107 protein-coding genes, 1 tRNA gene, 1 pseudogene and 2 riboswitches (2 of these 111 cut by a window edge) are annotated in these 113,787 nt (G+C 66.3%); of the genes and pseudogenes, 51 read left to right on the top strand and 58 right to left on the bottom strand.

What is annotated here, in order from left to right; all coding sequences use genetic code 11:
• Positions 1–105, top strand: partial view of an aldo/keto reductase gene (locus AU252_RS12065; RefSeq protein ID WP_058930924.1) — the 3' end only. Its footprint begins 891 nt before the window's first position; 105 of the gene's 996 nt are visible here — the last part of the coding sequence; its start codon lies off the left edge, out of view; it ends in the stop codon at positions 103–105.
• Positions 106–115: 10 nt separating this feature from the next.
• Positions 116–766 carry an MBL fold metallo-hydrolase gene (locus AU252_RS12060; protein ID WP_058930923.1) on the top strand — a complete coding sequence of 217 codons (651 nt, stop codon included), beginning with the start codon at positions 116–118 and terminating at the stop codon, positions 764–766.
• Between the two features lie 133 nt (positions 767–899).
• On the opposite strand, the gene AU252_RS12055 is transcribed toward AU252_RS12060, so the two are convergent.
• Positions 900–2,843 (bottom strand): DEAD/DEAH box helicase, encoded by a 1,944-nt coding sequence (locus AU252_RS12055; protein ID WP_058930922.1) that lies wholly within the window; start codon positions 2,841–2,843, stop codon positions 900–902.
• Between the two features lie 315 nt (positions 2,844–3,158).
• Between AU252_RS12055 and AU252_RS12050 the strand changes: the two genes are divergently transcribed.
• Positions 3,159–3,884, top strand: coding sequence for an SAM-dependent methyltransferase (locus AU252_RS12050; protein WP_058930921.1), 726 nt, complete (start codon positions 3,159–3,161; stop codon positions 3,882–3,884).
• A gap of 1 nt (position 3,885) precedes the next feature.
• On the opposite strand, the gene AU252_RS12045 is transcribed toward AU252_RS12050, so the two are convergent.
• Together AU252_RS12045 and AU252_RS12040 are read right to left on the bottom strand one after the other, a co-directional pair.
• A complete protein-coding gene (locus tag AU252_RS12045; protein WP_058930920.1) occupies positions 3,886–5,268 on the bottom strand; it encodes an MFS transporter in 1,383 nt (460 codons plus the stop codon).
• A gap of 1 nt (position 5,269) precedes the next feature.
• Positions 5,270–6,610 (bottom strand): CynX/NimT family MFS transporter, encoded by a 1,341-nt coding sequence (locus tag AU252_RS12040; RefSeq protein ID WP_058930919.1) that lies wholly within the window; start codon positions 6,608–6,610, stop codon positions 5,270–5,272.
• Positions 6,611–6,734: 124 nt separating this feature from the next.
• Between AU252_RS12040 and AU252_RS12035 the strand changes: the two genes are divergently transcribed.
• Together AU252_RS12035 and trmB are read left to right on the top strand one after the other, a co-directional pair.
• Entirely contained in the window at positions 6,735–7,130 is a 396-nt protein-coding gene (locus tag AU252_RS12035; protein ID WP_058930918.1) for a hypothetical protein, read from the top strand.
• Positions 7,131–7,246: 116 nt separating this feature from the next.
• Entirely contained in the window at positions 7,247–8,170 is a 924-nt protein-coding gene (gene trmB, locus AU252_RS12030; protein WP_058930917.1) for a tRNA (guanosine(46)-N7)-methyltransferase TrmB, read from the top strand.
• A gap of 21 nt (positions 8,171–8,191) precedes the next feature.
• On the opposite strand, the gene AU252_RS12025 is transcribed toward trmB, so the two are convergent.
• Together AU252_RS12025 and AU252_RS12020 are read right to left on the bottom strand one after the other, a co-directional pair.
• Complete coding sequence (locus AU252_RS12025) at positions 8,192–8,638, bottom strand: hypothetical protein (RefSeq protein WP_058930916.1); 447 nt, start codon at positions 8,636–8,638, stop codon at positions 8,192–8,194.
• Between the two features lie 63 nt (positions 8,639–8,701).
• Positions 8,702–10,294, bottom strand: a complete 1,593-nt coding sequence (locus tag AU252_RS12020) for a hypothetical protein (RefSeq protein ID WP_058930915.1) — start codon at positions 10,292–10,294, stop codon at positions 8,702–8,704.
• A 188-nt stretch (positions 10,295–10,482) separates the two neighbouring features.
• On the opposite strand from AU252_RS12020, the gene AU252_RS12015 reads away from it, so the two are divergent.
• On the top strand, positions 10,483–11,361 hold the full coding sequence (locus tag AU252_RS12015) for a DUF1206 domain-containing protein (protein ID WP_058930914.1): 879 nt from the start codon (positions 10,483–10,485) through the stop codon (positions 11,359–11,361).
• A gap of 79 nt (positions 11,362–11,440) precedes the next feature.
• The gene (locus AU252_RS12010) at positions 11,441–11,923 is read left to right on the top strand and encodes a type II toxin-antitoxin system RatA family toxin (protein WP_058930913.1); all 483 of its coding nucleotides are present in this window, start codon (positions 11,441–11,443) and stop codon (positions 11,921–11,923) included.
• Here the strand turns inward: AU252_RS12010 and AU252_RS12005 are convergent.
• Positions 11,910–12,575, bottom strand: coding sequence for an anti-sigma factor family protein (locus AU252_RS12005; RefSeq protein ID WP_058930912.1), 666 nt, complete (start codon positions 12,573–12,575; stop codon positions 11,910–11,912). The genes AU252_RS12010 and AU252_RS12005 overlap by 14 nt on opposite strands.
• Positions 12,572–13,072 carry a sigma-70 family RNA polymerase sigma factor gene (locus tag AU252_RS12000; protein WP_058930911.1) on the bottom strand — a complete coding sequence of 167 codons (501 nt, stop codon included), beginning with the start codon at positions 13,070–13,072 and terminating at the stop codon, positions 12,572–12,574. The genes AU252_RS12005 and AU252_RS12000 overlap by 4 nt, the downstream gene beginning before the upstream one ends.
• Positions 13,073–13,262: 190 nt before the next feature.
• On the opposite strand from AU252_RS12000, the gene AU252_RS11995 reads away from it, so the two are divergent.
• Positions 13,263–13,790, top strand: a complete 528-nt coding sequence (locus tag AU252_RS11995; RefSeq protein WP_058930910.1) for a COG4315 family predicted lipoprotein — start codon at positions 13,263–13,265, stop codon at positions 13,788–13,790.
• 58 nt (positions 13,791–13,848) lie between these two features.
• Here the strand turns inward: AU252_RS11995 and AU252_RS11990 are convergent, their stop codons facing one another.
• The 3 genes from AU252_RS11990 to AU252_RS11980 all read right to left on the bottom strand — a co-directional run bounded on the left by AU252_RS11990 (position 13,849) and on the right by AU252_RS11980 (position 16,035).
• The gene (locus AU252_RS11990; RefSeq protein WP_058930909.1) at positions 13,849–14,664 is read right to left on the bottom strand and encodes a hypothetical protein; all 816 of its coding nucleotides are present in this window, start codon (positions 14,662–14,664) and stop codon (positions 13,849–13,851) included.
• Positions 14,657–15,235, bottom strand: a complete 579-nt coding sequence (locus tag AU252_RS11985) for an RNA polymerase sigma factor (protein WP_058930908.1) — start codon at positions 15,233–15,235, stop codon at positions 14,657–14,659. The genes AU252_RS11990 and AU252_RS11985 overlap by 8 nt, the downstream gene beginning before the upstream one ends.
• A 155-nt stretch (positions 15,236–15,390) precedes the next feature.
• Complete coding sequence (locus AU252_RS11980) at positions 15,391–16,035, bottom strand: hypothetical protein (protein ID WP_058930907.1); 645 nt, start codon at positions 16,033–16,035, stop codon at positions 15,391–15,393.
• 154 nt (positions 16,036–16,189) lie between these two features.
• Between AU252_RS11980 and AU252_RS11975 the strand changes: the two genes are divergently transcribed.
• Positions 16,190–16,558: a hypothetical protein gene (locus tag AU252_RS11975; protein WP_240484161.1), complete on the top strand. Its 369-nt coding sequence runs from the start codon at positions 16,190–16,192 to the stop codon at positions 16,556–16,558.
• 71 nt (positions 16,559–16,629) lie between these two features.
• Here the strand turns inward: AU252_RS11975 and AU252_RS11970 are convergent, their stop codons facing one another.
• Complete coding sequence (locus tag AU252_RS11970; RefSeq protein ID WP_058930906.1) at positions 16,630–17,481, bottom strand: DMP19 family protein; 852 nt, start codon at positions 17,479–17,481, stop codon at positions 16,630–16,632.
• 191 nt (positions 17,482–17,672) lie between these two features.
• Here AU252_RS11970 and AU252_RS11965 point away from each other — a divergent pair, with 191 nt between their 5' ends.
• Complete coding sequence (locus AU252_RS11965; protein ID WP_058930905.1) at positions 17,673–21,125, top strand: DEAD/DEAH box helicase; 3,453 nt, start codon at positions 17,673–17,675, stop codon at positions 21,123–21,125.
• Positions 21,126–21,138: 13 nt separating this feature from the next.
• On the opposite strand, the gene AU252_RS11960 is transcribed toward AU252_RS11965, so the two are convergent.
• On the bottom strand, positions 21,139–21,915 hold the full coding sequence (locus AU252_RS11960) for an HNH endonuclease family protein (protein WP_240484160.1): 777 nt from the start codon (positions 21,913–21,915) through the stop codon (positions 21,139–21,141).
• Positions 21,916–22,002: 87 nt separating this feature from the next.
• On the opposite strand from AU252_RS11960, the gene AU252_RS11955 reads away from it, so the two are divergent.
• Together AU252_RS11955 and AU252_RS11950 are read left to right on the top strand one after the other, a co-directional pair.
• A complete protein-coding gene (locus AU252_RS11955) occupies positions 22,003–23,589 on the top strand; it encodes an HNH endonuclease signature motif containing protein (RefSeq protein ID WP_058930904.1) in 1,587 nt (528 codons plus the stop codon).
• A 92-nt stretch (positions 23,590–23,681) separates the two neighbouring features.
• A complete protein-coding gene (locus AU252_RS11950; protein ID WP_058930903.1) occupies positions 23,682–24,704 on the top strand; it encodes a glycoside hydrolase in 1,023 nt (340 codons plus the stop codon).
• Between the two features lie 191 nt (positions 24,705–24,895).
• Here the strand turns inward: AU252_RS11950 and AU252_RS11945 are convergent, their stop codons facing one another.
• The 5 genes from AU252_RS11945 to AU252_RS11925 all read right to left on the bottom strand — a co-directional run bounded on the left by AU252_RS11945 (position 24,896) and on the right by AU252_RS11925 (position 31,445).
• Positions 24,896–26,185, bottom strand: a complete 1,290-nt coding sequence (locus AU252_RS11945; RefSeq protein WP_058930902.1) for an ammonium transporter — start codon at positions 26,183–26,185, stop codon at positions 24,896–24,898.
• Between the two features lie 507 nt (positions 26,186–26,692).
• The gene (gene gdhA, locus AU252_RS11940) at positions 26,693–28,030 is read right to left on the bottom strand and encodes an NADP-specific glutamate dehydrogenase (RefSeq protein WP_058930901.1); all 1,338 of its coding nucleotides are present in this window, start codon (positions 28,028–28,030) and stop codon (positions 26,693–26,695) included.
• Between the two features lie 86 nt (positions 28,031–28,116).
• Entirely contained in the window at positions 28,117–28,929 is an 813-nt protein-coding gene (nagB, locus tag AU252_RS11935) for a glucosamine-6-phosphate deaminase (protein ID WP_058932902.1), read from the bottom strand.
• On the bottom strand, positions 28,910–30,181 hold the full coding sequence (locus AU252_RS11930; RefSeq protein ID WP_058930900.1) for an N-acetylglucosamine-6-phosphate deacetylase: 1,272 nt from the start codon (positions 30,179–30,181) through the stop codon (positions 28,910–28,912). Before AU252_RS11930 ends, nagB begins: the two co-directional genes overlap by 20 nt.
• Positions 30,171–31,445, bottom strand: coding sequence for a PTS transporter subunit EIIC (locus tag AU252_RS11925; RefSeq protein WP_205630564.1), 1,275 nt, complete (start codon positions 31,443–31,445; stop codon positions 30,171–30,173). The genes AU252_RS11930 and AU252_RS11925 overlap by 11 nt, the downstream gene beginning before the upstream one ends.
• A gap of 186 nt (positions 31,446–31,631) precedes the next feature.
• On the opposite strand from AU252_RS11925, the gene AU252_RS11920 reads away from it, so the two are divergent.
• The 4 genes from AU252_RS11920 (at position 31,632) to AU252_RS11905 (ending at position 34,125) form a co-directional block, all read left to right on the top strand.
• Entirely contained in the window at positions 31,632–31,862 is a 231-nt protein-coding gene (locus tag AU252_RS11920) for a glucose PTS transporter subunit EIIB (protein WP_058930899.1), read from the top strand.
• Positions 31,859–32,374 carry a PTS sugar transporter subunit IIA gene (locus AU252_RS11915; RefSeq protein ID WP_058930898.1) on the top strand — a complete coding sequence of 172 codons (516 nt, stop codon included), beginning with the start codon at positions 31,859–31,861 and terminating at the stop codon, positions 32,372–32,374. The genes AU252_RS11920 and AU252_RS11915 overlap by 4 nt, the downstream gene beginning before the upstream one ends.
• 5 nt (positions 32,375–32,379) lie before the next feature.
• Positions 32,380–33,099: a GntR family transcriptional regulator gene (locus tag AU252_RS11910; RefSeq protein ID WP_058930897.1), complete on the top strand. Its 720-nt coding sequence runs from the start codon at positions 32,380–32,382 to the stop codon at positions 33,097–33,099.
• A 168-nt stretch (positions 33,100–33,267) separates the two neighbouring features.
• Positions 33,268–34,125, top strand: coding sequence for a prephenate dehydratase (locus AU252_RS11905; RefSeq protein ID WP_058930896.1), 858 nt, complete (start codon positions 33,268–33,270; stop codon positions 34,123–34,125).
• A 43-nt stretch (positions 34,126–34,168) separates the two neighbouring features.
• Here AU252_RS11905 and AU252_RS11900 read toward each other — a convergent pair whose 3' ends face one another.
• The 8 genes from AU252_RS11900 to AU252_RS11865 form a co-directional block, all read right to left on the bottom strand.
• Positions 34,169–36,136, bottom strand: a complete 1,968-nt coding sequence (locus AU252_RS11900; RefSeq protein WP_058930895.1) for an FAD-binding monooxygenase — start codon at positions 36,134–36,136, stop codon at positions 34,169–34,171.
• 155 nt (positions 36,137–36,291) lie between these two features.
• Positions 36,292–36,663: a hypothetical protein gene (locus AU252_RS11895; RefSeq protein ID WP_058930894.1), complete on the bottom strand. Its 372-nt coding sequence runs from the start codon at positions 36,661–36,663 to the stop codon at positions 36,292–36,294.
• Positions 36,664–36,793: 130 nt separating this feature from the next.
• The gene (locus tag AU252_RS11890; RefSeq protein ID WP_058930893.1) at positions 36,794–37,219 is read right to left on the bottom strand and encodes a heat shock protein transcriptional repressor HspR; all 426 of its coding nucleotides are present in this window, start codon (positions 37,217–37,219) and stop codon (positions 36,794–36,796) included.
• Between the two features lie 15 nt (positions 37,220–37,234).
• Complete coding sequence (locus AU252_RS11885; protein WP_205630563.1) at positions 37,235–38,209, bottom strand: DnaJ C-terminal domain-containing protein; 975 nt, start codon at positions 38,207–38,209, stop codon at positions 37,235–37,237.
• A gap of 94 nt (positions 38,210–38,303) precedes the next feature.
• Positions 38,304–38,990, bottom strand: a complete 687-nt coding sequence (locus AU252_RS11880) for a nucleotide exchange factor GrpE (RefSeq protein WP_058930891.1) — start codon at positions 38,988–38,990, stop codon at positions 38,304–38,306.
• Between the two features lie 2 nt (positions 38,991–38,992).
• On the bottom strand, positions 38,993–40,876 hold the full coding sequence (gene dnaK, locus AU252_RS11875; RefSeq protein ID WP_058930890.1) for a molecular chaperone DnaK: 1,884 nt from the start codon (positions 40,874–40,876) through the stop codon (positions 38,993–38,995).
• A 221-nt stretch (positions 40,877–41,097) separates the two neighbouring features.
• On the bottom strand, positions 41,098–41,526 hold the full coding sequence (locus tag AU252_RS11870) for a hypothetical protein (RefSeq protein WP_058930889.1): 429 nt from the start codon (positions 41,524–41,526) through the stop codon (positions 41,098–41,100).
• Positions 41,527–41,639: 113 nt separating this feature from the next.
• The gene (locus tag AU252_RS11865) at positions 41,640–42,371 is read right to left on the bottom strand and encodes a TetR/AcrR family transcriptional regulator (protein WP_058930888.1); all 732 of its coding nucleotides are present in this window, start codon (positions 42,369–42,371) and stop codon (positions 41,640–41,642) included.
• Positions 42,372–42,497: 126 nt separating this feature from the next.
• Here AU252_RS11865 and AU252_RS11860 point away from each other — a divergent pair, with 126 nt between their 5' ends.
• A complete protein-coding gene (locus tag AU252_RS11860) occupies positions 42,498–43,427 on the top strand; it encodes an NAD-dependent epimerase/dehydratase family protein (RefSeq protein ID WP_058930887.1) in 930 nt (309 codons plus the stop codon).
• A gap of 130 nt (positions 43,428–43,557) precedes the next feature.
• On the opposite strand, the gene AU252_RS11855 is transcribed toward AU252_RS11860, so the two are convergent.
• Positions 43,558–45,786, bottom strand: a complete 2,229-nt coding sequence (locus AU252_RS11855; RefSeq protein WP_058930886.1) for an MMPL family transporter — start codon at positions 45,784–45,786, stop codon at positions 43,558–43,560.
• A 187-nt stretch (positions 45,787–45,973) separates the two neighbouring features.
• Between AU252_RS11855 and AU252_RS11850 the strand changes: the two genes are divergently transcribed.
• From AU252_RS11850 to AU252_RS11815, 8 genes are all read left to right on the top strand, one after another.
• Positions 45,974–46,489 carry a MarR family winged helix-turn-helix transcriptional regulator gene (locus AU252_RS11850; protein ID WP_058930885.1) on the top strand — a complete coding sequence of 172 codons (516 nt, stop codon included), beginning with the start codon at positions 45,974–45,976 and terminating at the stop codon, positions 46,487–46,489.
• Between the two features lie 55 nt (positions 46,490–46,544).
• The gene (locus AU252_RS11845; RefSeq protein ID WP_058930884.1) at positions 46,545–47,366 is read left to right on the top strand and encodes a methyltransferase domain-containing protein; all 822 of its coding nucleotides are present in this window, start codon (positions 46,545–46,547) and stop codon (positions 47,364–47,366) included.
• Between the two features lie 59 nt (positions 47,367–47,425).
• Positions 47,426–47,737 (top strand): type II toxin-antitoxin system Phd/YefM family antitoxin, encoded by a 312-nt coding sequence (locus AU252_RS11840; RefSeq protein WP_346425547.1) that lies wholly within the window; start codon positions 47,426–47,428, stop codon positions 47,735–47,737.
• On the top strand, positions 47,734–48,126 hold the full coding sequence (locus tag AU252_RS11835) for a type II toxin-antitoxin system VapC family toxin (RefSeq protein WP_058930883.1): 393 nt from the start codon (positions 47,734–47,736) through the stop codon (positions 48,124–48,126). The genes AU252_RS11840 and AU252_RS11835 overlap by 4 nt, the downstream gene beginning before the upstream one ends.
• A gap of 21 nt (positions 48,127–48,147) precedes the next feature.
• Entirely contained in the window at positions 48,148–48,771 is a 624-nt protein-coding gene (locus tag AU252_RS11830) for a LysE family transporter (RefSeq protein WP_058930882.1), read from the top strand.
• A 99-nt stretch (positions 48,772–48,870) separates the two neighbouring features.
• On the top strand, positions 48,871–49,881 hold the full coding sequence (locus AU252_RS11825) for a bile acid:sodium symporter family protein (protein WP_058930881.1): 1,011 nt from the start codon (positions 48,871–48,873) through the stop codon (positions 49,879–49,881).
• 69 nt (positions 49,882–49,950) lie between these two features.
• Positions 49,951–50,136 carry a hypothetical protein gene (locus tag AU252_RS11820; RefSeq protein ID WP_058930880.1) on the top strand — a complete coding sequence of 62 codons (186 nt, stop codon included), beginning with the start codon at positions 49,951–49,953 and terminating at the stop codon, positions 50,134–50,136.
• A complete protein-coding gene (locus tag AU252_RS11815) occupies positions 50,133–52,310 on the top strand; it encodes a chorismate-binding protein (RefSeq protein WP_058930879.1) in 2,178 nt (725 codons plus the stop codon). The genes AU252_RS11820 and AU252_RS11815 overlap by 4 nt, the downstream gene beginning before the upstream one ends.
• Before the next feature lie 8 nt (positions 52,311–52,318).
• Here AU252_RS11815 and cls read toward each other — a convergent pair whose 3' ends face one another.
• Positions 52,319–53,791, bottom strand: coding sequence for a cardiolipin synthase (gene cls, locus AU252_RS11810; RefSeq protein WP_058932899.1), 1,473 nt, complete (start codon positions 53,789–53,791; stop codon positions 52,319–52,321).
• A 95-nt stretch (positions 53,792–53,886) separates the two neighbouring features.
• Here cls and AU252_RS11805 point away from each other — a divergent pair, with 95 nt between their 5' ends.
• From AU252_RS11805 to AU252_RS11785, 5 genes are all read left to right on the top strand, one after another.
• Complete coding sequence (locus AU252_RS11805; RefSeq protein ID WP_058930878.1) at positions 53,887–54,828, top strand: aminodeoxychorismate lyase; 942 nt, start codon at positions 53,887–53,889, stop codon at positions 54,826–54,828.
• A gap of 66 nt (positions 54,829–54,894) precedes the next feature.
• Positions 54,895–55,362, top strand: coding sequence for an NUDIX domain-containing protein (locus tag AU252_RS11800; protein WP_058930877.1), 468 nt, complete (start codon positions 54,895–54,897; stop codon positions 55,360–55,362).
• Between the two features lie 83 nt (positions 55,363–55,445).
• Positions 55,446–55,910: a pyridoxamine 5'-phosphate oxidase family protein gene (locus AU252_RS11795; protein WP_058930876.1), complete on the top strand. Its 465-nt coding sequence runs from the start codon at positions 55,446–55,448 to the stop codon at positions 55,908–55,910.
• A 13-nt stretch (positions 55,911–55,923) separates the two neighbouring features.
• The gene (locus tag AU252_RS11790; RefSeq protein ID WP_058930875.1) at positions 55,924–56,481 is read left to right on the top strand and encodes a GNAT family N-acetyltransferase; all 558 of its coding nucleotides are present in this window, start codon (positions 55,924–55,926) and stop codon (positions 56,479–56,481) included.
• 104 nt (positions 56,482–56,585) lie between these two features.
• Positions 56,586–57,782, top strand: coding sequence for an acetyl-CoA C-acetyltransferase (locus AU252_RS11785; protein ID WP_058930874.1), 1,197 nt, complete (start codon positions 56,586–56,588; stop codon positions 57,780–57,782).
• An 8-nt stretch (positions 57,783–57,790) separates the two neighbouring features.
• Here AU252_RS11785 and AU252_RS11780 read toward each other — a convergent pair whose 3' ends face one another.
• On the bottom strand, positions 57,791–58,291 hold the full coding sequence (locus AU252_RS11780) for a hypothetical protein (RefSeq protein WP_240484159.1): 501 nt from the start codon (positions 58,289–58,291) through the stop codon (positions 57,791–57,793).
• Between the two features lie 125 nt (positions 58,292–58,416).
• A riboswitch (SAM riboswitch) is annotated at positions 58,417–58,532 on the top strand.
• Between the two features lie 13 nt (positions 58,533–58,545).
• Between AU252_RS11780 and AU252_RS11770 the strand changes: the two genes are divergently transcribed.
• The 4 genes and pseudogenes from AU252_RS11770 to AU252_RS24790 all read left to right on the top strand — a co-directional run.
• Entirely contained in the window at positions 58,546–58,803 is a 258-nt protein-coding gene (locus AU252_RS11770) for a DUF1737 domain-containing protein (RefSeq protein WP_058930871.1), read from the top strand.
• The gene (locus AU252_RS11765) at positions 58,800–59,213 is read left to right on the top strand and encodes a rhodanese-like domain-containing protein (RefSeq protein ID WP_058930870.1); all 414 of its coding nucleotides are present in this window, start codon (positions 58,800–58,802) and stop codon (positions 59,211–59,213) included. The genes AU252_RS11770 and AU252_RS11765 overlap by 4 nt, the downstream gene beginning before the upstream one ends.
• On the top strand, positions 59,210–60,418 hold the full coding sequence (locus AU252_RS11760) for an O-succinylhomoserine sulfhydrylase (protein WP_058930869.1): 1,209 nt from the start codon (positions 59,210–59,212) through the stop codon (positions 60,416–60,418). The genes AU252_RS11765 and AU252_RS11760 overlap by 4 nt, the downstream gene beginning before the upstream one ends.
• Positions 60,419–60,522: 104 nt before the next feature.
• Positions 60,523–60,894 (top strand): annotated as a pseudogene (locus tag AU252_RS24790) (methyltransferase family protein); the annotation flags it as partial.
• Positions 60,895–60,942: 48 nt separating this feature from the next.
• On the opposite strand, the gene AU252_RS24155 reads toward AU252_RS24790, so the two are convergent.
• A complete protein-coding gene (locus tag AU252_RS24155; protein ID WP_240484399.1) occupies positions 60,943–61,206 on the bottom strand; it encodes a DUF1905 domain-containing protein in 264 nt (87 codons plus the stop codon).
• Positions 61,207–61,368: 162 nt separating this feature from the next.
• Positions 61,369–62,271, bottom strand: a complete 903-nt coding sequence (locus AU252_RS11750) for a LysR family transcriptional regulator ArgP (RefSeq protein WP_058930867.1) — start codon at positions 62,269–62,271, stop codon at positions 61,369–61,371.
• Between the two features lie 69 nt (positions 62,272–62,340).
• Here AU252_RS11750 and AU252_RS11745 point away from each other — a divergent pair, with 69 nt between their 5' ends.
• Positions 62,341–62,964 (top strand): LysE/ArgO family amino acid transporter, encoded by a 624-nt coding sequence (locus AU252_RS11745; protein WP_058930866.1) that lies wholly within the window; start codon positions 62,341–62,343, stop codon positions 62,962–62,964.
• A gap of 172 nt (positions 62,965–63,136) precedes the next feature.
• Positions 63,137–63,784 carry a hypothetical protein gene (locus tag AU252_RS11740; protein WP_240484158.1) on the top strand — a complete coding sequence of 216 codons (648 nt, stop codon included), beginning with the start codon at positions 63,137–63,139 and terminating at the stop codon, positions 63,782–63,784.
• Positions 63,785–63,876: 92 nt separating this feature from the next.
• Here AU252_RS11740 and AU252_RS11735 read toward each other — a convergent pair whose 3' ends face one another.
• Complete coding sequence (locus AU252_RS11735; protein ID WP_058932898.1) at positions 63,877–65,103, bottom strand: glutamate--cysteine ligase 2; 1,227 nt, start codon at positions 65,101–65,103, stop codon at positions 63,877–63,879.
• 64 nt (positions 65,104–65,167) lie between these two features.
• A complete protein-coding gene (locus AU252_RS11730) occupies positions 65,168–66,691 on the bottom strand; it encodes a UDP-N-acetylglucosamine 1-carboxyvinyltransferase (RefSeq protein ID WP_058930864.1) in 1,524 nt (507 codons plus the stop codon).
• Positions 66,692–66,929: 238 nt separating this feature from the next.
• Between AU252_RS11730 and AU252_RS11725 the strand changes: the two genes are divergently transcribed.
• Complete coding sequence (locus AU252_RS11725; protein ID WP_240484157.1) at positions 66,930–67,715, top strand: hypothetical protein; 786 nt, start codon at positions 66,930–66,932, stop codon at positions 67,713–67,715.
• 48 nt (positions 67,716–67,763) lie between these two features.
• Here AU252_RS11725 and AU252_RS11720 read toward each other — a convergent pair whose 3' ends face one another.
• Genes AU252_RS11720 through AU252_RS11710 form a run of 3 tightly spaced genes read right to left on the bottom strand, consistent with a single transcriptional unit; the run spans position 67,764 to position 70,845 of the window.
• A complete protein-coding gene (locus AU252_RS11720; protein WP_058930862.1) occupies positions 67,764–68,558 on the bottom strand; it encodes an energy-coupling factor transporter transmembrane component T family protein in 795 nt (264 codons plus the stop codon).
• The gene (locus tag AU252_RS11715; protein WP_058930861.1) at positions 68,555–70,195 is read right to left on the bottom strand and encodes an ABC transporter ATP-binding protein; all 1,641 of its coding nucleotides are present in this window, start codon (positions 70,193–70,195) and stop codon (positions 68,555–68,557) included. The genes AU252_RS11720 and AU252_RS11715 overlap by 4 nt, the downstream gene beginning before the upstream one ends.
• Positions 70,195–70,845, bottom strand: coding sequence for an ECF transporter S component (locus AU252_RS11710; protein WP_058930860.1), 651 nt, complete (start codon positions 70,843–70,845; stop codon positions 70,195–70,197). The genes AU252_RS11715 and AU252_RS11710 overlap by 1 nt, the downstream gene beginning before the upstream one ends.
• Before the next feature lie 65 nt (positions 70,846–70,910).
• Positions 70,911–71,052, bottom strand: a riboswitch (TPP riboswitch).
• 56 nt (positions 71,053–71,108) lie between these two features.
• Between AU252_RS11710 and AU252_RS11705 the strand changes: the two genes are divergently transcribed.
• Together AU252_RS11705 and AU252_RS11700 are read left to right on the top strand one after the other, a co-directional pair.
• Complete coding sequence (locus AU252_RS11705) at positions 71,109–71,651, top strand: heme-degrading domain-containing protein (RefSeq protein WP_058930859.1); 543 nt, start codon at positions 71,109–71,111, stop codon at positions 71,649–71,651.
• 41 nt (positions 71,652–71,692) lie between these two features.
• On the top strand, positions 71,693–71,956 hold the full coding sequence (locus tag AU252_RS11700) for a DUF4235 domain-containing protein (RefSeq protein ID WP_058930858.1): 264 nt from the start codon (positions 71,693–71,695) through the stop codon (positions 71,954–71,956).
• Between the two features lie 27 nt (positions 71,957–71,983).
• Here AU252_RS11700 and mnhG read toward each other — a convergent pair whose 3' ends face one another.
• Genes mnhG through AU252_RS11670 form a run of 6 tightly spaced genes read right to left on the bottom strand, consistent with a single transcriptional unit; the run spans position 71,984 to position 78,469 of the window.
• Positions 71,984–72,406 (bottom strand): monovalent cation/H(+) antiporter subunit G, encoded by a 423-nt coding sequence (mnhG, locus tag AU252_RS11695; protein ID WP_058930857.1) that lies wholly within the window; start codon positions 72,404–72,406, stop codon positions 71,984–71,986.
• A complete protein-coding gene (locus AU252_RS11690; RefSeq protein WP_058930856.1) occupies positions 72,396–72,674 on the bottom strand; it encodes a monovalent cation/H+ antiporter complex subunit F in 279 nt (92 codons plus the stop codon). The genes mnhG and AU252_RS11690 overlap by 11 nt, the downstream gene beginning before the upstream one ends.
• Complete coding sequence (locus tag AU252_RS11685) at positions 72,671–73,216, bottom strand: Na+/H+ antiporter subunit E (RefSeq protein WP_058930855.1); 546 nt, start codon at positions 73,214–73,216, stop codon at positions 72,671–72,673. The genes AU252_RS11690 and AU252_RS11685 overlap by 4 nt, the downstream gene beginning before the upstream one ends.
• Positions 73,213–74,820 (bottom strand): Na+/H+ antiporter subunit D, encoded by a 1,608-nt coding sequence (locus AU252_RS11680; RefSeq protein ID WP_058930854.1) that lies wholly within the window; start codon positions 74,818–74,820, stop codon positions 73,213–73,215. Before AU252_RS11680 ends, AU252_RS11685 begins: the two co-directional genes overlap by 4 nt.
• Positions 74,817–75,410, bottom strand: coding sequence for a Na(+)/H(+) antiporter subunit C (locus AU252_RS11675; RefSeq protein WP_058930853.1), 594 nt, complete (start codon positions 75,408–75,410; stop codon positions 74,817–74,819). Before AU252_RS11675 ends, AU252_RS11680 begins: the two co-directional genes overlap by 4 nt.
• A complete protein-coding gene (locus AU252_RS11670) occupies positions 75,407–78,469 on the bottom strand; it encodes a Na+/H+ antiporter subunit A (RefSeq protein ID WP_058930852.1) in 3,063 nt (1,020 codons plus the stop codon). Before AU252_RS11670 ends, AU252_RS11675 begins: the two co-directional genes overlap by 4 nt.
• A 193-nt stretch (positions 78,470–78,662) precedes the next feature.
• On the opposite strand from AU252_RS11670, the gene AU252_RS11665 reads away from it, so the two are divergent.
• The 3 genes from AU252_RS11665 (at position 78,663) to AU252_RS11655 (ending at position 81,860) form a co-directional block, all read left to right on the top strand.
• Complete coding sequence (locus tag AU252_RS11665; protein WP_058930851.1) at positions 78,663–80,066, top strand: MFS transporter; 1,404 nt, start codon at positions 78,663–78,665, stop codon at positions 80,064–80,066.
• 124 nt (positions 80,067–80,190) lie between these two features.
• Positions 80,191–80,673: a cation:proton antiporter regulatory subunit gene (locus tag AU252_RS11660; protein ID WP_058930850.1), complete on the top strand. Its 483-nt coding sequence runs from the start codon at positions 80,191–80,193 to the stop codon at positions 80,671–80,673.
• A gap of 5 nt (positions 80,674–80,678) precedes the next feature.
• On the top strand, positions 80,679–81,860 hold the full coding sequence (locus tag AU252_RS11655) for a cation:proton antiporter (RefSeq protein ID WP_058930849.1): 1,182 nt from the start codon (positions 80,679–80,681) through the stop codon (positions 81,858–81,860).
• A 60-nt stretch (positions 81,861–81,920) separates the two neighbouring features.
• On the opposite strand, the gene dcd is transcribed toward AU252_RS11655, so the two are convergent.
• A complete protein-coding gene (dcd, locus tag AU252_RS11650; RefSeq protein ID WP_058930848.1) occupies positions 81,921–82,496 on the bottom strand; it encodes a dCTP deaminase in 576 nt (191 codons plus the stop codon).
• Between the two features lie 138 nt (positions 82,497–82,634).
• On the opposite strand from dcd, the gene AU252_RS11645 reads away from it, so the two are divergent.
• Positions 82,635–84,350, top strand: a complete 1,716-nt coding sequence (locus AU252_RS11645) for a CAP domain-containing protein (protein WP_346425546.1) — start codon at positions 82,635–82,637, stop codon at positions 84,348–84,350.
• Positions 84,351–84,353: 3 nt separating this feature from the next.
• Here the strand turns inward: AU252_RS11645 and AU252_RS11640 are convergent, their stop codons facing one another.
• On the bottom strand, positions 84,354–84,797 hold the full coding sequence (locus tag AU252_RS11640) for an SRPBCC family protein (protein WP_058930847.1): 444 nt from the start codon (positions 84,795–84,797) through the stop codon (positions 84,354–84,356).
• Positions 84,798–85,049: 252 nt separating this feature from the next.
• Here AU252_RS11640 and AU252_RS11635 point away from each other — a divergent pair.
• The 3 genes from AU252_RS11635 (at position 85,050) to AU252_RS11630 (ending at position 86,561) form a co-directional block, all read left to right on the top strand.
• Positions 85,050–85,123, top strand: a tRNA-Gly gene (locus AU252_RS11635).
• A 149-nt stretch (positions 85,124–85,272) separates the two neighbouring features.
• Entirely contained in the window at positions 85,273–85,410 is a 138-nt protein-coding gene (locus AU252_RS24150; RefSeq protein ID WP_167349828.1) for a hypothetical protein, read from the top strand.
• On the top strand, positions 85,407–86,561 hold the full coding sequence (locus AU252_RS11630) for a N(5)-(carboxyethyl)ornithine synthase (protein ID WP_058930846.1): 1,155 nt from the start codon (positions 85,407–85,409) through the stop codon (positions 86,559–86,561). Before AU252_RS24150 ends, AU252_RS11630 begins: the two co-directional genes overlap by 4 nt.
• Positions 86,562–86,615: 54 nt before the next feature.
• Here AU252_RS11630 and AU252_RS11625 read toward each other — a convergent pair whose 3' ends face one another.
• A complete protein-coding gene (locus tag AU252_RS11625; RefSeq protein ID WP_058930845.1) occupies positions 86,616–88,004 on the bottom strand; it encodes an MFS transporter in 1,389 nt (462 codons plus the stop codon).
• Between the two features lie 161 nt (positions 88,005–88,165).
• On the opposite strand from AU252_RS11625, the gene AU252_RS11620 reads away from it, so the two are divergent.
• Both AU252_RS11620 and AU252_RS23165 read left to right on the top strand, forming a co-directional pair.
• Positions 88,166–89,020 carry a LysR family transcriptional regulator gene (locus AU252_RS11620; RefSeq protein WP_056341377.1) on the top strand — a complete coding sequence of 285 codons (855 nt, stop codon included), beginning with the start codon at positions 88,166–88,168 and terminating at the stop codon, positions 89,018–89,020.
• Positions 89,021–89,176: 156 nt separating this feature from the next.
• On the top strand, positions 89,177–89,491 hold the full coding sequence (locus AU252_RS23165; protein ID WP_082575820.1) for a hypothetical protein: 315 nt from the start codon (positions 89,177–89,179) through the stop codon (positions 89,489–89,491).
• A 128-nt stretch (positions 89,492–89,619) separates the two neighbouring features.
• Here AU252_RS23165 and AU252_RS11615 read toward each other — a convergent pair whose 3' ends face one another.
• From AU252_RS11615 to AU252_RS11595, 5 genes are all read right to left on the bottom strand, one after another.
• Entirely contained in the window at positions 89,620–93,117 is a 3,498-nt protein-coding gene (locus AU252_RS11615; protein ID WP_058930844.1) for a proline dehydrogenase family protein, read from the bottom strand.
• Positions 93,118–93,388: 271 nt separating this feature from the next.
• On the bottom strand, positions 93,389–94,657 hold the full coding sequence (locus tag AU252_RS11610; RefSeq protein WP_058930130.1) for an IS110 family transposase: 1,269 nt from the start codon (positions 94,655–94,657) through the stop codon (positions 93,389–93,391).
• A 417-nt stretch (positions 94,658–95,074) separates the two neighbouring features.
• Positions 95,075–95,875, bottom strand: a complete 801-nt coding sequence (locus AU252_RS23600) for an IS3 family transposase (RefSeq protein ID WP_240484156.1) — start codon at positions 95,873–95,875, stop codon at positions 95,075–95,077.
• A gap of 50 nt (positions 95,876–95,925) precedes the next feature.
• Positions 95,926–96,249: a helix-turn-helix domain-containing protein gene (locus AU252_RS24550; protein ID WP_240484155.1), complete on the bottom strand. Its 324-nt coding sequence runs from the start codon at positions 96,247–96,249 to the stop codon at positions 95,926–95,928.
• 342 nt (positions 96,250–96,591) lie between these two features.
• Entirely contained in the window at positions 96,592–98,055 is a 1,464-nt protein-coding gene (locus AU252_RS11595) for an amino acid permease (RefSeq protein WP_058930841.1), read from the bottom strand.
• A 154-nt stretch (positions 98,056–98,209) separates the two neighbouring features.
• On the opposite strand from AU252_RS11595, the gene AU252_RS11590 reads away from it, so the two are divergent.
• The 3 genes from AU252_RS11590 to AU252_RS11580 all read left to right on the top strand — a co-directional run bounded on the left by AU252_RS11590 (position 98,210) and on the right by AU252_RS11580 (position 100,647).
• Complete coding sequence (locus AU252_RS11590) at positions 98,210–99,136, top strand: LysR substrate-binding domain-containing protein (protein ID WP_058930840.1); 927 nt, start codon at positions 98,210–98,212, stop codon at positions 99,134–99,136.
• 107 nt (positions 99,137–99,243) lie between these two features.
• Positions 99,244–99,669, top strand: coding sequence for an aspartate 1-decarboxylase (gene panD, locus AU252_RS11585; RefSeq protein WP_205630562.1), 426 nt, complete (start codon positions 99,244–99,246; stop codon positions 99,667–99,669).
• A 51-nt stretch (positions 99,670–99,720) separates the two neighbouring features.
• Entirely contained in the window at positions 99,721–100,647 is a 927-nt protein-coding gene (locus AU252_RS11580; protein WP_058930838.1) for an AEC family transporter, read from the top strand.
• Between the two features lie 62 nt (positions 100,648–100,709).
• Here the strand turns inward: AU252_RS11580 and AU252_RS11575 are convergent, their stop codons facing one another.
• The 9 genes from AU252_RS11575 to AU252_RS11535 form a co-directional block, all read right to left on the bottom strand.
• Positions 100,710–103,349, bottom strand: coding sequence for a trehalase-like domain-containing protein (locus AU252_RS11575; RefSeq protein WP_058930837.1), 2,640 nt, complete (start codon positions 103,347–103,349; stop codon positions 100,710–100,712).
• Positions 103,350–103,637: 288 nt separating this feature from the next.
• The gene (locus AU252_RS11570) at positions 103,638–105,743 is read right to left on the bottom strand and encodes a hypothetical protein (protein ID WP_058932896.1); all 2,106 of its coding nucleotides are present in this window, start codon (positions 105,741–105,743) and stop codon (positions 103,638–103,640) included.
• A gap of 5 nt (positions 105,744–105,748) precedes the next feature.
• A complete protein-coding gene (locus tag AU252_RS11565) occupies positions 105,749–106,834 on the bottom strand; it encodes a glycoside hydrolase family 130 protein (protein ID WP_058930836.1) in 1,086 nt (361 codons plus the stop codon).
• A gap of 3 nt (positions 106,835–106,837) precedes the next feature.
• Entirely contained in the window at positions 106,838–107,770 is a 933-nt protein-coding gene (locus AU252_RS11560; protein ID WP_083510357.1) for a carbohydrate ABC transporter permease, read from the bottom strand.
• Positions 107,771–107,772: 2 nt separating this feature from the next.
• Positions 107,773–108,738: a carbohydrate ABC transporter permease gene (locus AU252_RS11555; RefSeq protein ID WP_058930835.1), complete on the bottom strand. Its 966-nt coding sequence runs from the start codon at positions 108,736–108,738 to the stop codon at positions 107,773–107,775.
• A gap of 12 nt (positions 108,739–108,750) precedes the next feature.
• Positions 108,751–110,052 (bottom strand): extracellular solute-binding protein, encoded by a 1,302-nt coding sequence (locus AU252_RS11550; RefSeq protein WP_083510356.1) that lies wholly within the window; start codon positions 110,050–110,052, stop codon positions 108,751–108,753.
• 78 nt (positions 110,053–110,130) lie between these two features.
• Entirely contained in the window at positions 110,131–111,168 is a 1,038-nt protein-coding gene (locus tag AU252_RS11545; RefSeq protein WP_058930834.1) for a LacI family DNA-binding transcriptional regulator, read from the bottom strand.
• 160 nt (positions 111,169–111,328) lie between these two features.
• Entirely contained in the window at positions 111,329–112,318 is a 990-nt protein-coding gene (locus AU252_RS11540) for an LLM class flavin-dependent oxidoreductase (RefSeq protein WP_058930833.1), read from the bottom strand.
• Positions 112,319–112,539: 221 nt separating this feature from the next.
• Positions 112,540–113,787: the 3' portion of a PxKF domain-containing protein gene (locus AU252_RS11535; protein WP_058930832.1), read on the bottom strand. The gene runs 681 nt beyond the window's last position; the window shows 1,248 of its 1,929 coding nt (coding positions 682–1,929); its start codon lies beyond the right edge, outside the window; it ends in the stop codon at positions 112,540–112,542.

Below are 113,787 nucleotides of genomic sequence, written 5' to 3'. Positions count from 1 at the left end.
CTGGACCTGACCCCGGCACAACTGGAGGCGCTGGACCAGGCTGCGGACGCCGTCGTCGGCTCCCGCTCGGCGGACCCCAACTGGGTGTCACAGGGGCGTGAATAAACTGAAGCCCATGGACACGCTCATTCACGACCTCCGCGACATCACCATCCGCAGCATCTCCGTCAGCGAGATGAACAACAACGTGTACCTGCTGACCGCGAAAGCCAGCGGCGCACAGCTGCTGATTGATGCCGCGGACGACCTTCCGGCCATCCAGGCGATGCTGCAGGACGCCGCTGCGGATACCGCGGCCACAACCAAACTGGCGCAGATTGCAACAACGCACCAGCATTGGGACCACGTCCGGGCACTGCCGGCGTTGGTGGCAGCCACGGGCGCCCCAACCGTTGCCGGAAAGGACGACGCCGAGGCGCTGCCAGTGCCCGTGGACCGGATCCTGGAGCACGGGGACACCTGCGCTGTGGACGGCTTCGAGCTCACCGCCGTGCACCTGCGCGGCCATACCCCGGGATCGATCGCGTTTGTGTACCAGGACCCGGAAGGGCCTGCCCACATTTTCAGCGGGGATTCATTGTTCCCGGGCGGCGTGGGCAACACCCAGAATGATCCTGAGCGGTTCACGTCACTGCTGGACGATGTCACCGCGCGGTTGTTCGAGGCCTACCCGGATGACACGTTGGTGCACCCGGGCCACGGCAGCCCCACCACCCTCGGCGCGGAACGCCCGCACCTTGAGGAGTGGCGCGCCCGCGGCTGGTAACTTTCGCTACGCTTTCAGGCTGGCGCTGCGCTTCGTGATTTGCGCTACGCGAAATGCCGGTCGCTACGGATATATCCGTCGCGGCCGGCATTCTGCGTATCGCCAGCTACTTTACGTAGCGAAAACACGAATCTTAGCGGCTGCGGCGTTCGTTCGAGGCCGGAGCCGACGCGCGGCGGGGACCGCTGCGTGCCGGACGGCCACTGGTGCCACCGTTGCCGCCACCGTTACCGGCGTACGAGCCACCGGACGTGCCGCCGGTGTTGGAGGACCAAACAGCCTTGTTGCCGGCATTGCCGCCGTTGCCGCCGTTGCCCGAGTTACCTGTGGAGGCTCCGGCGCGCTGGCCGGATCCACCCGTGCGGGCACCTGCACCGGCGCCTGCGGTGCGGGCCCCGGCTGCGCGCTGGCCCGTTGCCGGACGTCCGCCGCGCTGTCCGCCGGTGGTAGCCGGGCGGCCCGTGCCGCCACGGGGGGCATCGCTGCGGGTAACGCGTGAATCAGAACGGCCGTCTGAACCGCGGCCGGCCGCTGCACGGCCACCTGCTGCGGGGACGTCGTTGCGGTGCGTGGAGCCGGTGGCGCCGTGGCCGCGGGAATTGCGGCGAGCAGCAGCTGCTGCAATGGCGCGGTCCTCGTTCTGCTCAGCTACACGGTCAAATGCTGCCCGTGCCTCGGTGCGGCCTTCGTAGGCAACAGCGCGGCGCTCGGCGCGCGGAAGATCGGTGCGGGTTGGCTCAGCGGAGACCCGTCCACGTCCACCACGGCCGCCACGGCCACCGGCGGTGGGGCCTTCCTGGCTGCGGCGGGCGCGCTTGCGCTCGGCGTTGGCACCCGTGGAGGTGCCGCCACCCTGCTGTGCGGACTTCTTGGCGAGAAGAGCGGCGCGCGTGCGCGGATCGATCTTGTCGGCCATTTCGCCCACGAGCTCAGCAACCAGCGGGGAGTTGGCGGTGACGCGCTCGAAGTTAACCTCGACGCCGGCAGCCTTCATCAGCTTCTTGACGTCGGACTGCTGCTCCGGGAGGGTCAGCGTGACAACGGTGCCGTCCGAACCTGCGCGGGCCGTACGGCCTGAGCGGTGGAGGTATGCCTTGTGCTCTGTGGGCGGATCCACGTGGATCACCAGTTCGACGTCGTCCACGTGGACGCCGCGGGCTGCGACGTCGGTGGCCACCAGGACGCGGACGTCACCGGAGGAAAACTCGGCCAGGTTGCGGTCACGGGCGTTCTGCGAGAGGTTGCCGTGCAGATCGACGGCGGGGATCCCGGCGTCGGTCAGGGTCTTGGCCAGCTTGCGGGCGTGGTGCTTGGTCCGCATAAAGAGGACGCGGCGGCCGGCGCCCGAGGCGAGCTCAACGATCAGCTGCTTCTTGACGGTCTGGTCGTTGACCACCAGGACGTGGTGTTCCATGGTGGTCACGGCGGCCTGTGATTCGTCCACGGCGTGGGTCAGCGGGTTGGACAGGTAGCGCTGGACGATCTTGTCCACGCCGTTGTCCAGGGTGGCGGAGAACAGCAGGCGCTGGCCCTGGCTGGGGGTCATGTCCATGAGCTTCTTGACCACCGGGAGGAAGCCGAGGTCCGCCATGTGGTCGGCTTCGTCCAGGACGGTGATCTCGACGCCTTCGAGGGTCAGGATGCGCTGGCGGATCAGGTCCTCCAGGCGGCCCGGGCAGGCGATGACAATGTCGACGCCGGCGCGCAGTGCCTTTTCCTGGCGGGCCTGGGAGATGCCGCCGTAGATCACGGTGGTGGTCAGGCCCATGGCCTTGGCCATCGGCTCGATGGTGGCGTTGATCTGGGTGGCCAGCTCGCGGGTCGGTGCGAGGACCAGGCCCATGGGGCGGCCGGGCTTGCGGAAGTGCTTGGCTTCCCGCTCAGCGAGTCGTGCTACAAGCGGGATGGCGAAAGCGATGGTCTTGCCGGAGCCGGTGCGGCCGCGGCCCAGGACGTCGCGTCCGGCCAGGGTGTCCGGGAGGGTCTTGACCTGGATGGGGAACGGCTCAACAATTCCCTGTGCGGTGAGGGTGTCGGCGAGTGCTTTGGGCGTGCCGAGGGCAGCAAAAGTAGTCATATATATTTCATGGTCTTTCAGGCGGTATCCGTGCGGATATCGGCCCCCGATGCCGGTTGGCTCAAGGGTTTCGCCGAAGAAAAGTCAGGTGATCAACCGTGCTGCTGCCCAATTCTGGGCGGCGGCTGGGACCAAATGGAACGCGTTCATCGACGCAGGATGTGCCTCTCACATGAAAAAACCCGCTTCCCAAATAAAGGGACGAGCGGGCATCACTGCACATCAAGTCCCCTAAGCGTACCATCCCCGCGCCGGGGCACCGGTTTCCTGCAACGTCCGTTGCCTTTGGGTGCCCGGCAGGCGCAGGCTTGAGGCATGACTCAACAGGGCGAAGACCACCACCACCCAACGGACGACGGCGGCACCCGCCTCAGTGATGAACCACGCCAAGGTGCGGCCGAAGCCTGGGACGAAAAATACGGCAGCAAGGCGCAGATCTGGAGCGGCAAACCCAACCCGCAACTGGTCCGCGAAGGCGCCGGACTGAGGCCGGGCAGGGCACTGGACCTGGGCTGCGGCGAAGGTGCCGACGCCATCTGGCTCGCCCAGCAGGGCTGGACCGTCACCGCCGTCGACGTTTCCGCCGTCGCTCTGGAACGGGCAGCCACGCACGAAAGGGCGGCCCTGGACCGCGAAAGCGTGCACGCCGAGGGAGCGGGCGAAATTCCCAGCCGCATCCACTGGGAACAGTGTGACCTAGACCAATGGCAGCCAGAGGGGACCTACGATCTGGTGTCCTCCCAGTTCCTGCACGGTCCACAGCTGGTATGGCAGGGCCCGCTTCGGACTGCGGCTGCGGCGGTCAAGCCGGGCGGCACGCTGCTGATTGTGGGGCACCATCCGGACCGCCTGCCGCCGTGGGGCAACCACACCAAACCGGAGATGTTCTACACCCCGATGCAGCTCGTCGAGGAGCTCGGCCTGGATTCCCCGGACTGGCAGCTGGAGGTCAACACCACGCGGGAGCGGGTCACTAACGGGCCGGACGGCCAGGAAGCCGTCCTCGGCGACACCATACTCAGGGCCACCCGGCTGGCTTGAGTTAGCGCGAAACCCGCGGCGCCACCGCAACCGCGGCGACGGCCACCACCGCCGTCAGTGCGAAGACCCCCGCGAACGATTCCGCCGTCGTCGTAAATGCCGCGAACACGATGCCCGTCGCGGCGAGCGCCAGCGCCCCGCCCAGCGAGTCCGAGATGGACATCGCCGAGCTGTTGAAGCCTTCGTTTTCCTTGGTGGACATGGCGAGCGTCATCACGCTGAGCCGCGGATACAGCAGCCCCATGCCGCCGCCGGCGAAGAGCCAGCCGGCAATCGCGACGGCGGCAGGCCAGTGGAGCGCCGACGTCGCCAACGTGAGGAGAATGGCTCCCAGCACCAGCGCTGAGCCGATGCGCACCGCCGCCCGGTGCTTCAGCCGGGTGCCGAGGCGGCCCTGAATGGCGGCCGCGGCTGCCCACGACAACGCGCCTCCGGTGAGTGCCAGGCCGGCGAACGTCGGCGGGAACTGGTACTCCTCGATCAGCAGGTACGGCAGATAGACCTCGGCGCCGAAGAATGCGGCAGACGCCAGGCCGCGGGTCAGGATCACGCTGGGCAGGCCGCGGCGGGCGAGCAGCGTTCCGCGCGGTACCAGCGGCCGCACGGCTACGAGGGCAATCACGACGGCGGCCGCGGCCAGGAGTGCCGGGGCTGCGGGAATGCCCGCGATAGTGACTCCGGCGGAGAGGTTCAGCCCCAGCACAGCGAGCGCGGCGAGCGCCGCCCAGGCCAGCCGGCCCAGCGCCCAGGGCGGGACCGCGGCCTGCTCAGAAGGCCGGTCGATGCCGCGGAGCACCGGAACAATCATCACCAGGGCGGGAACCACCAGGCCCACCACACCCAGGAACACCCAGTGCCAGCTCAGGACCTCCGCCACGATGCCGGCCGCGAACGGGCCCACCAGGGACGGGATCACCCACGCCGCGGAGAAGGCGGCAAAGATCCCCGGGTGCAGGACGGCCGGGTAGACGCGGGCCACTACCACGTAGAGCGCAACCGTCAGCGCACCGCCGCCAAGCCCCTGCACCAGGCGGCCGGCAACCAGCATGGGCATGGACACGGCCGTGCCCGCGATGATCAGGCCCAGCACGAACAACGCCACGGAGGCGTACAACGGGACGGTTGGCCCGCGGCGGTCCGACCAGTTTCCGGCCGCCACCATGCCGATCACGCCCGTGGCCAGCGGACCGGCGAAGGCCAGAGCATACAGGCTGGCGCCGTCGAGCTCGCGGCTGACGACGGGCATGATGGTAGTCACCGCGAGCGATTCGAACGCCGCGAGGAAGACCAGGGCGCACGCGCCGATGGTCACCCACAGGTACGGTCGCTGCAGGATCCCGGCCGTGGCGGCGGAATGCGTGGCCGGCAGGGCGGCTTCCTGCACGCTATTGGCCCGATCGGCTGGAGTCGCCGATGTAGCGGTTCCGGCCCGCGCGGTAACCGAACACCGCGGCCAGCGAACCGACCACCAGGAACAGCACCCCGGCGGCCGTGAAGGATCCCGTGGCCTGGTGCAGCTGGCCCACCATCAGCGTGCCGGTGGAACCCAGCCCGTAGCCCACGCCCTGCATCATCCCGGACAGGTGCGCGGCCGTGTGCCCGTCGCGGGTCCGCAGCATAATCATGGTCAGGGCCACCGCGGTGAGGCTTCCCTGCCCCAATCCCAGCAGCGAGGTCCACACCCAGATGAGTTCCAGGGGTCCGAAGATGCTCAGCGCAAACCCGCCGCCTGTCATCAGCGCCACCACCACAGCGATGGCCCGCTGGTCACGGAACCTCGCCGCCAGTGCAGGGGCAAACAGCGAACCCGTCATCTGGAGCACGATCGAAACGGAGACCATTAGGCCGGCCGTGGCGCCGTCCACGCCGCGTTCGCGCAGGATCGGCGCCAGCCAGGCAAAAACGCTGAAGGACATCATGGCCTGCAGCACCATAAAGATGGTCACCTGCCACGCCACCGCCGAACGCCACACGTTGACGCCGAGGTTGGCGGCCTGGTGCCGGACGGGGTGCTGGCGCAATGCCACCGGAAGGAACAGCAAAAGTACGACGGCGGCAGGAACGGCCCAGAACCACAGTGCCGAGGTCCACTCCCCCGTCGCCGTGAAGACCGGGTAGGTAAAGCCGGCGCCGAGAGCGGCCGACGCGCAGATGGCCGTGGTGTACAGGCCGCCCATGAGACCCAGCCGGTGCGGGAAATCGCGCTTCACCAGCCCTGGCAGCAACACGTTGCACAGGGCGATGGCGGCACCGCAGGCAGCAGTTCCCGCCAGCAAGGTAGGGAGGTGGCCGGCACCGGGCAGGAGGCCTCCGATGTCCGCGGGCCGCAGCAGCAGCCCTGCCGTAAGTACTGCCATGGCACCGAGCAGGACGCGTTCGGCGCCGAACCGGCGGGCCAGGACAGGGGCCAGCGGTGCGAAGACGCCCAGGAGCGTCACGGGCACGGTGGTGAGCACCACGACGGCCCAGCCCGGCAGGCCGGCGTCGGACGTGATCTCCGGAAGAACCGCAGCGAAACTGGAGAAAACCGTGCGGAGGTTCAGCCCGATGAGCACCAGACAGAGGCCCAGGTACACGAGAGCGCGTCGGCTGCCTTGCGGGCTCTCCGGACCGCCGCCCGACTGGCCCGGAAGGCGCGTCGGGGCGGCTGGGGGGATGTCGTCGATTTCGGCGTCGATCAGCAGTCCAGGCACGTCAACGTTGTCAGCACGGGTCACGGGACCCATTCTGTCAGGCTTCGTTGCCACGCGGAGTTATCCACATAGACCAGAAAAGGGCTGGTTGCCCGCCTGGAGCGACCCTACCGTGGGATCAGCATGCGGTACCCAGCCATAACATCCGGGAGAAGCCATGAGCCTCGCACCATTGCACGATCCGTCCATTGCGTCCGCCCCGGCCTCGCCGAAGGCGCATGGCAGTGGCGAGGGCACAGCCAGCCTCGCTTTCAGCCTCATCGCCCCGGCGAGCATGTTTCTGACGGTGCCCTTCAGCCTATTGGCGGCCTTCTTTACGAGGCCTTCGGAAAGGCCTGGCCGGCTGGACTGGGTCGCACCGTTAGTGCTGTGGAGCTATCCGGCGCTGTTTGGCCTGCTCGCAGTGACGCTCGGCATTGTTTCGCTCCGCGTATTTGTGCGTCGGTCAAACGGTTGGCGGGCTGGTGTGGCTGCGTTGTGGATATCGGCGGCCGAAGTTGCCGTGGGCCTGGTGCTCGTGCTCAGGGACGGGGACTTTATGATCCTCTTCTGAGATTTCATTTCCTTTCCGACCTCGCAGGGCGACCATTTTCGCGTTCCATCGCGTCCCGTTCGAGGCTCAGGTGAGTACCCAAGCCGTGGGCGTGGGCCCCGGGTATTCTGGAAGGGATGAGCGAATCCCCAGAATCTTCCCAGCCTCCGCATGTCCCGCGCCCGGTGACGCCCGGAACCCAGGCGTCTTTCGGCACTTACGGCGGCAGGCCGGTGAGCTTTGTGCGCCGCGGAACCCGCCTCCAGGGGCGCCGTCAGACGGCGTGGGAAGAGCACTCGGACCGGTGGGCCCTGGACGTGCCCCGGCACATCGCGAACACGTCGGTCCACCCGGACTACACCTTCGACGCCGAGGCCGAGTTCGGCCGCAAGGCACCGCTGATTGTGGAAATCGGTTCGGGGCTGGGCGATGCCATCTGCCACGCGGCCGAGGAGAACCCGGACACGGACTTCCTGGCGGTCGAGGTCTATACCCCGGGGCTGGCCAACACCATCATCAAGATCAACAGCCGCGGGCTGAACAACGTCCGGGTGGTGGAAGCCAACGCGCCCGAGGTCCTCGCCACCATGCTGCCGGCAGGATCCGTCAGCGAGCTGTGGGTGTTCTTCCCCGATCCCTGGCACAAGTCACGGCACCACAAACGCCGCCTCATCCAGCCGGAATTCGCCGAACTGGCGGCACGTGCACTCACCAAGGGCGGACTGTGGCGGGTCGCCACGGACTGGTCCAACTACGCTGTCCACGTCCGCGACGTCCTCGCGGACTCCCCAGACTTCGAAAACCTCCACACCGGCGAGCGCCACGGCCCGGAAAGTCCGCTCACCCAGGTGTGGCAATCCGGCGTCGAAACCCTGGTGGGCGGCGCGCCCGTCCGCGAAGGCCGGGCGCCGGTGAGTACCGCGCATACGGGCCCCAACGAGGGCGTGGACGAAACGGGCGGCTGGGCGCCGCGCTTTGAAGGCCGGATCCGCACGAGTTTCGAGGCGAAGGCCCACGAGGCCGGCCGGCTGATCTTCGACCTCTGCTACCGCCGCCGCTGAGCCTTGAAATGTAAGTAGGGGTCAGTTCACGCTGATGGAGGCGACGATCTCCTTGAGCATCCCCAGCCGCGGCTCGATCTCCGGGTTCACGTACGGCCAGATCACCACAACACCGATGAAACGGTTGTTCTCCCAAACACCCACAGTGGCCGCGACCCTCGCCTCGCCTGCCGGATCCGTGTATCCAACCACGACGGCGTACGAGGACTTACCGGGTACGTTCAGTTCGCCTTCGGTGAGGATGGTCCCGGCCCGGTCTTCAAGGTAGAAGCCTGACATCAGGTGTGCCCAGCCGTTAGCCTGCGCGGCGCCGGTCACGGAGGTGTCGTCCTTGATGACCGTCACCAGGACACCGCCCAGCAGGCCATACTGCTCGGTGTTTGGCCCGGCGGCGGAGTCCTCCAGAACCTGGGTGTGCTCGGGGAAGTCCGCCGTGAATCCCAGCGGGGACTCGATATGAACTGACATGGTTGCTCCTTAGCGGTAAGTCTTGGCTGGGTTGGCTGGCACGTGCGGATCCGGCACGGGACGTCAGAGCTTCTCGAGCTTGGTGTCGTTCGGGACCTTATAGTACGTGGACACGTTGGTGGTTGCCTTGTTCTCGGTTTTGACCTCCACCTCGCCGGCCTTGAGGTCAACGCCGAACTCGTTGGATGCTGTCACCATACTGTTCACCTGGACCGTGGCGGAACCTGCCGCATAGAGCTTGGCGGCGTCGTGGCCGGCCGCAACCGTGTCTCCCAACGCCATATTGCGCATGTAGCTATCGATCACAGGCGCGTTCTCCGGTGAGTACTCAACATTGATCTTCACGGTGCCCTGAGTGCCCACTGTCACGCTGGACTCAGCCTTTGCGCCCTGGAGGTCGGCACCCGTGCTGGCGCCCGCGGCAACCGTGCCCTCCATGGATACGGCGACCGATTCCATGTTGCCGTTCTTATCCAGGTTCACTTCCAGGCCGCCCTTGCCCGAGGCCTCGAACACCTTGCCGTCAAGGTCCAGCTTGCCCTGGGCCGACACCTCGGCGCTGGCGGTGGCCGTGCCGTCCGTCAGGTTCCGCTCGTAGGCAAGATCCAGCTTCGCCGAGCCCGAAGCGGGGCCGGATTCACCTTTGGCTTCGAGGGAGAGTGTTCCCTTGGCTTTGTCGTCGTGGCCGGTGGAGCCGTTGTCGTCCGCAGCATCGTTGATGGTTTCCAGGACGTAGCCAGGCGGGTTGCCTGCCACGTCCTTGATCTCACCGACGCTGTCCGGCGGGAGATCCGTATAAATCTGGTTGCGGGCGGCCATGGCCTCCTCCAGGCTGCCGAATTTGTACTCGCGCGAGGCCTCTCCGTTCAGCGTGACCCCGGCCGTGCCGGTGGTGTCGTTCACCCCTACGCCCACGTTCCCGTAGACCTTCATGGTGGCCGAACCGTCTGCATTCTCTACGACGACGGTGCCCACCTCCGCGCCGGCGTGGAACCAGGCCACCCGGGCATCAAGGGAGGCCTTGCCAGACTCCGTGTATACGGGGGTTTCTGTCTTGGCGAGTTCCCGGAGGTGGGCGCTCGCCTGATCCTGGGCGGACAGGGGAATCCCGCCATCCATCCGCATGAGGTCCTCGGCGAACGGGCCGTTCTCGTCTTCGCCTTCGATCAGGTATTTCCGGTCCGCCTCGGACAGGCTGGCCCACCACTTGGCTTGCTCTTCCGGGCTGGCCTTGAGCATGTCATCCATGCCCTGCTTCAGATCCTGGCGATGGGCCTCAGCCGCTGCCGCCTTCGCTACCTGTTCCTCCAGCCAGTTCTGGGCGCGGCTGCCCAAGTCCTTGATTTTGTCCAGGACGCTGGTCCCGCCACCGCCACTGCTGCCGCCGCCGGTCGCGGCAGAGGACTGTTCCTGTTCGTTTGCGTGCTGCAGGAGCAGCTTGGAGTTGTGGCGGAGGCTGGAGGCCACCCGCTCCAGGCTGGGGCGGTGGTTGCCGGACCAGTCCTGCCGGAACAGCTCGCCGTCGGCACCCTTCCATGGCGCGGACTGAATCTGGCCCTGCAGGGAGCTGGCCCGGCTGCTGAGCAGCGCGGCCGCCTTGTCAACGGCCTTCGCCAGCTCCCGCAGCTGGCTGACGTCCGCGCCGTAAAAAGTCATGGTGTCTCCCCCGGAGAGTATTAGGAGTTAGTTCTATCGCTGGACATATCGTCGCATGGTGGCAATTCTCCCGCGATGGGGAACACTCCCCATCGCCGGGCACACCAACGCACACGCAGTTGCTGTCGGTCCGCGGTGCGCAAAAGTTGGTACTGTTCGCGGCCGGCCTCGCGTGGCACGATGGGGTTGTGCGGGGGGCACGCAAATCTGCGCCCCCGCGGCGCTGGCCCGAAGGAAGCGCCATCAAAAGAGAACTCAAAGACGCCGCAGGCACGGCGGAGGACGTCACCAACTCACGCGCACTGGAGTTGCTGGCGAGGGTGGGTTTCGCGGTAAGCGGCCTACTGCACTTTCTGGTGGGCGCCATCGCAATCCGCCTCGCCATGGGTGGTTCGGGGAATGCTGACTTCAGCGGCGCTGTTTCCGAACTGGCCAGCCAGCCCGCCGGGCCGTTCCTCCTGTGGGCAAGCTTTGCCGCCTGCGCGGCCCTTGCCGTCTGGCAGGCCAGCGACGCCGTCTTCGACTACAACCGACTGCCCACCAAGGACAAAGTCGGTAAGAAGGCCAAAGCGGCAGCGCAGGCCGTGGTGTTTGCCGGGCTCGCCGTGACCCTGGCTAGCTTCGCCATGGGCACAGGGTCCGGGGGCGACAACCAGCAATCGGCGAGCGACCTCACCGTCGCCGTCATGAAGGCCCCCGGCGGCGTAGCGCTGCTGGTCCTCGTGGGTCTGGGCATGGCCATCACCGGGATCATCTACGGCATCCGCGGCATCAAGAAGACCTTCGAGAAACACCTCACGATGCCCGTTTCCCGCCCTGCCCGGACGGCCGTCTCCGCCTTGGGCGTGACCGGCTACGTCGCCAAAGGCATAGTCCTGCTGCTGACCGGGATGCTCATCACCATCGCCACCCTGCAGGCCCATCCGGGTGAATCCACGGGCCTGGACGGTGGACTCAGGGCCCTGCGCGAACAGCCCTTCGGCGTTTACTTGCTGGCCGCCGTGGGCGCCGGCCTCATCTGCTACGGACTCTATATGGTGGTCCGGGCTCGCCTGGCCAAAATGTAGGGTTGGGCGCCATCTCCGGGGCCCTACCCGGAATACCCGACCCAACCCGGAACACCCGGCCTCCGGTTAGGGTGGGTCCATGCCCCAGGTACGCGCCGAACGACTCATCCGCCTCGATCCGGAGACAGTCTTTGCCCTCTCCCAGACAACTGGTGCGTTCCGGCTCCAGTGGGACCCGTTCATCTCTGCCCAAGGTTTCCTGGACGGCGCAACGTCCGCCGGAAAGGGCGTCCGGACTCGGACCGTGTCCCGCCTGGGCCTGGTGATGGTGAGCGAGTACGTTTCCTATGCCCCACCCAGGAACGTGGGTATGACCATGGTGTCCGGACCGTGGTTCTTCGGGAATTTCGGCGGCGGCTGGCGTTTCACCGCGGACGACGGCGGCACGCGCGCCGTCTGGAAGTACACCTTTTCGTGCCGCCCGGACTGGTTGCGGCCGGTAGCGGAGCGGATGGGCGCCTGGCTCCTGGGCCGTGAGATCAATATGAGGATCGAAGCGTTTGCCCGCGCCTGCGAGGATCCGGCCCTGGTGGCCGAGTTCCGCGCCCTCACGGCACCGTAATCACAGCCACGGCGTGCTGGGTTTCGTCCCGCAGTTCCAGGCTGGCGATGCTGGCCAGCTGAAGTGGCGTGGCGCCCATGACCTTCACCCTCCCGCTCGGCGTCGCGGTCCAGGCACATGCCCGGTCCTCGCCGCCGTCGCGGTCCCGGATCCAGAGCGAGAGGGTTCCGTCCAGCGGCAGTTTGCTGCCGTTCACGGCCAGCTCGGTGCCCCATGTTTTCCGGGCAAGGTCGATGCTGAACTGCAGGCCATTGCCGGACTGGACCGAGTAGCTGGCGTCCGGCGCCGGCGGCCGGCTGAGCAGCGGGGCCGCGGCCACCCCCAGGGCGAGGCACGCCGCGGCGACGGCGCCCACCACGGCCGCCCACCGCCGTCGTAATTTACGACGCCGGGCCGCCAGTTCATCGAGGACCCTGCGGGGCACGGAGCTGGCTGGCTCAGGGGCCACCCCGGGGCGGGCGCTCCCGGTGAGCGCCACCGCGTCCGGGACGGGAAGCGCATCCAGCAGGGCCGGCAGGCTTTCAAGCTCGGCGAGTTCGGTGCGGCAGTCCGCGCAGTCCGCGAGGTGGGCTTCGAAACGTTGCGAATCCGCGGGGTCAAGCCCGCCGAGCACGTAGGCGCCCAGCAGCTGGTGCAGCTCAGAGGCGTTCACCGTTCCACCCCCATCTCGTCGAGGATGGTCCGCAGCGCCCTGACGGCGTAATAGGCCCGGGACTTCACGGTTCCGCTGGGGATGTTCAGCTGCACGGCGGCCTCGTTGACGGTGAAACGGCGGTAGTGGAGGGCGACGAGGACATCGCGGTGTTCGGTACTGAGCCGCAGCAGCGCCTCTTCCATCAGCACACGGTTCAGGAGTTCATCCACGCGTTCCACGGCCTCGGCGGGATCGGCGAGTTCGCGTTCCATCACTTCGGCCGGGCGCCTTTGGGCTTTGCGGTAGTTGTCGATCATGATGTTCCGCGCTGTACGGAACAGGTAGCTGCGGAGGCTTCCGGTGATGTCCGGGGCCTGCTGCCAGACGCGCAGCACAGTCTCCTGGACCACGTCCTCTGCCAGCTGTGGGTCGCGGGACGCGCTGAGGACAAAACGGCGCAGGGCGGAGCCGTGTTCGCGGTAGATCGCAGCCACCACGTCCTCGTCCAGCGGCATGCCGCCCTCCTGTCCCTGATCCGGTCTGCGGTTACAAAAGCGCGCCTACAACGACGCTGAAGGTCCGTGCACTCATGCGATATAACGTCGGCGGACGGAAAACGGTTCACTTTGAACCATTCTTCACCCTGGTGCGTCGTACGGGTTAGCGTCCGGTGACCTACGCCGGGCCCCAGCCGAGGAGCATCCCATGAAACAGCATTTGTGCACAGGTCTTGCCGCAGCGGCTCTCATTGCCGCACTTTCCGGCTGCGGCGGCAGCCCCGGAACCACCACAACCACTCCGGCGGCCACCAGCCCGGCCGCCACGTCCGCCGCCCCGACCGCTGGCTCCCCCACCGCAGCGGCCGCCGTCGACCTCAAGACAGCATCCTCCAGCGCCGGCAACATCGTGGTGGATGCCGCGGGCATGAGCGTCTATTTCTTCACCAAGGACGTGAAGGATTCCGGCACCAGCGCCTGCACGGGAGCGTGCCTGACCGCGTGGCCACCGCTCCTCACCACTGCGGCCAAGCCTGCCGCCGAAGGCGTCACCGGCACGCTCGGGACAATCACGACGCCGGACGGGGCCAAGCAGGTGACCCTGAATGGACTGCCGCTGTACTACTTCGCGCAGGACAAGAAGCCCGGCGACGTGCTGGGGCAGGGCGTCAACGACGTCTGGTACCTGGCCACGCCGGCCGGGGAAATGATCCGGACAGCGGCGTCAGGCTACTGACAGTTCAGGCTAATGACAGTTCTGGGGCCCACGGACGAACCGCCTACGGATGGACCGCCTAAGGATGGAGGCCGGGCACCGGGACTGGAGGCGTGGCCGGCAGGGGCAGAGCCGGGGGCTGTCCCTCGCCGTTCAGCGGCCCACCCGGCATACCCGGTGTGACGTTTTCGGGGAGGGGAAGGTCCGGCAGGGGCACTGCCGGCACTGAACCTGATGGGGCCGGAGCGGGCTGCGTGGCCTGGCTGTCACCGGATCCCGGTACGGCCGGAACCGGCACAGTGTCAGCCGTCCCGGTGGGTCCTACGGCAGGGACGGCGGGCTGGCCCGGTCCCGGAGCCGGGGTCTCCACCGGCGCGGGGACAGGCCCGCCGCCAACGGTGGACACGAAGGATGTAACTGCGTGGTTGACCTGGCCGAGGGAATCCCGGATCCCCTGGTCGGAGGCCACGGCAACGGCGCCGCCGGCCGCCAGCGAAACCGCGACGGACAGGGTGGTGAGGGTGATCCTGCGCTTGGCACGACGGCGGGCGGCAAGCTCGTCGGTGGCCGCCGAGAGCTGGCCGGTTGCCGCGGCGGGGGCTACGGCGGGGTCTGATTGAGGGGATGCCGCCACCGCCAGGTGACGGGTCGCTGCCGCGTGGCTCGGTCCAGGCGTCGGGACAACAGTCTGTGTCACGGCAGGAGTCTGTGTCACGGCAGGCATCATGAGTGCGGCGACCGCAGCGGAGGGCGTTGGCTGCTCGGCTGCGAGCGCACGGAGTTCCAGCAGAGCGGGGCGGAGGCCGCCGTCGTCGTCCAGCCCTGCCTCCAGCAGCAGCCGGTCAACAGACGCGTCGTCGCGGGAACCGTTGCGTGAGCCTGCGGTGTCACTCATGATCTGCCTGGTTTCTTCTAAGAGTCTGGTCCTTGAGGTTTTGCAGCGCCCTGCGTTGGAGCTGCTTAATGGCACCCTGGGACTTGCCCATAATGCCGGCCACCTGTTCGATGGAAAGATCGGCCACCACCCGCAGTGCCAGGACCTCGCGGTGTTCATCGGCGAGGCCTTCAAGCAGGGCAGTCGCGCCGCCGCCGTGGCCCAAGGCGTGGTCCTCCGCGGACGCCGTGCTGCGCCCGTCCTGCAGGGGGTCGTACGGAGTGAAGTCCGGCCTGCGTTCAACCCGCCGGTAGTAATCCACCATCCGGGCGTGGGCGATGGAGAATACCAGCGACTTGGCGCCCTGAAGGCCGCCGGTCAGCTCACCAATCTTGGGGAAAAGCGCCAGGAACACGTCCTGGGTGACAGCCTCGGGATCATCCACGCCACGGGCCTTGAGGTAGCCCAGGACCGCTCCGGACAAGGTTCGATAGACAGCGCCGAAGAGCACAGCCGGATCAGCACCGGCTGTGTCTGCAAATGTATCTATGTCTTCTTCGGCCAAAGTGTCTAGCACCAGTGGCTCCTCCATCCCGGGCAGCGTAGTCGCTCATCCCGGTATTCGGCGCGGCGTGCTCCGCTGCTGTCGGTCAGCTGCGGTCGGTCAGCTATCTGGCTGCCATGTGGACTGCGGGAATCCGGTCCGTCCGGAGCCGGTTCCCGCAGTCCACACTAGCTGAGCAGGTCCTAGTGGCCCGAAACGGCGGGAACGTCTACAACGTCGCCCGGTACGGCGGGAACAGCAGGAACGGCGGGAACGGAAGGCTCGCCGTCGACACCCGGAACTGCCGGCACGGCGGGAACGGCAGGAACAGCGGGCAGCTCGGGGCGCTCAGCCTTGGCGGAGGCAGAGCCCTCGCCAGCAGCGTCGGCGTCGGCCGAGGCGGCACCCTGTGCGACGACGTCCGTGCAGAAAGCGTCAACGTTGGTTTCGCCCTCGGCGGCGATGACCAGTGAGGAGAAGCCCTCGGAGGCTTCGTTCAGTCCACCGTTGGCGAAGGCGGTGCAGAGGCCAAAGGCTGCGGCGCCAGCTGCGTCCACTGCGGTGCCGGCAGCGGCGGAGGCGTTGGCCTCTGCTGCGACCTCATCGTCGGAGACGGCTGCTTCGCCGGTTACTGCTGCATCGCCGGAAGCGTTTGCGGAAGCCGACTCGGTGGCGTCAGCGGCCAGCTTGGGGGCCGGGGCGCCGAGCAGTTCGTGTGCGGTCTGCTGTGCATCGGCCGGGAGGGCGCCGGAAGCAGCTGCGACGCCGGTTCCACCGACGGCCAGGGTGCCCGCGGCGAGTACTCCGGCGGCGATTTTGCTGGTGGCGAGAACAGTGAACAACGACATATGACACTCCAAAACCTAGAGAACAATTCAGATCCGGCTCCGTGAGGAACCCTTCACCCCCTTCATCGCTGGCCGGACCGGGAAAGTTACGGCGCCTCCCAATTCTCTTTTCCAGGGCCCGGCGCCGGCCCATGGACCCCACTAGCATCGGGGCATGGCGATCACTCCGGAACAGCAGAAAACGGCCAAGACCTGGCAGACCATGGTGGACAGCAACAAGGCCCTGCTCCTGCGAAAGACGGGGCACGACGTCGGGTACTGGGCCGAGCAGGCACGCTCCGCCGGGCTGAAGAACGACGCCGAGCTCCGCCACTGGATGCGCGACGAGCACGGCGTCACGGGCTACGCGCAGTACGCCGTGTCCTGGGAGCTGTTCGGCTATCCGGACTTTATGCTGCGCGACGCCGACGAGCTTATCGATGGCCAGTACATCAACCACCCGGAGCTGCGTCCCATCGCCGATGCGCTCCTGGCGTGGGCGGCGGCAACCGAGGGCGGAAGGGCGCTGGACCAGAACACCTGACAGCAGGAACAACGGCGGGCCGGGTCGCCGGAAACCTCCGACGAACCCGGCCCGGGACCGTGGTGAGGGTCCTACGCGTCGATCATCTCGTCGTCGTCCGCTTCCTCGAACTCAACGGCGGCGACGATTTCCTGGGTCTCCGGGTTGATCATGAACGCCTCTTCGTCGTCCTCGACCATGATGAAGTCGCCGTGGTCCGTGGTGAAGTGCCAGGCCAGCGTCTTCTCGCCGTCGTGCATGTAGTTGGGGTCGCCCATGGTGATCTTCTGCAGCGCATAGCCGGCGATGTCGCACAATTCGCGGATGATGACCTCGAAGTCCGGGGCGTCCTCCAGTGCTTCCTCGTCGGCCGCGGCCTGGCGCTCCTCCAGGTTGGGGATGAGCGCCACCTGACGCTCGATGTAGGCGTCAAGCTCCTCGTCGTCGAGGACCAGCAGGCCCTCCTGGGACAGGAGCCAGGCGGCGTTGAGGGCGGTGATGTTTTCGGTTTCGAACAGCTCCTCGAACTCGCCGTCGAGCTCTTCGATGGTGCGCACGGCGTCGTTGGACTCTTCCTCGGTGTCCAGGTCGCCGTCGAGGTAGCGCTCTTCGTCTTCCTCGGACAGGGCATCAAACGCCGCAACGGTCCGGTTGAAGAGCTCCAGGTGGGCGTTTGCGCCCATCCCGGCGAGGCCCTCGCGGATGAGCGGGTCCACTTCGTCGCGGTCTGCAGTGAACACGTACTGGGCGAAGCCGCCCTCCAAGGACTGCGTGACGTAAAAGTCAACGTAGTAGCTGCCGAGCGCGGCGGGCGCGATCTCGCCGGCGTCGAGCAGTTTCCCGTACATGGCGTTCACCACGTGAACGTTGGCATCTACGACCTCCTCGCTGCCTGCTTCGATGCTGGCCTGGGTCAGGACGACAGGGTTCTGGCTCTTGGTCATGGGATTCCTCACTGCTGAATGCCGGGTGCTGCTAGGGACACTTTCACGCTACGTCGGCGGGGGCGGCGCCGTGTTGAGGCGGAAGTGAACGTCAGGCGAAGTTTCAGGCTCCGTCCGGGCGAACTAAGATGAAGCAGATAACCTCCGATCGGACGCGGCACCCCCGTGGCCAGCTGAAAGTAGCGCGCACCATGCCATCCCAACCGGACGAGAGTGCGGCACTGGCAATACAGACCCCCGCCATTAACGACCGCTCCCTCGCGGCCGGGTTGGCGTATGCCATGGGCAGCCGGGTTTCCGGGATGTCGTTCGACGCCGCCACCGGGCTGATGCTGGGCAAGGTCCGGGGAGGTGCCGACGTCCCGTACTCCACCACGGCCAAGCTGGTGCGGAAATCGGGCGGCTGGAGCTGCACCGTGGGTGTCTGCAGCTGCCCCGTCCGCAAGGACTGCAAGCACGTGGCCGCGCTGCTGTTCGCCGCCGAGGACAACCCGGCCATCCGCGTCCAGCTCCTGGCCCCGGCTGAAGTGTCCCGGCTTTCCCGCCAGCCCGCCAGCCTGGACCTGGCCGACTGGGAGCAGGCCCTCAGCCCGCTCATCTCGCAGCCGGGCATCACCCAGTCCATCAGCGGCATCCCGCTGGCCCTCCAGTTCGAGATCGAGGAACCGGCGCCGCACTTCTCCTACACAGGCCGCCGCGACCCGCTCCGCAGCGTCCGCCAGCTCAAGGCCCGGCCCGTGATCATGGGCGCCAAGGGCAAGTGGATCCGCGGCGACGTCTCCTGGAACACCCTGAGCTACCTGAACTTCCGCCGCGAATGCAACGAGGCGCACATCGAGTGGATGCAGGCATTCCTGGCCGCCCACACCGCCGCTGCCAACCGGGTTCATAACTCCTCCGCGCTGTGGCTGGGACTGAACACGTTCGCCGGGAAGAACATGTGGAGCCTGCTCACCGACGCCAAAAAGATCGGCCTCGCCCTGGTTCACAGCCGCGGCACCGAGCCGGTGCGGCTCGCGGAGTCTCCCGCCGCCGTCGGGCTTAATTTGAGCCGTTACGGCTCGCCTGTGAGTGGGGACGCTGCGGCTCCCGGCGCAACGCACGACGACGGCGGGCTGGAGCTCGCGCCCACCATCACCGTTGAGGGGGAAGACGTTGATCCTGCGTCGGTGGGGACCATTGGCCGCCCCGCGCACGGCATTTTCCTGACCACCGGCGGGGAGGCGTTGCCCGGTGTTTCCGCGGACAATGTGATCACGCTGGCACCGCTGGAAAACGGGCTGAGCGAGGAACTGCTGACCTTCGTGACTGCCGGCAGCACCCTGCACATTCCGGCGAAGGACGAGACGCGTTTCCTCACCGGCTTCTATCCGAAGCTCAAGCAGGCTGCCCGGGTCACGGCGACGGACGAGTCGGTGGCACTGCCCGCCCTGGCCCTCCCTACCCTTTCCCTGCTTGCCAATTACGGCGCGGACCACCGCGTCCGGCTGCACTGGGAATGGCACTACAAGTCCGGAAACCTGGTCACGGCCCAACCGCTGTGGCGGCACCCCGGCGACCACGGCTACCGCGACGACACCGCCGAGGCCCGCATCCTGGAGGGCATCGGCCAGCCGTGGAACGTTGTTCCGGCCCTGGGCGAATCGGCCACCGGCGGCTGGGGCACGCCACGCCTGTCCGCGTCCGCCGAACTGAACGGCCTGGACACCCTGGCATTCACGGAAGACGTCCTGCCCGAACTCCGGAACGCGCCGGACGTATCAGTGGACACTGCGGGGGACATCGCCGACTACCGCGAGGCCGAGGAAGCGCCGGTCGTTTCCATCTCCACCAAGGCCACCGAACAGCGCGACTGGTTCGACCTTGGCATCCAGATCTCTTTGGAGGGGCAGCCGGTTTCCTTCGCCGCCGTATTCTCCGCGCTGGCCGCGGGCCAGACCAAGATGCTCCTGCCCAGCGGCGCCTACTTCTCGCTGGACCTGCCGGAACTGCACCAGCTGCGCGCCCTCATCGAGGAGGCCCGCTCGCTGCAGGACAACAAGGATGCCCCGCTGCAGATCAGCCGTTTCCAGGCCGGGCTCTGGGACGAGCTCGCGCAGCTTGGCATTGTCGATGAACAGGCCGCCGCCTGGCGTGAGGCCGTGGGCGGGCTGCTCGAAGGCGGGATCAACGGGCTGCCGCTGCCTCCCTCACTCAATGCGGAGCTGCGGCCGTACCAGCTCGAGGGCTACAACTGGCTCAGCTTCCTGTACCGGCACAGCCTCGGCGGGATCCTCGCCGACGACATGGGCCTGGGCAAGACCGTGCAGGCACTCGCCCTGATGTGCGCCGCGAAGGAGCAGGCTGCGTCTGTGTCTGAGGGTGCTGAAACACCAGCGCCCGACGTTCCAGCGCCCGACGGCGTGACTCCCTTTTTGGTGGTTGCCCCCACCAGCGTCGTGGGCAACTGGGCGGCGGAAGCCGCACGCTTCGCTCCCGGCCTCACGGTCCGTATCGTGAGCGAAACGTTCGCCAAAAACAGCCAGGACGCGGCCGTTGAACTTGCCGGCGCGGACATCGTGATCACGTCCTACGCGCTGTTCCGGATCGACTACGATTCCTATGCCTCCAAGACCTGGGCCGGGCTGGTGCTCGACGAAGCCCAGTTTGTGAAGAACCACCAGTCCAAGGCCTACCAGTGCGCCCGGAAGCTGCCCGCGGCGTTCAAGCTGGCCATCACCGGCACCCCGCTGGAGAACAACCTCATGGAGTTCTGGGCGCTGACGTCCATCGTGGCGCCGGGCCTCTTCTCCAGCCCCAAACGGTTCGCCGAGTACTACCAGAAGCCGGTGGAAAAGAACGGCGACAAAGGGCAGCTGGACAAGCTCCGCCGTCGCGTCCGTCCGCTGATGATGCGCCGCACCAAGGACCAGGTCATCCAGGACCTGCCGCCCAAGCAGGAGCAGATCCTAGAGGTGGTACTGAACCCGCGCCACCAGAAGGTCTACCAGACACACCTGCAGCGCGAGCGGCAGAAGATCCTAGGCCTGATTGAGGACGTGAACAAGAACCGGTTCACCATCTTCCAGTCCCTGACCCTGCTGCGTCAGCTCAGCCTGGACGCGTCGCTGGTGGATCCGTCGCTGTCCGGGGTCCGCTCTTCGAAGCTGGACGTGCTGTTCGAGCAGCTGGAGGATCTGGTTGCGGAGGGCCACCGGGCGCTGATCTTCAGCCAGTTCACCGGTTTCCTGGGCAAGGTCCGCGAGCGGCTTGTGGAGGAGAAGATCGAGTTCTGCTATCTCGACGGCGGCACCCGGAACCGTACCGACGTCGTCAACGAATTCAAGAACGGCAGCGCGCCGGTGTTCCTGATTTCGCTGAAGGCCGGCGGCTTTGGCCTGAACCTGACCGAGGCCGACTACGTTTTCCTACTCGATCCCTGGTGGAACCCCGCGTCCGAGGCGCAGGCCGTGGACCGAACGCACCGGATCGGGCAGGCGCGGAATGTGATGGTCTACCGGCTGGTGGCCAAGGACACGATCGAGGAAAAGGTCATGGCCCTGAAAGCCCGGAAGTCGCAGCTGTTCGCGGATGTGATGGAAGGCGACGCCCTGTCCAGCGGTTCGATTACGGCCGAGGACCTCGCGGGCCTGTTCAAGGACTGAGCGCGGTCAAAGCCTAACTGCAGGCTGCCAGGATACCTGCGATCGCGTCCCGCTCGGCCTGGGTAACCCACAGGCTGTAGTTGGCCTTCACGGCGGTCTGGCGGGCTACGTATTCGCACCGGAACGCCTTGTTTGGCGGGAGCCAGGTGGCCGCATCCTTGTCGCCCTTGGCGCTGTTGGTGGGCCCGTCGGCAGCCATGAGGTTCAGGGGATCGTTGGCCAACTGCCTGCGCTGTTCGGCGCTGAGCTGCTGGGCGCCCTTCTGCCAGGCGTCGCTGAGGGCAACCAGGTGGTCGATCTGGACGGCGGAGCTGGTGTTGTTGCCACGGACAAAGTCGATGGTTGTGCCTGTGTATTTGTCGGCCAGCGTACCGGTGGCAACGACGCAGTTTTGTGTACCGGGCTTGAACGTCTCACCTTCGAGGTCCCTGGCGAGGATGTCGTTTCGGGTGTCGCAGCCGTTTCGGTCGACGTCGGCCCAGGCGGGGCCGAATTCCTCACGGGCGTAGCCGGTCTTGGGGGCACGCCCCTTCACCGGGATGGTTTCCAGCTGGGCGAGTGCCGTTGCCACGTCGGCTGGGCTCACAGATGATTCGCCGGAGTTGCCCGACGGCGGTGCTTCCCTGACCGCTTCGGCCACCTTGTTTGCGGCCTGCGTTGCGGCCTGGGCTGCGGCGTCACAACCGGTGAGGGCGCTGGCGAGAAGCAGCGTGGTGAACAGCGTCAGTGCTTTGGTGGCGGCGGAGCGGTTGATCGTTATGTCCTTCAGGAGTGCGGCGGAGGTGAACACGCTACTAGCGCGGGGCGTTCTGACCTGTCATGCCGGGTGTGGAGTCTGTCACCCTAAAATGTCGTACCCCCTCGACATGATGGAAGTATGGACAACACGGCACCGGCAGAGATTCTGGAGACCATCGCGGCCTCTGCTTTGCAGATGGCCGGTGTGCTTCGTGGGACGGCCGCCAGCCCGGCTGCAGCTGGTCCGGCTGATTGCCCTTCAGCACCTGGTCCGTCCGCGATGTGTGGGGACCTGGCTCGCTGGCAGGCTGAGCTTTGCCTGACCGTCCTGTCGGGGACCGTGGGGATGGAAGCCATGTTCGCTGCCGTGAAGGTCCATGCCGCCAGCGGTTACGACGAGGCCGCACAGGCCGTCGCGGGCCCCATCACTTCCCCTCAGGAGCAGACAGCCCAGGACATGGGCATCGTGGCCGAGGTTGCCTGCGCCCTGACCGTCAGCGAACGCACGGGTGACGCGCTGCTGGGCGAAGCACACCGCCTGACCACCACTCTGCCATTGACCCTCGCCGCCCTGGAAGCAGGGACCATTTCGTGGCAGCACGCCCTGATCATGGCCGACGAAACCCTCAACCTGGACCCCGAGGGTGCCCGGGCGTTGGAGGCGCACTTCCTGGATCCCGACGCACCCAACCCGGCGCGGGGTGGCCCGGCCGGGGAGATGGTCCCGTCCCGGTTCCGTCACAAGGCCCGGACCTGGCGCGAACGCCACCACCCGGACAGCATCGAAAAACGCCACACCCGCAGCACAGCGGACCGGCGGCTGGAGTACTCCCCGGACCGTGACGGCATGGCCTGGCTCTCCGCCTACCTCCCGGCCGATCAGGCCTCCGGGATCTGGGACCGCGCCACCACCGCCGCCCGCGCCCTGCAGGGACCCAGCGAGTCCAGGACCCTCACCCAACTCCGCGCCGACAGCGCCGCGGCTTGGCTTCTGGGCGGGCATGCCGATCTGATCCCGTCACCCAAGGCCCAGGTCCTCGTGACCGTGCCGGTGTTTGCGCTGATGGGCCTGACTGATGAACCCGCGATGCTCGATGGGTACGGGCCCATCCCGCCGTCCTTGGCCCGCGCCCTCGTCGCCGACGGCGCCGATTCGTTCCACCGCGTCCTGACCGACCCCCGCGACGGAGCACCGCTGGAAATCGGCCGTGACAGCTACCGGATCCCCAAAGCGATGCGCCAATGGCTCAGATTGCGGGATGGGAAGTGCCCGTTCCCCGGCTGCAACAACCAGTCCCTGGACAATGAAGCCGACCACCTCCTCGCCTGGCACCAGGGCGGAACCACCGGGATCAGCAATCTCGGCCAGCCTTGCCTCAAGCACCACCGGCTCAAACACACCACACGCTGGAAACCCACCACGGCGAGTTCCACCGAACCACCCGGCTGGATTTCACCCACAGGCCGCCACTACGCCAGCGAACACCCCGACTGGGAACCACCAATCTGGCCAAACCAGATACTGAACCAACTCCCCCATAAGGAACCTGGCCCCGCCCTGCCCGAAAGCCATCTACCGGCAGACCCAGAGCCGGAGCGGAAATGGCTGCGCCGCCTCCAAGAACCAGACCCGCCACCTTACCCATCCGTACCCGACTTCCTCTGGCTGACACAACAGCCTGGGGCCGGTGCGGCACCTCCAGTCCCCTGCGCTAACACTGGCTGAGCCCTGTCACGCAGCCGGGAAGCAGCTGCGGGAAAGCACTTTCCCGCATATGCTGTACGGAATTCTGACTACGCAGCCACCTGGAGTTTCCCGTGCACACCGAAGGCGCAGCTTCCCGTATATCCCATGAAACTGCAGCACCCAGCGTCTCGCCGCTCAGCGCTGACGCCTTCAAGACTCCCTACCGGGATCCCATCTGGGACGGCCCCACAGACCCCATCCTGGTATCGGACCACCTGACCGGCGAATGGGTACTCTTCTACACCCAACGCAGGGCGACGGAAACCGGCCTGACGGGTGTCGAGTGGGTGCACGGCACGGCAATCGGGATGGCCCGCTCGTCCGATGGCGGACTCAACTGGCAGTATCAGGGCACGTTGGACGGACTGGTCCCGCCAGGAACTGAACTGCCCGCCACACTCTGGGCGCCCGACGTCGTCCGAATCGGCGATCAATGGATCATGTACCTCACAGTCCTCGGCGGAGTGCGGACTGACTGGACCGGCAACGCCTCGATCGTCCAATTGACCAGCCCGGACCTGGTTACGTGGGAGTTCCTCGGTTCCATCGACCTGAAGTCTCCGCGGGTCATCGACGCGGCAGTGGCCCTTTGCGGACACGGTCTGCATCGGCTCTGGTACAAGGATGAATCCCGGGGATCAAACACGTACAGTGCGGTAAGCAGGACCCCGGCAGATCCGTCGTCGTGGGTTCTTGAAGGCCTGACCATCGCCGGGCGTCCGCACGAAGGACCCAAAGTCTTCAAGCTCGACGGGCAGTTCTGGATGATCGTGGACGAATGGCGTGGCCAGGCGATCTACCGGTCCGAGGACGCCTCAGGCGGCTGGACGCGGCAGGAGAATTCTGACGGGCTCATCCTGACGGCACCTGAAACGGCCGACGGCGGTCCGGTCGCGGGCAGGCACGCGGACGTGGTGCCGCTGGAGGCCACGGCAGACGGTAAGGAACGGGCGCTCATCGTGTATTTCACCCATCCGCACTGGAACGGCGAGGATATTGACGCCATGGCAGCAGACCCGAAGACCCATCTCAGCCACGTCCGGGCGGCCGTCTTGGAAGTTCACAATGGCGACCTCGTCTGCACAAACATCTGACGCCGAAGCATCCGAAGCCAGGGCACGAGAACAGGGTATCGAGGCCGGCACGACAAAAGGCCGAACTGCGGAACTATAAGCCAGCGGCTGCTGACACCGGTCCGATGTTCGGCCCTTAGCCGGGCTCGCGCCGGGCGACGCCAATGGGCGCCGCCCGGGCATATCTATTTGAGTTCAGGCCCCACTGGTTATCAGGCCCGCTGCGGCGAACCGAGCTCCACCGGGTCTTCATCAGTGAGGTAGGCAAGTTCCGAGTGCGCGGCGATGTCGATACCGCGCATTTCGTCCTCAGGCTTGATCCGCAGGCCGACAACGCGGTCGAGGATCTTGGCCAGGATCCACGTGATGCCGAACGAGTACGCCAGGACCGTGACTGTGGCCAGCGCCTGGACACCCAGCAATTCAACGCCGCCGCCATAGAACAGGCCGTTGACGGCGTTCGGAGCAGCGTCGGTGGCAAACAGGCCGATCAACAAGGTGCCGATGATGCCGCCCACGAGGTGAACGCCCACGACGTCGAGCGAATCGTCGTAGCCCAGGCGGAACTTCAGTTCGATAGCGAGGGAGCAGACGGCACCGGCGATGGCGCCGATGGCCAGTGCACCCAGCGGGCTGACCGCGCCGCAAGCAGGCGTAATGGCAACCAGGGCCGAGATCAGGCCGGATGCCGCTCCCATGCTGGTGGCTGCGCCGTGGCGGAGGCGCTCAATCAACGCCCAGGCGAGGAGGCCGGCCGACGCTGCCACCGCGGTGTTCAGGAATACAACGGAGGCGGACTGCCCGGCCGAGAGTGCGGAGCCTGCGTTGAAGCCGAACCAGCCCACCCAGAGCAGTCCCGCGCCCACGAGCACAAGCGGCCGGCTGTGCGGCTTGGTGTGCTCCATCTTGGGCCAGCCGGAGCTCTTGCCGAGCACGAGTGCCAGTGCAAGCGCCGCGGCGCCGGCGTTCATGTGCACGGCGGTTCCACCGGCGAAGTCGATTGCCTTGATGCCGCTCGCGATCCAGCCGCCCGTGACGCTGCCGTCAGCAGAGGAGAAAGCGAACACCCAGTGTGCGATGGGGAAGTAGACGATGGTTGCCCAGATTCCGGCAAACAGCATCCAGGCGCCGAACTTCATACGTCCGGCTGCCGCTCCCGCAACCAGGGCCGTAGTGACACAGGCGAAGAACAGTTGAAAGGCGGCGAACAGGACCACTGGAATGGAGGCTGCCTCGTCTGCGGCAAGCAACTGTCCCATGCCCGGGAATTCCGTGATGTCCCCGATGAGTCCGAGGCCGCCCACGGAGTTTCCGAAGGCCATGGAATAACCGAAGAGCGCCCAGAGTACAGCCACCAGGCTCGCGCCGCCAAAGCACATCATCATCATGTTGAGAATGCGACGAGACCCCACCATGCCCCCATAAAACAGGGCCAGGGCGGGGATCATCATGCAGACCAGCGCTGAGCTGGCCAGAATCCAAGCGACATTTCCCGAATCCATGGGAACCCCTTTCGTGATGCGACGAGAGAACGGAAATTGCCCGTCAGAGCCGCTCCGGAGGAGGGACGCGGAGTCAGTACCACGTTCATCGGAGGGCAGCTATTGCCGTCTGGTTCCAACAGTATGGCTGCAGTTCCGCGATGGGTTTCTGGCTGGTTAAATCAACGTTTCAGTCACGGGCACGCGAGTTTCACAGGTCACTCAAACGAACTTTGGATTCAGGGAATTCCGGGACCGCAGCCGCCGGTTTTCCCGCGCAGTGTTACTTGGCGGAGACGGCCAGGAACCTGATGGGCAGGCCGAGCATCTCCAGCGGCCCATGTGGCCCTCGCCGTCAAGCAGGAGTGAGTCGCCCGATTCCATGGTGTATTCGTAGGCGCCGTGTCCGTAAACCATCCTTCCGGCAAGCATGTAAATAAACTCCGTGCCCGGATGCTGGAACAACGCAAGCGGCCACCGACCCTTGCTGGGTCGGTGGCCGCTATGAGCGTCAGTGTGGGGTGTGCGCTAGATGAGCCCCTGCGCGAGCATGGCGTCAGCCACCTTGACGAAGCCGCCGATGTTGGCGCCCAGCACGTAGTTGCCGGGGTCGCCGTATTCGTCGGCGGTTGAAGCGCAGCGGTGGTGAATTCCCACCATGATCTCGGTGAGCCGCTGTTCTGTGTGCTCGAAGGACCAGGAATCGCGGCTGGCGTTCTGCTGCATCTCGAGCGCCGACGTCGCCACGCCACCTGCGTTCGCGGCCTTGCCCGGCCCGAACAGCACGCCGGCATCCTGGAACACCGAGACAGCGACGCGGGTGGAGGGCATGTTGGCGCCTTCGCCGACCGCGACCAGGCCGTTGCGGACCAACCGCGCGGCAGCATCGCCGTCGAGCTCGTTCTGCGTGGCGCAGGGCAGCGCCACCGTTGCGTCGACGTCCCACACCGATCCGGCTTCCACATAGGAAACGCCGGGGCGGCGCACTGCATAATCCTTGAGGCGTCCGCGTTCAACTTCCTTGACCTCGCGGAGGAGCGCGACGTCGATTCCCGCCTCGTCCACGATGTATCCGGAGGAGTCGGAGCAGGCCACCACGCTGGCACCGAGCGTCTGCGCCTTGGCAATGGCGTTGATGGCCACGTTGCCGGAACCCGACACCACCACGCGCTGCCCGTCGAAGGAGGACCCACGGGTTTTCAGCATCTCCTGGGTGAAGATGACGGTGCCAAAGCCGGTGGCTTCCGGCCGCACCAGGGAGCCGCCCCAGGACATGCCCTTCCCGGTGAGGACGCCGGATTCGTAGCGGTTGGTGATGCGCTTGTACTGCCCGAAGAGGTAACCGATTTCACGGCCGCCGACGCCGATATCACCGGCCGGCACATCGGTGTACTCGCCGATGTGCCGGTAGAGCTCGGTCATGAACGACTGGCAGAACCGCATCACTTCGGCATCGCTGCGGCCGCGAGGGTCGAAGTCCGAGCCGCCCTTGCCGCCGCCGATGGGCATGCCGGTGAGGGCGTTCTTGAAGATCTGCTCGAAGCCCAGGAACTTCACAATGCCGAGGTAGACAGAGGGGTGGAAGCGCAGGCCGCCCTTGTAGGGACCAAGGGCGGAGCTGAATTCGACCCGGAAGCCACGGTTGATCTGCACGCGGCCGGAATCGTCGGTCCACGGGACGCGGAAGATGATCTGGCGCTCGGGCTCGCAGAGCCGCTCCAGGATGGCGGCTTCGAGCAACTCGGGGTGCCGGTCGTGGACGGGGCCAAGGCTCTCAAAGACCTCGGTCACTGCCTGGTGGAATTCAGCTTCACCTGGGTTCCGCGCCAGTACCGTATTCCGGATGGCCTCAAGCCGAGCGTCCACGCCGTCTCCTCTAGTTCAACAGATATTCCATGTCATGGTAGCAAAATTTCATTTTGCGGAATCCAATGCGACGAGCGTCACACACCTCAACGGCTGACCGGCTGCTGAAGCCAGGGCCTCGTGGGTGTTTGGCCCAGCCTGTCGTTGAAGTCCTGGGCTTCCCGGTAGTAATCCAGCAGGCTCAGCTGGGAAGATGCTCCCGGGTCCAGGATGACAACTGCCCGGCGGTGCAGCTGGAGCACCGACGCGGGGCAGTGGGCGCTGACCGGCCCTTCCACCATGGCCTGGACAGCGGCGGCCTTGTTCTCGCCCATCGCCACCAGCACTGCCAGTTTGGCTTCGCGGATGGTCCCGAGACCCTGCGTCAGGCACAGCCGCGGAACATCGCCGTCGGAAAAGAACCGCGCGTTGTCAGCCCGCGTGGCCCCGGCGAGGGTCTTCACCCTCGTGCGGGAAGCCAGTGACGACGTCGGCTCGTTGAAGCCTATGTGGCCGTTGGCGCCGATGCCCAGGATCTGAATGTCCACACCTCCACCGCCGGCAATGGCTGCGTCATAACGGTCAGCTTCGGCCACCAGGTCCGACGCGTCCCCCTGCGGGGTAAAGAGCCGTTCCAGGGGCAGGTCCACCTGGTCGACGAACTCCCGCCGGATGGTGGAGTAGTACGACTGGCCGTGTTCCGGCGGCAGGCCCGCGTATTCGTCCAGCGTGAAGCCGGTGACCTGGCTGAAGCTGAGTTGCTCTTCGCGGTGCCGCCGAATGAGCTCCTGGTAGGTGGATCGCGGGGAGCCGCCGGTGGCCAGCCCCAGCACGGCAGGACCCCGGCGGACCCTGGCCTCGATGATGTCGGCCGCCCGGGCTCCTACGTGATCGGCGGACTCACACAGAACTATCTGCACGGTCATTCCTTTCCTGTGTTTGTGGTGTGCCGGCGCGGTAGGCCTGCACGAGTTCAAGTTCTTCGGTGGTCACCAGCACGTCCGCCCGGAAACCCTGGGCAATGGCTCCCACCCGGTTGGGGCCAGGCCGATCCAGGCCCATCAGCCGCGCCGGAGTGGAGGATGCCGCGACGACGGCATCGGCCAGGGGAACGCCCCACTCAACGCAGCGGCGTACGTTCTCCAGCAGGTGGCTCGTCGCGCCGGCGATCGCCCCGGGACCGGCCCCGGGACCGGCCAGGCGCGCCACGCGGTCCTGGACCAGCACGTCCAGGCTGCCGAGAGTGTAATGGCCGTCGGACATGCCCGCCGCTGCCATCGCATCCGTGATGAGAGCAATGGAGCGGGGTCCTACCAGCCCGAAGACCATACGGACGATCTCCGGGTCCAGGTGCACGCCGTCGGCAATCAGTTCCAGCACCATCTGCCCGGGTGACTCCTCGGCCGCCTGCAGCAGGACCGCGATGGGTCCGGGCGTGCGGTGGCCCAGCGGGGGCATCCGGTTGAACAGATGCGTGGCCGACCACGGGCCCCCAACCCCACCGTTTGCGCCGCCCAGGACTTCCCGGGTGCGGGACGCCGTAGCGGCGGTGTGGCCAAGGGAAGGCACGACGCCGTGATCCCGGCAGAGCTGCACCAGCTCGGCAAAGTGCGGGGTTTCGGGGGCAAGAGTCATTGACCGCACGGTCCCGCATCCCGCCTCAAGCCACTGCTGCAGGTGCGCCGGGTCTCCGTCGATGATGGCTGCCGGGTCCTGGGCCCCGCACATGCTTGTGGTGATGAAAGGCCCTTCCAGGTGCAGGCCGGCCAGGGTGTCATCCTGCACCAGGTCCCGCAGCGCCTCGATCTGTTCCAGCAGTAGCTGCGACGGCGCCGAGACCAGCGAGGCGAGTACCGACGTCGTGCCCTGCGCTGCATGGTGGCCGGCAGCCAGGCGCGCGCCGTCCGCATCCGCGGAGAAAGTGTGCCCCACGGCACCGTGGCAGTGCACGTCCACGAGTCCGGGCAGGATGAGCGGCACTTGCCGGAGGTCGGCGCCGAAACCTTCCGCCAGGTCCGACGTCGGGCCGCACCACACGATGTTCCCTCCGGCCATCACCACGGTGCCGTCGTCGATCACCGCAGCACCGGGGAGTCCGGTGACGAGGCGGCCCCGCAGCCCCACTCCGCCGCCGGCCCCGCCGCCCCGGGCCGACGAAGGCTCAGCTGGCATCGGCTTTGGCCATTGAGCCGTTCTCGTCGTTTTCATCTTCGCGGCCCATGGTGCGCAGGTTCCAGCGACGGATCACAAAGCGGAACACCACGTAGTAGATGGCGGCGTAGACCAGCCCGATAGGGACCAGCCAGAGCGGATTCTGTGCGATGCCGAAGTTCAGGACGTAGTCGATCGCTCCTGCTGAGAATCCGAACCCGTGATGGATGCCGAGGAAGTTGACCAGCATCATGGATGTTCCGGTCAGGAAGGCGTGCACGATGTACAGCGGCCAAGCCACGAACATGAACGAGAACTCGAGCGGTTCGGTGATGCCGGTGAGGAAGGCGGTGAGGCCGGTGGAGAGCATCACACCGCCCACGATCTTCCGCTGCGACGGCTTGGCTTCCTGCCAGATGGCCAGGGCGGCGGCGGGCAGGGCGAACATCATGATGGGGAAGAAGCCGGTCATAAAGACGCCAGCGGTGGGGTCCCCGGCGAAGAACCGGTTCAGGTCGCCGTGGGCGCCGTCGTAGTCGCCGATGATGAACCACACGATGGAGTTCAGGATGTGGTGCAGGCCCAGCGGAATGAGCAGCCGGTTGAGGACGCCATAAACCCCGCTGCCCACCACGGTGTTGTCCGCAACCGTGTTGCCCACGGCAGTCAGCCCGTTATTGAACAGCGGATACAGCAGCGCCATGGCCACGCCGATCACGATCGCGGCGAAGGACGTCAGGATGGGCACCAGGCGGCGGCCCGCGAAGAAGCCCAGCCAGTCCGGCAGGGTGGTTCGGTGGAAACGCTGCCAAAGCAACGCCGTCGTCAGGCCCATCACAATGCCGGCCAGCACGCCGTAATTGATGACGGGATCCTTGCCGCCCTCCGGAGCGGCTCCCAGCACCAGCGGGGCCATGACCTTGAAGACGTTGGTAAGGACCAGGTATCCGACGACGGCGGCAAGGGCCGTGGAACCGTCACCCTTTTTGGCGAAACCGAAGGAGATACCGACGGCGAAGAGCAGCGGCAGGTTCTCGAACAGGGCGCCGCCGGCGGCGCCGATGACCTGGGCGACGGTGGTCAAGGATTCGAACCTGCCCAGCAGGTCGTCTTGGCCCAGGCGCAAAAGCAGCGCCGCCGCGGGGAGGGCGGCGATGGGGAGCATAAGGCTGCGGCCGAAGCGCTGCATGTTCTGCAGCGCTTTTCCGCTGCCCTTGCCCTTGTCTGGGGCCGGGGCGGCCAGCGGGCCGGCCCCGGCGGAAGCTGATGGGTTTTCCGTGGTCATAATGTTCCTCGTCTCGAAGAGGGTGGTGCTTGTGCGGGGATGCTTGATTCAGTAGAGTCTAGCTAACTGGTTATAACCAGTGACAACCATCACTGTGAAGGGCGCCGACCTCAGTTGTCAACCTCAAGCCGTAAAAAAGCTTCCGGACCCGGCGTCATTCACCGCGAAACGAACTCAGGAGTGGACATGTCCAAAGCAGAAATCATCCTCGCCGCCCTTGGCGGCGCCGACAACGTCGAAGAAATCGAAGGGTGCATCACACGCCTTCGCACCGAGGTGGTGGACTCTTCCCGGGTTGACGAGGCCGCCCTCAAGGCCGCCGGCGCCCACGGCGTCATGATGTCCGGCACGGTGGTCCAGGTGGTTGTGGGGCCGGAAGCCGAAAGCCTCGCCGAAGACATCCAGGACCTGATGTGAGCAGCCCTGACGTGAGCACGCCTGACGTGGGCACGGAAGCGCCGACCCAGGTCATCAGCGTTGTTGCCCCCCTGCCGGGCCGGCTCATTCCCCTGAACGAGGTGCCGGACCCCGTGTTCGCCAAGGGGCTTGTAGGTGGCGGCGCCGCCGTAATTCCCGACGACGACGCCGGCGTCCTCACCGCCGTCGCACCGCTGGACGGCCGGGTCATCAAGGTCATGCCGCACGCCTACATCGTCCAGCACGCGTCCGGGCCCGCCGTGTTGGTCCACGTCGGCATCGACACCGTCGGTCTGAAGGGCGAGGGCTTCACCGTGCTCGCGCAGAAGGGGGACCAAGTCCGTGCCGGCGACCCCATGATCACCGTGGACGTCACCTTGGTCCGTTCAAAGGACCTGAGCATGTGCAGTCCCGTGGTGGTTCTGGACAGCGCGGCGGACGCCATCGAACCTCCGGCCTCGGGTGGCCGCGTGGAAGCAGGCGGCCACCTGTTCAAAATTCCCGGAAAATAGGAGACATGGATACGGCAGGGGAACTAAAACACGTCTGGGTCCGCAGGCAACTCCAGGATCTCGTGGCCACCACAATGCGGCCCGGGGACGCCCTGCTGGGTGAGCGGCAGCTGGAGGAGCAGTTCGGCGTCTCCCGCATCACGGTGCGCCGGGCCATTTCGGACCTGGTCCAGGACGGCGCGCTGGTGCGGATCAAGGGGAAGGGCACGTTCGTCTCCCACGGGCTGGTGCGGTCCACCCTGCACCTGGCCTCGTTCAACGAGGACATGCGGGCAGCCGGATTCGAACCCAGCACACGGGTCATCAACGCCTCCACGGCAGTGCCGCCGGCGGCGGCCGCCGATCACCTCGGGCTGGCGCCCGGGGAAGCTGCCTTTCGCGTCCGCAGGCTGCGGCTCGCGAACGGCGCGCCCGTCAGTGTGGACGAATCGTGGCTGCCGCCCGCGCTGGTCCCCGGGCTTCTCTCGGAAGACCTGACGGGGTCCCTTTACCGGGCCCTCGGCGCCGCGGGGCACCCGGTGCAGCATGCGGAACAGACCGTCGAGGCCGCCGCCGCCCCTGACGAGACCGCCGCGCTGCTGGACATCGAACCGGGGGCACCCGTCCTGCTCTTCCGGCGCCGTTCGTTCACCGGCCAGGAGGACCCTGGCACGCCCATCGAATACGCCGTCTCAACGTACCGCTCCGACCGGTACCAGGTATCCATGCGGCTGGGCGCGGGCTAAGCCAAGACTGCTGCGTCGCACCAATGCCTCTGGCTCGGTGTCATCCCGCCTCTGATTCCCCAACTGAGTAGCGCTATCAGTCGTTTTGAGCGCATTTTGAGCGCCCAAAACGACACTTGACGCTACTCAGTTGGGTGGGCAGGCACCTGACGTGAAACCATACGGACCATGGCCCAGAAGATTGCGTACCAGGGTGAGCCCGGCGCCAACTCCAATATCGCGTGCATGCAGATGTTCCCCCAGCTGGACAGTGTTCCCTGCGCCAGCTTCGAGGACGCCTTCGAGCTGGTCTCCAGCGGCGAGGCGGAGCTGGCGATGATTCCGATTGAGAACTCGATCGCCGGCAGGGTGGCGGACATCCACATCCTGCTCCCCCAGTCGCACCTGCAGATCGTGGGCGAGTTCTTCCTGCCCATCCACTTTGACCTGCTGGGCATTCCGGGCAGCACCATCGAGGCGGCCACCGAGGTCCACAGCCACATCCACGCCCTGGGCCAGTGCCGCCGCCTGATCCGGGAGGCCGGACTGCGTCCAGTCATTGCCGGGGATACCGCCGGTTCCGCCCGGGAGGTCCGCGAGTGGAACGACCCCACCAAACTTTCCCTCGCTCCCCCGCTCGCGGCCGAGATCTACGGCCTTGAGGTGCTGGCGTCGCGAGTCGAGGACGACCCGTCCAACACCACCCGTTTTGTGGTCCTGGCGCGGGAAAAGGAACTGCCCACCCGCGAAGAGCTGCCCGGACCGGCGGTGACCAGCTTTGTGTTCCGCGTCAGGAACGTCCCGTCGGCGCTGTTCAAGGCGCTGGGCGGGTTCGCCACGAACGGCGTGAACATGACCCGGCTGGAGAGCTACATGGTGGGCGACGAATTCGCCGCCACGATGTTCATGGTGGACGTCGAAGGCCACCCCGAGGACCTGCCGTTGCGCCTGGCCCTTGAGGAGCTGGATTTCTTCACCACGGAAGTCCGCATCCTGGGCGTCTATCCCGCTGCCGAGTTCCGGACCGCGCAGACAGTCACTGCCTGATCCCGGGGTCAGCGAATCAGGCCGCGGACCGATGCCCCGCCAGTCAGGCCTCCGTGGGCAGCTCCCGCGTCTCACGGAGCAGTAGGAGGGGAGCGAAAAACGCGGCGAGTTCCGCCGTCGCGCCCACGGGCAGGACATTGGCCACGTACTGGTCCGGCCGCACCACCACCACCACGCCGCCGCGGTCCAGGCCGCGGAGCTCGAAGATGTCAGCGGCGGGATCGGTGGCGTAGACCTTCTCGTAGTCCGTCAGCTGGAACGGCCCCACTGACGGCTTGAACGCCGCCGGAACCGCACCGATATCAACGTTTGTGTGGTCCTGCTGGTAGATGACCTTCACATCGAACCACGTGTCCCGGTCAGCGCCCGACGGCGTAGCGGCCAGCGGTGATTCCGGCGAGTTCGCGATCCACTCGGCGAAGCCGGAGACGGACGACGGCGGCGCGTGCTGTCCCGGCGTCTGTCCCGGCGTCGGATGTTCTATGGGCGGCGACGCCGTCTCGGGTGCTGCCGCGTCGGCGAAGACGTAGATGCGCCACCGGCCGTCCGCCGTGGCGTGGTGGCCGAGATGCATCGGGTTGCCGTCGCACACCCGCACCACGGGCGCGGACTTGAACCTTTTGCCGATGGGGAAGCCGGCTGCCAGGTGCTGGTGCACCGGTTCTGCGGTAATCATGGACGGCGTGTACTGGGTCATGAAGCCCGCGGGGAACTCGGCGGTGCTGACGTAGAAGTCCTCAAGCTCGGAGGGGTTCGCAAACTCCTCCGGCTTCTTCGCCATCATGGTGGACCACTCTTTGTCGAAGTCGATCAGGTTCTTCGCCACCACCTGGCGCTCGGCCGAGTACGTGGCGAGCAGGCTTGCCGGGCTGCGGCCCTCGAGCACATGCCCGAGCTTCCAGCCGAGGTTGAAGCCGTCCTGCAGCGAGACGTTCATGCCCTGGCCGGCCTTGGCGCTGTGCGTGTGGCAGGCATCGCCGGTGATGAACACGCGGGGTGTGCGCGTCCCGCGCTGGTCCGGAAGGACGTCGTCGAACCTGTCCGTGAGGCGGTGGGCGACCTCATACACGCTGTGCCAGGCGACGTTGCGGACGTCCAGGGTGTAGGGGTGCAGGATGGTGTTCGCGTGGCTGATGATCTGCTCGATGGTGGTGCTGCGCACGGCCCCGTGGTCCTCCGGCGCGACCTCGCCGAGGTCAACGTACATGCGGAAGAGGTGCCCGCCTTCGCGCGGGATCAGCAGGATGCTGCCGCCCGCACCGGACTGAATGGCGCATTTTGTGCGGATGTCGGGGAAGTCGGTGACGGCGAGGACGTCCATAACTCCCCACGCGTGATGGGCCTGGTCGCCGGCCATGGTGCAGCCGATCGATTCGCGCACCTTGCTGCGTGCGCCGTCCGCGCCGACGACGTACCTGGCGCGGACCACACGCACCTGGCCCTCCTCAGGGCCAGAAGTGCGCGCGAGCCTCACGGCGACTGGGTAGTCGCCGTCGCCGATATCGAGGCTGCGGAACTCATAGCCGTAGTCGGGCGACATCCGCGCTGGCGCGTTGGCCATGTACTCGGCGAAGTAGTCAAGCACACGGGCCTGGTTGACGATCAGGTGCGGGAACTCGCTGATACCCGTGGGGTCGTCCGGCGTGCGGGCGGCGCGCGCGATCCGGGAATGGTCGGCGGGGTCCGGCTTCCAGAACGCCATTTCGGTGATGCGGTACGCCTCGGCGATGATGCGCTCCGCGAAACCGAACGCCTGAAAGGTCTCGACGCTGCGGGCCTGGATACCGTCCGCCTGGCCGATGACGAGCCGTCCGGGGCGGCGCTCCACAATGCGCGTGGTGACGCCGGGGAACCGCGAGAGCTGGGCCGCGGTGAGCATGCCCGCAGGACCGGTGCCCACGATGAGCACGTCCACTTCGTCGGGAAGCTCGGCAGGCCTGTCCAGACCGACGCCGGATGCTGGCTGGACCCGCGGGTCACCGGATACATAACCGTGGTGGTGGAACTGCACGGGCTTTCCTCACTTCGTTGTGTGGCTGGCACTTTCGAGTTCGATAATAGAACTCAGCGTTCCATATATGAATCATGCCCTGAAGTGGAATTCTACGCGGCGGTGATGCAGGCCACAACCGGCCCCTTAGGCCGTGTGCCCGGGTCGCCGGAGTCCTACCCCATCGCCGGCGCTACCGACGTTCCCGAGCTGAACTGGCGGCGGGCCCAGCGGGCGAGTTTTTTGCCTTTGCCCTTCCACCAGTTGTCTTCGTCCTTGTCGTGGTGCAGACGGAAGATGATGGCCACCATCACGAACATTGACATGCCAACGTCCATCCAGGACCAGGCCAGCGCGTCGATCAGCACGCTCATACCGGCGGCGATGATGGACGGAACGGCCAGCGTCCGGAAGACCGTGCTGGCCACGTAGCGCTGGTGCGACCTCGGGACGGACAGCGCCCGCACCATGTCAAAGCACATGCACACCACCACGACGGCCTGACCGACGGCAAGCAGGATCAGCCCAACACTGGACCCTGCGAACATAACGACTGATGAACCAAACACGCGAAAACCCCCAAAGGCTCGAACCTGCGCTGTGAGACCTAGCTGAAGTCCATTCAAGCCAGTGGGGGCGGTCCGGTCACGAGTAGTGGGTACTCTAATTTCCCAGCGGTTAGTTTCCCAGTGCCCTGGGCCTCCAGACCACGACGGCCTGGGACCGCGCACGGGGACGCTGCCCGCGGGCCAGGCTCACCACGTCGCCGGCGGCGCCGGCCGCGAAGATTCGCGAATCAAGGGGATCACGACGGCGGCCCAGCTCCTCGGTCAGCTCGCTCACCCTGCGCTGCAGCGCGGCCACCTGGTTCTCAAGCTCAAGGATCCGTTTGATGCCTTCGAGCGACACGCCTTCGTGGGACAGCCGCTGGACTTCGCGCAGCATGTTGATGTCCCGCTGCGAGTAGCGGCGCGACTTCCCCGGCGCCCGGCTGGGCGAGACAATGCCCAGCCGGTCATACTGCCGGAGCGTCTGCGGGTGCATATCCGCCAGTTCAGCCGCGACGGAGATCACGAAGATCGGCTGGTCAGGGCTGATGTCCACGGTCTGCTCCGTTGCTTAGAGCCGGGCCTTGGCGGCCAGGCCTTCACGGACATCGGCGTCGGCGGTGGCTTCGGCAAAGGCCTTCACGGCTGCTTCGGCTTCCTTGTTCAGGTTCTTCGGAACCGCGACGTCGATGGTCACCAGGAGATCGCCGGTGACCTTGGAGGTCTTCACGCCGTGGCCTTTGACCCGGAGCGTACGCCCCGAAGGCGTGCCGGCCGGAACGCGGACCTTGACGGTCTCGCCGTCGATGGTAGGGACCTGGATGTCGGCTCCCAAAGCAGCCTCCGGGAAAGTGACCGGGACATGGATGCGGAGGTTGTCGCCGTCGCGCGTGTAAAACTCGTGGGGCTTGACGGACACGGCCACCATGAGGTCGCCGTTGCCGGCGGGTCCTGGCTGGCCCTTGCCGCGGACGCGCACTTTCTGGCCGTCCTTGATGCCGGCGGGAACGCGGACGTCAATGACGTCACCGCTGAGTTCGCGCAGGCCGATGGTGGTGCCGCGGATGGACCCGGAGAAGGAAATGCTGGTGGTCGCTGTACGGTCGGCGCCCTTCTGCGGCGGGCGCTGGAAGCCGGTCTGGCCGCCGAAGCCGCCGCCGCCAAAAAGGTCAGCGAACTCGGGCGGGATGCCGCCTGAGGTGTTGAACCCGCCGGGCTGACGCCCCGCGCCGCCGGTGAACAGCCCGCCGAACATGTCCTCGAAGCCGCCGTTGCCGGCACCGGCACCGCCGGGGGCAAAGCGCGCGCCCCCTCCCATGGCCCGGATGGCGTCATACTGCTGGCGCTCGTCCGGATCCGACAGCACTGAATAGGCCTCGGAGATGTCCTTGAACTTCTTCTCCGACGCGACATCCCCCGAGTTGGTGTCCGGGTGGTGCTGGCGGGCAAGTTTCCGGTAGGCCTTCTTGATGTCGGCGTCGGAAGCGTCCTTGGCGATACCAAGGATCGCGTAAAAGTCCTTGTCCACCCAATCCTGGCTAGCCAATGGCGTTTCCTTTCAAATCTCTGTGCCGAGATGGCAGTTCGCGGCAATGTTCTTGCGAATCACTGCCGCGAACTGCCATCTCGATGGGGTAATACTAGGCCGGGACGGCCACAATCACCTGTGCTGCGCGGAGGACGCGTTCGCCTGACCGGTAGCCGGAGCGGAGGACCTGGCTGACGGTGTCAACCTCGATGTCCTCGCCCGGCTGCTGGATGAGGGCCTCGTGGATCGTGGGATCGAACTCCACTCCGGTCTCATCAATGCGGACCAGGCCGTACGTCTTCAGCGCGTTCTCCAGCTTGGTGGCGATCGCGGCGAACGGGCCGTCGGTCAGGTCACCGTGCTGGCGGGCAGCATCGACGTCGTCCAGTACCGGAAGCAGGGAGTTCAGGACGCCGATAACGGCCATCTCCCCTGCCACGGCCCGGTCGCGCTCAACGCGTTTGCGGTAGTTGACGTATTCAGCCTGGAGGCGGAGGAGATCGTTCTTCAGCTCGGCAGCTTCAGCGTGTCCTGCACCCTGTGCCACCGATTCCTCGGCGGGCACCTCGATGCCGTTCAGGATTTCCTCGGCCTGGGCGAGTGCATCGCCGTCGCTGTCCACAGGCTCGCCAACCGGAGGCTCGCCAACCGGGGACTCGCCCAGCGGCGCTTCAGCGGGCTGCTCGCCTTCCGGGTGCCGGGCCCGCCCGGTCACCGGGTCAACCTTGCGGTTGTCCCGGATGACCGGCTCCTGGTTCGCGGATGAGTTGTGCTCTTCCTCGTTACCGTGGTGCGGCATGGCTACTTCTTCGCTTCGTCTTCGTCGACGATCTCGGCGTCGACGATGTCCTCGTCAGCAGCCTTGTCGCCAGCAGCTGCACCGCCAGCGGGACCACCTTCGGCACCTGCGGCACCGGTGGCACCGTCCGGAGAACCGGCCTGGGCGTAGATGGCCTCGCCGAGCTTCGACTGGGAAGCCTGGAGCTTCTCGAACGCGGTCTTCACGGCCGCGTCATCAGTGCCCTCGAGGGCCTTCTTGAGCTCGTCGACGTCGGCCTGGACCTCGGTCTTGACCTCTTCGGGCAGCTTGTCGGCGTTGTCGGCGATCAGCTTGTCCACGGAGTAAGCGAGCTGCTCGGCGGTGTTGCGGGTGTCGGTCGCCTCGCGGCGGGCCTTGTCCTCGGCTGCGTGCTCCTCGGCGTCCTTGACCATGCGCTCAATGTCTTCCTTGGAGAGCGCGGTGCCACCGGTGATGGTCATGGACTGTTCCTTGCCGGTGCCCTTGTCCTTCGCGGAGACGTGGACAATGCCGTTGGCGTCGATGTCGAAGGTGACCTCGACCTGCGGGACGCCACGCGGAGCCGGCGCGATGCCGGTCAGCTCGAACGTGCCCAGCGGCTTGTTGTCGCGGGTGAACTCGCGCTCGCCCTGGAAGACCTGGATGGCCACGGACGGCTGGTTGTCATCAGCGGTGGTGAAGGTTTCGGACCGCTTGGTGGGGATGGCGGTGTTGCGCTCGATCAGGTGCGTCATCACGCCACCCTTGGTTTCGATGCCCAGGGACAGCGGGGTGACGTCGATCAGCAGGACGTCCTTGCGCTCGCCCTTCAGAACGCCGGCCTGGAGTGCTGCGCCAACGGCTACAACTTCATCCGGGTTGACGCCCTTGTTCGGCTCCTTGCCACCGGCCAGTTCCTTGACCAGGTCGTAGACGGCGGGCATACGGGTGGATCCGCCAACGAGGACGATGTGGTCGATCTCGGAGAGCTTGATGCCGGCTTCCTTGATGACGTCGTGGAACGGCTTCTTGGTGCGCTCGAGCAGGTCCTTGGTCAGGTCCTGGAACTTGGCGCGGGTCAGCTGCTCGTCCAGGTGGACCGGGCCGTCGGGGGTGACGGAGAGGTACTGGAGCGAAACGTTGGTGCTGCTGGAAGAAGAGAGTTCCTTCTTGGCCTGCTCGGCAGCTTCACGGAGGCGCTGCAGGGCGATCTTGTCCTTGGACAGGTCGATGCCCTTGACCTTGAGCTGGTTCAGCAGGAAGTCAACAACGCGCTGGTCCCAGTCGTCGCCGCCGAGGTGGTTTTCGCCCGCGGTGGAGCGGACCTGGATGGTGGAGAAGTTGTCTTCGTCCTTGCCAACCTCGAGCAGGGAGACGTCGAACGTTCCGCCGCCGAGGTCGAAGACCAGGATGAGTTCGTCTTCCTTGCCCTTGTCCAGGCCGTATGCCAGTGCAGCCGCGGTGGGCTCGTTGACAATGCGGAGGACCTTGAGTCCCGCGATTTCACCGGCTTCCTTGGTGGCCTGGCGCTCGGCGTCGTTGAAGTAGGCCGGGACGGTGATAACAGCGTCGGTGACCTTTTCGCCCAGGTAGGACTCGGCGTCGTTCTTCAGCTTCATCAGGATACGGGCGGAGATTTCCTGCGGGGTGTACTTCTTGTCGTCAATACCGACGCCCCAGTCAGTGCCCATGTGGCGCTTGACGGAGGCGATGGTGCGATCGATGTTGTTGACGGCCTGGCGCTTGGCGATCTCGCCAACCAGGACTTCGCCGGACTTGGAGAATGCAACGACGGACGGCGTGGTGCGGCCGCCCTCGGCGTTGGCAATAACGGTGGGCTCGCCACCTTCGAGAACGGAGACGACGGAGTTGGTGGTTCCGAGGTCGATACCTACTGCACGTGACATGTGTTGCTTCCTTCTTTCCTTGGAAACTTGCTGGCGCTCGTGTTGAGCGTTCTGCACTCAACTTTACCCGGGGCGCAACCGATGTCAATCCAAAGTTGAGCGGAGTACGCTCAACTTTGGATTTTTGGGCCGCGGCACCCGCAGCCGAACCCCTGGAATTCCGGGGGTTTCAGGCGGGAAATCCGCTTCCCTGGCAGTAGTTCGCTGTGCGTGAACGGCCGCTACGAGTTCTTGTCCTCGTCCACTTCCACCTCGCGCGCGCTGTCAACAGAGCCGGCGTCGCCGTAATCGCCTCCCGGGTACTCACCCTCCGTGGGCCGGTCCCCCGAGCCGCCGACGCCGGCCTCGCCGTAGTCGCCTTCCGAATAGTCACCCTCCTCGGGCTGGCTCTCCTTGTCGCCGACGCCGGCCTCGCCGTAGTCACCTTCCGCGTACTCGCCCTCCTCGGGCCGGCTCCCCGTGCCGCCCACGACGCCGGCCTCGCCGTAGTCACCTTCCGCGTACTCGCCCTCCTCGGGCTGGTTTCCCGTGCCGCCCACGACGCCGGCCTCGCCGAAGTCGGCTTCCTCATACTGCCCACCCTCGCCCTCCATGCCGGGTTCGGTGCTGCCTTTGCGGCGTTCTTCTTCAGGTGCGGTGTTTTCACTCATGACGTGATCTCTCCTTTGAGTTCCGCGTCCATCCGGGCGCATTTGGAGTCTACTCAGCCCAGGCGGCGTGAAACAGGGGTGGCCGCAGACGCCAGGGCGTACTGCGATACCTGTCAGGCGCCGAGCCCCGCCATCCCCGCGAGCACGGCGAGGTGGTGGTCAAAGAGTTCGTCCCGGGCACTGAACGTGTCCGCGCCGTATTGGCCAAAAACCTCGAAACTCACGGCCCCGAAGAGCGACGTCCACACGAGGGCGCCGTTCGCCTGGAGTTCGTCCGGCATGGCCAGCCCGAGTTCGCGGCGGATCGCCTCCAGGTCGGCGGACAGGGCCGAAGGTACGACGGCGGTGCGCGCCGTCGCGGTCAGCGCACCTGCCCGGTAGGCGCCGTCGAGAATGCCGATCAGGCGGTAGATCACGCGCGTTCCCGGGGTTGTGGTCTGGCCAGCGGGGGCCTGGTAGCCCGGCACCGGACTGCCAAAAAGGAGCCCGTAGCGCGCCGGCTCCCGTAGTGCCCATGTCCTGACAGCCCGGCCGAGCGCCTTGAACCGGCCATCGAAGTCGCGCTCCGGCAACGCGTTCACCGCGGCATCCACGGCGTCGCCGAGCTCGCTGTATGCGTCCACCAGAAGCAGCGTGAGAAGCTCGTCGCGGTTGGCCACGTAGCGGTAGACGGCGGAGGAGACCACGCCAAGATCCCTTGCCACGGCGCGGAGGGACAAGGCGGCCGCGCCCTGCGTTGCCAGGTGCTCCCTGCCCAGCCTGACGATGTCAGCAATGGTCTGGGCGCGGGCGCGCTCCCGCGGTGTCCGAAGGGTGGTTTCCGCGTCCGCGGCAGGGTCATTCATTGGTCCAGCATCGCATAAAGCAGAGCAGTGTCAACAATTGAGAGCACCGCTCTTGACAGCTGCCGGCTGGAGGTGCACGCTACTGGGAGAGCGGTGCTCTCAATAACGAATCCTAAAGGGGAAGCCATGAGCGATGTATACGTAGTAACGGGCGCGGGGCCTGTGGGCTGGACGGTCGCAGAACAGCTCGCCAACCAGGGGAAAACCGTCAGGATCCTCACCCGTTCCGGCAGCGGCCCCGAGCATCCGCTGGTGGGGCGGGTCAAGGCCGACGTCCAGAATGCCGCCCAACTGCGGGAGGCCTTCGCGGGCGCCACCGCAGTCTTCCACTGCATCCACGGCTCCTCCTACGCTGTGGACGCGTGGCAAGCAGAACTGCCCCGGGCCGAGCAAACGGTGCTGGCCGCAGCGGGCGAGGCGGGCGCCGTCGTCGTCTTCCCCGAAAGCCTTTACTCGTACAGCGAGCCCGGGCGCACCATGACCGAAGCGGGTCCGCGGACTGCCACCGGCGGGAAACGCGGCGTCCGGACCGCGCTGCTCAAGGCGCGGGCGGCCTCCGAGACCAACACCGTCAGTGTGGTGGCCGGCGATTTCTTTGGCCCTCGGGTGCGAACCTCACATGCCGGCGAGCGCATGGTCCCCACGGTGCTGGCCGGCAAGAAACTCTGGGTCATCGGGAGCACCGATCAGCCCCATTCATTCACTTATGTTCCCGATCTGGTGGCGGCGATGATCCATGCCGCGGGGACGCCGTCGCTGTGGAACAAGGTGTGGCACGCGCCCACGGGTCCGGCAGTCACACAGCGGCAGCTGGCCACCGCGTTCACCCAGGCCGCAGGGGTGGCCGCGCCAAAGGTGGGGGCCATACCGGGCTGGGCGCTGCGGGCCATGGGCGTGTTCTCCAAGGACATGCGGGAAGTGGCGGAACTGCTGTATCAGTTCGAGCAGCCATTTGTGATGGACTCAGCCGCCAGTGAAGCCGGGTTTGGCCTCCGCCCGACACCCCTGCCGGAGGCGGCCGCAGCCACGGCGGCCTGGTGGCGCGCGCAGGGGTGACGCAGCCGGCGTCGGGCGGTTCGCCGTACGCGGCGGTCCGTGTCACGCACGGCAGGCAGAGTCAGTGTCACGCTGAGCACGCTTTTGGCCCGGCAGCCAAAAGCGTGCCTTGCGTGACGGGGCAACAGTCCTACCGGCGACCAGCGTCCTCTGCGGATTCCAGATCGGCGCCATCCAGCGCGCCAGCATCCCGCCGCACCGCAACATCCAGCTCCGGCCTGCCGAGCTTGCCGGGCCACCAGATGCGCGGGCCGATGTCGTGCGCCAGCGCGGGGACTAGCAGCGAGCGGACCAGCACGGTGTCCAGCAGGACGCCGAACGCCACAATGAAGGCCAGCTTCACCAGGAACATGATGGGGATGACGCCCAGGGCGGCGAACGTGGCAGCCAGCACCACGCCGGCCGAAGTGATCACTCCGCCGGTCACTCCGAGTCCGCGCAGGATGCCCGGCCGGGTCCCGTGTTTCAGCGACTCTTCCCGCACACGGCTCATCAGGAAGATGTTGTAGTCCACGCCCAGGGCCACCAGGAACACAAACCCGAACAACGGGACGGTGGCGTCGGCACCCGGGAAGCCGAGGATGTTGTTGAAGACCAGCGCCGAGACGCCCATGGCCGCCCCGTAGGACAGCACCACCGAAAGCACCAACAGGACCGGCGCCAAGACTGATCGCAGCAGCAGCATCAGGATGAGCAGGATGACCGCCAGCACGATGGGGATGATGATCACCAGGTCGCGCTGGGCGGTGGTGTTGGTGTCCAGCGCAGTAGCGGTCACGCCGCCAACCAGCGCGCCGGCGTCGACCGTTTTTACCTCGTCGCGCAGCGCCTTGACCATATCCTCCGCGTCGATGGAATCCGCGGCGTAGTTGAGCGTGGCGTTGATCAGCACCTTGCCGTCGTGGACGTCCGGCGCGCTGGGAGTCCCGGGGGCTGCTGGTTCGCGGGAAACGATCGGCACACCGCCTTCAGCCAGGAGGTAGGCGTCCCCCACGCCGTCGGCCGCTTTGACCTTTGCCAGCACTTCATCGGCTTTGCTTTCGTCCGCGATGACGACGGCGGGGCTGCCGCTGCCGGCGTCGAAATGCCGGGCCAGCGCGTTCTGGCCGTCCACCGCATTGGACGCGGTGAGGATGACGTCGGTCTGCGGCACGCCGTTGGCCTTTAGCTGCAGCACCCCGGCCGAAGCGACCAGCAAAAGGAGGACCGATACGACCCAGACCGTTCGCGGGCGGCGGGAGACCAGCGAACCCGTGGCCCGCCAGACGCCTTTCTGCCCTTCCAGGCCGGTGACCACCTCGGACTCACGCTCGCCTGCCGGAACCAGCTTGGGGCGGAACGGCCAGAACGCAGCCCGGCCCAAAAGCGCCATCAGCGCAGGCAACAGCGTCAGCGCGGCGAACAGCGAGCAGAGGATGCCAGCGGCCGCCACTGGACCAAGCGCCTTGTTGGAGTTCAGGTCGGAGAACAGGAGGCAGAGTAGGGCAATGATGACGGTGGCACCGGAGGCCAGGATGGGTTCGAACGAAGCTTTCCACGCTGTGAGCACGGCTTCGGTCCGGTTGCGCGTGTGGGTCAGGGCCTCGCGGAACCGCGCCACGTACAGCAGGGCATAGTCCGTGGCCGCGCCGATCACCAAGATGGACAGGATGCCCTGGCTTTGGCCGCTCAGCTGGATCCAGCCGAGCTTTGCCATGCCGAACACCAGCAGGATCGCGGCACAGAGCGCAAAAACCGAGGTGAGGAGCACGGCGATGGGCAGCAGGAGCGAACGGTAGACGATCAATAGGATCAGGAAGACCGCGCCGAGTGCCACCAGCAGCAGGATGCCGTCAATGCCGGCGAAGGCGCTAACCAGATCTGCGGTCAGGCCCGCGGGTCCGGTGACGAAGGTCTGCATGCCTGCGGGGGCGGAATCCGCCAGGAAGTCCCGCAACTCCTGGACGGATTCCTTCAGCTGGTCGGAGGACCCGATCGGGGCAATGAACTGGACCGCTTTTCCGTCCTCGGACGGGATGGGGCCGATCACCGCGCTGCCCAGCTCCAGGCCCTCCAGCCCAGCCTTCAGGGATGCCAGTTCGCCAAGCTCCGCAGGGCTGATGGCGGCGTCGTTTTCGATGACGATGACCGCCGGCACTTCGTCTGAATCGCGGAACTTTGCCTGCCAGTCCTGGGCCGCGGTGGCCTCGGCGCTCGCCGGCAGGAACGAGGCCTGGTCGTTCGAGGAGACCTCGTCGAGCCGGCCGAACGTGGGTCCACCCACCCCGGCAATGGCCAGCCACGTGAGAACCAGCAGAACGGGAAGGAGCCAGCGCAGCCAGAACGGAACCCTCGCGCTGTGTAGGGGACGGGATTTCATGATTCCTGCTTCGCTCGGGGTGGCCGCGGTACACTTGATTCCATCCTAGAGTATCTCCACAATGGAGATAAATGCCCTGGGTTGGGTTTCCTGTTTGAAACTACTCATCGGGCGTCGCTGCAGTAATATCCGTCAGGGCACCAGACCAGATCTCGGGCACCAGCAAGCGAACGGAGGCGGGACGACCATGACAGACGAAGCGTTCCAGCGCCCACCGGACTCCGCACCCTTCGCCCTGGTCCGCCTGCTCCAGGACTTCACGCTGGAGGCCAACCGCTACGTGGACACCGCCGGCGGCCGCAACGACATGCACCGCACGGACCTCAACGCGCTGGCGGTGATCATGCGGCACACTGCCAAGGGCCTAGTGGTCACGCCGGGCATCCTGCGCAAGGAACTCAACCTCAGCTCGCCCGCCACCACCGCCCTCATCGACCGGCTGGACAGTTCCGGGCACGTAGTCAGGGAGCGTCTCGGTCCGGACCGGCGGCAGGTCCAGCTCCGCATGACACCCAAGGCGTTCCGGGACGGCAGTGCCATGTTCATGCCGCTTTCGCGCCACATGGGCAACGCCATGGCAGACTTCTCCCCCGAAGAGCTGGAGCTCGTCAGCCGGTTTATGACCGCCATGGTGGATGCCACCGTCGCGGCCCGGCAGGAAGCGTCCGACGGCGGCCCCGCCTCCCCTACCCCGCCCAAGTAAGTAGCCGCGCGGAACGATCCGCCTGTTTTTCACTGCGGAGAGGTAGCGTTTCATTATGAGTACGCAGCAGCCTGACGACGACGATGTGTACACGCACGGCCACCACGAGTCGGTGGTCCGCGCCCACGCCTCCAGGACCGCGGAGAACTCCGCGGCTTTTGTCATTCCGCACCTCACGCCCGGGGTTTCAGTGCTCGACGTCGGCTGCGGCCCGGGGAGCATCACCTGCGATTTCGCCGGGCTGGTGTCGCCCGGAAAGGTCACTGGCCTGGACCGGTCGCCGGACATCATCGCCCAGGCCACGGCGCTTGCCGTCGAGCGCGGTGTGGCCAATGCGGAGTTCCTGGCCGGCAACATCTATGACCTCGACTTCGAGGACGAAACGTTCGACGTCGTCCATGCCCACCAAGTGCTCCAGCACCTGACGGACCCGGTGGAGGCGTTGCGCGAGATGCGCCGGGTGGCGAAGCCAGGCGGCATTGTGGCAGTGCGCGACGCCGACTTCCACGGCATGAGCTGGTACCCCGCCATCCCTGAGCTGGACGAATGGATGGACCTGTACCAGCGGATCGCACGACGCAATGGGGCCGAGCCCGACGCCGGCCGCCGACTCGTGTCCTGGGCCCAGTCCGCAGGCTTCAGCAACGTGGCACCCACCAGCAGCAACTGGCTGTATGCCACCGGGCAACAGCGGAGATGGCAGGCCCGGGTCTGGGGCGAACGCGTGCTGCATTCGGCCTTCGCGGAGCAGGCCCTTGAATACGGCTTCGCAAATCCAGCGGACCTGGCCCGCATTTCGGCAGGCTGGCACCGCTGGGGATCCACCGACGACGGCTGGTTCCTCATCCCGAACGGTGAGGTCATCGCGCGGGCGTGATTTCCACATAGGCATGACAGTGCCTATCAACCCAGCACTGGCGGCAATAGCGTCGGAATATGAGCTATTACGGAGAGAACGAATACTGGGCAGAGCCTTACACTGCCGAGGTTGACCAACTAGACTTGGTCAACATGGGACAGTACAACGTCCAAGAGGCAAAAACCCGCCTGTCTGAGCTGTTGAACCTCGTTGAAAACGGCGAGGATGTGGTCATTGCCAAGGCAGGCCGCCCAGTTGCCCGGCTGGTGAAAATCGAGCGCCCCCACAAACGCGAGCTGGGCTTCCTCGCGCCGCTCCAGATCCCGGATGAATTCTACGATCCGTGGACCGAGGACGAAATGGGTGACGTGGCAGGTAGCGGACTGTGAAACGCCTCCTCCTGGACACGCATGTCTTCCTCTGGGCCCTCGCCGAACCCAAGAAACTGTCCACCAAGGCCAGGAACGCCATCACCACGTTGGAGAACTCGGTCTATGTCTCGCCCATGACCGCATACGAGTTGTCGTACAAACACCACCAGGGCAAGCTGCCGTCAGGGGCAGCCATAGTGGCAAGCTTCGGACGGCAGGTGGCCCACCTGTACGCCTCAGAGCTGGCCATCTCCGCGCCGCATGCTTTGGCCGCCGGACAACTGGACTGGGAACATAAGGACCCCTTTGACCGGATCCTGGCTGCGCAAGCCATGGTGGAAGGACTCACGCTCGTTACTGCAGATGAGGCACTCCAGGCATTTGAGCCCGTGACCACCCTGTGGTGAGGGCGGCACTAAACTTGCCAAGTGCAATTCTCCCTTTGGCTCGCCCTCGCGGGCGCCGGCGTCCTGATCAGCTTCACGCCCGGCGCCGGTGCCATCAACACCATGAGCAACTCGCTGACGTCCGGATTCCGCCGCTCCATCTGGGGCATTCTTGGCCAGCAGGCAGCCTTGGTTGTCCACGTGGTGATTGTTGCCTTGGGAGTGGGCGTCCTGGTGGCGAGCTCCCCGGTGGCCTTCAACGTGATCCGTTACGCCGGAGCCGCCTACCTGGTCTACCTGGGCATCCGTCAGTTCCTGAGCAAACCGGTAGTGGACCAGGAACAGGCCGCCGCTCTCCGGAACGAGCCCGTCTGGTCAATGTTCCGGCGCGGCCTCTGGGTCAACCTGCTCAACCCGAAGGCCATCGTCTTCTTCCTCGCATTTATGCCACAGTTCATCCGTCCGGAACAGCCGCTCCTGCCGCAGTACCTGGTGCTCACGGCCACCGTAGTGGTGATCGACATCCTGGTCATGTGGTTCTTCTTCGCCTTTGCCGCCAAATCCTTCCAGCGGTTCACGCACAACGCCGGCGGCCAGAAGATCCTGAGCCGGATCTTCGGCGTGCTCTTTGTGGCCGTAGGCATTCTCCTCGCGCTGATCCACTAGGCCGTCCACTAATCCGCCAACGCGCAGATGTCTGACATTTTTGCCCCGCGCGTGGTCATGAAGTGGCCACCTGCCGGACATCAATGCCACGATCGATAAATGCTTGAGGCAACCAAATCCCCCACACCGACACAATCCGGCACTGATTCCGCTCCGGTACCCACCAACCCGGCGCTGGCCGCCGAGGCGAGAATCGCGCGGCTTGCCGTCACGATCTTTCCTGCACTGGTGGTCCTGGCAGGCGTCGCCGGCTTCCTTGTGCCGTCAGCGTTCCAGCCGCTGGGGCCCAGCGTCCCCTACCTGCTGGGCATCATCATGTTCTGCATGGGCCTGACCTTGACGCCGCCCGATTTTGCCTCCGTGGTGAAGCGCCCGTGGGCAGTGGTGCTGGGCATCGTGGCACACTACGTGATCATGCCCGGTGCGGGGTGGCTGATTGCCGTGGCACTCCAGCTTCCGCCGGAGCTTGCCGTAGGCCTGATCCTGGTGGGCTGCGCCCCATCCGGCACAGCCTCGAACGTGATGGCCTTCCTGGCCAAGGGGGACGTGGCCCTGTCCGTAGCCGTCGCCTCGGTATCCACCCTGATCGCACCGGTGGTTACGCCACTGCTGGTCCTGTTCCTGGCCGGATCCTTCCTGGAAATCGACGCCGGGAGCATGGTCCTGGACATCGTCAAGACGGTACTCCTGCCCGTCATCGCCGGGCTGCTGGCGCGGCTGTTCTTCAAGAACCTCATCGCCAAGCTGCTACCGGGGCTCCCCTGGGCATCCGCCGTCGTAATTTCCTTCATTGTCGCGATTGTTGTGGCGGGCAGCGCCTCCAAGATCGTGGCCGCGGGCGGCATTGTGTTCCTCGCAGTGGTCCTCCACAACGGCTTCGGCCTGGGCCTGGGCTACCTGGCGGGCAAACTGGGCCAGCTGGACGATAAAGCACGGAGAGCGCTCGCCTTCGAAGTGGGCATGCAGAACTCCGGCTTGGCCGCCACGCTGGCCACCGCGCATTTCACCCCGCTGGCTGCACTGCCGTCCGCCGTTTTCTCGCTCTGGCACAACATCTCCGGCGCGATCGTGGCAGCATGGCTGGCCCGGCGCCCGCTGCGGGACGCCTAGAAAGGCCGATCCTGGAAGGCAGACGGACGGGACGCCTGGCTGCGCGACGCCGCGCCGGACGCGCACGCCATGAACAAAGTCCGGATGCTCCGCAGCTTCGACCGATCCCTGTACGGCGGCCATGCCGATTTTGACGCCGCCTGGGAGCAGATCCGCGGCGCTGTGCCCGGCATCGTCGCGCATGTCCGCACGGTCCTCGGCCAGGCGGCGCCGCGACAGCAACTGATGCAGCAGCAGGTACGCTCTATTTCATGACCCCCGCACCTGTGATCATCGCCATTGACGGGCGATCCGGCGCAGGGAAAACCACTCTGGCCATCGAACTCGCCGCGCAGCTACGGAACCATCACAAGGTGGCTCTCTTCCACCTTGAGGACATCTACCCGGGCTGGAACGGCCTCACGGCGGGCATCGAGCGCTACGTTTCCACAGTGCTCACGCCGTTGAGCCGCGCCGAGCCCGCCACCTGGACCAGCTGGGACTGGAACAGGCATTACGACGGCGACACCCGGGTCACGCTGCCCGCCGAGATCGTGATCATTGAGGGAGTGGGGGCGGCGGCGGCGGACGCCCGGCCCCTGCTCAACGCTGTCATCTGGGCAGACTCGCCGGACGACATCCGCCGGAAGCGGGCCCTGGACCGCGACGGCGGCACGTACGAGCCGTTTTGGGACCAGTGGGCTGAGCAAGAGGAAGCCTGGCTCGCCGCCGACGACGTCCCCCACGAAGCCGATATCCGCGTCCTCAACAATGCCGACGGTTCCGCCACCGCCGACGTCATGCAGGCCCTCGCATACCTGCCCGCCCTCGGACCGGCGCTTGTTCCCGAGCTTGCCGCCCGCCGCGGCCTCAGGCTGCGCGCGGAACGGCTGGACGCCAGGCCGGACGCCGCCGTGCTCTTCGAGAACCTCTACGGCGGCTCGGCAAATGCCGTCTGGCTGGACTCCTCCAACGCAGACATCGCCGGCGCGGACATCACCAACGCAGACTCCCCCAAACCGTCCGCCGGGTCACCTCGGGAGCAGTCACCCGCCGCGCCGCTCCCGCAGCCGTCGCCCGCCACCGCGCGCAGCCGCTTCAGCATCCTGGCGGACGACGGCGGGACGTACGGCCAGGCGGTCACGCACCGGTCCGGCGAAAGCGTCATCACGGCGGGCTCCGCCACGGCGCGCGTGCCGGGACCGTTCTTCCGCTGGCTGGACACGGTCTGGGGACGCCGCGCGGTCCGCACGCCGGACGGTTACCCGGGCGACTTCACCCTGGGCTGGCTGGGCTGCCTGGGCTATGAGCTCAAGCGCGAAACCGGCGGAACGGACGTGGCGGCGCCCACTCCTGATGCGGCCCTGATCTTCGCGGGCCGGGCCGTCGTTCTGGACCATGTGGAAGGAGCGGCGTGGCTCCTTGCCCTGGAAGCGCCCGACGCCGACCGCTGGCTGACCGACGCCCGCGCCGCCGTCGCCGCCGTCGCCGCCGTCGCCGCGAGCACACCAGGCCCAGGGGACCAACGCACGCACGCCGGCGGCAGCAACGGCGTCGTCCGTCCCGTGGGGCCCGCGTTCAGTAGCCGCGACACGGAGCCGTCCTACCTGGCCAAAATCGCGGCCGCCCAGCACGAAATCCGTGAAGGGAACTCGTACGAGGTGTGCCTGACCACCACGCTCACGGCCCGGCTGCCCGCCGCCGCGGCGGCCCCCTGGCCCACGTACCTCGCGCTGCGGCGGAAGAACCCCGCGCCGTTCGCCAGCTACCTGCGGTTCGGCGGGCTGACGGTGGCCAGCACGTCGCCGGAGCGGTTCCTAAGGATAACGTCCGACGGCGGCATGCGCGCCGAACCGATCAAGGGCACCCGCCGCCGGGGTGCTGATCCGGAGCGTGACAGGCAGCTGCGGGAGGACCTGGCGACCTCGCTGAAGGACCGCGCGGAAAACGTCATGATTGTGGACCTGCTGCGGAACGACCTCAGTCACTTCGCGGAACCCGGATCGGTAACGGTCAGCAGGCTGTGCGAGATCGAAAGCTACGCCACGGTGCACCAGATGGTCAGCACCATCGACGCGCGGCTCCTGCCCGGCTCGCCGCGGGCCGAGGCGGTGGCCGCCTGTTTCCCGGCCGGCTCCATGACCGGCGCCCCGAAAATCAGCACCATGGCCATCCTGGACCGACTGGAGGAGGGCCCGCGCGGCCTGTATTCCGGCGCGATCGGCTACTTTTCCCTCAACGGGGCCACGGACCTGGCGGTGGCGATCCGCACCCTGGTAACCACGGCGGTGGCGGGGGACGGCGGCGAACAAGCGTCGACGGCGGAACTCACCCTCGGCGTCGGCGGCGCCATCACTGCCGACTCGGTACCTGACGAGGAGTACGACGAAATCCGCGTGAAGGCGCACGGTGTGCTTTCCGCGCTGGGTGCGGATTTTCCCACCGCCTGACCCCAGAGTTACTGGAGCGTGGCGGTCAGCCTGGCAACGTTATCGACATAGCGGGCAGCGAGGGGGCGCTGCAGCCAGTCCTCGAGTATGAGCTCGTTGGAAATGTCGCGGTATGTGTCTTCGACCGCGCGCATGTTGTTCACGATTTCCGCGCCGAGCAGCATCACCGAGACCTCCATGTTCAGCGAGAAGGAGCGCATGTCCATGTTGCTGGAGCCCAGGACGGCCACTTCGTCGTCGATGGTGAAGTGCTTGGCGTGGAGCACAAAGGGCGCCTTGTAGAGGTAGATCCGGACGCCGGCCTCCAGCAGCGCCTCGTAATAGGAGCGCTGGGCGTGGTGGACCAGGAACTGATCGCCCTTTTCGGAAACGAACAGCTCCACGTCCACGCCCCGCTGCGCCGCTGTGGTGATGGCGTAGAGCAGGGAGTCATCGGGCACGAAATACGGGCTGCAGATGGAGATCCGGTGCTGGGCTGAGTAGATCAGGGTGTTGAAGAGGCGCAGGTTGTTTTCGGTGATGAACCCGGGTCCGCTGGGCACCACCTGGGCCGTGACGTTGCCCGGCTCGGGGTTGTCCGGGAGCTGCAGCTGGTGTTCCAGGGACTCGTCGGTTTCGCTCAGCCAGTCCGTGGCGAACACCACGTTGAGCGTGGTGACGATCGGTCCGCGCAGGCAGGCCATCAGCTCCACCCATTCGCGGCCGGCCTTCCGGTGTTTGGGGTTGTTGTAGGAGGGCTCGATCAGGTTCTGCGAGCCCGTGAATGCGAGTTCGCCGTCGACCACCATGATTTTGCGGTGGTTCCGAAGGTCCGGGCGGCGCCATTGGCCGTGGATGGGCAGCACCGGGAGCATGCGCTTCCACTGGATCTTTCCTGCCCGCAGCCGTTTGAGCAGGTCGCGGTAACCCTTGACGCGGAGCGTGCCGATGTGGTCAAACAGCACGCGCACTTCCACGCCCCGCTCGGCGGCCTCCTCCAGGGCGGTCAGCAGGTCATCGGTGATGTGGTCCGTGCTCATGATGTAGAACTCGGCATTGACGAACGTCTTGGCTTTGCGCACGGCCTGGGTCATGGCCAGGATCGAGTCCGGGTAGCCGGGAAGGAGGTCCACGGAATTGCCGTCCACCATGGGGAGGGAGCCGAGCCGCCGGTTCAGTTCCCCGGCGGACGTCACCCATTCGGGCCCTTCGTATTCACTGACGACGTCGGCGAGCGCCGAGATACCGGACCGCACGCGGGTGTTGATGACCTCCTGCTGCTGGCGGCGGCGGCTGGAGAGCTTGAAGTTTCCGAACAGCAGGAAAAGGACCAGGCCCAGGAACGGCACAAAAAAGATGCCCAGCAGCCAGGCCATGGCCGTGGTGGGGCGCCTGTTGCCGGGGATGATGCCGATGGCCAGAACCCGGATCACCAGGTCCGCAATGCTGAGCACCACCACCACCCACGTCGGCGCGGTACCCGCAAGCGAAATTGGCCACAGCACTGGAATACCCCCGGATTGCGCGCACCCGCGGACCTGTTCCGGCGGGGCAATGACCACAGCTTAGCCGCGGCGGGCCCTACTAAGCTGGAGCCATGACTTCTCCTGCGCCCGTGGTGCTCGTGTTCCTTGACCCCGCGTTCCCGGACGGCCGGCTGGCCGACGCTTCCCAGCCGCAGCTGATGGCCACAGACCAGGGCGCCACCCGGGGCGACGGCGTGTTCGAATCCATGCTCGCCGTGAGTGGCGCCGTCCGGAAGCAACAGGCGCATCTGGACCGGCTGGCCGGATCGGCCCAGGCCCTTGATCTGGTGATCCCGGGGCAGGATTCATGGCGGGCTGCCATCGCCACGGGCGTCGCGGAGCACCGAAACCAGCATCCCGCTCCGTCGCCCGCCGAGGACGAGGTGGTGGTGAAACTCGTGGTCACCCGCGGCCCGGAAGGCGCAGAGTCCCCCACATGCTGGGTTCAGGTCTCCCCGGTGGGCGCCCTCGGCCGCCGCCAGCGCGAAACCGGGATCGATGTCATCCTCCTGGACCGCGGCTACGACAGCGACGTGGCTGAGCGTGCCCCGTGGCTGCTGCTCGGCGCCAAGACCCTGTCCTATGCCACGAACATGGCCGCCCTGCGGTACGCCCACAAACAGGGCGCCGACGACGTCATCTTCACCTCCTCCGACGGCCGGGTCCTGGAAGGCCCCACGTCCACTGTGCTGCTGGCACATCTGGAAACCTCCGACGACGGCGCCGGCGCCACCCGCACGGTGCGCCGCCTCATCACCCCGCAACTGGACAGCGGGATCCTCCCCGGGACCTCCCAGGGGGCCCTGTTCGCGGCGGCCAAGGCAGCCGGCTGGGAACTCGGCTACGGGCCGCTGGAACCGCGGGACCTGCTGGACGCCGACGCCGTGTGGCTGATTTCCAGCATCAGGCTGCTCGCGCCGGTGAACCACATTGACGGCAAGGAAGTCGGGACGCCCGCGGTGCAGAAGCAGCTGACGGCCGAACTCAACGCATTGTTTGCCGGGATCCAGTAGGTTCCGGGATTCAGCAGTTTCCCGGATCCCGTAGTTTTCCGAAGTTCAGCAGGGAGGCCTTAAGCCATGGTGGTTCGCAGTGCAGGGATCCTGCTGTTCCGGCAGGGAGCAAACGGGCTGGAAGTGTGGATAGCGCACATGGGCGGACCGTTCTGGGCCCGCAAACAAACCCAGTCCTGGTCGGTTCCCAAGGGCGAGTACCTTCCCGACGAGGATCCCCTGCTGGCCGCGCTGCGCGAGTTTGCCGAAGAAATCGGCACGCCGCCGCCAGCTGTTGCCTACTTTGAGCTGGGCGCGTTCCGGCAACCGTCGGGAAAGATCATCACGGTGTTCGCCGCGGAGTCTGACTTCCAGCCCGAACGGATTGTGAGCAACACGTTCCCGCTGGAATGGCCCAAAGGATCCGGCATCATCCAGGACTTTCCCGAGGTGGACGATGCCCGGTGGGTGACGGAATCCGAGGCCCGCAGCAAGCTGGTCAAGGGCCAGCTACCCCTCCTGGACGCCCTGCTGGAGCATGTTGGATTGCCCTAAGTCGACCTGCCCAGGCCCGGGCCTGGGGGTTGAGCGTGGCAATACCCTGTTGGACCGTCGCATAGGTCCGTATGGTTTGGTGCATGAACTCTTACGCGCAGCCGACCAACAAATTGACGTTCGACGAATGCTGGGAATTCCTTGCCGGGGACACACTGGGGCGCCTGGCCCTTGTAGTGGACGGCCATCCGGAGATCTTTCCGGTCAACTACGTCCTGGACCGCAGGAGCATCGTCTTCCGCAGCGCCGGCGGCACCAAACTGTGGGGCGCCAAGGCAGACCGTCCCGCGGCGCTGGAGATCGATGGATACGATCCCCGCACGGAGGTGGCCTGGAGTGTGGTGGTGCGCGGAGACACCGAAGTGATCGAGGCACAGGCTGACAAGGACGCCGTCGACGCCCAGCATCTTGAGCCCTGGCAGCCCGGACCCAAGGACTACTACATCCGGCTAAACCCGCTCGCACTTACTGGCCGCCGCTTCCAGGTTGCCAAACCGGACGTTTGGAACACCCGGTTGTCGGACCGCCGTCGTGCTTCCTTCGAGTAGCGCGGGAGAGCTTATGGACAGCGAAGCCCCCGCTCCGCTCGTCCCGGGGGTCCGGATCCGGCTGCTGCGGCGGAGCGATGCGGCCGGCCTGAGTAAGGCCTACCTCCGGAACCGCCAGCACCTCGCTGCGTGGGAACCGGAGCGGGACGAAGCCTTTTTCACGCCCAGGCATCAGCTGGACATCATCCGGGCCAAGCTCGCCCAGCATTCCGTGGGCCAGGAAGTTCCGTGGGTGCTAGTGAACCGCGACGATCCCGCGTACATCGTCGGTGCCGTCACCCTTACTGGCATCGTCCGTGGGCCGTTCCTCAACGCCAACCTCGGGTACTGGGTTGATTCCAGCCTCAACCGGCGGGGCATCGGAGCTGCCGCGGTCCGCTTCGCCACGGACAATGCCCGGACAGAACTGGGCCTCCACCGGGTCCAGGCGGCAACGCTGCTCCATAATGAGCCCTCACGCAAGATCCTCAAACGCGCCGGGTTTCGGGAAATCGGCGTGGCGCCGCAGTACCTGAAGATCGCCGGCCGCTGGCAGGACCACCTGCTCCACCAACTGCTCCTCCACGGCTGACGCGATCGCGGCCGAATCCACAGCGCCTGCGCCACCTCACCGGCCCTCACGGTTCGCCTAAGCTGGCCCCAAGCACTCTTGAATCCGCAACCGAAAGGCAGACCATGAGCAATGACGCTCACATCCCCGTCATCCTGGGCGGCGCACGGACCCCCTTCGGCAAGTTCCGCGGCAGCCTCTCCGGGCTCACCTCCAGCGAACTCGGTGCCCACGCCATCCGGAACGCACTGGAACGGTCCGGGGTGGCGCCGGAACAGATCCAGGCCGTCATCGTGGGCCAGGTTATCCAGGCGGGCGCTGGCCAGGGACCCGCCAGGCAGGCCAGCCTCGCCGCCGGCATCGGTTGGGATGTGCCCACCGTGACCATCAACAAACTGTGCTTGTCCGGCCTGACTGCCGTAATTGATGCCGCCCGGATGATCCGCGCCGGCGAGGCTGATTTCATTGTGGCGGCGGGCCAGGAATCCATGACCAACGCCCCGCACCTGCTGCCCCGGCTTCGCGGCGGCGTGGCCATCGGCGATGCGCCGCTGCTGGATTCGCTGAACTTTGACGGCCTGCAGGACCCCGTCTCAGGTGAACTGATGGGGTCCGCCACGGACGCGGGGAACGCCCGCCTGGGCATCAGCCGCGAGGACCAGGACGCCGTCGCCGCCCTTTCGCACCAGCGGGCGGAGGCCGCCCGGGCGGCCGGCATCCTGGCTGAGGAGATCGCTCCGGTGGAGGTCCCGCAGCGCCGGGGACCCGCCGTCGTGATTGATGCCGACGAAGGCATCCGCGCCGGCACCACCATCGAGACGCTGGCGGCACTGAAGCCCGCCTTCTCCAAGGATCCGGCGGCCACCATCACCGCCGGTTCTGCCTCCCCGCTGTCGGACGGCGCCGCCGCCGTGGTAGTGGCCAGCAAGGCAGCTGCGGAAGCGGCCGGCCTCAGCTGGATCGCGGAAATTGGCAGCCACGGCCAGACCGCCGGACCGGACGGATCCCTGCATTCCCAGCCGTCCCGCGCCATTGAGCGAGCCCTGAAACTCGAAGGGCTGACCATTGACGACGTGGACCTCATTGAGATCAACGAAGCCTTCGCCTCGGTGGTGCTGCAGTCCGCCACGGACCTGGGGATCGACGCGGACAGGATCAACGCCGACGGCGGCGCCATCGCCCTGGGCCACCCGGTGGGCGCCTCGGGGGCCCGTCTGGTCCTGCATCAGGCACTCGCGCTGAACCGGCGCGGCGGCGGGACAGGCGTGGTTGCCTTGTGCGGCGGCGGCGGCCAGGGCGACGCCCTGATCCTCAAAGCCTGACGGCAGGTTCAGGCTCCGGGTCCAAGGATCACCAGCGGCACCAGGCGTTCCGCGCACGAAACCCGGACCAGTTCCGGCGGCCCCTGGGCCGCCCGGTTGTTCACCCCTGTGTCGTCGCACCAGTCCAGGTTGTACGGGTAAGCGGTGACCCCGGCCTTCCCGGGAGCCACGCCAGCCGGGACGGTGAACACGAAAGTGAAGCCGCCGTCGTCGGACATGGGAGCGAGCTCTTTCAGCACCGCGGTACCGGTCGCATCCTTGACCGTCACCTGGACCTGCGCATCGGTGCCGTAGCGGGCATCGCAGGTGGTATCCGGGGCGCTGACGGTGACCTGGTCGCCGGGTTTCGCGGCGGCAGGCGCGACGGAAAACTCCGGCGGCATGCAGGGCGGCGGCGCGAAAATGCTCCGGCAGCTTGTCACCCCCGCCAGCACCGGCACGGCGCACAACGTCACAGCCAAAACGCGTGCCCAGGCGCCCGTCAATGAACGCCCCCGAAAGTTCCCCATGACCCGATTGTCCCGTCGGCGCCGGCGTTACGGAAGCACGGCGGGATCACGGAAAAACGCGTTGGTTACGGAACATGACGACGACGGCAGTGCGGCCGGGCGGGCCGGATGTTACGTTTTTGGGGAGTAATGAGAACCGGCGCCAAGCCCTGACTGGCCGGTCGGCAACCCTCCCTTTCGCGGCGGGGTGCCTCAGGTGAATACTCGGCATATCGACCCATTCGAGCTGCAAGCGTGAAAGAAGGAGTTCCGTCGTGTCTGAAGCACCCGCCCCTGAAGAGAAACTGTCGTATCGGCTTGTCACCGGGCCGGATGACAGGTCTTTCTGTGAACGGATTTCCACTGCCCTGGCCGAAGGGTATGTCCTGCACGGCAGCCCGGCCGCGACGTCCAACGGCGGCGTTGTGATTGTTGCGCAGGCACTCATCCTCCCGTCGGCCATCGCCACCGCTGACGCCGCCGTCGCCTCCGCCGTGGATGACCTCGATTTCGACGGCGAGGGCCACGCATGAGCTACGCCGGAGACCTCACCCCGCAGCAGGCCTGGGCCAAACTCGAACAGGGCGCCATCCTGGTGGATGTCCGGACAGAAGGCGAATGGGCCCACATCGGCATCCCGGACACGAAGGCCACTGACAACGATCCCCTGTTCATCCCGTGGACGTTCCCGGGCGGCATCCCGAACCCGGATTTCATCACCGACCTGACGCAGCAGGCCCCGGAGGACGACGGCGCGGAGCTGGTCTTCCTCTGCCGCTCGGGCCAGCGCTCCATCGCCGCCGCCATCGCCGCGACGCAGGCCGGCTTCACCTCCTACAACGTCCTGGAGGGTTTCGAAGGCGAGCCGGACCGCTACGGCGAGCGCACCGTCAACGGCTGGAAGAACCGCGGCCTGCCCACAAATCTGGGAATAGCCAAGTGACCTTCAACCCAGACGCCGCCGGCTGGAGTGCCGAGACGCAGGCGGTCCGCGGCGGGCTGGACCGCACCAACTTCCAGGAGACCACCGAGCCGGTCTTCCTGAACTCGGGTTTCGTCTACGAGTCCGCTGCCGCCGCCGAGCGCGCCTTCACCGGCGAGGACGAACGCTTCGTCTACTCCCGGTACGGCAACCCGTCCGTGGCCACCTTCCAGGAACGCCTCCGCCTGCTCGAAGGCACCGAAGCGTGCTTTGCGACGGCGTCGGGCATGTCAGCGGTGTTCACGGCCCTGGGTGCCCTGTTGGCGGCCGGGGACCGGGTGGTTGCCGCGCGCTCACTGTTCGGCTCCTGCTTTGTGATCCTGAACGAAATCCTGCCGCGCTGGGGCGTGGAAACCGTGTTTGTTGACGGCCCGGACCTCGAGCAATGGGCTGCTGCACTGTCGGAGCCCACGACCGCAGTGTTCTTCGAATCCCCGTCCAACCCGATGCAGGAAATCGTGGACATCGCCGCGGTCAGCGAGCTGGCGCACGCCGCCGGGGCCACCGTCGTCGTCGACAATGTCTTTGCCACTCCCCTGCTGCAGCGCTGCGGCCAGCTGGGCGCGGACGTGATTGTGTACTCCGGCACGAAGCACATCGACGGCCAGGGACGCGTCCTGGGCGGCGCCATCCTGGGCACCAAGGAATTCATCGACGGCCCGGTCAAGCAGCTGATGCGGCACACCGGCCCGGCCCTCTCCGCGTTCAACGCCTGGGTGCTCACCAAGGGCCTGGAGACCATGGCGCTGCGCGTGAACCACTCTTCCGCGTCCGCGCTGCGGCTGGCCGAATGGCTCGAACAGCAGCCGGCCGTCAGCTGGGTCAGGTACCCGCTGCTGAAGTCACACCCGCAGTACGAGCTCGCCGCCAAGCAGATGAAGGCCGGCGGCACCGTCCTCACGTTGGAACTTGCGACGACGGGTGGCCGCTCGGGCAAGGAAGCCGCCTTTGCGCTGCTCGACGCCCTGCGGATCATCGACATCTCCAACAACCTGGGCGACGCGAAGTCCCTCATCACCCATCCGGCCACCACCACGCACCGCGCCATGGGTCCCGAGGGCCGCGCAGCCATCGGGCTCAGCGACGGTGTGGTGCGGCTGTCCGTGGGCCTGGAGGACGTGGACGACCTCATCGGCGACCTGGAGCAGGCACTCAAGCACATCTAGTTCTGATTGGCCTGGTTCTGATTGGCGCGAAGGGACAGTTGAGGCCCTGTTTCTTGCGTCTTTCGGGGCCTCAACTGTCCCTTCGCGCCGGGAGGTGGTGACGTATGGATGCACCCACGGACTGGGCCCGGCTGCTGTCCAACATCCCGCTGCCCGAGCAGAACCTGGCGGGAATCGCCGTCGGCGTGGTCCTTCAGCGTTTGATGCCGCTCCGGCTCGGCGGGCCACACTTTCTGGGACGGAGCATCGGCGCTGCATCGTTGGCGGCGGGTGGCGCAATCGTTAGCTGGGCGTGGATTGCGGCCCGGAACACCCGGTTGGCCCGGCCCGATGCGTTGGTGACCGGCGGGCCCTATTCGCTCTCGCGGAACCCGATGTACGTGGGCTGGGCCCTGGCGAACCTCGGAATTGGGCTGCTGCGCGATGATGCCTGGATGGTGGCGGCCCTCCCGGTGGCTTCCGGCGCAGTCCACGCGGGGTGCTTCGAGAGGAGGCGATCCTGGCAGCGTCATTCCCGGCAGAGTTCAGCCAGTACCGCTTGTCCGTTCCCCGGTACGTGCCTCGTCTTCGCCTTGGATCGCGAGCCGGACGGCCACTTCATCCCCGTCGCTGATGCCCGCCGCGTCCCGGACGGCCTTCTTGACGGGCAACAGGTAGGAGCCGCTCTTGCTGTCTGGAAAGACCGAGGTACGCCAGGTGCAGCCGGAGATTTCCGCCGTGACTCTGACCGAGCCGAAGCCCTTCCGGAACACCGCTGCCTCTTCCCGGAGGTCGTCGGCGACCTCCACCGGGAGGGTAAGGAAGTGCCAGCCGGATTCGTCGGGATAGCGCCACAGTTCGGCCCGGAATGAGTACGACGACGTCACGGCCTGAGTATGGCATGCCGCGTTGCCGGACGCATCCCCTGTCCGGGCCGGGCCAGGCGAATGGCGCGTAAGGCAAACGGCGGCTCAGGCGCCTGGCTGGCGCAGTTCCCGGGAGGCCGTCTCCCGGACGGCGGCGGTCAGCTGGTTGAGCACCGGGGAGTCGATCTTCCAGCGCTGCCAGTACAAGGACACGTCAACGGGGCTCGCGGAGGCCAGCTCCACGAGGGCGCCGCTGCGGAGGTCTGCCAGGCACTGTTGCTCCGGTAGGAGCCCCCATCCCAGTCCCAGCCGGATGGCCTGGGCGAACTCGGCCGACGACGGCACATAGTGCCGCGGCGCGGTCAGTTCCGCGCCGGTCATCGTGCGGAAGAACCCGTCCTGCAGGTCATCCTTGCGGTCAAAGTCCACCACCGGTGCCTGGCTCCCTGCAACAAGTTCCGGCCCGTCGGGCCACCAGTGCCGGAGGTAGCCGGGACTTGCCACCGCACGGTACCGCAGGGAACCCAGCGGTTCCACGCTGCAGCCCTGGACCGGTTCCGGCGTTGCGGTTACTGCGGCCATCACCGATCCGGTCCGCAGAAGCTGGGTGGAATGCTGTTCGTCCTCCCTGCGCAGTTCGAAGCACGCGCCGAGATCCGCCGGAAGACCTGCCAGGGCAGGCATGAACCAAGTGGAGAGTGAGTCCGCGTTCACCACCAAGGGGATGGGCGCCGTCGGCCGGTGCCGGCTCTCGCCGAGCTCCTGCTGGGCGTCCCATTCGAGCTGTCGGACCTGCCTGGCAAACCGCAGGATGGCTTCCCCGGCTGGTGTGGGCCGGGCGGGATTGGTGCGCTGCAACAGGATCTGGCCGGCCGCGTCCTCCATGGCCTTGAGCCGCTGGGAAATGGCCGACGGCGTGACGTACAGGCTGCGGGCCGCCGCCTCGAGCGTCCCCTCATCCACGACGGCCGCGAAGGTACGGAGCTGCTCGAACTGGAACATCTTCATTAGCTTTCCTTAATAGAGCTAAGAATATTTAGCTGGAGTAATCATACGTCCGGCCGTACGTTGGAGGATATGGAACTGACTGCATTTATCGGCCCCACCGCGCTCGGCTTCGGCACGGGCCTCGCCCTCATCGTGGCCATCGGCAGCCAGAACGCCTTTGTCCTCCGGCAGGGCATCCGCGGCGAGCATGTGGCCGCCGTCGTCCTGGTCTGCAGCGTCTCCGATGCGCTGCTCATCGCAGCGGGCATCGCCGGAGTGGGGGCGCTGCTCCAGTCGAGTCCCGTGATCGTAGACGTGGTCAGGTTTGCCGGCGCCGCCTTCCTGGTGGGCTACGGCGTCATGGCGGCGCGCCGGGCGATTCGTCCTGGAGCACTAACGGCGTCGGGGCGGCAGCCCGCCGTCGGCCTCGGCGCCGCCCTCAGCACGGTACTGGCCCTGACGTGGCTCAACCCGCATGTCTACCTGGACACCGTGCTGCTGCTCGGATCGGTGGCCAACCAGCAGGCACAGGATTTGCGCTGGTGGTTCGGGGGCGGAGCCATTGCCGCCAGCATCGCCTGGTTCAGTGCGCTGGGATTCGGGGCCAGGGTTCTCCGGCCGTTCTTCGCGCGGCCCGCCTCGTGGCGCATCCTGGACGGACTCGTCGCTGCGGTCATGCTCACGCTGGGTGTGCGCCTGGCAGTCGGTGCGTGACGTCGTCGTTTCTTGGCGCGAACGGACACTTGGGGCCCCTCACACAGCGAAGAACAGGGCATTATCTGCCCGTTCGAACCCTGTCGTTGACCTCGGCGGCAGTGCGGCGTAGCTTCATGGTCACCACCGCGATGTTGCCGGGCCAACGCATCCGCCGAACCGAAAGCCAGCCATGAACGGAAACCAGCCAATGCAGGGCAGCAAGCCTTATCAAAAGGCCGGAGCAGTCATCGTCGCGGCGGGCGCTTGCTGGGGGCTCGGAATCTCCTTCGTGGGGAATGTGCACGCCACCCGTGACCCGGCCGCGAGGCTGGCCATGCTGGAGCGCCACCGAGGTCTTTGGGTTGCCGGACAATTCCTGGCAGCCGCCGGGACAATGGCCGTTCCCGTCGGATTTGCCCGGTTCGCCCAATCCATCCGCTCCGGCCCCGGCCCCGCCAAGACGCTGGCCGCCGGCGCGGCAGCTGCCCTGATGGCAGGCGCACCCCTGTTCGTGGTGGCCCTCGCGGACCGCGCCTCGGACCTGGAGAGGTTCGCGTATCGGCGGGGTTCCAACTGGCCGTTCCTTACATATTCAGGGCTGCATATCGGCGGGCTCGCGGCCCTGGGGGCGGGGCTGCTGCTCTTACCGCTGAAACCCTGGACTGGCATCACGGCGGCCGCCAGCGCTCCCGTCTTTGCTGCAATCCTGGCTGGCACGAAGGATATTCCGCCGTTCGCTTTCTACCTGGTGGAGACCGCGGTGGGTGTCCAGCTGATGCGCTACGAGGAACCCATGGCTCCCTCCGAAGACCACACGGACGCACTCCCCAGGCGTTGACGCTGGAGCTGGCGCGAACGGGCAGATAATGACCCCAAAACACGGGCAAACAGGGCCATATCTGCCCGTTCGCGCAAAGCCTCAGGGGGAACTCAGGACAGGCGCACCCGCAGCAGTTCCGGGACTTCGTCCGCCTCACGCAACCCGGAGGTGCCGCGCATCGTGACACGCACGGCGTGGGCAACCACGGCCCCCAGCCCGCCGTCGTCGGGCGCCGATGCTTCCATCACCGCGTCCCGCACCCTGCGCTGTTCGGTGGAGCCGGTGCCGCGGGCAATGATGTCCTCGACGCCCTGCCGGGCCAGGGAAAGTTCGTCCTGCTCGGCGAGGACCGGAGCCAGATAGTCCACCAAGGATCGCACCACGTCGACGGCCGGCGCCGGCCTGAACGTGCCAAAATCCAGCAACTCACCGTTCAGGCCACTGCTGCTCGCCTGCCATGCCGCCATCCGCAGCAGCACCGTGGGCACCGGGGCCGGCTCCACGCCGTCGCGCCATTCACGGCTGGCCGATTCGACCAAGGCCCGCACCAGCACCGCGATCAGGGCAGCGTCCTCGGCGCGGAGGCAGACGTCGGCCACCCGGACCTCAACCGTGGGGTGGTTCCGGGACAGTCGGGCGTCAAAGTAGACCATGCCTTCATCCAGCAGCACGCCACTGTCCAGCAGACGCGTGACCACCCTCCGATATGCGGAGTACGTGCTGAAAATGGCCGAAGGGCCGGACATAGGCCAGCGGTTCCAGGCCTGGGTTCGGTAGCTCTCGAATCCTGTGGGCATCCCGTTCCAGAACGGCGAATTTGCGCTCAATGCCGTGAGCACTGCCAGCTTGTCCCGGATCCTGTCCAGCACGGCCACGCCCTCGTCGTTGGATTCGATGAACGTGTGGACGTGGAAGCCGCAGGTCAGCTGCTCCTGCGCGGTCAGGCCGAAGCGTTCCAGCATTCGGGCATAGCGGGCGTCCGGAGTGGTGTGGCTCGCAAGGCCAAACGGAGAAGTGGCCAGCGCGGCGACCCTTGCACCGTTCTTGGTGGCCGCCTGGTCCGCCAGCAGCCGGCCGGCCCGGATCTGCTGCAGCAGTTCTGCGTACTCCAGGCAGGGACGGGTCTGGGTCTCGATCTGCTCAAGCTTCAGCTCGGCAGTCAGGCCAGTCCAGTCGTCGTGCGCGGTTTTTTCCTTGGCTGCCAGCGAATAGGGGCGTTCCGGGGCGTCGTCGGCTGCCATCCGGCGGCCAGACAACATCGCATCCGCGAGGGCAAGCGGCTCCCCCGTGTCCGGATCTACGATCAGGAGCTCTTCCTCGACGCCGAATGTACGCATGGTTATATTGTGCTGCACCGGGCCGGCACGCGGCAGCCCGCGGGGTCGGCGGATTCTGCGAGCGCTAGTCCTGGAAGTACTCCACCTTGGCGCCGATGGTGTTGAGCCGCTCGGCCAGGTCTTCGTAGCCGCGCTCGATCACGTAGATATTCCGCAGCTCCGAAACACCCCGCGCCGCAAGCATGGCCAGCAGCAGGCAGGCGGCGGGGCGAAGTGCCGGCGGGCAGCCAACCTCGGCGGCCCGCCACTTCGTGGGGCCGTTGACGTAGATCCGGTGCGGGTCCAGCAGCTGCACCTGGGCGCCGAGCCGGTTGAGTTCCGTGAGGTAGATGGCCCGGTTCTCATAGACCCAGTCGTGGATCATGGTCTGGCCGTGGGCGTTGGCGGCGATGACCGCGAAGAAGGGCAGGTTGTCGATGTTCAGGCCGGGGAACGGCATCGGGTGGATTTTGTCCTCGGGCGCCCGCAGCTCGGACGGTTTGGTGGTCACATCCACCAGCCGGGTGCGGCCGTTGCGCGCCACGTACTCGCCGGAAATCTCCAGCTGCTGGCCCATCTGCTCCAGCGTGGCCAGCTCGATCTCCATGAATTCGATGGGGACGCGGCGGATGGTCACCTCTGAGTTGGTGACGATCCCGGCGGTGATGAGGCTCATGGCCTCAATGGGGTCCTCGGACGGAAAATACTCAATGTCGACGTCGATGAGCGGCTGCCCGGTGATCTTCAGCGTGGTGGTGCCCACGCCGTCGATCTTCACGCCCAGCATCTCGAGGTAGAAGCAGAGGTCCTGGACCATGTAGTTGGGGCTGGCGTTGCGGATGACGGTGGTGCCGCGGCGGTGCGCCGCTGCCATGATGGCGTTCTCGGTGACGGTGTCCCCGCGTTCGGTCAGCACAAAGGACCGGTCGTGAGTGTCCGGCGGCGGAGCCTGCACGGCGTAGAAACCGGCAGTGGCCTCCACGGAGAGCCCGAACTGGCGCAACGCCTGCATGTGCGGCTCCACGGTGCGGGTGCCCAGATCGCAACCTCCGGCATACGGCAGGCGGTACTCCGCGGATTCGTCCAGGAGCGGGCCCAGGAGCATGATCACGCTGCGCGTGCGGCGCGCCGCGTCCACATCCATGGCCCCAAGGTCCAGGACGGCGGGGCGGCGGAGCTGGAGGTCGGTGTCGTTGAGCCAGGTGCATTCGACGCCGATGCTGGTCAGGACCTCCACGATCCGGTTGACCTCTTCGATCCGGGCGAGGCGGCGCAGGACGGTGGTTCCGCGGTTGATCAGGCTGGCGCACAGCAGCGCCACACCGGCGTTTTTGCTGCTGTTGACATCCACTGCCCCGGACAGGGTGCGGCCGCCTTCAATCCGCAAGTGCGTCATCTGCGGTTTGCCCACTTTGACGATGCTGCGGTCGAAGATCGTTTCGAGCCGCTGGATCATCTTCAGGCTGAGGTTCTGCTTGCCCTGTTCCATCCGGGCGACGGCGCTTTGGCTGGTTCCCAGCGCCGCGGCGAGCTGGCCCTGGGTCCAGCCCTTCTCGGTCCGGGCGTCCTTGAGCGTGGCGGCGATGTGCTCGGCAGTTTCCTGAGTCATAACAAAAAAATATCACAGATGAGCTATTCGATGGGATATGAACCGGAGTGTCGACTGAATTCCCAGCAAATACCCGACTCATGAGATAGCTGCTCATTGATGGTTGCCCTTGACCCCGTACCCGCCCGGCGGGAGACTGAAACATCGGGTTCACCCGAAAAGCGGAAAAATGCCATGCAGGAGGCCTGCCATGTATGGGAATGCGGCTACAGCATCCCGTGCTTTAGCGTGTGCCATCTTGTGTCTGCTCATGGCCCTTTGCGGGATTATCGTGGCGCCGGTGTCCGTGGCCGCCCCTTCACCCGGCGAGGGCGCCGAGTTGGCATTGGGTAACGATGTCTCGTGGCCTCAATGCAACAAGGCCCTTCCCGCCGCGTCAGCTTTCGGGATCGTGGGCGTCAACAATGGCCTGGCCAACACCACTAACCCCTGCCTCGCCGAACTGCTCCGCTGGGCCGAAGCCATCACGGTGAACCCGACCGATCAGCCGTCCGTCGCACTTTACGTCAACACCGCCAACCCGGAGCTCACTGGCTCCTGGTGGCCCACCAGTAACAGCTACCCGGAATCCCAGGCCGCATCCAACCCCTACGGCACCTGCGAGGACAAGGACGTTGGCACTGCGTGCGCCTATATGTACGGCTACGCCAAAGCGTACGACGACGCCTACATCCGTGGCATCAGCAGCCCCTCGGACTACCTGTGGTGGCTCGATGTTGAAACCGGCAACAGCTGGTCCCCCGACAAGAATGCCAACCGTGCTGTCCTGGAAGGTATGACCGACTTCTTTCACAGCATCGGCGCCGACGTCGGCATCTACTCCTCGGCCTATCAATGGGGACAGATCGTGGGCACCGTCAGCACCTCCAGCAGCCTTTATGCCCTGCCCAGCTGGCTGGCAGGCGCCCGCACGGCCTTCGGAGCCACGGCCAACTGCTCGAATGCGCCGCTAACACCCGGCGGCACAGTCATCCTGACCCAGTTCGTCTCCAGGGGCTTCGACTACGACCACTCGTGCATTTAGCAAGCACAGCGCGGCGTAGCCAGAATCCAGAAGCATGGCCCGCCCGGACTAGCGCCAGACGAAGTTCCATGTCCCCATTACAGCCGCGGAAACCACAGCAGCCGCCGCGATCAGCACGCCGCCCGCCAGCACCCAGGCGTCCAGCATTGAATACGTGGATTCCCGTGCCCACGTCCGCTGCCCGGTGCCAAAACCGCGCGCTTCCATGGTGATGGCCAGCCGGGACGCCCGGCGGATGGCCTGGACCAGGAGCCCGAAACTCTGCCCGAGGGTGGCCCGCAGCCGTTGCAGCGGGCTGCCCTGCGAGCCCACGCCGCGGGCCCGCCGCGCCATGCCGATGGTCTGCCATTCCTCGGCCATCAGTCCCACCAGCCGCATCGCGGCCAGCGTGCCAAGGACAAAACGGTGCGGCAGCCGGGCTTTCTGGGCCAGCGCATCGGCAAGGTCGGTGGGGTCCGTGCAGGTCATAAGCAGGATCGCCGGCAGGGCAATCGCGAGGCCGCGCAGCATAAAACCGATTCCCAGCTGAAGGGAACCCTCGCTGATGGACCAAATCCCGACGTCGAGCAGGACAGCGCCGCTGTCCGCCGCGACGATCGCCGTGCTCCAGCCGCCCAGGGCTGCCGCGATGATGAGCGGCCAGCCGCGCTGCCACAGCAGGCGCAGGGTGAGGCCCGCCAGAGGGAAGAGCGCCAGCTCGGCCCCAAGCGCCACCGAGGCAGACACCCAGTCGATGGAGAGCGCCAGCACCAGGGTGATGAGGAAGACGACGGCGAACTTGGCCAGCGGGTTGGCGCGGGTCAGCAGCGCGCGGTTGCCGCGGAGGGTCAGGGCATCCCTCATGCCGCATCTGCTTCCTGGCGGGCGCCGCCGCGAGAGGCCGGGCCCAGCCGCAGTTCAGCTCCGCCCAGGACGGCGCTGAATTCCTGGTCATGGGTCACGGAAACCACGGAGGTCCCGGCGTCGAGCAGTTCTGAGAGGAATGATGCGAGCTCGGCCCAGGTGTTGGCATCCTGGCCGAACGTCGGCTCGTCGAGGACCAGCACACGAGGGTGGGCCGCGAGGACAGTGGCCACCGAGAGGCGCCGCTTTTCGCCTCCCGAGAGCGTGTACGGATTGGCGTCCACCAGGTGCGTCAGGCGCAGCCGTTCCAGCAGCTCATCAACCCGCTCCTCGCCATGCCCCAGGTGCCGCGGGCCGAACATCAGTTCGTCCAGCACGCGGCCCGTCACGAACTGGTGCTCGGGTTCCTGGAAGACGGTTCCGATGCGGGAAATCAGCTGGTTGGCTTTCCATTTGAAGGGATCGATCCCGGCCCCCTCGGAAAGCTCGACGGCGGCGGACACCTTCCCCGCCACCGGCGCAAGAAGTCCGGCGAGCGTCAGCGCAAACGTTGACTTTCCGGCGCCGTTGGGCCCCGTGACGGTGAGTGCCTGGCCGGAACGGACCTGGGCCGTGATGCCCTGCTGCACCGGTACGGGCGGGATGGTCCGGAGGCCGCGGCGCCGCGGACGCTCGCGGGAGACGGCAAGGTCCTCGGCAGCCAGCAGCAGGTCACCGGAGCCTGCGGACACGCGGCGGCGGGTTGCCGGAACATACCCCGGCACCCAGACGCCCGCGCCGATCAGCATGTCCCGCGCCTCCGCAAGCACCTGGTCCGGCGGCCCGTCCAGCAGGACGGCGGACGTGGCGGCGGAACTTCCAGCGGGACCCGCCGCCGAGCCTGGCTGGAGCACCACAATCCGGTCCACCAGGTCCTTCCAGACGGACACGCGATGTTCCACCACAACGAGGGTGGCGCCGGTTTTGTCCAGGCAGCGGCCCACGGCGTCCCTGACTTCCAGCACGCCGGCGGGATCGAGGTTTGCGGTGGGCTCATCCAGCAGGATCAGCCCCGGCCGCATCGCGAGGATCCCGGCCAGCGCCAGGCGCTGCTTCTGCCCGCCCGAGAGGGCCGACGTCGGGTGGTCCAGCGCGAGCCCGGCGGCACCTGGCCCGCCGTCGGCGTCCAAACCTGACCCGCCGCCGTCGTTCAAACCGCCGCCCCCGGCACTCCGCAGCCCGACGTCGTCGAGCGCTTCATGGACGCGCCGCCAGATCTCGTCCCGCGGAACGGCGAGGTTCTCGGCGCCGAAGGCGACGTCGTCGCCCAGCCGGGAAAGGACCACCTGCGTTTCCGGATCCTGCTGCATCAGGCCCGAGCGGCCGCGCTGCCCGCGGGGCACCAAACCGTCGATCAGCAGCGAACCGGTTTCGTCGGCGTCGTCCCCTTCATCCCCCAGCACCCCTGCGAGCGCGTGCAGCAGCGTTGACTTGCCGGCGCCCGACGGGCCCAGCAGCAGCACCCGCTCGCCGGGAGCGATGTCGAGGTCGAGGCCCTGGACGGCGGGGGCGGAACGTCCCGCATGCCGCCAGCCCCAGCCACGGGCGGACACCGCGGCGGGGCGCACTCCGGATGCACCGGCGTCGGAAGCGGTCATCAGTTGAAGACGGGCTCCGACGCTGCCTTCCGGGACGCGAACGAGCTCAGCACACCGGTTCTGGCCAGGCCGCGGGTGGCGATCCAGGACAAGGCACCTGCAATCACTGCGCCGGAGATGGTGCAGAACACGATGTACGCGAGCTTGTCGCCGGGCTCGTAGGCGATGTTCCAGCCCCACGGCAGGAACGAGTCATTGAGGCCGCAGAACAGGCCCGCCCCGGCACCGGCCAGCAGCGCGGCGATGAGGTTGTACTTCTGGTGCAGGAAGGACTTGAACCGGAAGTTGCCGTACACCAGCAGGAAGAACACCAGCTCGGCGCCCAGGCCCTGCAGGAGGCCGGAGATCAGCACCGTGGCGCCGTACTGCGAGCCCATGATGAGTTCGCCGGTGGCGGCCACCGCTTCGCAGAAGAGCGCCGCGCCGGGTTTGCGGATGATGAGCATGCCCAGCACTGCCGGGATCATCCAGCCGCCGGCGATCAGGCCGGTCAGCGGGGGGTAAACGGCGTTCATGGGGGCGGAGACGATGCCGGCGCCCTGGGACCAGGCCCAGAAGATCACGCCGCCGGTGATGGCGATGAGTGCCGCCACCACGATGTCCACAACGCGCCAGGTATTGCCGGTCTTTTTGATTGCTGCAGTTGTCATTTTGGTCCTCCTGAGGAACAGGAGGGGAAAGTGCCCCGGCGTGCGGCGCTGCCGCCGTTTCCGGACACTTCGAGAACTCGACTCCCTTGCGCCGGTACTAACCGGATCAGGTTCGAGGGTCTGCGGCTGTCCGCACTCTCAGCGCCCACCTGCGGTTCCCTGGCAATGCCAGTGATGTCCGACGGCGGCGCTCCCCTGTCGTAATAAATCTGCCCTGATGGGCGTGCTCCAGTTTACACCGCGGGCGGGGTAGATTGTGGGCCATGACTGCCAACAACCCGACTGTGACTGCGTTCAATCCCGATTCGACGGTGCCCCAGCCGGCGGGGCTGCTGGAGGCCCTGATTGCCCGGGTCGAAGCCGAGATCAACGAGCTGCAGTTTCCGCATTTCAGCAAGGACGACTCCCTCAACCTCGGGCTGCTCCTGGTGGAGCTGGGCAAGAGCCGAAAGCTGCCCATCGCGATCGACATCACCAAGGGTGACCAGGTCCTGTTCCACGTGGCCCTGGACGGCGCCACCCCGGACAACGAGCACTGGGTCCGGGCGAAGCAGCGCACCGCCGCCAGGTATGAGATCCCTTCGTTGCTGGTGGGCCTCCGCGGCAGGCTGCACGGCGGTCGGATCGAGGACCACGGCTGGTTCGACGAGTCCACCTACGCCCCGCACGGCGGCTGCTTCCCGGTCTACGTCGCCGGTGTGGGTGCAGTGGCCACGGTGACGGTCTCGGGCCTGCCCCAGCAGCAGGACCACGATCTGGTGGTGGAAGCCCTGCGGGAGATTCTGGAGTCCATGCAGCCGGGTTAGGCTAAAGGAAGTCCCGGATCCGCTCACAAGGAGTTCAACGAATGAACCTGTTCATCAAGCTGCTCGGCACTGCAATCAGCCTCGGCGCCGGATTCGTCGGCACGAAGGTGGTCAATACCGTGTGGGAAAAGTCCACCGGCCGGAAGCCTCCCACCGGCAAGGACGAAGACACTCCCACCACCCTGCGCTCGGCCCTGACGTTCGCGCTCATTTCGGCCTCGGTCAGCACCATCATCCAGGTGCTCGCCAACCGCGGCACGCAGCGGGCCATCACCCGCTTCGCCAAGTCCCAGGACATCGTCTAACCCTGGCAAGCAGTCCGGCAGTGACGCTCAGTCCCGCCGGCCGCCGTCGGACGCTTCATCCCGGGATGACTCATCCCGGGCCGACTGGGCCGCCTTCTGAACCACGGCTTCGAGTTCATCGGAGCTGAGCAGCTCACGGTGCAGGTGTTTGGTCCGGTAACCGGCGCGGCCCACCATGTGGGCGGAAACCGGCACCGTCAGCAGCTGGAAGATCCAGGCCACCAGCAGCACCGGCCACACCCACCAGGTGCGCAGCTGCAGGCCGATGGCCGCCAGGAGCAGGAACAGCCCCAGCACCTGGGGCTTGGTGGCCGCGTGCATGCGGCTCAGCAGGTCCGGGAAGCGGAGCAGGCCCACGGCGGCGGCGAGCGACATAAGGGCACCCACCACCAGGAACACCGCCGACACAGTATCGATGACGTTGTCAACCACGCTGGCCTCAGGATTCATTGGCTTGCTCCCGCCGGTCGGCCACGTAGCGCGCAACGGTAACCGACCCGATGAAGCCGACCACGGACAGCGCCACCAGCAGCATCAGGTTGTTCAGGTGCCGGTTGACGGCCATGTCGATGCACAGGGCCGCACCGAGGATCGCGAGCAGGACGTCGGAGGCCAGCACCCTGTCCAGCAGCGACGGGCCGCGGGAGATCCTGATGATGGCTCCTGCGGCTGCCAGCGAAAGAATGACTGCCGTGACAGCCAGGACGGTCTGCATCATGCTGCGGCCTCCTGCCGGATTGCTTCGAGTTCTTCGCGGGTGCCCATGATCCTGATCAGGCCCGCTTCGATGGAGCGAACTTCCTTGCGCAGGTTCTCGACCTCTTCCGAGCTGCTGACGTTGAGCGCGTGGAGGTACAGGGTGGACGTTGACCGGTCCACCTCCACCACCAGGGAGCCCGGGATCAGCGAGATCACGTGCCCCACGGCGGTGACCATCAGGTCCTGGTGGCTGCGCAGCGGGACAGCGACGACGGCGCTGATCACCTTCGGTCCGCGGACGGCCGCCAGGTACATGACCTCGATGCTCGCTGCCGCCACCCGGCCGAGGAACCGCAGGGCGAAGGGCGCGGCGTGCAGGATGTTGAAGCGGCCGCTGACTTCCACCGGCGGCAGGTAGAACATCCTCGCCACGAGCACAGCCAGCAACGCGCCGAAGAGCAGGTTGCCGGGGCTGAAGTCCTGCCAGAGCGCGCCCCAGACAATCACCAGCCAGACCAGCAGGGGAAGCTCCTGGCGCAGGGAAATCCGCCGGCGGCTCATTTGCCCCCTCCGTTTTTCAGGGCCAGCGGCGGAACTTCGGTGTCCTCACCGAGCACCGCCTGGATGTAGGAGGACCTGTCCAGCATTTCCTGGGCCGCCTGGTCCGAGACCGTGAACAGCGGCCCGGCGAAGACCGTGAGTGACACGCCCAGGATCACAAGGCCCAGGGTTGAGCCCACCATGGTGCGGGGCAGCAGCGTGACGTTGGTGCGGCCGGCCCGGCTGCCGGTGTCCGCGTCCTCGGGCTCAGCCAGCAGGACGGGGTCCGGGTGCTCGGCGTCCGAGGGCTTGCGCCAGAACGCGCGGTTCCAGACTCTCGCCACGGCCAGCAGGGTCAGGAGGCTGGTGACCACGCCGCCGATCACCAGGGCGTAGGCCAGGGGCGTGCCCAGTTCGATGCCCGCCTGGATGAGCCCCACCTTCCCCAGGAATCCGGAGAACGGCGGGATCCCGGCAAGGTTCATGGCGGGGATAAAGAAGAGCAGGGCCAGGATGGGTGACAGCTTGGCGAGGCCTGCCAGCCGGTCCACGGAGGAGCTGCCGCCGCGGCGCTCGATCAGGCCCGTAACCAGGAAGAGGCTGGTCTGGATGGTGATGTGGTGGGCCACGTAGAACACGGCGGCGCCCAGCCCGGCCACCGAGGACATCGCCAGGCCGAACACCATATAGCCGATGTGGCTGACCAGGGTGAAGGACAACAGACGTTTGATGTCGCTCTGGGCCAAGGCGCCTAGGATCCCCACCACCATGGTCAGCAGCGCCGCCACCATCAGCGGAGTGTTCAGGCTGTCCCCGGGGAAGAGCAGGGTTTCCGTGCGCACCATCGCGTAGACACCGACTTTGGTCAGCAGGCCGGCGAACACGGCGGTGACCGGCGCCGGCGCCGTGGGGTAGGAGTCAGGCAGCCAGAACGACAGTGGGAACACGGCCGCCTTGATGCCGAATGCCACCAGCAGCATCACGTGCAGCAGGGTCTGGGTTCCCTCGTCCAGGTCCGCGAGCTTGATGGCGAGGTCGGCCATGTTCACGGTTCCGGTGGCGCCGTAGACCATCGCGATGGAGATCAGGAACAGCACGGAGGACACCACGGAGACCACCACGTAGGTGACGCCGGCGCGGATGCGGGGGCCGGTGCCGCCCAGTGTCATCAGCACATAGCTTGCCGTCAGCAGGATCTCGAAGCCGACGTACAGGTTGAACAGGTCCCCTGACAGGAACGCGTTGGACACCCCGGCCACCAGGATCAGGTAGGTGGGGTGGAAGATCGACACCGGCGCGTCCTGGTCGCCGTCGGCCATGCCCTGCCCGGTGGCGTAGACCAGCACAGCGAGGCTGATAGCCGACGACACCACGAGCATGAGGGACGAGAACTGGTCCACCACCATGGTGATGCCCCACGGCGGCAGCCAGCCGCCGATGGTCACGGCGGCCGTTCCGCCGTGCCACACGGAGGCCAGCAGCAGGCACTCCAGCAGAAGTGTCAGGGACAGCACGCCGATGCTCACCGCGCGCTGGGCGCGGGAGTGCCGGATCAGCAGGAAGGCCAGGGCGGCACCGAGGATGGGAAGTACGACGGCGAGCGGGGCAAAGCTTGCGATGTTCACTTCACACCTCCTTCGGGACCAGGGGTTACGTTCTGCGAGCCGGGTTGCTCTTCGGCGGCGGCGTCCCCGGCAGGAATCTCCTTAGCGCCGGCGGTGACGGAACCCCCGGCCTCATCCGGGCCGTCCGCAGCCGTGCGGTGGTCCGAGACGGCGCTCCCGTCACTGCCCAGCATGGTCAGGGGAAACTCCGAAGTTTCGGCCGGAATCGGGGCGTCATCCTCGGCGTCGAAGCGGGGCGTCTCGGCGACACGGAGGTCCTCGATGTCGTCCTGGATCTCATCCTGGCGGGCCAGGACCCAGGTGCGGTAAATGATGCCGAGCATAAAGGCCGTCACCGCGAACGAGATCACGATCGACGTGAGGATCAGGGCCTGCGGAAGCGGGTCCGAGTACTCCTGGGCGCCGGTGTCCTTGTTGTACAGCGGCGCCAGGCCTGCGTAGCCGCCGGTGGCCAGGATCAGCAGGTTGGTGGCGTTGGCCAGCAGCATCAGCCCGAGCAGCACGCGGGTGAGGCTGCGTTCCAGGATCAGGTAGATGCCACACGCATACAGGGCACCCATAACGGTCAGCAGGGTCAGGTTGACGCTCATCCTCGGCCCCTCGCGGTGGTTTCGGCGGGGACGCCCGCGGGCTCCCTGGCGTGCACATGCGCCTGCACCTCGGCAGCGGCAGGAGCGTCGTCGCTTGGCGCTTCCTCGGCGGGCGCAGTTCTCTGCTCTTCAAAGTGTTCGTCGATCTCGGAGCCCAGGCTGCGCAGCACGTCCAGCACCAGGCCGATCACCACAATGTAGACGCCGATGTCGAAGATGGTGGACGTAACGAACTTGATGTCCCCGAACACCGGAAGCCAGAGTTCGATGATGGCGGTCTGGAATACCTGACCGCCCAGCAGCAGCGGCACCACACCGGACGCCGCCGCAGTGGCGAGCCCGATCCCCAGCAGCGTTCCGGCGCCGACGGGCGTGGCCTCACGCAGTTCGAACCGGCCGCCGGCCAGGTAGCGGATGGCCAGGGCAAGCCCGGCAGTCAGGCCGCCGGCGAAGCCGCCGCCGGGCAGGTTGTGGCCGGCCAGGAGGAGGTAAAGCGAGAAGATGATCAGGGAGTGGAAGATCAGCCGCGTGACCACTTCAAAGATGATGGAACGCCGTTCCGGTGCCAGCGTGCGCCCCGCCACGATCCAGGCATCCCGGGCGGAGGCGGCGAATTTGCGGCTGATCGCCAGGGCCGCGGCTTCCCGCGACCCGGGATCCACTGCGACCTGGCGGCCGACGCTGCCCTCGGCAATAGTTTCAGAGACCCTGGTCCGGTCGCCGCGGCCGCGGACGAAGATGAGGCTGGCAACTCCTGTGGCGGCCAGGGCAAGGACGGATATTTCACCGAAAGTGTCCCAGGCGCGGATGTCCACCAGGGTCACGTTGACGATGTTCAGCCCGCCGCCGCCTTCATAGGCAAGGCGCGGGAATTCCAGGGACACGGGGACGGCCACCCGGGCGCCCATGGCGTGGATGGCGGCGAAGACCATGGTGACGCCGAACGCCGCCCCGATGATCACGCGGATCACCCGGTACTTGCCGCCGGTGCGGTCACGGAGTTCCGCGGGCAGGCTGCGCATGGCCAGGACAAAGGCCACCAGGATGATGGTTTCCACAAGCATCTGCGTGAGGGCCAGGTCCGGTGCGCCCTGGAGCGCGAACATCAGGGCGATCCCGTATCCGGTGACGGACACCATCAGCACGGCGAGGAACCGTTTGTTGGCCTTGACCGCGGCCAGCGCGCCGATGACAATTCCCGCCCCGACCACGGGCTGCAGCGGCGAGTAGGGATCGACGAAGTACAGGTTGTCCGGCAGCGGCTTGCCCGCCAGCACCATGGCGGTCAGCGGCAGCGCGAACGCCATCGTGAGGATCACGGCGAGGTAGAAGTACAGGGAACCACGCTGCGTGCGGCCGGTGATCCAGACCGCGGTGTCGTCCAGGGCGCCGATGGTGAGCTGGTACATGCGGTCGCCGTCGATCCAGCCCGGGACGCGGGACTGCGCACGGGCCACCAGGTTCCGTCCGAAGTACATCGCCAGGCCCAGGGCGAACGTAAGGGCCGTCAATCCCAGGGCGGGGGTGAAACCGTGCCACAGCGCAAGGTGGCCGGCCTGCTCGGCCGGTGTGCCGGCGTCGGACGCGGTGGAGGCGAACAGCGCGGCGTAGGGCTGGACCCAGGCGTCCACCGGCGCCGGCCAGAGGCCGTAGACGATGCTGAGGACGCTGAGGACGGCCGGGGCCGCCAGGAAGGAAGGCTTGACCGCCTTGAACGTTGTCCGCTCAATCCCGGGCTTCACCGCGAACGCTCCCCACATAAAGCGTGCGCTGTAGGCGAACGTGAGAATGGACCCGAGGACGATGCCCACGAGCACCACCATGCTCCAGGCCTCCCCGTCGGCAGCGTGGTGGACAAAGGCTTCCAGGACTGATTCCTTGGCCACAAATCCGGCGAGCAGCGGGACGCCGGCCATCGAGGCGGCACCGATGCCGGCCACTATTCCGAGCGCGCGGGACTGCCGGAACACGCCCGACAGCTGGCGCACATCGCGGGTCCCGGCCTGGTGGTCGATGATGCCCACCACCAGGAACAGGGTGGCCTTGAACAGTCCGTGGGCGAGGAGCATCGCGAGGCCGGCGAGGGCCGCGTCCGGCGTGCCCAGCCCCACCACCATGGTCAGGAAACCCAGCTGACTGACGGTGCCGTAGGCCAGGATGAGTTTGATGTCGGTCTGCCGGAGCGCCCGGTAGCCGCCAACCAGCATGGTGGCCAGGCCCAGGCCCAGCACAATGGACTGCCAGTAGGCGGTGTCGGAAAATCCCGGGGCAAGCCGTGCCACCAGGTATATCCCGGCCTTCACCATAGCCGCGGCGTGGAGGTAGGCGCTCACCGGCGTGGGGGCCGCCATGGCTCCCGGAAGCCAGAAGTGGAAGGGAACCAGCGCGGACTTGCTGATGGCGCCCGCCAGGATAAGTACGACAGCGGCGGCAACGATTGCGCCGGTCGGTCCGCTTATCAGGGTGGGAGCCTGCGCCAGGATCGCCGAAATCCGGTACGTGCCGGCGCTGTGGCCAAGCATGACCAGGCCCACCAGCATGGCCAGCCCGCCCGCGGTGGTGACCATCAGGGCCTGCAGCGCCGAACGCCGGGCCGCCAGCCTGGTGCGGGCGAAGCCGATCAGCAGGTAGGACAGGATGGTGGTGAGTTCCCAGAAGATGAACATCAGAAGAAGATCGTCAGCGATCACCAGGCCGAACATCACTCCCGCGAAGGCGAGGAACTGGGCGCCGAAGCCGCCGAGATCCTGGTCCTTGAGGCTAAAGTACCGGGCGCAATAGACGAGCACCAAGGCGCCGACGCCCAGGATAAGGAGCGACATCACCCAGGCAAGGGGATCGAGCCGGAAGGCGAATTCAAGATCCAGCCCGGGAATCCACGGGAAGACCTCCGAGACCGCGCCGGCGTCCGAGTACACGGCGCCGTGCTGGAACAACAGCCAGACAAAGGAAGCAGAGGGCACAGCCGCCAGCGCATAGAACGCGTTGCGACCCCACGCCCTGAAGAGAAACGGCGCCACGGCAGCAACCGCAAAATGCACGGCAAGAACTGTGATCACTGGTATCTCCGCAACGTCAGGGATTCGATTGTCAAAAAGTTAGGGCAGGCGGTCATTCGTCAGGTTCGGTGGCCACAGTTTATCAAGGCACCACTGACACTTTTCCCGCCCCAGATCGCGGGTCCCTGGAATTTCCCGGGTGTCCGGCGTATCATCACCGCGATGTTCGCCAGGGGCGGATACGATTCAGCCTATGAACACCGCCAGCGCTCCTGAGGCCATGCAGCCGTCATCGGAACTCGCGTCCGGAACCCAGGCCACCGGCAAGGGCCGGGTCCTCGCCTGGGCCGCCTGGGACTGGGGATCTGCGGCCTTCAACGCGGTAATGACCACCTTCGTGTTCACCGTCTACCTCACGTCCAATGCCTTCGGCGGCGAGGACCAGGCGTCGGCCGTTCTTGGCGGTGCACTGGCCATTGCGGGGATCGCCATCGCGCTGCTCGCTCCGGTGACCGGGCAGCGCTCGGACAACGGCGGGCGCCGCAAACTGTGGCTGGGGGTCAACACGGCCGCCGTCGCCGTCCTGACGGGCCTGTGCTTCTTTGTGTTCCCACGGCCGGAGTTCCTGCTCCTGGGCGTTTCCCTGATCGCGCTGGGGAATGTGTTCTTTGAGTTCGCCGGCGTCAACTACAACGCCATGCTGGCCCAGATCTCCACGCCGAAGAACATCGGCAAGGTCAGCGGGTTCGGCTGGGGCATGGGCTACCTGGGCGGCATTGTGGCCCTGCTGATTGTGCTGCAGCTGTTTGTGCAGCCGAGCTTCGACTGGTTAGGCGCCTCCACCGAGGACAGCCTGAACATCCGGCTGGTGGCCGTGTTCTCCGCCCTGTGGTTCTTCATCTTTGCCCTGCCGGTGCTGTTCGCCGTCCCGGAGCTGCCGCGGCCGGAGCGGGCCCAACCGCTGGGTTTCCTGGCCTCCTACCGCCTGCTGATCCGCCGGATCAAGGCCATCTACGCCACCAGCCCGCACACCATTTACTTCCTCCTGGCCAGCGCAGTGTTCCGGGACGGCCTCGCGGCCGTGTTCACGTTCGGCGGGATCATCGCGGCCGGCACGTTTGGCTTCGAATTGTCCGAGGTCATCTTCTTTGCCATCTTCGGCAATGTGGTGGCGGCCGTGGGCGCCATCATCGGCGGGTTCCTGGACGATCGTGTGGGGCCCAAGGCCGTGATCATGGGTTCCCTCGTGGGGCTGCTGGTCGCCGGGACCATGATCCTGGTCCTCGGCAACGAAAACTACATCTTCTTTGGCACGCCGTGGGCCGGCAGCACCACCTTCTGGGTCTTCGGGCTGTTCCTGTGCCTGTTTGTGGGGCCCGCCCAGTCCTCGTCGCGGGCTTACCTGGCCCGGCTGGCACCCCACGGCGAGTCCGGCGAACTGTTCGGCCTCTACGCCACCACCGGCCGTGCCGTCAGTTTCCTGGCCCCGGCGCTGTTCACCCTGTGCATCACGCTGGCCACGCCCCTGGTTGCGCCCGGCGAGGCACAGCGCTGGGGAATCCTGGGCATCATGGTGGTGCTGCTCGCCGGCCTGCTGGTCCTGCTCCCGGTGAAGTCGCCGGACAAGACCGCCATCGCCGTCGTTCCAGCCTCCTAGCGCGAACGGACACTTAAGCCCCACACCCTTGAAGCGTGTGTGTGCGCCCAGGGCCGCAAGGATCCGCTCGCGCCGCCGTGCGCACCCCCGCCCGAAACCGGCCTGCAAAGACTAGGCTGGTGGTATGAACGTGGACGAGACTGACCTCCCCGGCATGGGCCGGCGGAAGGACTTCATGACGACTTCCGGCCGCCGCATCGGCGTCGTGGAGCTGCGCGAGGGCACGATGGAACTCATCGTTTCCACTTGGGACGATCCCGACACCTGCCAGGCGTCGATTCCCCTGACCGGCGATGAGGCCGCCACCCTGGGTAACCTCCTGGGCGGGCAGCACCTTGCCATGAAGCTGACTGAAGAGCACCGGGAGATCCCGGGCATCGTGACCCGGCAGTTCTCCATCGCGCCGGAATCCCCGTTCCAGAACCAGCCCATGGGGAAGGCCTGCATCCGCACCCGGTGCGGAGTCTCGATCGTGGCGATCATGCGTGAAGGCGAAGTGCTCCCGTCGCCGGGACCCGACGTCGTACTTCACTCCGGTGACCTCCTCGTTGCAGTTGGAACGCAAGAAGGCCTCGATTCGGCGGCCGATATCCTGCGCAACGGCTGAGCGTCATGGACCCGCTGGCCCTGACCCTCATTGAACTGGGGGCCGTTGTGTTCTGCCTTGGCCTCCTGGCCAGGCTGGCCGGACGGATCGGAATGTCACCCATCCCGCTCTACCTCGTTGGCGGACTCGCTTTCGGCGCAGGTGGCGTGGTCAAGCTCGAAGGTATGCACGAATTCGCACATCTCTCCGGCGAAATCGGTGTGATCCTGCTGCTGCTTATGCTCGGTTTGGAATATACGGCTGCCGAGCTTTTCACCGGTCTGCGCAGGTCCTGGCAGGCCGGTGTTCTTGACCTGGTGCTGAATTTCATCCCCGGCGCGGCGCTGGCGCTCCTGCTCGGCTGGGGAGCGGTAGGCGCCATGGTTATGGGCGGCGTCACGTATATCTCGTCCTCAGGGATCGCCGCCAAGGTCATCACGGACCTGGGCCGGATCGGTAACCGCGAGACCCCCGTGGTGCTGTCCATCCTGGTGTTCGAGGATCTGGCCATGGCAGTGTACCTGCCCATCCTCACCGCCACCCTCGCGGGCGTGAGCTTCCTGGGCGGGCTCACCACGGTAGCAATCTCGCTGGCGGTGGTCACCGTCGTGTTAATGGTGGCGCTGCGGCACGGCCACCGTGTATCAAAAGCGGTGCACAGCGAAAATTCCGAAGTCTTCCTGCTCAACCTGCTCGGCGCCGCACTGCTGGTGGCCGGCATCGCGTCAGCCCTGCAGGTTTCGGCCGCAGTGGGCGCGTTTATGTTGGGTATAGCGATCTCGGGAGCTACCGCCCACAGCGCCACCCGGATCCTGGAACCGCTGCGGGATCTCTTTGCGGCCATCTTCTTTGTGGCATTCGGGCTCAACACAGACCCGTCCACCATCCCGCCGGTACTCGGCTGGGCTCTGATCCTCGCGGCCATCACTGCCACTACCAAGATGCTCACGGGCATTTGGGCTGCCAAGCGGGCCGGAATTGCACGCCCGGGCCGCTTCCGTGCAGGCGCCGCCCTGATTGCCCGCGGCGAGTTCTCCATTGTGATCGCCGGCCTGGCCGTGGCGTCTGGCGTGGTCCCGGACGACCTCGCCGCCCTGGCAACCGCCTACGTGCTGATCATGGCCGTCCTCGGGCCGCTGGCCGCGCGCTATGTGGAACCAGTGCTCAAGGCGTTCGGCGGGCCTGTCCGGTTGGCCGCGAAGGCGTAGGCCACCCGCCGAACCTGCACGCAGACACGAGCCGAACCTGCACCCCTCGAAGGAAAAGGCTCAGACCTCGGTGCGGTGGAAGTTCAGGTGGCTGCGGCTGGCTGTCGGCCCGCGCTGGCCCTGGTAGCGGTTGCCGTATTCGCCGGAACCGTACGGGAACTCAGCAGCAGAGGTCAGCCGGAAGAAGCACAGCTGGCCGATCTTCATGCCGGGCCAGAGCTTGATGGGCAGCGTGGCCATGTTGGACAGCTCCAGCGTGACGTGGCCGGAAAACCCCGGATCAATGAACCCGGCCGTGGAGTGCGTCAGCAGGCCCAGCCGGCCCAGGGACGACTTGCCTTCCAACCGCGCAGCAATGTCGTCGGGCAACGTGACGGCCTCGTAGGTGGAACCCAGGACAAACTCGCCGGGGTGCAGGATGAACGGCTCACCGCTCTCCACCTCCACAAGCCGCGTCAGCTCGGGCTGCTCTTCGGCGGGGTCGATGTGCGCGTACTTATGGTTGTCGAAAAGTCGGAAGAACCGGTCGATCCGCACGTCCACCGACGACGGCTGGACCATCACGGGATCGTAAGGTTCGAGGACAATCCGTTGGGAGTCTAGTTCGGCACGAATATCGCGGTCAGAGATCAGCACGCCTCCCAAAATACCGCATTATCCACAGCCCACAGTTTTTCGTTGTTGCTGTCGCCTAGTGGGGCTAATGTTGCCTCAGCATGTCAGCCGCCGGAGGGTCTCCCGGTTGGTACAACTGAAACTGATCTGGGGTTGGTTTTGAAAAAATTCGCGGCGCCCGCCGCTGTGGCCATGTTGTGCGCGCTCGCCCTCCTGTCCCCGGCCGCCGGCTTGCATTCCGGCCCGCGGGAGAATGCGCCGTCCGTCCAGGCAGGTGCCTTTGGACCGCGCACGGTCACGTTGGGACCGTCGGGAACAGCGGACGACGGCGGCGCACCCGACGTTGAGACCGGCACCGGTTCCCCGCTCGCCCCAGCCGTGGAACCGGTGATCACACCGGCGTCACCCGCCGGAGAAGGCACGTCAGGGACCGCAGCAGCGCCGCCGGCGGCGACGGTGGCTGCGCCCGAGACCACCACGTCCGAACCAATTGCGCCCGAGCCGCCCTCCCTGCCACCCCTCTGGGCCCCCGAATCCGAACTGGCCCACAACAAAACTGCCGCTCCAGCCCCGCCGGCCCCCGCAACGGAATCCCTCACTACCGAATCCCTTGGCACCGAGGCCCTGGTGCCGGACAGCAACACGGCCGCCATCCTCACGGTTTTCAACGAAATCAACAACTACCGGGTGTCCAAGGGCCTGGCCCCGGTCAAGTACCACCCCACGGTGGCCGGCATGGCGCAGGAATGGTCCAACAGCATCGCGTCCCGGGATGTCATTGAGCACCGTGCCAGCTTCTGGACCGACCCCCGCGCCATGAATCCGAGCAGCGGCGGTGAGGTCATTGCCATCCGCACGGACCGCAACGCGGCGCAGTTGGTGGAGTGGTGGAAAAACTCCGAGGGCCACAACGCCATGCTGCTAGACCCGCGCTTCAACGTCATGGGCGCCGGGATCTCCTACACGAACAATCTGTTCACCATCTGGGGTGTGGTGAACTTCTTCGGCTACACCACCCTGCCCGCCGGCACCGTCACGTCGCCCGGGGGCAGCTCCGCCGGCGGAGGCGCCTTCCCCCCTCCGCCGCCGACCATGTGCGACCCGGCCGTCAAACACATGCCGCCCACCCTGGATTTGAGCAGCGCGGCGATCAACAGTGCCGCCGATCTGGTGACCATCAACGCGGCCGGCCAGCTCATCAACCGTCCCTCCACAGGGAACAGGACCTTTGGTGCTGCCAAGGTCATCGACTCCGGTTTCGGAACGGCCAAGGAAGTGTTCACCACGGACTGGGACCGCGACGGCGCCTATGACCTGCTGACCCAGTGGAACGACGGCCGGCTGACGCTCCATCCGGGGTTCGCCGGCGGCGGCTTCGGCGCTTCGGTCACCCTCGGCCAGTCCGGCTGGGCGCCGTTGACGCTGGCCGTCGGCGGCTGGTGCGCCAACAACCGGCTCCCCCAGGTGGTCGCCCTGGAGGGCACCAACCTCTACCTCTACCCGAACGTGGGCCTGGCCGACATGTCCTCGCGCACCCTCATGGCCAGCGGCGTAGCGGCCAGGAAGTTGAGCATGGTGGATTATGACGCCGACGGTTTCCAGGATCTCCTGGCGATTAAGTCCGACGGCGCCGTGCAGCTTTACCGCGGAGCCGGCACTCCGGCGCCACGCGTCGAAGCCCGGCTCACCGTCACCACCGGCTGGCAAGACGTCACCGGGATCCGTCCACTCCGTGATGTCACGGCCCTGAATTCCACGGGAGTGGCACTCCGCCGGGCCAACGATGTGGTGCAGTACTGGGACCTGAGCAGCGGAAGCCTTGCGTCGCCGTCGAACATTACCGGCAGCTGGGCGGGCCAGCGGCTGGCGCAGTAGCCCTTAGGCGGCCGTCCGCACTTCCAGGACATCTTTGAGCCGTGCGAGCTGGGACACTTCGGCCCTGATGGTGCGCTGGATGCCGGTGTTCATCAGGCCCAGGAGGCCTTTGGGCTGGTACTCGAGGGCGAACCTGACGCGGGTGCCGGCCGGTTCGGTGCTGAGGTAGTACCCGCCGGTGGGCTGCGACGGTCCCGAGATCACACGGAACTGGATCTCGGCGCCCGGCCTGGCCTGCGTTATTTCAAAGTCGGCGGGGATTGTCCGTCCTGACCGGCCCGTGGTTGTCTGCCGGTACACAGCGCCCTTGGTTCCGGCGGCACCGGACATCAAGCCGATGCTGCGGATGCCCTTGCGCCATAGGGGAAGGTTCATTCCGTCCACCAGGAACGCGTACACGGTCATTGCGTCGCACCGGATAAGCACCTCGTGCTCTGCAAATACCATGGGAGTCCTTAGTTAGCGGCTGGTCAGGTGGTAGCCCGCCCCACCCCCATGACACCGCAGCTAACGGGTTCAGAGTAGCCACTCGGCCCGCCCCGGACCTAGCCACCGACGGCGCCGTTATTGAAGAGTTACTGGATGACGCGGCCGGTAGCGGCCATCCCGGCGGACACGGGTCCAGTGCGTGGTCACGGTTGCTGGCGCGTGATCGCATCTGCGCTAAGCTAAGTTCTGCCCCGCTCAAAACGGGGCGATGCGGCTGTAGCACAATGGTAGTGCGCTAGCTTCCCAAGCTCGACACGCGGGTTCGATTCCCGTCAGCCGCTCCAAAGTTTCTCACCACCGTTTTTCGCACCACAGCAGCTGGCGCGCCGGCGCGGCGACTCCCACCCCATACGGCCATCACCCGGGGGCCGTTAGGCCCAGCCGTGTATCGTCAGAAGTCAGGAACCTCTTCGGTTCCGCTACAGGAGCAATCATGGCTGACAAGTCCCCGCGTCAAGCAGCATCCAAAAAAGCCGGCAAGTCCATCAAGGAAAAGCGCGCCGACAAGCGGGCCGCCGGAGCGCCTGCCACCTCCCTGGACATCACGTCCAAGGCCGCAAAAAAGAAGTGAGTGGCCAACAGAGCCACCTGACCCTCGGCGTCCTGGCGTCCACCCGGAAACCGGACGAACGCCGCCTCCCCATCCACCCCCTGCATTTCGAGCGGATCGCTCCGGAACTGCGCCAGCGCATCATCCTGGAGCAGGGCTATGGTGAGCGCTTCGGCGTCTCGGATGACCAGCTCTCAACCCTCGTGGGCAAAATGGCCACCAAGGAAGCGCTGCTGGCGGAGGCCGACGTCGTACTCCTGCCCAAGCCACAGCCGGAGGACCTCGCGGAACTGCGCGGCGGCCAGATCCTCTGGGGCTGGCCGCACTGTGTCCAGGACCGCGCCATCACCCAGCTGGCCATCGACAAGAAGCTCACGCTCATCGCGTTCGAAGCGATGAACCACTGGGCGAGCGACGGCGGTTTTGGGCTGCACGTCTTCCACAAAAACAACGAGCTGGCCGGCTACTGCTCGGTGCTTCATGCGCTCTCGCTCACCGGCTCCACGGGTGACTACGGCCGCCGGCTCAGTGCCGTGGTGATCGGCTTCGGCGCGACCGCCCGCGGCGCCGTGACCGCGCTGAACGCGCATGGCATCCACGACGTGCAGGTGCTGACCAACCGCGGAGTTGCGGCCGTTGGCGCCCCGATCCACTCGGTCAACATTGTCCAGTTTGATCACGACGACCAGGCCCCCTTCCTGAGCCAGGTCATCACCGAGCGGGGCCGGGTTCCGCTGGCGCCGTTCCTGGCCGAGAGCGACATCGTGGTCAACTGCACGCTGCAGGATCCGAACAATCCGCTGACGTATTTGCGGACTGAGGACCTCGCGGCGTTCAGCCCGGGCAGCCTGATCGTGGACGTTTCGTGCGACGAGGGAATGGGCTTCAGCTGGGCGCGGTCCACCACGTTCGCGGAACCGATGTTTACTATCGGCGACCACATCAACTATTACGCGGTGGACCACAGCCCGTCCTACCTCTGGAATTCCTCCAGCTGGGAGATCAGCCAGGCCCTGCTGCCGTTCCTTGAGACAGTCATCGGCGGCCCCTCGGAGTGGGACGGGAACGAAACCATTTCCCGCGCCATCGAAATCCGCGAGGGCGTGGTCCTCAACAAGGACGTGCTGGAGTTCCAGCGGCGCGAGGCCGAGTACCCGCACCTGCCGGCTTAGGCTCTGCCGCTTTGGGCCGCGGCGTAGACGCCGCGGCCCTTAGTCTGCAGCCCTTTACGCCGCGGCTACCCGGCGGACGATCCGCAGCGGGTGGCGGCGGTCCTTGAGGTCCACCCTGAGCGCCAGCGCGCCTTTTCGGGCCAGGACGACGGCGACAGTCACCGCGGCGAGCGCCGGCACCCCGCCGGACACCATGAGTGCCACGTGCGGGTCCACGTGCTCGGCGATCCACCCGAGCATGGGCCCGCCGATGGCCTGGCCGCCGATCAGCACCATGATGTACAGGCTCATGACCCGGCCCCGGATGCCCATGTTGGAGCTGATCTGGACGAGCTGGTTGGAGCCGGTGAGGAACATCAGGCACCAGAATCCGGACAGGACCATCACCACGCTAAACCAGAGCATGGACGGCGCCAGGGCGGCCAGGCACAGCATCAGGCCATACATTCCCGCACAGAACACCACGGAGCGGAGCCGCAGCTGGCGGCGCCGCGTGGACGCGACAGCACCGGCCAACGCCCCCAGTGCCACCAGGGCGTTCAGCAGGCCATAGCCGCCGGCGCCGACGTCGAACACGTGGTCCGCGAACGCGGCGAGCAGCACGGGCAGGCTCATGGCGAAGACGGAGATGAAGCCGGCCATCAGCCACGGCCAGTAGATGGTGGGCTTGCTGAGCGCATACTGCAGTCCTTCCCGCAGCATGCCCTTCTTCTTGGGCGCGGGAGTGCTGACGAACAGCTGGTCCTTGCGCAGGAGCAGCAGCATGGCCACCGTGGAGCAGCAGGCCAGCGCATTCGCGGCGAAGGCCCAGCCTGCGCCGACGGCGGTCAGCAACAGTCCCGCCAGTGCCGGACCGATCAGGCCTCCCAGCTGGAACGTGGTGGAGTTGACGCTGATGGCGTTCCGGAGGTACTTGGGGCCCACCAGCTCGTTGACGAACACCTGGCGCGCGGGCTGATCCAGCACCGTGACCAGGCCCAGCAGGAGCGCGATGACGTACACGTGCCACACTTCGATGGCGCCGGTCAGGGCAAGCACGGCGAGCGCTGCGGCGAGGACCGCGGCCAGGCTCTGGCACAGGATGAGGATCCGGCGCTTGGCAAACCGGTCCGCCATCATGCCGCCCCACGGCCCCAACAGCAGCGACGGCATGAACTGCAGCGCCACGGTGATGCCCACGGCGGTGACGGAGCCGGACAGTTCCAGCACCAGCCAGTCCTGGGCGATCCGCTGCATCCAGAGGGCGACAACGGCGACAAAGTGCCCGATCGCGAAGATGCGGAAATTGTGGACTTTCAGGGAGATAAACGTGTGCCGCCAGGGGAGGTGTTCACTGACGACGGCGATGGGTTGGGTCTGGGCGGAGGCGGCGGTAGCGGACGCGGAAGCGGAGTCGATGACGGGCTGGCTGACGGTTGCCGACGTTGGCGGTGGGGGTGCCACAGGGATGTCCTCAGGGAAGCGGGCGGACTGGGATGCTTCCCACGCTAGGCTGGTTCCAGGTGATTATGTAGCCCTATGGCGCCTATAACTACCATTACAAAGCGTAATAGCACCCACTCTGACGTGGGTGGACAGTCAGCCCGCAGCCAAAGGAGTCCACTGTGTACGAACCCACCCAGCTCCGTTCCTTCCTGGCCGTAGCCGAGACGCTCAGCTTTACCAAGGCCGCGGAGCGCCTGGGCCTGGCACAGCCCACCGTCAGCCAGCATGTCCGCAAGCTGGAGACGGCGGCGAAGCGCATCCTCATCAGCAGGGACACCCGCGATGTCCGGCTCACGGACAACGGTGACGCGATGGCCGGCTTCGCCCGCACCATCCTTTCGGCCCACGATGCCGCCACACGTTACTTCTCCGGCTCGGCCATGCGGGGCCGGCTACGGTTCGGCACGGCGGACGACCTCGCCATCACCGGCCTCCCCCGGATCCTTCGGGAGTTCCGCCAGGTCTATCCACAGATCAACCTTGAGCTCACCGTTGGCCAGAGCGACCAGCTGTATAAGAAACTCAATGCCGGCCAGCTGGACCTGGTGTTTGTGAAGTGGGTGGCTGGCGTCAAGGACGGCACGGTGGTCCAGCACGACACCTTTTCCTGGGTGGGGCTGGAGCAGACGTCACTGGAGCCCGGGCATCCCGTACCGCTGATCTCCTACCCCTCCCCCAGCCTCAGCCGGAAGCTGGCCATCGATGCACTGGAATCAAGCGGCCGGACCTGGCGAATCACATGCACTACCCGGCAGATCAGCGGTGTCCTGGCGGCACTCCGGGCAGGCATCGGCGTGGCTGTGATGCCGACGTCGCTGGTTCCCGAAGACCTCAAGATCATCACCCGCCGGTTCGACCTGCCTCCAGTGGGCGATGTGGATTTCACCCTGATCCGGAACCCGCTGGCCAACGCCGAAGTGATCGATGCGCTGACCCAGACCATCGTCGGGCGGACGCTCAAGAAGTCGGTTTGACCGAATTTGCCGCAGGAATCAGGGCTGGAAACGAACCATTGAAGTAAAAGCCCGCCTCGCCTATGCTGGAATATCCATGGGTCAAGCAGTGGCCGGTTCAACACTACGAGTGCGCCATGCAGCCCATGATGCGGCCGCACTCGGGATAGGCAGCCAATGACGACAGCCGAGAACACCCATTTACACACGGTATATACCCAGCGACATAGCACTGTACGGCCGCTGGTCACGCATCATTCCAGCCACAACGCCGGTATTTCGCGGGCCGCCGAGTACATCGGCAAGCCCACGTGCGACAAATGTGGCACGGATGAATTCATCTATCTCGAGTCCTACATTCCACCGGTTTACCGGCGTGACGGGGCGGTCAGGACACTGGGCGAAGTCGCCTACACCTGCACCCGTTGCGAAGATTTCTCCGCCCACAATGTTCCGGCATCGTGGACTCCCCCAGGCTGGTATCTGGGCTGATTACCTACGGTCTCCAGGCTCGCCGAGCGCAGCCACTTGATCACTACTCAACTATTCAATAGCGAAGGCCCGGCACCCGCCCCGATGGCGGCCGCCGGGCCTTTCGTTTTGTTGGGTTCCGGCCCGCCCTAGATCAGCTCATCGGAGAGGTGGTTCGGGGTGCCGAAGCGGTGGGCCGTTATGCTGATGGCCTGCTCGTGCAGGAACGGCAGCAGCTCTACCCGTCCGGCTTCGGTGACCGCGTGGGCGTAGATCGCCAAGTCAGGACGCCCGTCCGTGGCCTCCGCGAGGGCGGTGGCGTCGCCGCCGATCAGGCGGATCCGCGCACCGGACAGCCTGCCCGCCGCGGCGAGGCGTGCCGCCGAAGCCAGCCAGCCGGCGTCGGACTCCACAGTGACCGTGATGTCCAGCCCGGTGAGCACGGCCCGCAGCTGGGCGGGAAGTTCGACGGCGGTGGACACCGTCAGTGCCGAGCCGGCCAGGACACCGGCCGCCACGGTCCGCGCGAGGTGGGCCAGCGGGGCACCTTCGGAGAGCCGCACGGTGACCGGCAGCGCGCGATAGCGGAAGATGTTCCGTTCCGCGCTCAGGCCGGAAACGTCCTTGGCGGTGCCGAACTCGTGGGCCCAGGCCAGGGCATCAGACCCGAGGGAGCGCTGCAGCGACTCAATCTCAGCCGGCTGCAGTTCGCCTGCGGCGGCGTTCTGGATGCGGCCGACACCCGCGTTGGTGACGGCCAGCGTGACTGCGGCGTCCGCGCTAACCCAGTCGCCGAGGCCGGCGAGGTAGTTGGGTCCGCCGGCTTTGGTTCCGGCGCCGACGGCGGATTTCTTCCAGCCGCCGAAGGGCTGGCGCTGCACGATGGCGCCGGTGATGCCGCGGTTCACGTAGAGGTTGCCGGCCTGGACGGAATCCAGCCAGGTGCCGAGCTCGTCCGGGTTCAGGGAGTGCAGGCCGGCGGTGAGGCCGTACTCGATCTGGTTCTGGATGGCGATGGCCTCTTCGAGCGTGTCAGCGGTCATGACGCCGAGGACCGGTCCGAAGAATTCGGTGAGGTGGAAGTATGATCCGCGGCGGACGCCGTAGCGCACGCCGGGGCTCCACAGGCGGCCGGTTTCGTCGAGCTTCTTCGGTTCCACCGCCCAGGTTTCGCCTTCGCCGAGGGTGGTGAGGGCGTTCAGGAGCTTGCCGTCGGCGGGCTCGATGATGGGGCCCATCTGGCTGGTGGGGTCCTGCGGGTAACCCACCTTCAGCGAGGTGACGGCGTCGACCAGCTGGTTGTGGAAGCGCTTGGACTTGGCAACAGAGCCCACCAGGATCACCAGTGATGCTGCCGAGCACTTCTGGCCGGCATGGCCGAACGCGGAGTACGCCACGTCCTTGGCGGCCAGGTCCAGATCCGCACTCGGCGTGACGATGATGGCGTTTTTGCCGCTGGTTTCGGCCAGCAGCGGCAGGTCCTTGCGGAAGGAGCGGAAGAGTTCCGCTGTCTCGTAGCCGCCGGTCAGGATCACGCGGTCCACGGACGGGTGGGAGATCAGCTGCTGGCCGAGTTCACGCTCTCCGAGCTGGACCATGGTCAGCACGTCCTTCGGGACGCCGGCTTCCCAGAGTGCTTCGATCATCACGGCACCGCTGCGGCGGGCCTGCTTCGCGGGTTTGATCACGACGGCGGAGCCGGCGGCGAGTGCCGCGAGGGTGGACCCTGCCGGGATGGCCACCGGGAAGTTCCACGGCGGGGTCACCACGGTGAGTTTGGCCGGGACGAACGTGGCGCCGTCGACCTTTTCCAGCTTCCGGGCGGACTCTGCGTAGTAGTGCGCGAAGTCCACGGCTTCGCTGACCTCGGGATCGCCCTGGTCGATGGTTTTGCCGGTTTCGCTGGCCATGACCTCCAGGAGGTCGGCGCGGCGGGCCTCGAGGACGTCGCCGGCGCGGTGCAGGATCTCGGCGCGCTGGTCGCCGGTCAGGGCGCCCCAGGCCTTGCCCTTCTCGACGGCGGTGGCGATGACGGTGTTGAGGGTATCCGCGTCACTGATGGTGGCGGCGTCGACGGCGGCGTTGCCCAGAGTGGAGGTCGGGACACGGTCCAGGATGGCCCGGCCCCAGGTGCGGTTGGCGGGCAGCGACGGGTCGGTGTCCGGGGTGTTCGCGAACGTGTCACGCGGCAGGGGCTGCGGCGGGAGGCTGCGGTTCTGCTGCCGGTTGGCCGGGGGGACCTCGTCGTCGAGCGTGTCCAGGGAGGCGAGGAAGCGCTGCTTCTCGCGCTCGAACAGCACTTGGTTTTCACTGAGTTCAAACACGGCGGACATGAAGTTGTCCTGGCTGGCGCCCTCTTCCAGGCGGCGGATCAGGTAGGCGATGGCGACGTCGAACTCGGCCGGGTGCACCACCGGGGTGTACAGCAGGAGCGAGCCGACGTCCTTCTTGACCGCTTCAGCCTGGCCCTGCGCCATGCCCAGCAGCATCTCGAATTCGATGCCGGACTCCACGCCGCGCTGCTTGGCGAGCAGCCAAGCGAAGGCGATGTCGAAGAGGTTGTGGCCGGCCACTCCGATCCGGACGTTGTTGATCCGGTCCGGGTGCAGCGAGTAGTTGATGACGCGCTTGTAGTTGGTGTCCGAGTCCTGCTTGGTGTGCCAGGTGGCCAGCGGCCAGTCGTGCAGCGAGGACTCCACCTGTTCCATGGGCAGGTTGGCGCCCTTGACCACGCGGACCTTGATCGCGGCTCCGCCGTTGGCGCGGCGTTCGGCGGCCCAGTCCTGCAGGCGGATCATGGCGGAAAGGGCGTCGGGCAGGTAGGCCTGCAGCACGATGCCGGCTTCCAGGTTCTTGAACTCGGGTTTGTCCAGGATCCGGGTGAAGACCGCGATGGTCATGTCCAGGTCCTTGTATTCCTCCATGTCCAGGTTGATGAACTTGGCGTTCGTCGCCGCGCCAGCGCCTGACGCGGCGCCCGCGAAGGAGGCGGCTTTGGTGAACAGCGGCGTGAGCTTCTCCACGACGTGCTCCACGGCCTCGTCGAACGCCCAGGCGGAATGCGGGGCCACGGTGGAGGAAACCTTGATGGAGACGTAGTCCACGTCCGGGCGGGCCAGGAGTGTGTGGGTTCCCGCGAGCCGGCGGGAAGCCTCGTGCTCGCCAAGGACGGCCTCGCCGAGGAGGTTCACGTTGAGCTTGATGCCGTCCTTGCGGATCTTGGCGATGGCCGGGCCCAGCTTGGCGTCGGTGGCGTCGACGATCAGGTGGCCCACCATTTCGCGGAGCACGCGGCGGGCGATCGGGATGACCACCTGCGGCAGGACCGGGGCCATGGTGCCGCCGAGGCGGACGGCGCTGCGCATGTACCAGGGCAGGAACGCCGGGACCTTGGGCGCCAGGGCGGCGAGGTTGCGGGCAGCCACATGCAGGTCTTCGGGACGGACCACGCCGTCCACGAAGCCAACGGTGAAGTCCAGGCCGTTCGGGTCCTTCAGCACACCGGCGAGCTGCTCGGCCGAGGCGTCAACGGGAACTTTCGAAGCCTCGGTCAGCCAGCGGCGCACCAGGGTGATGGTGTCCGCCGCGAGGGCACGGGCCTGCGGGACGTCTGTCTGTCCGGCGGCTTCCGTTGCAGTGTGAGTCATGGTGTGCTCGTTCTTTCCTTGGTGTGGAAGGGGTCTTATCCATCAGTATGAGCTTGCAATCACATAAGATAAAGCGATGTTTTCTAAGCAATACAGGTTAGAAAAACCAATGCTTTGATTTGCCGTCCGAACGGTCAGGAAATCCCCACTTTTGGGCAACGCTCTCTCACTAGTCCGAAAATGGAGGGGACGTGACCGCGGTCGGTGCGCACTGTGGTGCACTCCGTCGTGGTCTGGCGGGTGTTGGTGTTGGTATGAAGACGGGGTAGGGTCAGGCTGCGGGTGCGAGGGTGACGGTGTAGCCGAGGGCTTCGAGCTGGCGGATGTGGCCTCGTTTTCTGCTCTCGGGGTCGGTGCGGCGGCTGAAGTAGTCGGGGCCGAGGTCGTTGAACCGGGCGTCCGGGTCTTGGAGCAGGTGCCAGATGATCACGAGGATGGAACGTCCGGTGGCGACGATAGCGCGTTTCTTGCCCCGCCGCCGCGCGATCCTCTGGTGGCGTTCGCCCAGAAAGGTGTGAGTTTTGCTGGCCCCGACGGCGGCCTCGCCCAGGACCCGGGCGAGATAGCGGTTGCCGTGTCCGGTCGAGCCGTTTCCCTTGGTCTTCCCCGCGGAGGAGTTGATGCCCGGGGAGAACTTCGCCCAGGAACACAGGTGCCCCGCGGTCGGGAACCGGGTCATGTCTACCCCGATTTCGGCGATAATAGCGGCAGCAGCGACGGGGCCGATGCCCGGGATCTCATCCAGGCGTTCCGCTGCCGCCGCGAAAGGGGCCAACTGCCCCTCGATCTGTTCATCGACCGCGGCGATATCGGCATCGATGCCGTCGATCCTTGCCAGCATCCGGGCCAGCAGGAAGGCGTGGTGGTCATCAAATTGGCCGGTGAAGGCCTCCTCAAGTTCGCTGATCTTCCCCCGCATCCGGGTCCGGGCCAGCTGCGCGAGCCTACTCGGGTTCCGTTCGCCGGCGATGAGCGCCGCCATCATTTCCCGCCCGGACACCCCGAAAATATCCGAAGCGACGACGGAGAGCTTGATGCACGCGTCCTCGAGGAGTTTTTCGACCCGGTTCTTCTCCGCGGTCCGGGTTCCGACCAGATCAGCGCGGTACCGGGTCAGGTCCCGCAGCCGGCGGATCGGGGCAGGCGGGACGAAACTGGGCCGCAGCATCTGCCGCTCGGCGACCTTGCACAGCCACACGGAATCGAGCACGTCCGTCTTCGGCCGGCCCGGCAGATGCTTCACGTCGCGGGCGTTGACCAGCCACGGCTCGAGCCCGTGCGCCTCCAGGAGGTAAAACACCGGCTTCCAATAGTCCGAAGTCGCCTCCATCACGACCCGCTCGATCCGGAGGTCCACGAGATGGTTGGCCAGCTCCATCAACGACCGCGTCATCGTGGAGTGCGTGGACACCTCCTGCAACCGTTTCCTCCGGTCCCCTTCCGCGGGGACCCGGACACAACACACGAGTTCGGCCTTGCCAATGTCGATCGCGGCGACTCTGGCAATGATCTGATCCTCATCCTGGGTTTCAGCCAGCATGGCTACTGCTCATCTCCTCACAGAGCGGAACTTCTGATTATCGAAGCGGCCGCCCGCGGGGATCACCGGGAAAAATCGGAATCTAGTCCTCGTTCTCGGTAAAAGGAAACAGTGAAGGGCCCACGGCGTGATCCCCGGCGCCCGGCTTAATGACGGACTGAAAGAACCATAGTGACTACGGCGTCGGCAGGCGACCACAGGCACATTTTCAGCCCGGAACGGGCGCCCCGCAAGGGGCATACAGGCTTAATGCGGGTTTTTGGGCAACCCTCTCGCAGTCCCGGCAGATTTTGGGGCAACGCTCTCGCACTTCCTGAAAAACGGACGAACCCTCCCCCACAGAATGTGAGAGAGGGTTCGTCGTTCGCGCCCCGAAAGTGAACTGGTCCCCGGAAGTTGGACTGGCCAAATAGGATCCTAAGCTGCGAGGGCCTGGGCACGGTATTGCACCGGGCTTAGGCCCTTGAGCTTTGTTGAGATTCTTTTGGTGTTGTACCAGTGGATGTATTCCTCGATTGCAGCTGCCAGTGCGTCGGTGTTGAGGAATCGGACGCGGTGGAAGAGTTCTTCCTTGAGGTGACCGAAGAAGTTCTCCATGACGGCGTTGTCGTAGCAATTGCCCTTGCGGGACATTGATTGGACCCCGCCGGCGTCCTCGATGAGGGTGCGCCAGGAGGTGTGGCGGTATTGGAAACCCTGGTCCGAGTGCACCAGCGGCTGCTGACCGGGCTGCAGGCAGGTCAGGGCCTCACGCAGGGAATCGTTGGTGAGCGCCAGGTTCGGCGACAAGCCCAGAGAGTAAGAAATGATCTGCCGGTCGAAGAGGTCCATGACCGGTGAAAGGTAAAGCTTCCGGTCGCCGACGCTGAACTCCGTGACATCGGTAACCCACTTCTGGTTCGGTCCGTCAGCCTCGAACTCTCGGTTCAGCACGTTGGGCGCTACCGCGCCCTGTTCGCCCTGGTAGGAGTTGTAGCGCTTCCTGCGCCGGACCTTGCAGGCCAGTCCGAGTGCCTGCATCAGCTTCAGCACGGTCTTCTTCGCGACCGTCCATCCTTGCTTGACCAGCTCCGTGTGGATGCGGCGGTGCCCGTACCGGCCATGGTTCGTTTCGAAGATCTCCGTGACCGCCGCTTTGAGCTTCTCTTGCGGGTCGGGCCCCTGGATCCGGGCCTGGTGATAGAAGAACGTGGATCTGGCCAGCCCGGCGACGTCCAACAGGACACCAAGCGGATAGTCAGCCTTGAGGGAAACGACGGCTTGAACCTTTACCGACGTCCCTGTTCCCTCAAGGCCCGCAGTTTTCCCAGGTACGCCACCTCAGCGCGCAGCCGCTCGTTCTCCCGCCGCAACCGCTCAAGCTCGGGCAGCTCCGCGGGTGGCGGGGAATCGGGTTTCCGCGGTCTGCCTTTGGGCTTTGGCCGCAACCCGTCCTCGCCCTCCAGCCGATACGCCCGGACCCACTTCTGCAGCAGCTCACGCGAGGCCAAACCCGCCTCCACTGCCAGAGCCGGGCCGGACTCACCCGCGAGGAACCGCTCCACCAAGGCCAGCTTGAACTCGAAAGAGTACGACTTCGCCAGCCTGCTCACCAGCACTCCTTGCCCATGAATCCTCCACCGCCCATACAGGGCCCTAACCGGCACACGAGCCGCATCGAGCGACCGAGCCGCCGACCCATACCCCACACCCTTCTCAAACAACGCTACAGCCGCCTCGCGCTGCGCCTCAGACAATGAACTACGTGCATGCATAAAACTGCTCCCCGGAAGTCGGAACTGAATTTCTCAGTCCAACTTCCGGGGAGCAGTTCAAAGTGAGAGAGCGTTTGGTAAAAACGTGCAGGAAGTGAGAGAGCGTCCGGGGTGGGTGGGGCGGAAGTGGGTGGGCCGGAACGGGTGGGTGGGGCGGATGGACGCCCGGGAACCCGGGGGTCAGCCGATGGGGCGGTGCATCTCCACAATCTCTTCGTGGCGTGGGCTGTCCGGGTTCATCAGGGAGTGCTTGCGGCCGTAGAAGAAGTAGATGGCCAGGCCGATGACGAGCCAGACACCGAACCGCGCCCAGGTCTCCCAGTGCAGCTGGAACATGAGGAAGGCGGACGCCAGCACACCGAAGGCCGGAATAACGGGCATCAGCGGCAGGCGGAAGGTGCGCGGGGCGTCCGGCTTCTTGTAGCGGAACACGATCACGGCGAAGCAGACGACGACGAACGCGGCCAGGATGCCAATGTTCGTGAGGTCCGCGACGGCCTTGATGGGGAACACGCCGGCCAGCAGGGCGGAGGCGACGCCGGCAATCCAGGTGACGCGCTGCGGGGTTCCGTGCCGGTCCGTCTTGGCGAACCAGCCTGGCAGCAGGCCATCGCGGCTCATGGAGAACCAGACACGCGTGACGCCCAGGAGGAAGGTCAGCATCACCGTGAGGATGGACAGGACGGCGAAGACCGAAATGATGGTGGCGATGACGGGCAGACCCACGCCGGTGAAGGCGGAAGCGAAGCCGGCCGTGGGGTCGATGTCCTTGTAGTTCTGCATGCCGGTCAGGACGAGGGTGGCAGCGACGTAGAGCAGCATGGCGATGATCAGCGAAAGGATGATGGCCTTCGGCATGTGCTTCTTGCCGTCGGTTGCCTCTTCCGCCGCGGTACTCATGGCGTCGTACCCGAACACCGCGAAGAAGACGGTCGCGGCACCGGCCAGGACGGGCCCAAAGCCGCTGGGCATAAACGGGTTGTAGTTGTTGGTGTCGATGTAGAAAACGCCGAGGCCGATAATGAACAGGATCAGGATGACCTTGATGGCCACGGCTACGAGTTCAAACCGGCCGAATGCCTTGGTGCCGCGGGACAGGATCCAGGTCACCAGGAGGCAGACCACGATGGCGGGAATGTTGACGATGCCGCCCTTGCCCTCATCCGGCGTGGACGTCATCCAGACAGGCATGTTAACGCCGATACCTGACAGGAAGGCGTCGAAGTACCCCGAAATGCCAATGGCCACCACGGCCACAATGGCAATGTATTCGAGCAGCAGGTCCCAGCCGATGAACCAGCCGATCACTTCGCCCAGGGCAACGTAGCCGTAGGTGTAGGCGGACCCGGCGCGCGGAATCATGCCTGCAAACTCGGCGTAGGACAGGGCAGCCGCGGCGGATGCGAGACCAGCAACAAGGAACGAGATCAGCACCGCGGGCCCCACTCCGGGAGTATCTTCGCTTCCGGCCGCGACCAACCCGGCGAGGGAGAAAATTCCAACGCCGATGATGCCGCCGACACCAATGGCAGTGAGCTGCCAGAGCCCGAGGGACTTGAACAGCCCGCTGTGCTTGTTTTCTTCTTCGATATCGTCGATGGGCTTGCGCCGCATAATCGACTGGGACATATCTCTTGTGCTCATCAGGAACTCCTGCGTGGGGTGCGGCCCCAACACGGCGCCCCGGCGAGGGGCTGTGACGGGGGTAACTCAGGTACACCAGTATGCAAGCGCAGTTGCGTTAGATAAAGTGACTACTTCTAACCTATATTCATTAGATTCATCAAGGAATGTGGCCATGCTCGATGTCCGGCGCCTGCGGCTTCTCCGCGAACTGAAGATCCGGGGCACCCTGGCGGAGGTGGCGGAGGCACTGCAGTACAGCCCGTCGTCGGTCTCCCAGCAGCTTGCCCTGCTGGAAAAGGAAGTGGGCGTGGAGCTGCTCCGGAAGACGGGGCGGCGCGTGCAGCTGACGCCCCAGGCCGAAGTCCTGGTGGCCCACACCGCCCAGCTGCTCGAAACCATGGAGCAGGCGGAAGCAGACCTGGCGGCGTCGCTGACCACTGTCACGGGAACCGTCCGGATTGCGGTGTTCCAGTCCGCGGCCCTGGCGCTGATGCCGGACACGCTCTCGCGGATGACGGCGGAGTACCCGGAGGTCCGGATCGAAATGATCCAGCGCGAACCCGAAACGGCACTTCACGAGACGTGGGCGCGCGATTTTGACCTGGTCATCGCCGAACAGTATCCGGGCCACGCCGCCCCGCGTTACCCGGAGCTGGACCGCATCAAGCTGACCACTGATGCGATCCGGCTGGCCGTTCCGCCGGCCGCTCCCGGCCGGCCGCCCATCACGTCGCTGGAAGATACCGCCGCGCTGCCCTGGGTTATGGAGCCCCGCGGCGCGGCCTCCCGGCACTGGGCGGAGCAGGCCTGCCGGAGTGCCGGGTTCGAACCCGATGTGCGCTTCGAAACTGCCGATCTCCAGGCGCAGATCAGGCTGATCGAGTCCGGAAATGCCGTGGCGCTGATGCCGGACCTCGTCTGGACCGGCCGCGGCACCACCGCCCAGCTGCTGGACCTGCCGGGCAACCCGCACCGCACCGTGTTCACATCGGTGCGCCGCTCCAGCGCGCAGCGGCCGGCCATCCTCGCCGCCCGCGAGACGCTGGCCGCCACCGCCACCTCAGTGGCAAGGACGGACGACGGCGGCGCATCCGGTTAGGTGCCGGATCGCCCGGTCACGTGCGGGTAAGTCGGGGAAACAGCTTCCGCCGGCATGTTTAGTGCGTCACAGCGCGATCCGTGTGCCGGCGCTAGACTGGGCGGGTTATGAATCGCACAATGTTCAAGTCCAAAATCCACCGGGCCACCGTCACGCATGCCGACCTGCACTACGTAGGATCGGTCACCGTTGACCTGGACCTGCTGGATGCTGCCGACATCCTTCCCGGCGAGCTCGTGGCCATCGTGGACGTGACCAACGGTGCGCGCCTGGAGACCTACACCATCGCCGGCGAGCGCGGCTCGGGAGTCATTGGCATCAACGGGGCAGCCGCGCACCTGATGCATGAGAACGACATTGTCATCCTGATCACCTATGCCCAGATGACCACGGAAGAGGCCAAGGCCTACAACCCGAAGGTTATCCATGTGGATAAGGACAACAAGATTGTCCGGATCGGAAACGATCCCGCCGAGGGCCTCACGCCGGGCCTGATGCGCCCGCCGTTCGCCCTTAACAACGCCGCCCTGTAGCCGGAGCGTGAGTCCGGGCAGACACCGCCGCCGCAGCCTCGGAGGCTTTTCTTGGTAGGCGTGCTGCAGGGCTTCTTTGTTGTCTGGTTCATCATCATGGTGGGCTGGTTCGTCGGCCGCCGGCGGATCCTGGGCGACAATGCCCGCCAGGTCCTCAGTGGCCTGACCTTCTTTGTGGCCAGCCCTGCCCTGCTCTTCGAGACCCTCAGCAAGGCGCAGCTGCGGGAAGTCTTCGCGGAACCGTTGCTGGTCACGGCGGTGTCCGCCGTCTGCACCGCCCTTGTCTTCTTCAGCATCGTGAAGTTCGTCCTGAAACGCGCGCTGCCGGAAGCCCTGATGTCCTCGATGGCCGCGTCCCTGGCCAACTCCGCGAACCTTGGCATCCCCATCGCGGTCTACGTCCTGGGCGACGCCAGTTACGTGGCGCCGCTGCTGATCTTCCAGCTGGCGTTCTTCACGCCGATTTTCCTGATGATCCTGGATGCCAGCACCAGCTCACACCGCACCACGCCCTGGGGATTCATTCTTATGATCCTGCGGAACCCGATGATTGTTGGCTCCGGCCTGGGCCTGCTGGTTGCAGGGACCGGTTGGGAGGTTCCGCCGCTGCTCCTGGAGCCGATCCACCTCATTGGCGGCGCCGCGATTCCGGCCATGCTGATCGCCTTCGGCATGAGCCTGAACGGCAGCCGGCCATTGCAGGCCGCCGCCGGCAGACGGGTGGACACTCTCCTGGCCAGTGCCTTCAAACTGGTGGTCCAGCCGGCCATCGCCTATATTTTTGCCCGCTTTGTCCTGGGCATCGAAGGCCCGGCCTTGTTCGCGGCCGTCGTGGTGGCGTCCCTCCCCACCGCGCAGAACGTTTTTGTTGCCGCCAGCCGCTACCAGACCGGCCTCACCGTGGCCAAGGACACCGTCCTGATCACCACGGTGGTGGCAGTACCCGCCATGATCGGCGTCGCGCTGCTGCTGAACTGACCAGCGCGAACGAGCAGTTGGGGCCCTCCCGAACAGGGCCTCAAGTGTACGTTCGCGCCGGGTTATGTCCTTTTGGCCTCTGGCTTGTGCCGGTCCAGGATCCGGGCGCAGCGGATGAACCCCAGGTGCGAGTAGGCCTGCGGGTGGTTCCCGAGATGCGTCTCCGTACTGGGATCGTATTCTTCGGGCAGCAGGCCGGTGGGGCCGAAGAGGTTCACCAACTGGTCGAACAGGTCCCAGGCCTCCTCGATCCTGCCGACCGCAACGTACGCCTCAATCAGCCAGGTAGTGCAGATGTGGAAGCCGCCCTCCAAACCCGGCAGGCCGTCGTCGTACCTGTACCGGAACACGGTGGGACCCACCCGCAGTTCCCGTTCCACGGCGGTGACGGTGTCCAGGAACCGCTGGTCAGTGACATCCAGCAGGCCGGAGAGCCCGATGTGCAGGACGGCCGCATCCAGGTCGGGGCTGTCGTAGGCCACCGTATAGGACGCGGCCGAATCATCCCAGCCTTCGCGCAGGACTTCCTCCCTGATGGTCCGGGCCGTGGGTTCCCACGACGGATCCGGCGTCCTGCCGTGCCGGTCGGCGGTCCGCAGTGCGCGGTCCAGGGTCACCCAGCACATCACCTTGGTGTAGACGTGGTGCCGCGGCGGCCGCCGTGCTTCCCAGATGCCATGGTCAGGCTCATGCCACCGGGCCAGGACGGCGGCCGCCATCTGCACCAACAGATCCCAATGGTCGTCCTCGAGGGCACCATTGCGCGAACTGACGCCGTGGATCAGTTCCGCCACCGGTCCGAAGACATCCAGCTGGACCTGGTGGTCCGCGGCGTTGCCGATCCGGACCGGCCGGGACCCCGCATACCCGGGCAGGCTGTCGATGACGGCCTCCGTGGACAGCGGCGCCCCCGTCACCGAGTACAGCGGATGCAGCCATTCCGGGCCCGGCGCATGTTCGAGGATCCGGCCCAGCCAGCTCAGGAAACCGGCCGCCTCCGCTGTGGAGCCCAGGTCCACCAGCGCGTTCACCGTCATGGACCCGTCCCGCAGCCAGCAGTAGCGGTAATCCCAGTTCCGTGTGCCGCCGATTCCTTCGGGCAGCGACGTGGTGGGCGCGGCCAGCACGGCACCCGTGGGCTCGTGCACGAGTGCCCGGAGTACCAGCGCCGAGCGGCGGACCAGCGATGGCTTCACCGAGGGCAGCTCCAGTTCCTGCACCCAGCGGCGGGAGTGGAGCGCCACCCCCGCCCGCCGGTCCGTCTCCCGGCAGGGGTCCGCCAACGCGGGCTCGGTGTCGCCGCAGCGCAGGTTGAGGACCACAGGCCCGTCCTGGAGGTTGACCGAAGCGGTGGCGGTGGCGTGGAGGCCGTCCGAGGTGACGGTGAAGCTGACGCCCGGGGCAAAAAGGAAGATGGGATCGGAGGTTCCCACCACATGGAGTTCATCGCCGCGGGCTTCCATGCTGAACGGCGCGTTGGCGTAGTCCGGCCGGGGTGCGAAGACGATCTTGGCGCCGCCGGTTCCGGAGAGCACTCGGACCAGGCTGGTGATCCCTTCAGGTGCCGGCTCCAGGTAGTCCGTGACGGTCACGTCCGCCCAGCGCGTCTCCACGATCATGGTGCTGTCCACGTAGCGCTGGCCCAGAACCTGCGAGGACGTGACCGGTTCAACGGAGAAGTGCCCGGCGGCGTCGCCGCCCAGGATGTGGGCGAACAGCGACCCTGAATCCGGGAGCGGGTGGCTCATCCAGCAGACCTTGGCATCCGGCGTGACCAAAGCGGTGGCGGATCCGTTGCCGATCAGCGTGTGCCGCTCGAGCCCCACGGCGTCCTCGCCGAAAAGCCAGGCCCGCCGCAGCTCGAACAGGAGGGCAAGGATGCGGGCGAAGGATTCCGGATCCCGCAGCCGGTGGGAAGCACGGGTCTCCCCCGGCCCCACGCGTAACCCCAGGTCCGGGCCGCGGAGCGTGGCGATGGCCAGTTCGTCGCTGTGGGCGTCCCCTGCGTACAGCGCAGCACTCGCGCCCAGCCGGGACCGGAGATTTTCCAGGGCGTCCGCCTTGGACGGTTCCATTACCGAGAGGTCCAGGACCGAACCGTCCACGATGAAGAACAGCCCATGGGCCCTGGCGATCTCCCGGGCCGTTTCCGTCACCACCTGCACCACCGCCGGCGAGGCCGGCCGGGTGTGCACGGACACGGCCACCGGCTTCCGCTCGATCCAGATGCCCTCCTGGAAACCCACGGCCTCAGTCAGGGCGGTGCCTACCTTGTGGAGCGTGGCTTCGGTGGCGAGGTCCTGGACGTGGGCGAAGGCCATGTCCGACTCCGCGCCGTGCGATCCGATGAGATGCACCTCCGCGGGCAGCCGTGACACAGCGGCGAGGTCACGCAGCGAGCGCCCCGAGATGACGGCGGCATGGGTGTTGGGCAGGGCGGCCAGGGCGCGGAGCGCGATCGCGGCGCTCCCCAGGGGAAGGGTCTCGGTGGAGATTCCCTCCGCGTCGCACAGTGTTCCGCCGTAGTTGCAGGCCACGAGCAGCCCGGGGACACGGGCCAGGACCTTCAGTTCGGCCAGGAGGGTGGGGGTGAACCCTTCGTCTGCCAGGTCCGACTGGATGAACGTCCGCAGCAGGCCCAGCGGCAGCGATCTGGTCAGCAGGGCGGAATCCGCCACGCTCTGGTTCAACGGCGTAGCCATGCGTGCACTCCTTCAGCAGAGCCTGGCCCGGAAGGCCGGAGGGGCCGTATCCCATGTTTCCGCCGGGTGGTTTCGCCTGAATGTCCCGGCTATTGCCACCGTGTAAAGTCCGACGGCGGGACCCACCCTCCGCCGCCGGCCTCGCGTCGCGCGGTGTCACGCAGGGCAGGCTTTAACGCCCGACGACGGCGCCCCACCGCGCCTATCCGCGGCAGGGCGCCGTCGTGGTTTCCAAAAGGCTGCCGTGCGTGACGCCGGTCCGTTGGCACCAGCGTCAGCCCGCCAGGGTCACCCGGCGGTCAGCGTCACCATCGTGAAGCCGCCCGGGGCCACCGTGACGCGTCCGGACGTGGTGCTGGCGTTGTCCGCAGAGCCCTTCACCGGCTGGCCGGCGGAGTCGTACTGGCGCTGGACCAGCACAAACCCTTCCGGCACGCCCACCTGCTGCACGGTAGCGGACTTGGCCGCGCTGACGTACAGCGTGGACTCGCCGCCGGAACCGGAGACCCGCACCGTGGAGATCAGCGGCTGGACCAGGAGGGCGTCCAGTGCCGCGTGGCCGTCGGTGCTGGCGGTGACCGAAGTCAGTCCGGCAGCCAGTGCGCGCCTCAGCGTGAGCGGGATGAGGATGCCGGGCGCGTCGGTGATGCCCTGCGCCCCTGCCCCGCCGTTGGCCGTGGTGCCCAGCGGTCCCTTGGCCGAGGTCCAGGTGGTGGTGCCCGAGGGCGCAATTGCCTGGTTCACGATGGGGAAGACATTGCTGGGCTGGTCCGCTGCCGCCAGCGGGATGGAAAGACTGCCGCCGGCGTTCAGGTCAACATATGCCCCGCCGGAGATGTTCGCTTCGCCGGTCCAGGACGACGGCGGGCGAACCACGGTGCCGCTGCCCGTGATGGTGCCGGCTTCGGCTTCCACCACGTTGAGTCCGTTGGTCCCTTCGGTCACGCTGATCCCCACGGCCTTGGCCCGGAGTTCCGGGTTGGCGTCGAGGGCCAGCATGGTGAGCAGGGCGTGGATGGTGGATTCGGCGCCGGAGTTGGGGTTGATCCGGCCGTCCGTTTCGATCCCGTCGATGGCCGTGCCGGTGGCCGGGTTGTACGCGGGGGCGCCGTTGGGGTTGGCGCCGAAGAACCAGCCGGCGGCGATGGCGGCCACGTCCAGGAGGCCTGGAGCTTTAGCGGCTTCCGCCGTCGCCACCAGGCTTTGGACGCGGGAGTCCACGCCGTAGGCGATCTGCGCCTCGCCGGGAGCGGGGCTCCAGGCGTTGTCCGGTCCGCCTGCTGCGAGCAGCTGCGGCGTGAACTGCGCGGTGTCCTTCACGGCTGCCGTCAACAGGTCAGGCCGGTCCAAGACGCTGGACGCGGTGGCAACAGCGGCCGGAGCCATGCCGCCCCACGCATGCCAGAGGCTCTGCGACTTGTTCCACGGCATGATCGCGCCGAACGGCCATTGCGTGGCCGATCCGGAAGACATCGCCGTCACGCCCTCGCTCAGCTGGGACAGCGCCGTGGTGGCCACGGCATCGGACGGAACGGTCTCCACATACGCGGCCAGGCCCAGCACGGCCTCTGCCGAGGCATCCGCGCCGCCGGCGATCAGCCAGGCCGGAACCTGGACGCCGTCGGCGGTGTCGAACGTGCCGTACTTGGCCAGGGACTGGCGGTTCAGGGCACCTAGGGAAAGGTGCAGACGGTCCTGCAGGAACGCGGCGAACTCCGGATCGGACTCGGCAAACCCTGCGAAACCTTCGCCCAGGGCCCACACCGTGCGGGCCAGCCAGTAGGATTCCGCGGAGTCGGACGGATCCGGCAGTTCCACGGGAATGGCGCTGGGGTTCAGGCTGCCGTCCGTCTGCTGCCAGAGGATGACGTTGCCGGCGTTCGGGCCGTCCACCGTTTGCAGGTACGTGAGCGTACGAAGGTTCTGGAAGGCGTGCTCCTTGCTCGCCAGGTCCCCGGTCTGCTTCCAGTGCCGCAGGTATACGACGGCGGTGCGGGCAATATCGTCCGCGTTGTAGGCGCCCTGGGTCCAGTCGCCCGTGGCCGGATCCAGGTTCCCGCCGCCCACACGGTCATAACTGCCGTCGTCGTTCTTGTCGGCGTAGGTCCACGGCGCTTCGGCCTCGGGGTCCTGCTCCAGCTGGTAGGTGGTGTGCCCGGCCACCGGAGCCAGCGGAACCGTGTCCAGCAGGAAGTCCAGGTGGTCCAGGTTGGTCAGGCTGCCGCCGTCGGCCAATGCGGGTGCCAGGACGGGTGCCGCCGGTGCAGTATGCGCAGTGGCGGACGACGGCGGCGCGGCAGGGGCCGCCGTGACGGCACCTGCCTGCAGCGAAACAGCCAGCAGGGAAACGGCCACCGCCGTCACCACCGGCCGTGTGGCCTTCGGTGAAGGCATCACCCTCAGACCCGGTCCAGTTTGGCCACACCGATTTTGGAGTCGGCCATCCCGTAGAACACAAACAGCTGGTCGCCGATTTTTTCGATCGCGGTGGGGAACACCACGTTCGGCACGATCCCGGAGATCTCGTCCTCGGTTTCCGGCGCCAACAGCGGCTTGTCGCTGCGGGCGATGACCCTGGACGGGTCGTCTGCGGACAGGATCATGGCCGCGGCGGTGTAGTTGACGTTCTGCTGCTGCTCGAAGGCGGAGGCGGCCATCTTGCCGGCCACGCCGTGGTGGATCAGGAGCCAGCCTTCGTTCACGCGGAAGGGGGGCGGGCCGCCGCCGATCTTCAGTTCCTCGAAGGGGAACTCGCTGAGGGCCACGAGCCGGTGCTTGCCCATGTGGACCAGGTTGCGCAGGTCGCGTTCGACGTCGGCCACAGCCACGTAGGAGATCCAGATGCCGGGGCGGTTGTCCGTGACGCCGGCGGGCAGGTGCTCGCCTTCGCCGGGACGGATCCAGCCCAGGTCCCACATGGGGCGGTGCAGCATGGCGTAGGAGGGCACGCCGTCGGGGTCGTTCACCGGCTCCGGGAAGAACACGGCGTCCTTGTTGGGAAACAGGTTCAGGTCCATGGAGAGATCGGCCTGGTACTCGAAGAAGCAGGGGCCGAGGCGGTCCCAGTTCCGGAGGTCCTCGGAGTGGGCTAAGGCGAGGCGGGGACCCAGCGGGCCGTAGGCCACGTAGGTCATGAGGTGCTTGCCCAGGGCGGGTACCCAGGTGGTGCGCGGGTCCTCGGTGCCGGCGTTGTTCATGCCGCGTTCCCAGCCCTCGTCCGGGGCCAGGACCACGCCCTCGCGTTCCACGCCGGTGGGTACGCCGTCGTCGTTGATGACCACTTTGGCGAGGCCCACGCGGGACACGTTGCCGGTGGCCACAAGCCGCGGCAGCAGGTACAGCTCGCCGTCCGGGCCGCGGCCGCTGGCGGGGTTGAGGACACCCTCGGCCTCGAAGTCGTTGCCGGGTTCGGGGGTCATGATGACGCCGGCGCGGGTGAGGGTGAAGGGGACAGTGGGGAGTGCAGAAGTGTGGGGGGAAGTCATTGATTAGCCCTTTACGCTGGAACCGATATTGGTGGAAATGAACTGGCGCTGGAAGAAAATGAACAGCGCGACGGCGGGCGCCGCCAGGACGCAGGCACCGGCAAGGATGGCGCCGAACGGGTTGCCGGCCTGGCCGGCGATGTTGGAGATGAAGTTGGCCAGGGACACGGCCAGGGGTTGCAGGGACTGCTCCTTGGTGACCAGGAACGGCCACAGGAACTCGTTCCACGGGCCGATGAAGGTCAGCAGCACCGCGGTGACAATAGCCGGACGAACCAGCGGGATGGCGATCTGCCACAGGATCCGCAGTTCCGAGGCGCCGTCGATCCGGGCCGCCTCAAACAGGGTTGAGGGCAGCTGGAGGAAGTACTGGCGGAACACAAACACCGCCGTGGAGTTGATGGCGAACGGCAGGATCATGCCCAGGAAGCTGTCCGCCAGGCCGTAATCGCGCACGATCATGACGTAGAGCGGGATGAGCAGCAGCTGGAACGGGATCATCTGCACCAGCAGCATCATGCCGAACACCACGCCGCGGCCACGGAACTTCATCTGCGCCAGGGCATAGCCCACGAGCAGCCCGAAAATCACCGTGAAGAAGATGACGCCGCCGGTGAAGATGCCGGAGTTGAGCAGGCCACGGAACAGGTTGATGGACTCGTTGATCTGCACATAGTTCGCCCCGGTGATGTTGGCCGGGTTAGGAAACGCGCCGAAGATCGACGTGTCCGGGGCTGTCTGCAGTGAACCGATGAGCATGTAATAGAACGGGAAAAGGAAAACGAAGGCGCCCACGCCGAGCAGGATGAAGCTGCCCACGCCCAGGTTGCGGCGCTTTTCGACACCCGAGCCGGGACGAAGGACAGGTTCCGGTGGTTCCGGACGCCGGCTGGCGTCGTCGTCGTTCTTGGCGTTTTGTGCGTTGGTGACGGACATTCTCAGTCCTCCTTCCCGCCCACGAGGCGTTTCTGGATCAGGGCGATCAGCAGGACGCCGATCACCAGCACCACACCCAGTGCGGCCGCGACGTCGGGGTTCCCCTGCAGGAGGCCCCGCTGGTACATGATGAACACCGGGGACGCCGAGGCCCCGTCCGGACCGCCGCCGCCGGTCAGCAGATACGGTTCGGTGAAGAGGTTCGCGCCGGTGATGGTGGCCAGCAGCGTGACCAGGACGCTGGCGGGCCGGACGCCCGGCACGGTGATGTTCCAGAACTGGACCCACTTGTTGCCGCCGTCCACGGCCGCTGATTCGTACAGCTCGTCGGGGATGTTCTGCAGCGCCGCGAGGTAGAGCAGGATGAAGAATCCCAGCTGTTTCCACGTCACGTACAGGGCCACGGTGGGCATGGCCAGCCACGAATTCACCAGCCAGGACGGGGTTGGGGCCAGCGGCCCCAGCAGCGTGTTCAGCAGCCCGTTTTGCTGGAACAGGAACAGCCAGACCCCGACGACGGCGACGCTCGCGGTCACATACGGCACGTAGTAGCTGAGGCGGAAGAACGTCTTGAACCGGGTGATGCGGTTCAGGGCGTTGGCCAGCAGCAGCGACAGGCCCACCGTGAGCGGGACGTTGATGATGAGGAAAACGCCGATGTTCAGGAACGAGCGCTGGACGGCGGGGTCTGACAGGACGGTGATGTAGTTGTCGAACCCTACAAACGGCCGGTCCACCTTGACCCGTGGCGCTGTGAAGAAGAAATCGTGGAAGGAAATGTAGACGGCGTAGCCGAGGGGGAACGCCAGGACGGCCAGCACGTAGATGACGTAGGGAGCGCTGAACAGCAGGCCCAGCGGCTGGGGGCCCAGGAAGTTCTTACGCTTCCTGGGCACCAGCCGCCGGTCCGCCGTTCCACCAGCCGGTTTCCCCGTGACGGGGTTCCCACTAGAAGAGCGGAGTGACATTGGGGGTCACCGCTACTTCTGGGCTACCAGTTGGTTGATCTTGTCGGCCGCGTCCTTGAACGAGGTGTCGATGCTTTCGTTCCCGAAGATCACGGCCTTGGCGTAGGCGGTGCGGAAGGTCTGCCAGACTTCAACGGAGTTGGCGACGTTGGGGACCTCCACGGTCCGCGCGGCCTGCTCGGCGAACTGGGTGTACGCCGGGTTCTTGGCGAAGTAGTCCGCGTAGACCGTGGGAAGGTCCTTGCGCATGGGCATCTGGCCGGTGTCGGTCAGCAGCTTGCCGTCCTGCTCCTGGCTCGTGGCGAACTTCATGACCTCCCAGGCGGTGCCCTGGTTCTCGCAGGCCGAGTACATGGCCACGTTCTTGGCGTCGGAGAAGGTTGAGGCATCAGCCTTGGCCGCGGCAGCGGGGACCGGGACCGCGCCCCAGTTCACCTTGTCCTTGTAGGCGGCAATGGCCCACGGACCGGCCATGGACATGGCCGCCTTGCCTTCGGCGAATGAATCGCCCTGGTAGACCTCCTTGGAGGCCAGTTTCTCCTTATAGAGGGTCTCGAACATGGTGGCGACCTGCTTGCCCTCCTCGCTGTCGAACGTGGCCTTGCCGTCCTTCACCAGCGGGGTGCCGTCGGAGTTGGCGGCGTAGAAGGAGTAGAAATCGAACCAGGCCTGGAAGAAGTCACTGGCCGGTGATGGCCACATGGCGTTGGTGGCAGCACCTGAGGACACCAGGGTCCGGGCGGTGTCCAGCAGTTCCTGGTGCGTCCCCAGCTTCGGGTTCTCCGGATCCAGCCCGGCCTTGGCAAACATGTCCTTGTTGTAGAAGAGGACAACGGGATTGGACTTCCAGGGCAGCTGGTACATCTTGCCGTCCGCGGACTTGTACTGGTCCGCCAGGTCACCGGTGCGGTCCTTGATGTACTGGAGCCCGTCCGGGAACTCATCCAGGGCCACCAAACCACCCTGCTTCTGGAACTGGGGAACTGCGACAGGCGCGGTGTTGAAGACCAGGCAGGGAGCGTTGCCGGCCGTGATGGCTGCGCCGATGACTTCCTCGGAGCTCTTGCCGGCAGGGATCTCCTGCGCATCGATCTTCTCGTCCGGGTGGGCGGAGTTCCAGGATTCCACCATCGCCTTGCCCCACTTCACCTCGAACTCGTTGTTGGAGTACCAGATCTTGATGGGGCCTTTGGCGGACGTGGCGGAACCGCCATCGCCGCCCCCTCCGCTGCCGCCGCAGGCAGCCAGGCCTGCCCCCATGACGGTCAGGGCGGCCACTGACAATATTCGCGTGGCTTTGGTAAAGCGCTTCATTGCGACTCCTTGGTACTGGTCCCGGTGGGGATCTGCGACTGGTTGGTGTGCCTTTTTGCTTGCTTGGGGGATTGATTGCTACGGTGCTGGCTTGGTGGTTGTGGATGGGGCGGGGCCGGTGGAGGCGCGGACCAGCAGGGAAGGTGCCTGCAGGTCCGTATCCTCACCGGAGTGGGTGCCGTTGAGCTGGTCCAGGAGGGCCTGCGCGGCAACTCTGCCCCAGCGCATGGGGTCAGTGGCGATAGTGGTGAGGGGCGGGTTGAGGTACTGGGTGAACTCGGCGTTGTCGTAACCGGTGATGGACAGATCTCCCGGAACGCTCAGGCCCTGGGACTGGGCGAAGGACTGGCCGGACGTCGCCATGAGGTCGTTCGCATAGACAATCGCGGTGGGGCGGTCCGGCCGGCGGAGCAGTTCCGCGGTGGCGGCCACTCCCCCGGGCGCCGTGAAGTCAGCCTCCGCGAACAGATCCGCTGCCAGGCCGGCAGCGGCCATGGCCGCTTCCCAGGCCCGGCGGCGGCTGCGGCCGTGGATGTATTCCTGGGCCCCGCCCACGTGGCCGATCCGGACGTGGCCCAGGGCCAGAAGATGTTCGACGGCGGCCGTGATGCCGTCCGTGTCATCCATGGACACCGCGGGGAAGGGTGAGTCCGAATCCGGCCTGTTGAGCGTCACGGCCGGCAGCTTGAGCTCGCGCAGCAGGCCGATCCGGGAATCGTTGTGCCGCACATCGGTCAGGATCACGCCGTCCACGCGGCCGCCGTCGGCCAGTTTGCGGTACGCCCGTTCTTCGGCGCCGGGGGCGGTGGCAACGCTCAGGACCAGCGTGTAATCGTGCTCGGCGAGGGTGGTTTCGATGCCCGCAATGAACGCCGGGAAGAACGGGTCCGTGCCGAGGAGCTTCGGGTCGCGGGCCACCACCAGGCCCAGCGCGTAGGCCTTCGCGGAGGACAGGCCCTTGGCGCGGAGGCTTGGCTTCCAGCCAAGCTCTTTGGCGACCTGCAGGATCCGGCCCCGGGTGGCGTCGCTGACGCCGGGCTGGTTGTTCAGCGCATACGAGACAGCACCCTTGCTGACGCCGGCCGCATGGGCGACGTCGCTGATGGTTACTGCCATGATGTGGGGCCCTTCAGGTTTCGGGTCCCGTGACTCACGCCACTGAACCGGTTCAGTAGACTCTACTAAACCGGTTCAGTTGAGGGATGTCAAGGGCCCGCCGCCACATTGATGGGCGCGTCCCCGCTTGCTGTGGCGCTGGTCTGAACCTTTGCCGGACCTAGACCCGGGCCAGCCCGGCAACCTCCGCCAGCAGCTCCACGGAGCGGATTCTGGCCTCGGTGCCGGTGTTCTGGTGCGCCACGATGAGCTCGTCGGCGTCGGAGTGCTTGGCGAACTCCTCGAGGTAGTCGTTCACAACGTCCGGGGTGCCGATGGCCGAGTACGTCATCATCTGCGAGACGTGCTGGCCCTGCGGGGAGTCCAGGATCATGTCCGCTTCGTCGTCGGTGAACTCGCGCCCGCCGCCGAAGAACAGACCGACGCGGGCGCGCAGGGTGGCCCGGAAAGCCGCCTGCGCTTCGGCAGCCGTATCGGCGGCGATCACGTTGACGCCGGCGATCACGTGCGGGGCATCGAGCTGGGCCGACGGCTTGAATTCGCTGCGGTAGAGCGCCACGGCCTCCTGCAGGGCGTTGGGGGCGAAGTGCGAGGCGAAGGCGTACGGCAGGCCCAGCTGGGCGGCGAGGCGGGCGCCGAACAGCGACGATCCGAGGACGTACAGCGGGACGTTGGTGCCCTTACCGGGCGTGGCCTCCACGCCCTGGATCCGCGTGGGACCGGTGAGGTAGCCCTGCAGCTCCAGGACGTCCTGCGGGAAAGTGTCGGCGGACATGGGGTCCCGGCGCAGCGCGCGCATGGTGTTCTGGTCGCTGCCGGGGGCGCGGCCCAGGCCAAGGTCGATCCGGCCCGGGTGCAGCGTTTCCAGGGTGCCGAACTGCTCGGCGATGGTCAGCGGCGAGTGGTTGGGCAGCATGACGCCGCCGGCGCCGAGCCTGATGGTCTTGGTGTGGGCGGCCACGTGGGCGATCAGCACGCTGGTGGCCGACGACGCGATGGCGGACATGTTGTGGTGCTCGGCGTACCAGATCCGCCGGTAGCCCAGCTCCTCCGCCCGCTGTGCCATGGCCACGCTGCCGGCGAAACTCTCCGCCGCCGTCTGGCCTTTGCCAATGGTTGCCAGGTCAAGGATGGAGAGGGGAAGCGTCACGTCGGTGCCGGCCTTTCAATGCGTTGCGTAGGGTGGCCGGCCGGGTCGCGGCGGGCACACTGTGGACAACGACGGCGGTGCCCGGGTTATTTCTGCGGGCTGCGGTGGGGTGGCCCACACCGTTGTGCAGGGCGGCAGGCCGGCGAGTGCGCAGGCCGGGTGGGCAAACAGCAGGGCCCGGCCTCGCGGCCCGGGCCCTGCTGTTTGCTGGGTTGCGTCCCCTACTTCAGCTTGAAGTTGGCACTGATGGTGCTGCCATCGGCCGCCGTCATGGTGAGCTGGTAGCAGGTGCCGGCACCGGTGGGAGTCTTCCAGTTGTAGATGAACTGCCCGCCCGTGGCGTCGTACCGAAGCGACGTGCTTCCAGTTGTGGTTGTTTCGATGTCATCGATCAGGACAGCCAGTGAGCAGGTGATCCTGGCCATCGAGAAGGCCATCTTGCTGGGGTCGGTGATCTCGGAGGCACCGGCGAACACTTCGAACTTTGCCGGCACCGTGCTGCCGCCCTTGACGGTGTTCAGCACCCCGTTCATGTCGACGGGCTGATAGAAGCCCTTGAGGGTCCAGGCCTTCACCGTGTAATTCTGGGTGAAGGTGCTGGTGTTGCCCGCCTTGTCCGTGGCCGTGGCGGTCAGCGTGTGCGTGCCCACCCCGGCGTTGTAGCCGCTGACGGTGCAGTCGGCGGCGAGTCCGGACAAGGAGTCCGAGGCTGTGCAGCCGGGGGCGGCGGGGGTTGACCCGAAGTAGCTGTCGCCCAGGGTGGAGCTGAAGCCAACTTCCGGAGCGGTCTTGTCGACCTTGAAGCTGGCCGAAGCCGCACCGGCTGGCGTGACATTGCCGGCGACGTCTTCAAACGCGGGGCTTTCGACAACAACAGCCGTTCCTTCGCCGTCCGAGGTTGCGGTCTTCGTTGCAGAAGCCGGACCGGACGTTTCATCGGCGCCGGTGAACGTGGCAACCACGTTGCTCCGGTACCAGCCCTCCGTGCCTTCAGTTCCCGCAGCCGAGGTGTAAGAAACCTCCGGTGCCGTCTTGTCGATCTTGAAGGTCTGGGAAACAGCACCGGCGGCGGTGGTGTTGCCCGCTACGTCCGCGAATTCGGGGCTCTGGACGGAAATGGCAGCGCCTTCGCCGCTGGACGTCACCGTCTGGGTGGCCGAGGCCGGGCCTGACGTCTCATCCGTGGCGGTGAACCGGGCCACGACATCCGAGAGGTACCAGTCATTGTTGCCCAGCGTGCCGGCTGCATCGGCGTAGCTGACGGTGGGGGCGGTTCCATCCTTCTTGATGGACACACTGACCGAACCGGCAGTGCCACCGCCACTGGTGGCGGAGCAGGAGTACTCGTTGGGCAGCTGGTCCAGCGCCACGGTCTGGTCCTCGCAGCCCTGGAGCTGAAGCGTGCTGGGTGAGTCGGGTTCGGTGACGGTCCAGGTCAGCTGCACAGAGTTGCGGTACCAGCCTGCGAG

This window comes from Pseudarthrobacter sulfonivorans (assembly GCF_001484605.1).
Lineage (GTDB): Bacteria > Actinomycetota > Actinomycetes > Actinomycetales > Micrococcaceae > Arthrobacter > Arthrobacter sulfonivorans_A.
The sequence above is the reverse complement of the archived record's forward strand: the minus strand, read 5'-3'. Positions and strand labels throughout refer to the sequence as shown.

Bases quoted from the DNA above. Each gene is read 5' to 3' on its own strand.
- AU252_RS11970 (WP_058930906.1), bottom strand. From the start codon at position 17,481: ATGACCAAGAGCCAGAACCCTGTCGTCCTGACCCAGGCCAGCATCGAA.
- AU252_RS11615 (WP_058930844.1), bottom strand. From the start codon at position 93,117: ATGACTCACACTGCAACGGAAGCCGCCGGACAGACAGACGTCCCGCAG.
- AU252_RS11985 (WP_058930908.1), bottom strand. From the start codon at position 15,235: ATGGAGGAGCCACTGGTGCTAGACACTTTGGCCGAAGAAGACATAGAT.
- AU252_RS11560 (WP_083510357.1), bottom strand. From the start codon at position 107,770: ATGTCCGTCACCAACGCACAAAACGCCAAGAACGACGACGACGCCAGC.
- AU252_RS11945 (WP_058930902.1), bottom strand. From the start codon at position 26,185: ATGGATTCGGGAAATGTCGCTTGGATTCTGGCCAGCTCAGCGCTGGTC.
- AU252_RS12010 (WP_058930913.1), top strand. From the start codon at position 11,441: ATGCCCCAGGTACGCGCCGAACGACTCATCCGCCTCGATCCGGAGACA.
- AU252_RS11745 (WP_058930866.1), top strand. From the start codon at position 62,341: ATGGAACTGACTGCATTTATCGGCCCCACCGCGCTCGGCTTCGGCACG.
- AU252_RS11735 (WP_058932898.1), bottom strand. From the start codon at position 65,103: ATGCGTACATTCGGCGTCGAGGAAGAGCTCCTGATCGTAGATCCGGAC.
- AU252_RS11780 (WP_240484159.1), bottom strand. From the start codon at position 58,291: ATGGGGAACTTTCGGGGGCGTTCATTGACGGGCGCCTGGGCACGCGTT.
- AU252_RS11825 (WP_058930881.1), top strand. From the start codon at position 48,871: ATGCTTGAGGCAACCAAATCCCCCACACCGACACAATCCGGCACTGAT.
- AU252_RS11685 (WP_058930855.1), bottom strand. From the start codon at position 73,216: ATGAGCCGCCGGCGGATTTCCCTGCGCCAGGAGCTTCCCCTGCTGGTC.
- AU252_RS11690 (WP_058930856.1), bottom strand. From the start codon at position 72,674: ATGATGCAGACCGTCCTGGCTGTCACGGCAGTCATTCTTTCGCTGGCA.
- AU252_RS12035 (WP_058930918.1), top strand. From the start codon at position 6,735: ATGAGCCTCGCACCATTGCACGATCCGTCCATTGCGTCCGCCCCGGCC.
- AU252_RS12040 (WP_058930919.1), bottom strand. From the start codon at position 6,610: ATGGGTCCCGTGACCCGTGCTGACAACGTTGACGTGCCTGGACTGCTG.
- AU252_RS12055 (WP_058930922.1), bottom strand. From the start codon at position 2,843: ATGACTACTTTTGCTGCCCTCGGCACGCCCAAAGCACTCGCCGACACC.
- mnhG (WP_058930857.1), bottom strand. From the start codon at position 72,406: ATGAATCCTGAGGCCAGCGTGGTTGACAACGTCATCGATACTGTGTCG.
- AU252_RS11925 (WP_205630564.1), bottom strand. From the start codon at position 31,445: ATGACCACGGAAAACCCATCAGCTTCCGCCGGGGCCGGCCCGCTGGCC.
- AU252_RS11905 (WP_058930896.1), top strand. From the start codon at position 33,268: ATGGCCCAGAAGATTGCGTACCAGGGTGAGCCCGGCGCCAACTCCAAT.
- AU252_RS11790 (WP_058930875.1), top strand. From the start codon at position 55,924: ATGGACAGCGAAGCCCCCGCTCCGCTCGTCCCGGGGGTCCGGATCCGG.
- AU252_RS11800 (WP_058930877.1), top strand. From the start codon at position 54,895: ATGGTGGTTCGCAGTGCAGGGATCCTGCTGTTCCGGCAGGGAGCAAAC.
- AU252_RS11965 (WP_058930905.1), top strand. From the start codon at position 17,673: ATGCCATCCCAACCGGACGAGAGTGCGGCACTGGCAATACAGACCCCC.
- AU252_RS11870 (WP_058930889.1), bottom strand. From the start codon at position 41,526: ATGAGTGAAAACACCGCACCTGAAGAAGAACGCCGCAAAGGCAGCACC.
- AU252_RS11710 (WP_058930860.1), bottom strand. From the start codon at position 70,845: ATGACAACTGCAGCAATCAAAAAGACCGGCAATACCTGGCGCGTTGTG.
- AU252_RS11840 (WP_346425547.1), top strand. From the start codon at position 47,426: ATGAGCTATTACGGAGAGAACGAATACTGGGCAGAGCCTTACACTGCC.
- AU252_RS11920 (WP_058930899.1), top strand. From the start codon at position 31,632: ATGTCCAAAGCAGAAATCATCCTCGCCGCCCTTGGCGGCGCCGACAAC.
- panD (WP_205630562.1), top strand. From the start codon at position 99,244: ATGAATCGCACAATGTTCAAGTCCAAAATCCACCGGGCCACCGTCACG.
- AU252_RS11845 (WP_058930884.1), top strand. From the start codon at position 46,545: ATGAGTACGCAGCAGCCTGACGACGACGATGTGTACACGCACGGCCAC.
- AU252_RS23165 (WP_082575820.1), top strand. From the start codon at position 89,177: ATGACGACAGCCGAGAACACCCATTTACACACGGTATATACCCAGCGA.
- AU252_RS11545 (WP_058930834.1), bottom strand. From the start codon at position 111,168: ATGGCAGTAACCATCAGCGACGTCGCCCATGCGGCCGGCGTCAGCAAG.
- AU252_RS11705 (WP_058930859.1), top strand. From the start codon at position 71,109: ATGACTGCCAACAACCCGACTGTGACTGCGTTCAATCCCGATTCGACG.
- AU252_RS11720 (WP_058930862.1), bottom strand. From the start codon at position 68,558: ATGAGGGATGCCCTGACCCTCCGCGGCAACCGCGCGCTGCTGACCCGC.
- AU252_RS11550 (WP_083510356.1), bottom strand. From the start codon at position 110,052: ATGAAGCGCTTTACCAAAGCCACGCGAATATTGTCAGTGGCCGCCCTG.
- AU252_RS11715 (WP_058930861.1), bottom strand. From the start codon at position 70,195: ATGACCGCTTCCGACGCCGGTGCATCCGGAGTGCGCCCCGCCGCGGTG.
- AU252_RS12020 (WP_058930915.1), bottom strand. From the start codon at position 10,294: ATGACTTTTTACGGCGCGGACGTCAGCCAGCTGCGGGAGCTGGCGAAG.
- AU252_RS11640 (WP_058930847.1), bottom strand. From the start codon at position 84,797: ATGGTATTTGCAGAGCACGAGGTGCTTATCCGGTGCGACGCAATGACC.
- AU252_RS11730 (WP_058930864.1), bottom strand. From the start codon at position 66,691: ATGACTCAGGAAACTGCCGAGCACATCGCCGCCACGCTCAAGGACGCC.
- AU252_RS11895 (WP_058930894.1), bottom strand. From the start codon at position 36,663: ATGTTCGCAGGGTCCAGTGTTGGGCTGATCCTGCTTGCCGTCGGTCAG.
- AU252_RS11575 (WP_058930837.1), bottom strand. From the start codon at position 103,349: ATGGCTACGCCGTTGAACCAGAGCGTGGCGGATTCCGCCCTGCTGACC.
- AU252_RS12050 (WP_058930921.1), top strand. From the start codon at position 3,159: ATGACTCAACAGGGCGAAGACCACCACCACCCAACGGACGACGGCGGC.
- AU252_RS11795 (WP_058930876.1), top strand. From the start codon at position 55,446: ATGAACTCTTACGCGCAGCCGACCAACAAATTGACGTTCGACGAATGC.
- AU252_RS11555 (WP_058930835.1), bottom strand. From the start codon at position 108,738: ATGTCACTCCGCTCTTCTAGTGGGAACCCCGTCACGGGGAAACCGGCT.
- AU252_RS11660 (WP_058930850.1), top strand. From the start codon at position 80,191: ATGAACGTGGACGAGACTGACCTCCCCGGCATGGGCCGGCGGAAGGAC.
- AU252_RS11975 (WP_240484161.1), top strand. From the start codon at position 16,190: ATGGCGATCACTCCGGAACAGCAGAAAACGGCCAAGACCTGGCAGACC.
- AU252_RS11610 (WP_058930130.1), bottom strand. From the start codon at position 94,657: ATGCTGGCTGAAACCCAGGATGAGGATCAGATCATTGCCAGAGTCGCC.
- AU252_RS11990 (WP_058930909.1), bottom strand. From the start codon at position 14,664: ATGAGTGACACCGCAGGCTCACGCAACGGTTCCCGCGACGACGCGTCT.
- AU252_RS11865 (WP_058930888.1), bottom strand. From the start codon at position 42,371: ATGAATGACCCTGCCGCGGACGCGGAAACCACCCTTCGGACACCGCGG.
- AU252_RS11655 (WP_058930849.1), top strand. From the start codon at position 80,679: ATGGACCCGCTGGCCCTGACCCTCATTGAACTGGGGGCCGTTGTGTTC.
- AU252_RS12000 (WP_058930911.1), bottom strand. From the start codon at position 13,072: ATGCCGCTGGACGAGGACGTGGTGGCTGCGATCTACCGCGAACACGGC.
- AU252_RS11740 (WP_240484158.1), top strand. From the start codon at position 63,137: ATGAACGGAAACCAGCCAATGCAGGGCAGCAAGCCTTATCAAAAGGCC.
- AU252_RS11785 (WP_058930874.1), top strand. From the start codon at position 56,586: ATGAGCAATGACGCTCACATCCCCGTCATCCTGGGCGGCGCACGGACC.
- AU252_RS11880 (WP_058930891.1), bottom strand. From the start codon at position 38,990: ATGCCGCACCACGGTAACGAGGAAGAGCACAACTCATCCGCGAACCAG.
- AU252_RS11995 (WP_058930910.1), top strand. From the start codon at position 13,263: ATGAAACAGCATTTGTGCACAGGTCTTGCCGCAGCGGCTCTCATTGCC.
- AU252_RS11805 (WP_058930878.1), top strand. From the start codon at position 53,887: ATGACTTCTCCTGCGCCCGTGGTGCTCGTGTTCCTTGACCCCGCGTTC.
- AU252_RS11675 (WP_058930853.1), bottom strand. From the start codon at position 75,410: ATGAGCGTCAACCTGACCCTGCTGACCGTTATGGGTGCCCTGTATGCG.
- AU252_RS11565 (WP_058930836.1), bottom strand. From the start codon at position 106,834: ATGACTTCCCCCCACACTTCTGCACTCCCCACTGTCCCCTTCACCCTC.
- AU252_RS12060 (WP_058930923.1), top strand. From the start codon at position 116: ATGGACACGCTCATTCACGACCTCCGCGACATCACCATCCGCAGCATC.
- AU252_RS24150 (WP_167349828.1), top strand. From the start codon at position 85,273: ATGGCTGACAAGTCCCCGCGTCAAGCAGCATCCAAAAAAGCCGGCAAG.
- AU252_RS11750 (WP_058930867.1), bottom strand. From the start codon at position 62,271: ATGAAGATGTTCCAGTTCGAGCAGCTCCGTACCTTCGCGGCCGTCGTG.
- AU252_RS11980 (WP_058930907.1), bottom strand. From the start codon at position 16,035: ATGTCGTTGTTCACTGTTCTCGCCACCAGCAAAATCGCCGCCGGAGTA.
- AU252_RS11595 (WP_058930841.1), bottom strand. From the start codon at position 98,055: ATGAGCACAAGAGATATGTCCCAGTCGATTATGCGGCGCAAGCCCATC.
- AU252_RS11815 (WP_058930879.1), top strand. From the start codon at position 50,133: ATGACCCCCGCACCTGTGATCATCGCCATTGACGGGCGATCCGGCGCA.
- AU252_RS11570 (WP_058932896.1), bottom strand. From the start codon at position 105,743: ATGCCTTCACCGAAGGCCACACGGCCGGTGGTGACGGCGGTGGCCGTT.
- AU252_RS11820 (WP_058930880.1), top strand. From the start codon at position 49,951: ATGAACAAAGTCCGGATGCTCCGCAGCTTCGACCGATCCCTGTACGGC.
- AU252_RS11590 (WP_058930840.1), top strand. From the start codon at position 98,210: ATGCTCGATGTCCGGCGCCTGCGGCTTCTCCGCGAACTGAAGATCCGG.
- AU252_RS11955 (WP_058930904.1), top strand. From the start codon at position 22,003: ATGGACAACACGGCACCGGCAGAGATTCTGGAGACCATCGCGGCCTCT.
- AU252_RS11855 (WP_058930886.1), bottom strand. From the start codon at position 45,786: ATGAAATCCCGTCCCCTACACAGCGCGAGGGTTCCGTTCTGGCTGCGC.
- AU252_RS11665 (WP_058930851.1), top strand. From the start codon at position 78,663: ATGAACACCGCCAGCGCTCCTGAGGCCATGCAGCCGTCATCGGAACTC.
- AU252_RS11860 (WP_058930887.1), top strand. From the start codon at position 42,498: ATGAGCGATGTATACGTAGTAACGGGCGCGGGGCCTGTGGGCTGGACG.
- trmB (WP_058930917.1), top strand. From the start codon at position 7,247: ATGAGCGAATCCCCAGAATCTTCCCAGCCTCCGCATGTCCCGCGCCCG.
- AU252_RS11930 (WP_058930900.1), bottom strand. From the start codon at position 30,181: ATGCCAGCTGAGCCTTCGTCGGCCCGGGGCGGCGGGGCCGGCGGCGGA.
- AU252_RS11850 (WP_058930885.1), top strand. From the start codon at position 45,974: ATGACAGACGAAGCGTTCCAGCGCCCACCGGACTCCGCACCCTTCGCC.
- AU252_RS11765 (WP_058930870.1), top strand. From the start codon at position 58,800: ATGAGCTACGCCGGAGACCTCACCCCGCAGCAGGCCTGGGCCAAACTC.
- AU252_RS12025 (WP_058930916.1), bottom strand. From the start codon at position 8,638: ATGTCAGTTCATATCGAGTCCCCGCTGGGATTCACGGCGGACTTCCCC.
- AU252_RS11700 (WP_058930858.1), top strand. From the start codon at position 71,693: ATGAACCTGTTCATCAAGCTGCTCGGCACTGCAATCAGCCTCGGCGCC.
- AU252_RS11910 (WP_058930897.1), top strand. From the start codon at position 32,380: ATGGATACGGCAGGGGAACTAAAACACGTCTGGGTCCGCAGGCAACTC.
- dnaK (WP_058930890.1), bottom strand. From the start codon at position 40,876: ATGTCACGTGCAGTAGGTATCGACCTCGGAACCACCAACTCCGTCGTC.